Origin of the sequence: Crystallibacter degradans (genome assembly GCF_012952295.1) — a bacterium.
GTDB lineage: Bacteria > Actinomycetota > Actinomycetes > Actinomycetales > Micrococcaceae > Crystallibacter > Crystallibacter degradans.
In genome coordinates, this window is the sequence record NZ_JABBCH010000016.1 from 1 (window position 1) to 85,644 (window position 85,644).

General features: G+C 65.7%; 75 protein-coding genes and 1 pseudogene. 38 read left to right on the forward strand and 38 right to left on the reverse strand.

What is annotated here, in order from left to right; genetic code table 11:
* The 8 genes and pseudogenes from HGO92_RS18885 to HGO92_RS18920 all read right to left on the reverse strand — a co-directional run.
* Positions 1 to 217 (reverse strand): annotated as a pseudogene (locus HGO92_RS18885) (benzoate 1,2-dioxygenase large subunit); the annotation flags it as partial.
* Positions 218 to 495: 278 nt separating this feature from the next.
* A complete protein-coding gene (locus HGO92_RS18890; protein ID WP_169997602.1) occupies positions 496 to 1,719 on the reverse strand; it encodes a benzoate/H(+) symporter BenE family transporter in 1,224 nt (407 codons plus the stop codon).
* A 130-nt stretch (positions 1,720 to 1,849) separates the two neighbouring features.
* Entirely contained in the window at positions 1,850 to 2,230 is a 381-nt protein-coding gene (rbsD, locus tag HGO92_RS18895; protein ID WP_169997604.1) for a D-ribose pyranase, read from the reverse strand.
* Positions 2,227 to 3,192 (reverse strand): PfkB family carbohydrate kinase, encoded by a 966-nt coding sequence (locus tag HGO92_RS18900; protein WP_169997606.1) that lies wholly within the window; start codon positions 3,190 to 3,192, stop codon positions 2,227 to 2,229. Before HGO92_RS18900 ends, rbsD begins: the two co-directional genes overlap by 4 nt.
* The gene (locus tag HGO92_RS18905; RefSeq protein WP_169997608.1) at positions 3,189 to 4,130 is read right to left on the reverse strand and encodes a substrate-binding domain-containing protein; all 942 of its coding nucleotides are present in this window, start codon (positions 4,128 to 4,130) and stop codon (positions 3,189 to 3,191) included. Before HGO92_RS18905 ends, HGO92_RS18900 begins: the two co-directional genes overlap by 4 nt.
* A gap of 43 nt (positions 4,131 to 4,173) precedes the next feature.
* On the reverse strand, positions 4,174 to 5,145 hold the full coding sequence (locus HGO92_RS18910; protein ID WP_169997610.1) for an ABC transporter permease subunit: 972 nt from the start codon (positions 5,143 to 5,145) through the stop codon (positions 4,174 to 4,176).
* 12 nt (positions 5,146 to 5,157) lie between these two features.
* Positions 5,158 to 6,675, reverse strand: coding sequence for a sugar ABC transporter ATP-binding protein (locus HGO92_RS18915; protein WP_169997612.1), 1,518 nt, complete (start codon positions 6,673 to 6,675; stop codon positions 5,158 to 5,160).
* Positions 6,672 to 7,679, reverse strand: a complete 1,008-nt coding sequence (locus tag HGO92_RS18920; protein ID WP_346769024.1) for a LacI family DNA-binding transcriptional regulator — start codon at positions 7,677 to 7,679, stop codon at positions 6,672 to 6,674. Before HGO92_RS18920 ends, HGO92_RS18915 begins: the two co-directional genes overlap by 4 nt.
* A gap of 277 nt (positions 7,680 to 7,956) precedes the next feature.
* Between HGO92_RS18920 and HGO92_RS18925 the strand changes: the two genes are divergently transcribed.
* The 3 genes from HGO92_RS18925 (at position 7,957) to yidC (ending at position 12,773) form a co-directional block, all read left to right on the forward strand.
* Positions 7,957 to 9,609: an amidohydrolase gene (locus tag HGO92_RS18925; RefSeq protein WP_169997613.1), complete on the forward strand. Its 1,653-nt coding sequence runs from the start codon at positions 7,957 to 7,959 to the stop codon at positions 9,607 to 9,609.
* 129 nt (positions 9,610 to 9,738) lie between these two features.
* Positions 9,739 to 11,115 (forward strand): NAD-dependent succinate-semialdehyde dehydrogenase, encoded by a 1,377-nt coding sequence (locus HGO92_RS18930; RefSeq protein ID WP_169997615.1) that lies wholly within the window; start codon positions 9,739 to 9,741, stop codon positions 11,113 to 11,115.
* 686 nt (positions 11,116 to 11,801) lie between these two features.
* Entirely contained in the window at positions 11,802 to 12,773 is a 972-nt protein-coding gene (yidC, locus tag HGO92_RS18935) for a membrane protein insertase YidC (protein WP_169997617.1), read from the forward strand.
* Positions 12,774 to 12,874: 101 nt separating this feature from the next.
* Here the strand turns inward: yidC and HGO92_RS18940 are convergent, their stop codons facing one another.
* From HGO92_RS18940 to HGO92_RS18950, 3 genes are all read right to left on the reverse strand, one after another.
* The gene (locus HGO92_RS18940; protein WP_169997618.1) at positions 12,875 to 13,261 is read right to left on the reverse strand and encodes a hypothetical protein; all 387 of its coding nucleotides are present in this window, start codon (positions 13,259 to 13,261) and stop codon (positions 12,875 to 12,877) included.
* Positions 13,262 to 13,444: 183 nt separating this feature from the next.
* Positions 13,445 to 13,855 (reverse strand): hypothetical protein, encoded by a 411-nt coding sequence (locus HGO92_RS18945; RefSeq protein WP_205834750.1) that lies wholly within the window; start codon positions 13,853 to 13,855, stop codon positions 13,445 to 13,447.
* Between the two features lie 194 nt (positions 13,856 to 14,049).
* On the reverse strand, positions 14,050 to 14,370 hold the full coding sequence (locus HGO92_RS18950) for a hypothetical protein (protein ID WP_169997622.1): 321 nt from the start codon (positions 14,368 to 14,370) through the stop codon (positions 14,050 to 14,052).
* 295 nt (positions 14,371 to 14,665) lie between these two features.
* Between HGO92_RS18950 and HGO92_RS24550 the strand changes: the two genes are divergently transcribed.
* Together HGO92_RS24550 and HGO92_RS18960 are read left to right on the forward strand one after the other, a co-directional pair.
* Positions 14,666 to 15,169: a toxin-antitoxin system HicB family antitoxin gene (locus HGO92_RS24550; RefSeq protein ID WP_169997624.1), complete on the forward strand. Its 504-nt coding sequence runs from the start codon at positions 14,666 to 14,668 to the stop codon at positions 15,167 to 15,169.
* Positions 15,170 to 15,178: 9 nt separating this feature from the next.
* Positions 15,179 to 16,045: a DUF4097 family beta strand repeat-containing protein gene (locus tag HGO92_RS18960; RefSeq protein WP_169997626.1), complete on the forward strand. Its 867-nt coding sequence runs from the start codon at positions 15,179 to 15,181 to the stop codon at positions 16,043 to 16,045.
* 39 nt (positions 16,046 to 16,084) lie between these two features.
* Here HGO92_RS18960 and HGO92_RS18965 read toward each other — a convergent pair whose 3' ends face one another.
* From HGO92_RS18965 to HGO92_RS18975, 3 genes are all read right to left on the reverse strand, one after another.
* On the reverse strand, positions 16,085 to 17,590 hold the full coding sequence (locus tag HGO92_RS18965; protein WP_240974770.1) for an FAD-dependent monooxygenase: 1,506 nt from the start codon (positions 17,588 to 17,590) through the stop codon (positions 16,085 to 16,087).
* A gap of 136 nt (positions 17,591 to 17,726) precedes the next feature.
* Positions 17,727 to 19,793 carry a transglycosylase domain-containing protein gene (locus HGO92_RS18970; RefSeq protein WP_240974771.1) on the reverse strand — a complete coding sequence of 689 codons (2,067 nt, stop codon included), beginning with the start codon at positions 19,791 to 19,793 and terminating at the stop codon, positions 17,727 to 17,729.
* 182 nt (positions 19,794 to 19,975) lie between these two features.
* Positions 19,976 to 20,806, reverse strand: coding sequence for an SDR family oxidoreductase (locus HGO92_RS18975; RefSeq protein ID WP_169997628.1), 831 nt, complete (start codon positions 20,804 to 20,806; stop codon positions 19,976 to 19,978).
* 76 nt (positions 20,807 to 20,882) lie between these two features.
* On the opposite strand from HGO92_RS18975, the gene sigJ reads away from it, so the two are divergent.
* Positions 20,883 to 21,758 carry an RNA polymerase sigma factor SigJ gene (sigJ, locus tag HGO92_RS18980; RefSeq protein ID WP_169997630.1) on the forward strand — a complete coding sequence of 292 codons (876 nt, stop codon included), beginning with the start codon at positions 20,883 to 20,885 and terminating at the stop codon, positions 21,756 to 21,758.
* A 48-nt stretch (positions 21,759 to 21,806) separates the two neighbouring features.
* Here the strand turns inward: sigJ and HGO92_RS18985 are convergent, their stop codons facing one another.
* Positions 21,807 to 22,487 carry a TetR/AcrR family transcriptional regulator gene (locus HGO92_RS18985; RefSeq protein ID WP_169997632.1) on the reverse strand — a complete coding sequence of 227 codons (681 nt, stop codon included), beginning with the start codon at positions 22,485 to 22,487 and terminating at the stop codon, positions 21,807 to 21,809.
* A gap of 96 nt (positions 22,488 to 22,583) precedes the next feature.
* Here HGO92_RS18985 and HGO92_RS18990 point away from each other — a divergent pair, with 96 nt between their 5' ends.
* The 3 genes from HGO92_RS18990 (at position 22,584) to HGO92_RS19000 (ending at position 25,270) form a co-directional block, all read left to right on the forward strand.
* Positions 22,584 to 23,621 (forward strand): NAD(P)-dependent alcohol dehydrogenase, encoded by a 1,038-nt coding sequence (locus tag HGO92_RS18990; protein WP_346769025.1) that lies wholly within the window; start codon positions 22,584 to 22,586, stop codon positions 23,619 to 23,621.
* A gap of 77 nt (positions 23,622 to 23,698) precedes the next feature.
* Positions 23,699 to 24,718, forward strand: coding sequence for a PHP domain-containing protein (locus tag HGO92_RS18995; protein WP_169997634.1), 1,020 nt, complete (start codon positions 23,699 to 23,701; stop codon positions 24,716 to 24,718).
* 75 nt (positions 24,719 to 24,793) lie between these two features.
* A complete protein-coding gene (locus tag HGO92_RS19000; RefSeq protein WP_169997636.1) occupies positions 24,794 to 25,270 on the forward strand; it encodes a heavy metal-responsive transcriptional regulator in 477 nt (158 codons plus the stop codon).
* Positions 25,271 to 25,328: 58 nt separating this feature from the next.
* Here HGO92_RS19000 and HGO92_RS19005 read toward each other — a convergent pair whose 3' ends face one another.
* Both HGO92_RS19005 and HGO92_RS19010 read right to left on the reverse strand, forming a co-directional pair.
* Positions 25,329 to 26,027 carry a hypothetical protein gene (locus tag HGO92_RS19005; RefSeq protein ID WP_169997638.1) on the reverse strand — a complete coding sequence of 233 codons (699 nt, stop codon included), beginning with the start codon at positions 26,025 to 26,027 and terminating at the stop codon, positions 25,329 to 25,331.
* 184 nt (positions 26,028 to 26,211) lie between these two features.
* On the reverse strand, positions 26,212 to 27,486 hold the full coding sequence (locus tag HGO92_RS19010) for a glycerophosphodiester phosphodiesterase family protein (RefSeq protein WP_169997640.1): 1,275 nt from the start codon (positions 27,484 to 27,486) through the stop codon (positions 26,212 to 26,214).
* 328 nt (positions 27,487 to 27,814) lie between these two features.
* Here HGO92_RS19010 and HGO92_RS19015 point away from each other — a divergent pair, with 328 nt between their 5' ends.
* On the forward strand, positions 27,815 to 28,267 hold the full coding sequence (locus HGO92_RS19015; protein WP_169997642.1) for a hypothetical protein: 453 nt from the start codon (positions 27,815 to 27,817) through the stop codon (positions 28,265 to 28,267).
* On the opposite strand, the gene HGO92_RS19020 is transcribed toward HGO92_RS19015, so the two are convergent.
* The 5 genes from HGO92_RS19020 to HGO92_RS19040 form a co-directional block, all read right to left on the reverse strand.
* Complete coding sequence (locus HGO92_RS19020; protein WP_346769028.1) at positions 28,175 to 29,773, reverse strand: dynamin family protein; 1,599 nt, start codon at positions 29,771 to 29,773, stop codon at positions 28,175 to 28,177. The two genes, HGO92_RS19015 and HGO92_RS19020, sit on opposite strands and share 93 nt — an antisense overlap.
* Before the next feature lie 41 nt (positions 29,774 to 29,814).
* Entirely contained in the window at positions 29,815 to 31,644 is a 1,830-nt protein-coding gene (locus HGO92_RS19025; protein ID WP_169997644.1) for a dynamin family protein, read from the reverse strand.
* 107 nt (positions 31,645 to 31,751) lie between these two features.
* Positions 31,752 to 32,987, reverse strand: coding sequence for an IniB N-terminal domain-containing protein (locus HGO92_RS19030; protein ID WP_169997646.1), 1,236 nt, complete (start codon positions 32,985 to 32,987; stop codon positions 31,752 to 31,754).
* Positions 32,988 to 33,140: 153 nt separating this feature from the next.
* Entirely contained in the window at positions 33,141 to 35,750 is a 2,610-nt protein-coding gene (locus HGO92_RS19035) for a LuxR family transcriptional regulator (protein ID WP_240974772.1), read from the reverse strand.
* A gap of 1 nt (position 35,751) precedes the next feature.
* Complete coding sequence (locus tag HGO92_RS19040) at positions 35,752 to 37,758, reverse strand: Hsp70 family protein (RefSeq protein WP_169997648.1); 2,007 nt, start codon at positions 37,756 to 37,758, stop codon at positions 35,752 to 35,754.
* Between the two features lie 523 nt (positions 37,759 to 38,281).
* On the opposite strand from HGO92_RS19040, the gene HGO92_RS24760 reads away from it, so the two are divergent.
* From HGO92_RS24760 to HGO92_RS19090, 10 genes are all read left to right on the forward strand, one after another.
* Positions 38,282 to 38,482 carry a PLD nuclease N-terminal domain-containing protein gene (locus tag HGO92_RS24760; protein WP_440915789.1) on the forward strand — a complete coding sequence of 67 codons (201 nt, stop codon included), beginning with the start codon at positions 38,282 to 38,284 and terminating at the stop codon, positions 38,480 to 38,482.
* Between the two features lie 247 nt (positions 38,483 to 38,729).
* Positions 38,730 to 39,641, forward strand: a complete 912-nt coding sequence (locus HGO92_RS19050) for a GlxA family transcriptional regulator (RefSeq protein WP_346769026.1) — start codon at positions 38,730 to 38,732, stop codon at positions 39,639 to 39,641.
* Between the two features lie 10 nt (positions 39,642 to 39,651).
* The gene (locus HGO92_RS19055; RefSeq protein ID WP_169997652.1) at positions 39,652 to 40,290 is read left to right on the forward strand and encodes an HD domain-containing protein; all 639 of its coding nucleotides are present in this window, start codon (positions 39,652 to 39,654) and stop codon (positions 40,288 to 40,290) included.
* 105 nt (positions 40,291 to 40,395) lie between these two features.
* Entirely contained in the window at positions 40,396 to 41,469 is a 1,074-nt protein-coding gene (locus tag HGO92_RS24555; RefSeq protein WP_169997654.1) for an alcohol dehydrogenase catalytic domain-containing protein, read from the forward strand.
* A 100-nt stretch (positions 41,470 to 41,569) separates the two neighbouring features.
* Positions 41,570 to 42,268, forward strand: a complete 699-nt coding sequence (locus HGO92_RS19065; protein ID WP_169997656.1) for an FCD domain-containing protein — start codon at positions 41,570 to 41,572, stop codon at positions 42,266 to 42,268.
* A 59-nt stretch (positions 42,269 to 42,327) separates the two neighbouring features.
* The gene (locus HGO92_RS19070; RefSeq protein WP_169997658.1) at positions 42,328 to 43,338 is read left to right on the forward strand and encodes an asparaginase; all 1,011 of its coding nucleotides are present in this window, start codon (positions 42,328 to 42,330) and stop codon (positions 43,336 to 43,338) included.
* Positions 43,339 to 43,353: 15 nt separating this feature from the next.
* Entirely contained in the window at positions 43,354 to 44,757 is a 1,404-nt protein-coding gene (locus HGO92_RS19075; protein WP_169997660.1) for an aspartate ammonia-lyase, read from the forward strand.
* Positions 44,758 to 44,814: 57 nt separating this feature from the next.
* The gene (locus HGO92_RS19080; protein WP_169997662.1) at positions 44,815 to 46,329 is read left to right on the forward strand and encodes an amino acid permease; all 1,515 of its coding nucleotides are present in this window, start codon (positions 44,815 to 44,817) and stop codon (positions 46,327 to 46,329) included.
* A gap of 143 nt (positions 46,330 to 46,472) precedes the next feature.
* A complete protein-coding gene (locus HGO92_RS19085; protein WP_240974773.1) occupies positions 46,473 to 47,675 on the forward strand; it encodes an MFS transporter in 1,203 nt (400 codons plus the stop codon).
* Positions 47,676 to 47,744: 69 nt separating this feature from the next.
* The gene (locus tag HGO92_RS19090) at positions 47,745 to 48,398 is read left to right on the forward strand and encodes an SAM-dependent methyltransferase (protein WP_169997666.1); all 654 of its coding nucleotides are present in this window, start codon (positions 47,745 to 47,747) and stop codon (positions 48,396 to 48,398) included.
* Between the two features lie 75 nt (positions 48,399 to 48,473).
* On the opposite strand, the gene HGO92_RS19095 is transcribed toward HGO92_RS19090, so the two are convergent.
* Positions 48,474 to 50,000, reverse strand: coding sequence for an SLC13 family permease (locus tag HGO92_RS19095; RefSeq protein ID WP_169997668.1), 1,527 nt, complete (start codon positions 49,998 to 50,000; stop codon positions 48,474 to 48,476).
* Between the two features lie 195 nt (positions 50,001 to 50,195).
* On the opposite strand from HGO92_RS19095, the gene HGO92_RS19100 reads away from it, so the two are divergent.
* A complete protein-coding gene (locus tag HGO92_RS19100) occupies positions 50,196 to 52,028 on the forward strand; it encodes a sensor histidine kinase (RefSeq protein WP_169997740.1) in 1,833 nt (610 codons plus the stop codon).
* A complete protein-coding gene (locus HGO92_RS19105; RefSeq protein ID WP_169997670.1) occupies positions 52,018 to 52,680 on the forward strand; it encodes a response regulator in 663 nt (220 codons plus the stop codon). The genes HGO92_RS19100 and HGO92_RS19105 overlap by 11 nt, the downstream gene beginning before the upstream one ends.
* 117 nt (positions 52,681 to 52,797) lie before the next feature.
* Here the strand turns inward: HGO92_RS19105 and HGO92_RS19110 are convergent, their stop codons facing one another.
* From HGO92_RS19110 to HGO92_RS19125, 4 genes are all read right to left on the reverse strand, one after another.
* Positions 52,798 to 56,280 carry a chitobiase/beta-hexosaminidase C-terminal domain-containing protein gene (locus HGO92_RS19110; RefSeq protein WP_169997672.1) on the reverse strand — a complete coding sequence of 1,161 codons (3,483 nt, stop codon included), beginning with the start codon at positions 56,278 to 56,280 and terminating at the stop codon, positions 52,798 to 52,800.
* A 100-nt stretch (positions 56,281 to 56,380) separates the two neighbouring features.
* Positions 56,381 to 58,168: a glycoside hydrolase family 15 protein gene (locus HGO92_RS19115; RefSeq protein WP_169997674.1), complete on the reverse strand. Its 1,788-nt coding sequence runs from the start codon at positions 58,166 to 58,168 to the stop codon at positions 56,381 to 56,383.
* Complete coding sequence (locus HGO92_RS19120) at positions 58,168 to 58,662, reverse strand: hypothetical protein (RefSeq protein WP_240974774.1); 495 nt, start codon at positions 58,660 to 58,662, stop codon at positions 58,168 to 58,170. Before HGO92_RS19120 ends, HGO92_RS19115 begins: the two co-directional genes overlap by 1 nt.
* Before the next feature lie 211 nt (positions 58,663 to 58,873).
* A complete protein-coding gene (locus HGO92_RS19125) occupies positions 58,874 to 59,398 on the reverse strand; it encodes a DoxX family protein (RefSeq protein WP_169997676.1) in 525 nt (174 codons plus the stop codon).
* A gap of 99 nt (positions 59,399 to 59,497) precedes the next feature.
* Between HGO92_RS19125 and HGO92_RS19130 the strand changes: the two genes are divergently transcribed.
* Complete coding sequence (locus tag HGO92_RS19130) at positions 59,498 to 60,082, forward strand: TetR/AcrR family transcriptional regulator (protein ID WP_169997677.1); 585 nt, start codon at positions 59,498 to 59,500, stop codon at positions 60,080 to 60,082.
* A gap of 41 nt (positions 60,083 to 60,123) precedes the next feature.
* Positions 60,124 to 61,128: an aldo/keto reductase family protein gene (locus HGO92_RS19135; RefSeq protein WP_169997679.1), complete on the forward strand. Its 1,005-nt coding sequence runs from the start codon at positions 60,124 to 60,126 to the stop codon at positions 61,126 to 61,128.
* 6 nt (positions 61,129 to 61,134) lie between these two features.
* Here the strand turns inward: HGO92_RS19135 and HGO92_RS19140 are convergent, their stop codons facing one another.
* Positions 61,135 to 62,193, reverse strand: coding sequence for a Gfo/Idh/MocA family protein (locus HGO92_RS19140; RefSeq protein ID WP_169997743.1), 1,059 nt, complete (start codon positions 62,191 to 62,193; stop codon positions 61,135 to 61,137).
* 21 nt (positions 62,194 to 62,214) lie between these two features.
* Entirely contained in the window at positions 62,215 to 62,904 is a 690-nt protein-coding gene (locus HGO92_RS19145; RefSeq protein WP_240974776.1) for a hypothetical protein, read from the reverse strand.
* A gap of 258 nt (positions 62,905 to 63,162) precedes the next feature.
* Here HGO92_RS19145 and HGO92_RS19150 point away from each other — a divergent pair, with 258 nt between their 5' ends.
* The 7 genes from HGO92_RS19150 (at position 63,163) to HGO92_RS19180 (ending at position 69,823) form a co-directional block, all read left to right on the forward strand.
* Positions 63,163 to 63,648: a CBS domain-containing protein gene (locus tag HGO92_RS19150; RefSeq protein ID WP_205834756.1), complete on the forward strand. Its 486-nt coding sequence runs from the start codon at positions 63,163 to 63,165 to the stop codon at positions 63,646 to 63,648.
* Between the two features lie 43 nt (positions 63,649 to 63,691).
* Positions 63,692 to 64,786: a pyruvate dehydrogenase (acetyl-transferring) E1 component subunit alpha gene (pdhA, locus tag HGO92_RS19155; protein ID WP_169997681.1), complete on the forward strand. Its 1,095-nt coding sequence runs from the start codon at positions 63,692 to 63,694 to the stop codon at positions 64,784 to 64,786.
* A 29-nt stretch (positions 64,787 to 64,815) separates the two neighbouring features.
* The gene (locus HGO92_RS19160; protein WP_169997683.1) at positions 64,816 to 65,808 is read left to right on the forward strand and encodes an alpha-ketoacid dehydrogenase subunit beta; all 993 of its coding nucleotides are present in this window, start codon (positions 64,816 to 64,818) and stop codon (positions 65,806 to 65,808) included.
* Positions 65,809 to 65,817: 9 nt separating this feature from the next.
* Positions 65,818 to 67,131 (forward strand): dihydrolipoamide acetyltransferase family protein, encoded by a 1,314-nt coding sequence (locus HGO92_RS19165; protein ID WP_169997685.1) that lies wholly within the window; start codon positions 65,818 to 65,820, stop codon positions 67,129 to 67,131.
* Positions 67,132 to 67,228: 97 nt separating this feature from the next.
* A complete protein-coding gene (locus HGO92_RS19170) occupies positions 67,229 to 68,245 on the forward strand; it encodes a hypothetical protein (RefSeq protein WP_169997687.1) in 1,017 nt (338 codons plus the stop codon).
* A 109-nt stretch (positions 68,246 to 68,354) separates the two neighbouring features.
* Positions 68,355 to 69,602, forward strand: a complete 1,248-nt coding sequence (locus HGO92_RS19175; protein ID WP_169997689.1) for an IS256 family transposase — start codon at positions 68,355 to 68,357, stop codon at positions 69,600 to 69,602.
* The gene (locus HGO92_RS19180; RefSeq protein WP_169997600.1) at positions 69,599 to 69,823 is read left to right on the forward strand and encodes a hypothetical protein; all 225 of its coding nucleotides are present in this window, start codon (positions 69,599 to 69,601) and stop codon (positions 69,821 to 69,823) included. The genes HGO92_RS19175 and HGO92_RS19180 overlap by 4 nt, the downstream gene beginning before the upstream one ends.
* Positions 69,824 to 70,029: 206 nt before the next feature.
* On the opposite strand, the gene HGO92_RS19185 is transcribed toward HGO92_RS19180, so the two are convergent.
* A complete protein-coding gene (locus tag HGO92_RS19185; protein ID WP_169997691.1) occupies positions 70,030 to 70,818 on the reverse strand; it encodes an IclR family transcriptional regulator in 789 nt (262 codons plus the stop codon).
* Positions 70,819 to 70,995: 177 nt separating this feature from the next.
* Between HGO92_RS19185 and HGO92_RS19190 the strand changes: the two genes are divergently transcribed.
* Genes HGO92_RS19190 through HGO92_RS19200 form a run of 3 tightly spaced genes read left to right on the forward strand, consistent with a single transcriptional unit; the run spans position 70,996 to position 73,654 of the window.
* On the forward strand, positions 70,996 to 71,712 hold the full coding sequence (locus HGO92_RS19190; RefSeq protein WP_169997693.1) for a CoA transferase subunit A: 717 nt from the start codon (positions 70,996 to 70,998) through the stop codon (positions 71,710 to 71,712).
* Positions 71,713 to 71,750: 38 nt separating this feature from the next.
* A complete protein-coding gene (locus HGO92_RS19195; RefSeq protein ID WP_169997695.1) occupies positions 71,751 to 72,467 on the forward strand; it encodes a CoA transferase subunit B in 717 nt (238 codons plus the stop codon).
* Complete coding sequence (locus HGO92_RS19200) at positions 72,464 to 73,654, forward strand: acetyl-CoA acetyltransferase (protein WP_169997697.1); 1,191 nt, start codon at positions 72,464 to 72,466, stop codon at positions 73,652 to 73,654. The genes HGO92_RS19195 and HGO92_RS19200 overlap by 4 nt, the downstream gene beginning before the upstream one ends.
* A gap of 88 nt (positions 73,655 to 73,742) precedes the next feature.
* Here the strand turns inward: HGO92_RS19200 and HGO92_RS24560 are convergent, their stop codons facing one another.
* The 5 genes from HGO92_RS24560 to HGO92_RS19225 form a co-directional block, all read right to left on the reverse strand.
* Positions 73,743 to 75,554 carry a cytochrome b/b6 domain-containing protein gene (locus HGO92_RS24560; protein WP_346769027.1) on the reverse strand — a complete coding sequence of 604 codons (1,812 nt, stop codon included), beginning with the start codon at positions 75,552 to 75,554 and terminating at the stop codon, positions 73,743 to 73,745.
* 58 nt (positions 75,555 to 75,612) lie between these two features.
* Positions 75,613 to 76,593: an electron transfer flavoprotein subunit alpha/FixB family protein gene (locus HGO92_RS19210; RefSeq protein ID WP_169997709.1), complete on the reverse strand. Its 981-nt coding sequence runs from the start codon at positions 76,591 to 76,593 to the stop codon at positions 75,613 to 75,615.
* A 47-nt stretch (positions 76,594 to 76,640) separates the two neighbouring features.
* Positions 76,641 to 77,420: an electron transfer flavoprotein subunit beta/FixA family protein gene (locus tag HGO92_RS19215; protein WP_169997711.1), complete on the reverse strand. Its 780-nt coding sequence runs from the start codon at positions 77,418 to 77,420 to the stop codon at positions 76,641 to 76,643.
* Between the two features lie 176 nt (positions 77,421 to 77,596).
* A complete protein-coding gene (locus HGO92_RS19220; protein ID WP_169997713.1) occupies positions 77,597 to 78,394 on the reverse strand; it encodes a 3-hydroxybutyrate dehydrogenase in 798 nt (265 codons plus the stop codon).
* Positions 78,395 to 78,445: 51 nt separating this feature from the next.
* The gene (locus tag HGO92_RS19225; protein ID WP_205834758.1) at positions 78,446 to 79,819 is read right to left on the reverse strand and encodes an MFS transporter; all 1,374 of its coding nucleotides are present in this window, start codon (positions 79,817 to 79,819) and stop codon (positions 78,446 to 78,448) included.
* A 154-nt stretch (positions 79,820 to 79,973) separates the two neighbouring features.
* Between HGO92_RS19225 and HGO92_RS19230 the strand changes: the two genes are divergently transcribed.
* Positions 79,974 to 80,906 carry a LysR family transcriptional regulator gene (locus HGO92_RS19230; RefSeq protein ID WP_240974777.1) on the forward strand — a complete coding sequence of 311 codons (933 nt, stop codon included), beginning with the start codon at positions 79,974 to 79,976 and terminating at the stop codon, positions 80,904 to 80,906.
* Here the strand turns inward: HGO92_RS19230 and HGO92_RS24900 are convergent.
* On the reverse strand, positions 80,900 to 81,100 hold the full coding sequence (locus HGO92_RS24900; protein ID WP_169997719.1) for a DUF8730 family Cys-rich protein: 201 nt from the start codon (positions 81,098 to 81,100) through the stop codon (positions 80,900 to 80,902). The two genes, HGO92_RS19230 and HGO92_RS24900, sit on opposite strands and share 7 nt — an antisense overlap.
* Before the next feature lie 183 nt (positions 81,101 to 81,283).
* Between HGO92_RS24900 and HGO92_RS19240 the strand changes: the two genes are divergently transcribed.
* Positions 81,284 to 82,693: an MBL fold metallo-hydrolase gene (locus HGO92_RS19240; RefSeq protein ID WP_169997720.1), complete on the forward strand. Its 1,410-nt coding sequence runs from the start codon at positions 81,284 to 81,286 to the stop codon at positions 82,691 to 82,693.
* A gap of 76 nt (positions 82,694 to 82,769) precedes the next feature.
* Here the strand turns inward: HGO92_RS19240 and HGO92_RS19245 are convergent, their stop codons facing one another.
* A complete protein-coding gene (locus HGO92_RS19245; protein ID WP_169997722.1) occupies positions 82,770 to 83,027 on the reverse strand; it encodes a metal-sensitive transcriptional regulator in 258 nt (85 codons plus the stop codon).
* Between the two features lie 124 nt (positions 83,028 to 83,151).
* Here HGO92_RS19245 and HGO92_RS19250 point away from each other — a divergent pair, with 124 nt between their 5' ends.
* Complete coding sequence (locus HGO92_RS19250) at positions 83,152 to 83,745, forward strand: rhodanese-like domain-containing protein (RefSeq protein WP_277351928.1); 594 nt, start codon at positions 83,152 to 83,154, stop codon at positions 83,743 to 83,745.
* Between the two features lie 76 nt (positions 83,746 to 83,821).
* On the forward strand, positions 83,822 to 84,706 hold the full coding sequence (locus HGO92_RS19255) for a sulfite exporter TauE/SafE family protein (RefSeq protein ID WP_169997726.1): 885 nt from the start codon (positions 83,822 to 83,824) through the stop codon (positions 84,704 to 84,706).
* A 111-nt stretch (positions 84,707 to 84,817) separates the two neighbouring features.
* Here HGO92_RS19255 and hpaD read toward each other — a convergent pair.
* A partial coding sequence (gene hpaD, locus HGO92_RS19260; protein WP_169997728.1) for a 3,4-dihydroxyphenylacetate 2,3-dioxygenase occupies positions 84,818 to 85,644 on the reverse strand: 827 nt, incomplete at its 5' end.

The window sequence follows — 85,644 nt, forward strand, 5'->3', positions numbered from 1 at the left end:
TCCGGCCGATGTACGTGGTGAAGTAATCGCCCACGTTCGGGATCTGGCTCTCGTGCGCCAGGTAGACCCAGTTGCCCTCGAAGATGTGCTTCATCTCGAGTTCAAAGATCTCCTCGTCCGTGAAGATGCTCCGCTTCGCCCGGTGGATCCCGTTCTCGTGATCCTCGATCAGGGCGTCCTCGAGGTGGGTGCGGATGCTGTCCAGGGTTTCGGTCATGGTCACTCCATTCAACGTTGGGCGTCGTCGCCCGGCGGGCCTCTTGGCTGCCGGCCTAAATCCGATAACCCACCCTCGCAGTACTGTGACCTGCGTCGCACCAGACATTTGCCTAGTCACGGCTAGGGGGTCCAGCAAGACCCCTGACGTCCTAAAACCACCCTCGACTGTCTGAATCCTTTTGCCCCGGATTTCCGCGGAAAACCGGGCGTATTTCCGCACCGGAAAGACAACGGACCCCGAGCGTCGAAGCTTCCGGGGCCCGCATCGTGATGTGCTCAGACCTGAACTTTGGCGCGCCCGCGCAGGACCAGATAGGACACCGTTCCGGCCAGGCAACCCCAGAACGGCGACACGATGCCCCACGGCGCAACGCCCGACGCCGTCACCACCAGGGTGATCAGCGCAGCTTCCAGGACAGCCGGCGAGGCATGGTCAGCCGTCACGGTGTCCTTGAAGGATCCCTGCAGCGCACCGATCAGGGCCACCCCTGCCAGGGCCGTGAGCATCTCCCCCGGGATCACGGCAAACAGCGCCACGATGGCCGTGCTGAAGGTGCCGAACGCCAGATAGAACAAGCCGCAGAAAACCCCGGCGATGTAGCGGCGCCGCGGATCCGGGTGGGCCTCGGGACCGGCGCAAATACCGGCCGTGATGGCGGCGAGGTTGATGGCATGGGAGCCGAACGGCGCGAACAGCACTGACGCCACCCCGGACGCGCCCAGCAACAGCTTGTCGTTCGGCTCGTAGCCGCTGGCGTGCATCATGGCCAGCCCCGGCCCGTTCTGGCCTGCCATGGTGACAATCAGCAGCGGTATCGAAATGCCCATGATCGCCGTCGCATTGAACGTCGGCATGGTCCACAACGGTCCGGCCAGCGAGAGGGACAGCTGCGGCGCAGCAAGCTCCCCGGTGGAGATGGCAAGAACGACGCCGGCAAACAGCGCCACGAAAACCGCATACCGCGGCAGGAAGCGCTTGCCCGCCAGGTAGGCAAGGACCAGACCGCCGGCTACTAACGGGGAGGCGATCACGGCCGAGGCCGCATTGACCACGAAGGGCAGCAGCACACCGGCGAGGACGCCGGCGAGGATGGGTTTCGGCACCGCGGCCAGCAGCTTGCCGAAGAGCCCGGTGACGCCGAGAACGGTGCCCAGGATGCCGGCGACGATGTAGGCGCCGACGGCATCGGAGTAGGAGTAGTCGCCCAGCGCAGTCAGCAGCAGCGCGGCGCCGGGAACGGACCAGGCGACCATCACCGGCTGGCGCGTGAACAGGCTCAGCACCGTACACACCAGTCCGCTGGCAATGGAAACCGCCCAGACCCAGGAGATGGTCTGCTCGGGCGTCAGCTCCGCGCTTTTCGCCGCTTCGAGCACCACCAGCAGGGGCCCGGCATAGGATACGGCCACGGCGATCAGCCCGGCCAGCACGGCCGAGAACGACATCGCGGAGCGGTGGGTCAGGCGGGAAGAGTCAGTCTTAGTGTTAGCCAGCGCCATAATGTTGCAGACACTATCCGACGGCTGTGGCGCGGCCAACAACTGCCCGGCGGATCCTGCGGATCTGCGTAACAACCTAGGCAATTGTCCTAGCCAACCTGGACATTACGACGGCGGGCAGCGATCGCAGTTAGAACGGTACGCCGCAGCGCAGCACCACGTTGGCGTAGGGCGTGGCTTCCCCGGTGCGGATGATCAGGGCGGCCTGCGGGAGCAGGGCCTTCAGCTCCTCGTGGCCGATCAGGCCGGGCTTCAGTCCGCGCTCTTGCAGCCAGCCCAGCACCTCCGGACCCGTTTCGGCGGCCGCAGTGCTTGCCTCGACTTCGAGCTCGGCCAGCACCGCGTCCAGGACCTCGGCGAACCTGGGAACCCCTTGCACCAGCGCGAGGTCAACCACGGGGCCGGCTGCGGGCAGGGGCAGCCCGCAGTCCGCGATCACTACCAGATGCCCGTGGCCCAGCCGGGACAACCCGGCATTGAGCTCCGGATTCAGGATGCCTGTCTTCTTCACCGTTGGTCCGCTCCTTCGGGTCCTTCGGGTTCAGTGCCTTGACTGATGGCCGGCAGCTCATCGGCCAGCGTCGGATACGAAGGTTGTGCCCCGGACGCCTGCACCGCGAAGGCGCCGACGCGCGCGGCGAAACGGGCGGCTGCCACAAGATCCTCGCCGCGGGACAGGGCAGCGGCAAGGGCACCGGTGAACGCGTCGCCGGCACCCGTCGTATCCACAGCCCTAACCTTTGGCGCCGGAACAGCGGTGACGGAAGCACCGCCGTCGTCCGTGGTTTCTCCGACCAAGGCACCCGCGGCACCCACGGTCATGACCACGGACCGCACCCCGGCGGCAAGGAGCCCGCGGACCAGGTCCTCGTCGCCGTTGCCCGCGGGCTGCCCGCCCAGGCCCGTCAGCGCGAGTTCGCCTTCGTGTTCGTTGACCACCAGCGGATCGGCGGCACGGACCACCGCCGGATCCAGCTCAACCACGGGGGCCAGGTTCAGCATGACCCGCCCGGTGGCCAGTGCCGCCGCGGCCTCGATGCCGGCGCGCGGGATCTCCCCCTGCAGCAGCACGATCTCCGCCGAGGCGATCAGCTCGCGCTGGCTTTCGACGGCGGTCCTGTCCATGGTCCCGTTGGCACCGGGGATCACCACAATGGTGTTTTCGCCGTGCCTGTCCACCTCCACCAGGGCCACGCCAGTGGAGCCGTCCGGATACACCAGGCCCGTGAGGTTGACGCCGGCGGCGCGGAGTCCGGAGAGGGCAATGTCCGCATAGGCGTCATTGCCCACGGCGCCTACCAGCGCCGTTGCCGCTCCCAGCTGGGCCGCGGCAACGGCCTGGTTGGCGCCTTTGCCGCCGGGCAGAACTGCCATCGATTCGCCCAGCAGCGTTTCGCCGGGATTCGGATGGCGGTCAAGGCGGATCAGCAGATCCGCGTTGATGGATCCCACGACGACGGTCAGGCCGCTCACTTGATGAATTCCTCCACATTTTCCTCGTTCACCGTGGTCACCGGGACCGGCACGTTGGATTCGACGGTTTCGCCGGCCAGCAGCTGCGCCATCAGTTCCACCGAGCGCTTGCCCAGCTCGGACGGTTGCTGGGCGATGGTTGCGGTCATGGTGCCGGCCTGGATCGCGGCGAGGGCGTCTTCGGTACCGTCGAAGCCGACCACGCTGACCTCTGTGCCGGCCTTGTCGCCCAGGGCCTGGATGGCGCCGAGGGCCATCTCGTCATTCTCGGCGAAGATGCCGGTCACATCGGGGTTGGCCTGGAGCAGGTTGGTGGCCACGTCCAGTGCCTGTGCACGGTCGAAGTTGGCGGTCTGCTTGGCCACCACCTCGATGTCCGGGTAGGCCTTGATGCCCTCTTCGAAACCGGCGCCGCGGTCGCGGCTGGCGGAGGTTCCCGCCACGCCCTGCAGCACGATCACCTTGCCCTTTTCGCCCATGGCCTTGGCCAGCTCGTCAGCAGCCTGCTTGCCGCCGGCAACGTTGTCGCTGGAGACCAGGGAGGCGATTTCCGCGCCGTTAACCGCGCGGTCCACCGCGATGACGGGGATGTCGTTTTCCAGCAGCGGGCTGACTGCGGCGGCTGCCGAGTCCGAGTCCACAGGGTTGATGATGACGCCCTGCACGCCGCTGGTCGCGGCGGTGGCCAGCTGGTTGGTCTGGGTGGCCGAATCGTTCTGCGCGTCCACCACTTCCAGCGTCATGCCCGCGGCCTCGGCGGCCTCGGTGGCGCCGTCGCGCAGGTCGACGAAGAACGGGTTGTTAAGGGTGGAGACGGCCAGGGTGACCTTCTCGCCGGAGGCGCCCTCTTCGCCGCGGTTGCAGCCGGTGGCTCCCAGCGCCACCGTCAGGCCCAGGGCCAGCACGGCGGTGCTGCGCTTGAAAGACGTGAACTTCATTGTTTTGGATCCTTCTCTAGTGATTGTTCGGTTGGTTCGAGTGTCAGTGGATGGTGTTCTTGCGGCGCAGGACGTCGATGCCCACGGCCAGCGCAATGACCAGGCCGATTACCACCTGCTGCCAGAACGAGGAGACGTTGAGCAGGTTCAGGCCGTTGCGGATGACCACCAGGACCAGGGCGCCCACGAGCGTGCCGGAGATCCGGCCGACGCCGCCGGCCAGGGAGGCACCGCCAATAACGACGGCGGCGATTGCGTCGAGTTCGTAGCCCACCGCTGCCTGCGGCTGGGCCGAGTCGAGCCGGCCGGAGAGCAGCATGCCGGCCAGGCCGGCGAACAGTCCGGAAAGGGCGAAGACAATGACCAGCACCTTCTGGACCGGGATGCCGGAGAGCCGCGCGGCTTCGGTGTTGCCGCCGACGGCGTACATGTAGCGTCCGATCACGGTGCGGTTGAGCAGGAACGAGGCAACCAGCCCGGCGACCACCAGCACCACAATGGGCATCGGGATCGGCCCGAGGTTGCCGCCCAGGAACGAGACCTGATCAGCCGTCCGAACGGGCCGGCCGTCCGAAATCACCAGCGTCAGCCCGCGGGCCACGCTGAGCATGGCCAGCGTGGCGATGAAAGATGGCAGCCGGCCGTAAGCCGTGGCCATACCGCTGGCCGCACCGGCGGCCGCTCCGGTCAGGAGCCCGCCCAGCAGCGCAACCCAGCCGTTCAAGCCGGCGGTGGTAAACATCGAAGCGGAGACCATCGCGGACAGCGCCGCCACCGATCCCACCGAGAGGTCGATCCCGGCCGCCACGATCACGAATGTCATGCCGAATGCCAGCACGGCAATCGTGGAGGCCTGGATGCCGATGTTGAGCATGTTCCCGGCGGTGAGGAAGTCCGGCGTCGCAATAAACAGCGCCAGGCAGAGCACCAGCAGCCCGACAAGCGCCCCATTGTTCGCCAGGAACTTCTTGATGTCCATGTGTTGGCGCTTCTCGGCCTTCACAGCAGTAGTCATGTTCTTAGTCCCTTAACTCTTGTCTTCCAAGTCCCGCACCACGTCCCGGACGGCCAGTGTCATGACCTTGTCCTGGGTGGCGTCTTCTGCTGCCAGTTCGCCGGAGAGATGCCCGCCGCTCATCACCAGGATCCTGTCGCTCATGCCGAGCACCTCCGGCAGTTCGCTGGAGACCATCAGCACCGCGCCGCCGGCGGCTGTAACGGAGTTGATCAGCTCGTAGATTTCCACCTTGGCGCCGACGTCGACGCCGCGGGTGGGCTCGTCGAGCAGGAGGACCTTGGCTCCGGCAGCGATCCAGCGGCCGAACACTGCCTTCTGCTGGTTGCCGCCGGAGAGTGAGCGCACCGTCTGGTCCAGCCCGCTCATCCGGATGCGCAGCTTTCCTGCCACATCCTGCGCCTTTTCCCGCTGGCCCTTGAAGTCCACCAGACCGGCCTTGGCAGTGCTGGCCAGGGTGGCGTAGCCGATGTTCTCGTTCACGGACGCGTCCAGCACCAGGCCCTGAACCTTGCGGTCTTCGGGCACATGCCCCAGTCCCGCCTTGATCCCGGCGCCGATGTTGTGCCGCGGGATTCTCCGCCCCCTGATGGTGACGCTGCCCGAGTCATACGGGTCCACGCCCGCGACGGCGCGGACTACTTCCGTCCGTCCCGCGCCCACCAGTCCGGCAAGGCCAACCACTTCGCCGGCGTGGACCGTGAAGCTCATGTTGTTGACCAGGCCCTTGATGGACAGCCCCTCTACGTGCAGCAGCGGCTCGGACGGCCCGGTGTATTCGCGGCGGCGCGGAAACTGCTGGCTGATGTCGCGGCCCACCATGAGGCGGACCAGTTCCGGCTCGGGCGTGTCCGCAGGCACTTCCGCCACGAACTTGCCGTCGCGCAGCACCGAGACGGAGTCGCCCACTTCGGCAATCTCATCGAGGTGGTGGCTGATGAACACCATGCCCACACCGCGCTCGCGCAGATCGTGCACCACGCTGAACAGGGCGGCAATCTCGCGCCGGGTAAGGGCCGCCGTCGGCTCGTCCAGAATCAGCATGCGGGCATCGAGGCTGAGGGCCTTGGCGATCTCCACCAGCTGCTGCCGGGCGATGCCCAGCTCCCCCACCGGCTGGTCCGGGTCGATATCCAGGCCGATCAAGTCCAGGGCGGCGCGTGCCTGCTTGCGCAGCGCCGCGCGGTCCACCATGCCGAACCGCTTGGGGAAACGACCCATCATGATGTTCTCGGCCACCGACATAGTGGGCACGAGGTTCAGTTCCTGGTGGATCGTGGCGATACCGGCCGCTTCCGACGCGTTGGTGTCGCGGAACTTGACCGGCTTTCCGTCGAGCAGGATCCGTCCGCCGTCGGGCTGGTAGACACCGGCCATCATTTTGATCAGCGTGGATTTGCCGGCGCCGTTTTCGCCCAGCAGCACCTGGACCTTGCCCGGGTGGACGCTGACGGTCACCTCGTCGATGACCTGCACGGGCCCGAAGGATTTGCTGATTTTGTCCAGCGTCAGAATCGGCTGTCCGTTCATCGGTTGACTCCAGTCTTTACAGGTCCGGTTGATTTGCGCACCATCAGGCGGGTCGGCAGGACAACCGGCTCCGGCTTTTGTCCGGCGATTACCTGGTGCAGCAACCGGACGGCCGTGCGGCCCATTTCGTCCGCGTCCTGCGCGATCAGCGTTAGTGCCGGACGCATGATGGCAAAGGCATCGATGTCGTCGTAGCCGACCAGGGAGAGGTCCTCGCCGATGCGAATGCCCAGTTCCTGGCAGACTCTGACAGCCCCCATGGTCATCAGGCCGTCGGCGGCGATCAAGGCGGAAGGCGCGTTGGAGAGTTCCAGGAGCTGCCGGGCACCCGCCGCCCCGCTGCCGGCCTGGAAGTCGCCGAACACCACCAGTTCCGGATCCTGCTCCAGTCCGCACGCCAAGGTCGCGGCCTGGAACGCGGCAAAGCGCTCCCTGCCGGTGGAGGCGGACCGCGGCCCGGATATGTAGCCGATCCTGCGGTGCCCCAGCTCCGCCAAGTGCTGTACTGCCTCGCCCATGCCGCTGGAATTATCTGCGGTCACGCTGGGCAGGTCGATATTGTCAATCACCCGGTCCACGAATACGGCCGGCAGACCACTCGAAGCCAGCATCTCCACATTGGCATTGTCGCCGCCCTGCGGCACCAGGATCAGTCCGTCGACCCGCTGCGCCAGCAGTACGTCCAGGTAGCGGTTCTGCTGCTCAACGCTTTCATTGGCATTGGCCAGCAGGGTGATCAGGCCAAGTTCAAGCGCCTGCTGCTCCGCGGCGTGGGCGAGGTCAGCGAAGAACGGATTCCGGACGTCGGAGATCAGCAGTCCGATGGTGCTGGTGCGGGTGGAGCGCAGCGAGCGTGCCTGTGCGTTCGGGCGAAAGCCGAGCTCTGCGACAGCCTGCTCCACGCGTTCCCGCGAAAGTGCGGAAGTTGCCGGATTGCCGGACAGGACGCGGGAGGCCGTGGCCGGAGATACCCCTGCACGGGCCGCGACATCGCGGATCGTCACACCCCGCACCAGCAGCTCCCTTGCTTGTCAGTTCACGGAAAATACGGCAAGCGTGCGCCTCCACCACAAATCGGTGGAATCGATTCCATGAAATCGTTTCCACGAGTATGAAACAGGTCACCATCCGGTGTCAACCCTGAGGCTTGCAGCCTCCGTCCTCTTCGTACTTCCAACGACCGTTGGGCCCCGGCATCTCCTCAGCAGCAGAGAGACGTGGAACACTGGGAGCGGTACCGGGAGTCAGGCAAGGATGCATTTTCAGCTATCGGAGGGGTCCATGCTGTTCGACACACTCTTCATCAACGGGGTCATCCACACGCAGGACCCGTCCCGTCCCCGTGCCAGCGCGCTCGGCGTCCATGCCGGCCGGATCATCAGCCTCGACGACGAGCTCCCAGCCCCGTACTTCCGCAAGGTTTACGACCTCGGCGGTGCCGCCGTCGTTCCCGGTTTTAATGATGCCCACTGCCACCTGTCCATGGTGGGGCTGGCCGAATTGCAGGTGGACTTGCGGCCGTCCGTTTGCCCGACAATGGAGGACCTGCTCGCCGCCGTTGGTGCTGCTTGCGCCGACGCTCCCGAGGGCGCCTGGGTCCAGGGCGCCGGCTACAACCAGAACTATCTGGAGGGCCGGCACCCCATTGCGGAGCAGCTCGACGCCGTCAGCAACGGCCACCCGGTGTGGCTGATCCACAACTCCCGCCATATGGGCGTGGCCAACACTGCAGCTTTCGAAGCCGCCGGCTTCAGCGGTCGCCGGGGTGCAAAAGCGCCCGACGGCGGTGCCGTACCGATCGATGCAGACGGCCGTGCCGTCGGGCTGCTGCAGGAGACGGCACGTTCGCTGATCACGGACCACATTCCCATCCCGACCGTCGACGACGTCGCCGCGATGGTGGAAGCCGGCAGCCGCAAGGTGCTGTCGTTCGGCGTCACCAGCATCACCGAGCCGGGCCTCGGCGCTCCCGCACACATCGGCCAGAGCCCCACCGACATCGCTGGTTACCAGGCCGCGCGCGACGCCGGGAAGCTGGGCGTGCGCGCCACGGTGATGCCCTACCTGACCACGCTGCATCCCTTGGATGGCTCAGGTGAAACCGGGGCTCCGTGGGGCCTGGATCTGGGCATCCGCAGCGGCCTGGGCGACGAGTGGCTGCGGATCGGGCCCACCAAGATCCTCTCCGACGGCTCGCTGATCGGCCGCAGCGCCTTCATGAGCCGCGACTATGCCCTCGACTCCCCTATAGAAAACGGCAACCGCGGACTGCTGCAGTTCCCGCAGGAGATGCTGCGGCAACGCATCATCGGTGCCCACTGCGCAGGCTGGCAGGTGGCTACCCACGCCATCGGCGACGCCGCCCTGGACGTGGTGATGGACATCTTCGAGGAAGCCCAGCGGCTCTTCCCCCGCGAGGACGCCAGACACCGGATCGAGCACGTGTCAGTAGCCAGCGACGCGCAGATCCGCCGGATCAAGGAGTTGGGCCTGATCCCGGTGCCGCAGGGCCGGTTTGTCTTCGAACTGGGGGACGGCGCGGCCCAGGCCATGGGGCCGGAAAGGGTGAAGCTGACCTACCGGATCAAGGGCCTGCTTGATGCCGGCCTCGAGGTTCCGGCGAGCACGGACGCCCCGGTGGTGGAGGTGAACCCGATCCTGAACATCCACGACATGGTCAACCGCAAGACGGCTTCCGGCGCGGACTTCGTTCCCGCCGAGCGGATCACGGTGGCACAGGCGGTCCACGCCTACACTGTGGGCAGCGCCTATGCCGTCCACGAAGACCATGACAAGGGCACCCTGACGCACGGCAAGCTCGCCGATTTCGTCGCCCTCTCCGAAGACCTGTACGCGGTCGCCCCGGAAAACATCAAGGATGTAGTAGTCACCGCCACCGTGGTCGGCGGCGCACTGGTCCACGGCAAACTTTGAGAAATCTGTGTGCCGCCCGCCACGCCCGAGCTTTCGAAGCCCACGGTAAATCCGTAAACTCGGACATTCAGGCGGTTGACGCCGCCGCACGGCCATCTTCCACGTCATCACCAACCAGCAGGAGAACACATGACTCTTTATGCCGTCACGAACCCGGCCACCGGTGAAACCGTCAAGGAATACCCCACGGCCACCGACGTCGAAATCCAGACAGCCTTGGACCGCACGGACAGGGCCTTCCGGCAGTGGACCCGGAGTCCGCTGGGAGAGCGCGTGAAACTGCTCAACCGCGTCGCCGAACTCTATGAAGAGCGCCGCGACGAGCTGGCCGCCGTCATCACCCGTGAGATGGGCAAGCCCATCCGCCAGGCCGGCTTCGAGGTGGACATCGTCGCATCGATCTACCGCTACTACGCCGAGAACGGCCCCAAGTTCCTGGAAGACGAAGAGCTCGACGTCGCTGCCGGCGGCAAGGCTGTAGTCCGCAGGGAAGGCCTCGGCGTCATCCTGGGCATCATGCCCTGGAACTACCCGTACTACCAGGTGGCCCGCTTCGCCGCGCCGAACCTGATGAACGGCAACACCATCCTGCTCAAGCACGCACCGCAATGCCCGGAGTCTGCCCTGGCCATGGAACAGATCTTCAAGGATGCCGGCGCGCCCGAGGGTTCCTACGTCAATATCTTCGCCACCAACGAGCAGGTCGCAGACATCATCGCCGACCCGCGTGTACAGGGTGTGTCCCTGACCGGTTCCGAACGCGCCGGCGCTGCCGTGGCCGAAATCGCCGGCCGCAATCTGAAGAAGGTCGTGCTCGAGCTCGGCGGCTCGGACCCGTTCCTGCTGCTGGACACCAAGGACCTGGACAAGTCGGTCAAGACCGCTGTCTTCGGCCGCATGACGAACGGCGGCCAGGCCTGCAACGCCTCCAAGCGCTTCGTAGTAATGGATGACATCTACGACGAATTCGTCGAAAAGTTCACCACCGCCCTGTCCGCCATCGCCCCCGGTGACCCGACCGATCCCAAGACCTACCTGGGCCCGCTGTCCTCGCAGGCCGCGGCTGACAACCTCGCCAAGCAGGTGGACTCCGCGGTCGCTGAAGGCGCCGTTGTCAGGACCGGCGGCGGCAAGGTCAGCGACGATTCTGCGTTTTTCCAGCCAACCGTGCTGACTGATGTCACCCCGGACATGGCAGCATTCCGTGAAGAACTCTTCGGTCCCGTCGCCATGGTCTTCAAGGCGTCCTCCGAGGACGAAGCCATCCGGCTCGCCAACGATACGCCGTTCGGTCTCGGCGCCTCGATCCACACCAACGACGGCGAGAAGGCCCAGCGCATCGCCGAGCAGATCGAGGCCGGCATGGTTTACATCAACGAGCCGGGCGGCACCGCGGCTGAACTGCCGTTCGGTGGCGTCAAGCGTTCCGGCGTCGGCCGTGAACTGGGCAAGTACGGCATGGACGAGTTCGTCAACAAGAAGCTGGTCCGCACCTCGGCCCGCTAGGACCCTCCTGCGGCTCAGGCTGCACAACGGCGAAGTGGCGGGAACCTGCGTGGGGTTCCCGCCACTTCACTGCTTGCCCGAGGGCTGCGGCCGGTCTGAGTATCCGAACTTTGAGTTGCCAACGGTTGGCGGTCCCGTAGACGTGCTTTCCTTAATGCATGGCTACCACGCCCGGTGATCACCGCCCGCTTGTACTCGTACATATGGCCGTTTCGCTCGATGGCTCCCTTTCCGGGGTGAAGAAGACGATCGCTGCTTCTAGGTCGCGAACTGCGGTACCGACGTTTTCGAGTTTGATGGGCATGCGTCACACGTTGCCAAGTCGCGGCGACCTGTTCAGGGCGTGAGCTGCCGGTTCGGCGCAGTTGAGATGCGCTGATTGTGGCAAACACCCCCGGGGATTCGCTTGCTTCGAGGTCCGTCCGCACTGTCTCCCTATGAATTCGTCGTCACGAGGATGAACCATGTGTCATTCCTGAAAAGTTCATGCGCCCATTCGCCGCATTCGTTATGTGCCCGGTCAATCGCACCGTGGATCGTTCCTGAGCGCTGACTGCAGTTTGAGCTAGGCTCCCGGTATGAAACCTTCTGTCGGTCATCGCGGACACCTGGAAAACCAGATCCGCAACTGGCTGCCTGGTCGAATGAAGAAGGCCGCGCTGCGGCCCGACGAGTAGGGATACTGCATGGAATTCCTCGAAACAATCCTGTTTCCCTTCAAGTGGTTTGTATCGATCATCCTGGTGGGCTTCCATGAAGGGCTAAGCTTCATCGGCCTCCCTGCGGCTTCGGGCTGGACCTGGGCTCTGTCCATCATCGGCCTCGTGCTAGTGATCAGAGCGGCGCTCATTCCCATCTTCGTGAAACAAATTAAAGCGCAGCGCAGCATGCAACTGTTGCAACCTGACCTGAAGAAGCTGCAGGACAAGTACAAGGGCAAGACCGACCAACTGTCCCGCCAGGCCAGGGCACAGGAACAAATGGCCATGTACAAGAAGCACGGCACTAACCCATTCTCGGCGTGCTTGCCGATGCTGATTCAAATGCCGTTCTTCTTCGCCCTCTTTACTATGCTCGCCGGTGTCGCTAGCGCTTCCCAAGAGGGCAAGCGCATCGGGGCGATGAGCCACGAACAAGTCCAGCAGTTCGAAGAGTCTACAATTTTCGGCGCTCCACTATCGGCGACGCTGCTGCACGGCGGCTTTGAGCACGTTGCGGTCACGGTCCTGACCATCGTAATGATCCTGGCGATGACGGGCTCGCAATTCATCACGCAGAAACAGATCATGGCAAGAAACATGTCGGAAGAAGCCATGGCCAGCCCATTTATGCGCCAGCAAAAGATGATGCTTTACACCCTGCCCTTCGTCTTCGGCATCGGTGGCATCAACTTCCCCATTGGCGTGCTCATCTACTGGACCACCACCAATCTCTGGACCATGGCGCAGCAGTTCTTCGTAATCCGTCGCATGCCGGCGCCTGGATCCCCCGCAGCCAAGGCGCTCGAAGCACGCCGTGCTGCCAAAGGACTCCCGGCCCTTCCTAACCCGGGGAACAAAACGAGCGAAAGTAAGGCGGAGACGGCCGCTTCGACTGAAGATGCGCCAGCGAGGCTACAGCGCATCCAGCCCCAACGTAAGAAAAGGAAGAAGAAGTAATCAGCCCGCCTGTGAAGTGTCGAGGTTGGAGGGTTTGCCACTTGCCAGAACACCCAAACCCAGTTCAAGCAGAGTCTTCGTACTTGATGGTGCGCCTACTTCTAGAGCGCTTCCTCCACGGGCACATTAGCCTGATATTCTCGCCCTTCGGCCTCGCTAAACGCTGTCATTAGGTGCCCTTTTTCCAGTCCCAGTACCGTGCTTAAGGGGAAGTAGCCGGTAATAGTATTCCCTGAATGCTCCACACCGCTGAGGTCAAAGTTCTCCTCGGTGCCGTCATGGCTGAAGCAGTAGAACGAGACAGCTTCGCCGTTAATAAACTCGATTCCCATTCTGCGCTGGTGGGAATGATCCGGGGTGGCAGCCACGAGGCCGACCACATAGGGCCCGGAGCCGGGAATGTTGCCGTCTATATCGAATTTCGCTACCAACGTGGATTCCTTGGCTGCGATGGATACGTGCTTAAGAAGTGCGTTGTGGGAGCTCATGGCTCCATCCTGCTTTCTGCACTCTCTTTCGTCCACCCTTGAAAGAAGACCAACGTCCCCAGCAGCGCAACATCAGCCGTAGATGGAGGTTGAGCAACGGCGGGCAGGGCGGAAGGTGTCCGTTCAGATCGAGAAACAACCCCGACAATTCATTAATCCGACGAGCCCTCGCGGTCAGCTGGACTATTGGCCGATGACTGCGTTCTGTTTGGCGGCACGGCATAACTGCTCTTCGCGCTCTTCCGGCGAAAGTTCGTTCCACCTTGCTGCCTGTGCCTGTATTTCAGCATCGGGGCGCCCCATGGCCTTCATCACCTCAGGGGAAACAATCACGCTGTTCTCCGGGCCGATCATGTTCTGCCTGTCGAGATTAGAGCCTGGTCCATCGGCATAGTCCGTGGAGCATTCAATGAATGGCTCATAAACTCTCGCCTCGGGATCATGCTGAACGTCTCGGGACTCAGATTCGAACGCGGAAGCAGAGGGCGTTCCGAGCGCAGCTGGCGAAGGAGACGAGGGCTCGATTACGGAAGCGGGGAGGCCGTACTCGCCGGAGAGTGTACTGATACCAAGAACCACGCCGGCTGCCAGCAATAAGACAGCAGTCATTCTTACGGACGGTTTCCTAGGCAATTACTTCCCCCATACTTCGTCTTCGCACCATAACCGGAGCGAATGGAACGCCCACCTCCACACACTATCGGCAGGCACGACGAAGCTTCGTACTGCTACTCCCGCCCATGGTTTCGAAGGCGGAGGGCCGAGCCTCACGTCGAGCCCGTCCCTGGTCAGTCGCCGTCGGCGTCTGCACTCCCGAACGCGTCGAGGCATGGACTTGGCCCGGACACTGCGATGCATGTCTGCCCGGAGTCCCCGCCCCGCATTGAGGCGAAGATCTTGTCGAGGTCGCGAGGGTCGGTCTCATCAGCGGCGTAGGCACTGTCGTCGATGCCCGCCCCATCCGGCGCGTACGTGCAGAGCATGTCCGGCGGAATCCGTGCCGCTGAGTCAGCGTCAGCCTGATTCACAGCAACCACACGGACGGGCATTGCCGCGCCGGTCCCATCTTCGCTGGCGTCCACGTCGACCTCCGGATGAAGTAGTTGCACAAGTATGTCGACCTCCGGATGAAGTAGTTGCACAAGTATAAGGGGAGGCTAAGCCGGTTCCATCGAATCCGACGGTTTGCCCCGCTGCAAGGAACCGATATCTCTGTCTGCTGTCCCGATCCCTCCAGGACCTGGCAGATCAGGCACGAGCACTCCGACCGCGACAGTCGGCGGGGAATACCCAGCGGAAGGACCACGAGGCGCAACCTCGGCAAAGGAGCTTCTGGCGCCGGACGGGAGCGAGCCGGAGCCATTCCCATTGCAGATGACACCATCATGGCGTCATACTGATGCTGTGGATATTTCGCGACATGTACAAGACCTTCAGGACCAGCTGGTGGAGACGACCGAACTTGCTGGCGAACAGGCGAGTGAAATCGCCAGTCAGTTGATCCGTTCGCTCGATGCATCGCTACGTCTGGTCATTCTCGAGGTCTTGTCTGAGGCAGCCAGTGACATCACGTCCGAGCTCGCGCCCGGCTCCGTTGATGTGCGGTTGCGTGGGCGGGATCCGGAATTCGTGGTGACACCACCGATGTCACCTGACACCACGGAGACCGCGGTGGCTCAGGAGCCAGCGTCAGCCACCGACTACACCGTGGACGGGCGGACTACCCGTACCACGCTGCGCCTGCCGGAGAACCTCAAAACCAAAGCCGAGGCTGCCGCCGCTCGCGAAGGTCTCTCGGTCAACACCTGGCTGGTCAGAGCGGTCGCAACCGCTCTCACCGACCAGACCACTACCGCTCCGATGCCGCCCACCAACAGCGGCACCCGATTCACCGGCTGGGTCCGGTAAGGAGTTTTCATGCAGTACACCTACGCCGCCTCAAGCATTATCGAAGCCACAATCAACCTCGTGATGGGCGAGTTGATGGTCACCGCCGACGATGTCGACGAGATCACGGTCGACATCACGCCCACCCACGCGGATCGACCTGCCGACGTTCGCGCGGTGGAGAACACCGCCGTCGACTTCGCCGATGGCCGGCTGATGATCACGCAGAAGCGCGAGAACGTGCTGAGGACGTGGGTCAACAAGGGCTGGTCAATCGATGTGCATGTCCTCGTTCCCAAGCGATCCCGCTTCAAAGTGAAGTCGTCCTACGGCAATATCCGCGTCCGCGGGCCTATTGGGCCGTCTTCGCTCACCACCGCCTACGGCGACATCACAGCCGGTGATTGTGCCGAGCTGACCGCCAAGACCGCTCACGGTGAGGTCAGCCTTGAGCGGGTCAGCGGCACCACCGAGCTCACCGGGTCCAGCGTGCTCGTGGGCGAGGTGTATGGCAACACGACGGTGAAATCCTCGCATGGAAACGTCTCCGTTGGGCTCGTCATGGGACGGCTCGTAGCGATCAGTGGGTACGGGAACATCGACGTCCGCACCGTCATGGAAAATGTCGAAGCCCGCGCTGCGCACGGCAAAATCCGGATCAGCGACGCGGTCAGCGGTACCGCCCGGCTCGTCGCGAGCTACGGCGACGTCGAGGTCGGTATCCGCCATGGCACTCTCACCTGGCTCGACTTGAACGCCAAGGGCGGCGCCGTCCGCAACGAACTTGACGTGGCCGAGCCCGAAATCCAGAACGACGACGGCACTGCCGATCGTCTCAAGGTCACTGCCCGCACCAACTATGGCAGCGTTCGCGCGTTCCGCGCGGTGGTGCTCTAAAGGGAACCAGCATGAATGCCACCGCGTCTGGAGCCGGTGCTATGCCTCGGTAGGCGCACCGAACCAGATGGTGAGCGCGTCGGGGAGCCCTGGGTCAGCCAGCTCTCCCACCCAAGCTACGTATCCATCGGGCCGGATCAATACGGCGGTGGGCGCAGTAACCGCCCCGATTGCAGGAAGATCCCATGCACCGATATGTTCCGCGTCGACCAACTGCACCCGATCTGCCCATGGCGTGATGTCGAAGCGGCCGGGTTCGCCGAGGTTGAGGAGCACGGGCTTGGCACTATGCAGCAAAGTGAACACACGTAGCGGACCATCGGCGGTGGCCAGGTCGAGATCGGGCATTCGGCGTCCGATGACCGGATGCCCATCGCCAAAGTCGTAGTGGACATCCAGGCCCGACATCATGGCTCCGAATTGCCTACGCGGCCCGTCCATGCTCAACAGCTCGGAGACGGTGTCGCGCAAGGCCGTGGTCCGGTCGTCGGGTCGGCGAAGCGCGACTTGCGCCATCGCGTTGCGTAGCACGCGGGCAGCAACCGGATGCCGCTCGGCGTGATAGGTGTCCAAGAGGCTTTCTGGGGATGTTCCCTTGATGACCTGGGCCAGCTTCCAGCCCAGATTCACCGCGTCCTGCACACCGATGTTGAGGCCTTGTCCGCCGTCCGGCGGGTGCACGTGTGCGGCGTCCCCGGCCAGCAGGACCCGCCTGTCCCGGTAAGCGGCGGCCTGCCGTGCCATGTCCGTAAACCGGGAAATCCAGGTTGGATTGTGGATTCCATAGTCCGTCCCGTAGACGGCGATGAGCGCTTCGCTGAGATCACGCAAAGTGGGTTCGTCCGTTCGATGGAGGTGCCCTTCGGTCACCATGACCCTTATAGGCCCGCCATCCAGGTAGACCACTTCGCCGTCGTGAATCTCGTACTCCAACTTTCCTAAGCCATGGAGACCGAGGGCATCGCGGCGGACGCCCAGTTCGGGCTCCTCAGCCATCTCGACCTCCGCGATCAGATTGCTGGTCGTCGGATCCCACCCGGGGAAGTCGATGCCGGCCACCTTACGGACCATGCTGCGCCCGCCGTCGCAGCCGACGAGATAATCCGCCCGCAGCTGCCGGCCATCGTCCAACTCGACGTCGACGCCGGTGCCGTCCTGGGCGAAACCTGTCACTTCGCGTCCACGATAGATCTTCACGTCCAGCTCGTTGACCCAGCCGGCCAGGATGCGCTCGATGTGGTTCTGCCACAACCCGAGCCCATAGTTGTGCCGGGTGGGGAAGTCGCTGATGTCCAAACTGCTGCCGCCGAACGCGGCGACCTGCGCCACCTGCCCCTCCGAGAGGAACCGGTCGGCGATCCCGCGCTGGTCCAAGACTTCGATGGTGCGCGCGTGCAAGCCACCTGCGCGGGCGCCGACGAGGTCTTGGCTGGGACGCCGCTCGACGATGGCGACGTCGACCCTCGCCAACGCCAACTCGCCCGCCAGCATCAGCCCCGTGGGACCTCCTCCGACGATCACCACTGCATGCTCGGTCATCGACATTTTGCCACTCCCATTCCCTGAGTTCCAGCATGCCGATTATGCGGCCCTACCGGGGGCTTGCGGCAAGCCCCCGGTAGGGCGATAGATTGGAAATGGAAGGAATGGGTCGCAGACGAGCGCGCTGGCTCGGCAGGCATCAATCCGCGTCGGGTAGCCGGACTTCCTTCTCGCCCTTGAGCGCGCCCTCGATGGTGTCTTGCCAGACCGGGCCGGCCACTTCGGAACCGGTCAGATCCCGGTAAGTGTTGCCGTAGGCCTCCACCCGCGTCAGCGGATACTGCGCCCCACCCCTCGGATCCCCCAGCCAGACGGCAGCCACGAGTTGGGGAGTACCGCCGACAATCCAGTTGGCAGCGAAGTCGTTGGTGGTTCCCGTCTTGGCGCCCGCTTCCCGGCCTTCCGGGCGGAGCCGCGGGCCAAGGGTGCCGGTTCGTTTGAACGGTTCCTTGAGCACATCGGCCACGGTATCGGCTATATCCTTGTCAATCGCCTGATGGCAGTCAGGATCCGGGACCGGCAGCTCTTCCTTGGTGCCGGTACGCACCGCCTTGATGACCGTTACTGGCTGGCAGAGTACTCCTCCGCCCATGAAGGCGGAGTAGGCGTTGGCCATTTCCAGTGGGGACACTTCGTAGGCACCCAGAGCCAGCGAGGCTTCCCGCCCGACCAGCTGATCGACGGGGATGGACGTAATGCCCAATGTTTCGGCCATCTCGGCCGCGTTGATAACCCCGACGCGTTCAATAAGGCGGACGAAATACACATTCACAGAGCTGCGGATGGCCTCGTAGGCATTGATCACGCCATAATCGCGGTTACCGTAGTTGACATAACCGCCGCGCGGGTTATCGAGTTTCGACGAACGGTAGGGTCCGTCAGCGCGTAGCCGGGTGGAGGTCGGAATGCCTTGGTCCAGCGCCTCGGCCAGAATAATGGGTTTCATGGCAGACCCTACCTGGAAGGCGTTTCTGGCGTAGATCACTTCCGTCTTGCCTTTGCCCTCGCCCCAGTCCCGGTTCTGGACGATGGCCGCGATATGGCCCTTGCCCGGCACGATGATTGCGGTACCGAGGGCCGCGCGGTTGGTGTTGCCCAATGCTTTCTCGACCGCAGCCTGTGCAGCATCTGCCGCTTTCCGGTCCAACGTCGTCGTTAGCGTTAAACCGCCTAGGCGGAAGCGTTCCTGACGGATCTCGGGCGTCTTCCCGAACGCCTTGTTCGTCAGGATTTCCTCGCGGACGAGCTCGCAGTAGAAGGGGTACTTGGATTCCCCGCAGCTGGATGGGGCCGAGCCGCGCTTCACGGCCAGCTCCGATTCCAGGGCGGCCTTTGCCTCTTCGGCAGTCAGGACACCTCGTTGCTCAAGCACCGTCAACACGGTGTTGCGCCGTTCCGTGGCACCTTCGGGGTTGGCGAAGGGGTCGAGGTCAACGGGTGCCTTGAGCATGCCGACCAGCAGCGCCGACTGGACATGGTTCAGCTTCGCCGCGGTCGTGCTGAAGTAGATACGGGCGGCCGACTGCACCCCGTAAGCGCCGTTGCCGAAGTAGACGGCGTTCATGTACTGGGTGAGGATCTCATCCTTGGACAGCTGCTTCTCCAGCGCAAGCGCGTATTTGGCCTCGCGGATCTTGGCGTTGTAGGTGACGCCTACAGCCACCTGCTCCTCGACTTCGTCACGCGCGTGGTTGACCAGCATGTTCTGGACCAGCTGCTGCGTGATGGTGGACGCCCCTTGGACGTTCTCGCTGGTCACATTGTTGATCAGCGCGCGGGTGACACCGAGGGGGTCCACGCCCCGATGCTCGTAGAAACGTGCGTCCTCGGTCGCGATCAGTGTTTCCTTGAATGCCTCGGACACCTGGTCCAGCTTCACATCTGTCCGGTTTTCACTGTAAATGCGGGCGAATTCCTTGCCGTCCTTGTCCAGCAACACCGTGTGCTGCGGCAGCGGGCGATCCACCGGCAAGTCGGTCGGCAGCTCCTCCCACATGTCCAGAACGGTGTTGCCGGCGACAGACAAGCCCACCGCCGCCGGCGCCACGATCATGCCGACGCCCAAAGCTGCGACAGCCACGCTGGCCAGCCACAGGTCGATCCGCCCCTGACCGGCACGTCGCTTCGGGGTTCGGCCGGGGCGCGCCTCGGCCAGCAGCTCATCGAGATCGACCGGTTCCGGTTTATTGCGTCCCCATAGCCGCATGATGTTTCATGTGGAAATTCCGGTGCCAACTACACCTGGTGCGTAGCCGGCCGCTACCGCGCATTGTGAGGGGCCGTTGGGAAGGCACCCCTCGGGCGCCGCTGGTTTTCCCACACCCCTCCTTTACCAAGATGGAGCAGATAAGAAAACAGTAGAACCTCCGCCCGGCGTTGACTAGAGCGTCAGGCATAACTTCTGACGGCAATGTGCTCCGCCAGGAAGTCATCCCATGTCCTGCGGCCTACAGTGTGTTCGGGTACCAGATTGGCGCCGTCCCTGAACGCGCGTGCCGCCCCGCCTGGCATCCGAACCGGCACGATGAGTCGGCGGCGGCCGGTCGCGCGCAGGTAGCCTCGGATCAACTCCGCCAACGGGTGCACCTCCGGTCCTCCCATTTCGGGGACTAAGCCTGCCGGCTCGCCGAGGGCCAACTGAACCAAGCGCGCTGCTACTTCTGCAGCATCGACCGGCTGAATGTTAAAGCCGGCAGGCACAGGTATCACGGAAAGCTTGGCCATCCCCTGCGCCATCATCAGCACCAAGTCATGGAACTGGGTGGCTCGCAGAGTCGTGTAGGGCAGCCCGGAATTGGCGATGATCAGCTCTGCCGTCCGCTTGGCTCCGACGTAGCCGAACATCGCCCGGTCAACGCCGCTGGTGATCGGGGTGCGGTCCGCGCCGACCACCGAAATGTAAACAAGGTGCCGGACGTTGGCCACGGCCGCGGCCCGAACCAGATTATGGGCCTTTTCATCGTCACCTTTGCCGCTGCCCGCAGCGTGGACGATGGTTTCCACTCTTTCCACCGCCGCTTCGATGCCTTCCCCCGTGGCCAGATCACCGGTAACGAACTCGACACCCACCATCGGTTCGCGGCTGGTCCGGCTCAACACCCGCACGCGGCAGCCGGCTTCCAGCAGGCGCGGAACGAGATGCCGCCCCAGCGTTCCTGTCCCGCCTGTTATCAGCACGGGCGCCGTCGTGCTGTGCTCTTGATTGGTGTGCAACTGCATTGTTGTCCCCTCTCAGGATAGTTACTCGTTATCGTGGTTCACTGATATGACACTTCCCGGCGGGAGAATGTGACAGATGGACGATCTTGAACAGCTGGCCGAGCAGTTCGAGCCGCACCGGGGCCGGCTCCGCGCCGTGGCCTACCGCATGCTCGGTTCGCTGAGCGAGACCGACGACGCCGTCCAGGAGACCTGGTTACGGCTCAGCGGCACGGATGCAAAAAGTGTCGAGAATCTTGGCGCCTGGCTGACAACCGTACTCGCAAGGGTGTGCCTGAACATGCTGCGCTCCCGCAGCACACGCGGGGAACAGCCGTTCGGGCTGCACATGCCGGACCCTGTGGTGAGCAGTGTCGAAGGGACTGATCCCGAGCAGGAGACGCTGCTGGCCGACTCGATCGGGCTCGCCCTGCTGGTCGTGCTGGACACCTTGACTCCTGCCCAACGGCTGGCATTCGTGCTGCATGACATGTTCAGCGTTCCGTTCGACGAGATCGCCACCGTTATCGGCGCCTCGCCGGCAGCAGCGCGGCAACTCGCCAGCCGTGCCCGCCGTCTGGTGGAGCAGGAATCCTATGTCCCCGACGCCGACCCCGTACGCCAGCGTGAAGCGGTGAACGCCTTTTTCGCAGCCTCCCGCAACGGCGACTTCGCTGCGCTCGTCGCGGTGCTGGACCCCGACGTCGTGCTCCGTTCCGACGGCGGACTGGCCCGTCCCGCTGCCACCACGGTCCTGCGCGGCGCTTCGACAGTGGCCGGACAAGCCGTTACTTACCAGCAGCTCGCACCGTTCGTGCGGCCGGCCCTGGTCAACGGAACCGCCGGAGCCGTGGTGGTTCCGCGCAAGCAGGCTATTTCAGTCATGGCTTTCACCGTCAGGAACGGAAAGATCGTGGCGATAGACGTGCTCGCCGATCCAGCGCGGCTCAACCAACTCTCCCTAGCCGTCTGACCGGAGCCCGTGTCCGCCGTCGTGGTTAGCGGGCACCCGCCCGGGAAATCAGGCTTGATCCGCAGGTAGGGCTGCCGCGAGCGCGTCCAGGATCAGGTTGAGCCCGAACTCGAATTCATCGCCGAAGTCGTAACCGGGTTTCAGCACGTGCTCGGTGGCTATTTCCATGAGGTGGGGGTACTCGCCCTCGGCAAAGAGTTGCACTATCGGTTCGGCGACGATGGCAACGGTATCCGGACCGCTGAAAGGCAGCGCGGCTTCCTGCAGCGCGGAACCGTACACATACGCGTCGAGCAGGGCGTAGGCGTGGGCGGCCATCTTCACGGAGAAGCCCGCGGACCGCAGCGTGCCCAGGATTGCGTCGTGATGCCGCAAAGTCGCCGGCCCCGGCGTAGTGCGCGACTCCATCAGGGCGGTCGCCCACGGGTGTCGCTGCAATGCCTGCCGCGCCGAATCCGCCCGGCGACGTATCTCCACCCGCCAGTCCCCCGCCGAAGACGGCAGCTCGATCTCGCTGAAGACGAGGTCCACCACTCCATCGAGCATCTCGTCCTTGTTCGCCACGTAATGGTAGAGCGACATCGGCTTGGCTCCGAGCTCCTGCGCCAGCGAACGCATGGTGAGTGCCGCGAGGCCCTTTTCGTCGGCGAGGGCGATAGCTCCGCGCAGTACACGCTCCTTGCTTAAAGGAGAGCGCTCCTCGCTTGTTCCAATTGTTTCTTGAGGCATTTCACTTCAGCGTATCGTATTTTCGTACACTGTACGATACTCTTTTCGTACTTAGTACGGCAGCTTTGCCGCACTTCATGAGTAAAGGAAACGGCCATGGCACCTCGTGCAGAGCATGTGGATAAGGGAACCCTGAAGAACGGCCCGGCCAAGGGGGAAGCCACCATGCGCGCCATTGCTCAAAACGTCTACGGCTCCGCGGAAGTCCTGCACCTTACGCAGATTCCACGCCCCGTTCCCGCGGAGCACGAAGTGCTTGTCCGGGTGCGGGCGGCCGGGCTGGACCGCGGCGTCTGGCATCTGACACGGGGACTCCCTTACCTGGCCCGGCTGGCCTTCGGGCTCCGCAAACCGAAAAACCCAATACCCGGGATGGACCTCGCTGGCACTGTCGTGGCAGTCGGTCCGGCAGTAACCAGATTCGCCGTCGGCGACGAAGTCTTCGGAAGCGGTCGCGGCTCCTTTGCAGAATATGCGGTGGCACGCGCGGACCAGCTGGCCATCAAGCCGGCAAATCTGACTTTCGAGCAGGCCGCAGCCGTTCCGGTATCTGCGGTCACCGCTCTGCAGGGCCTGCGCGACGCCGGTCGGCTCGAGCCGGGGCAGAAAGTGCTCGTCATCGGCGCGTCCGGCGGCGTCGGATCCTTCGCGGTACAGCTGGCCAAGGCCTTCGGCGCGCAGGTCACAGGTGTGGCCAGTACCGCAAAGCTCGACGCCGTTCGTTCCCTTGGTGCCGACCATGTCATCGATTACGCCCGGGAAGATTTTGCCGACGGCGCCAGCCAGTACGATCTGATCCTCGACATCGGCGGGAACCCCTCGCTCGCCCGGCTGCGCCGCGCGTTGAACCCGGCCGGAACTGCCGTCATCACCGGCGGGGAAGAAGGCGGAAATCTGACCGGCGGCATGAACCGGCAGCTGCGGGCAATGCTCCTGTCGCCCTTCGTAGGCCAGCGGCTGACCATGTTTATCGGCAAAGTGGGTTCCGCTGACCTTGAAGAGCTGAGCGGGCTCATCGAGGCAGGGAAGGTCGTGCCGAGGATCGACAGGACCTTCCCTCTGGCCGAGGTCCCCGACGCATTGCGCTATCTCGAAGCAGGCAAGGTCTGCGGGAAGGTTGCCATCACCATGTGAGCGGTCCACGGCCAAATGCCGGCCGGAGATTTCGCGATGCAGCGGCGCAGTGATGCGCGTTGGTGGAAGATGGAGCCATGGATGCTGTCGACGCACTCAATGAGATTGCTTTCTGGCTCGAACGCGAGCTTGCTCCCAGCTTCAAGGTGCAGGCTTTCCGCAAGGCGGCCACCGCCATCCGGAGCCTGGACCCCGAGGAGCTCGCCGCGCGGGCCAGGGACGGCCGGCTCAAGAACATGAAGGGGATCGGCAGCAGAACGTTCGAGGTCATCAGCCAAGCGGTCTACGGCGAAGTGCCCGACTACCTCGCGAAGCTGCGGGATCGTTCGGCCAAGCCGCTGGCCGAAGGCGGGTCGGAGTTGAACGCGGCCCTCCGCGGCGATCTGCACAGCCACAGCAACTGGTCCGACGGCGGATCCCCCATCGAGACCATGGCTGACACAGCCCGGATGCTGGGACGGGCCTACCTGGCGCTGACCGACCACTCCCCCAATTTGACGATCGCCAATGGTCTCAGCGCCAAGCGGCTTACCGAGCAGCTGGACGTAGTCGCCGAGATCAACCAGGGGTCCGACGGCTTCCGCCTGCTGGCCGGGATCGAGGTCGACATCCTCGAAAACGGCACGCTGGACCAAACGCCCACAATGCTGCAGCAGCTGGACGTTGTGGTGGCCAGCGTGCATTCAAAACTCCGCTCCGATAAACGCACCATGACCAAGAGAATGCTCGGCGGCATCACCGATCCCCACACCAATGTGCTGGGCCACTGCACCGGACGCCTGGTCAAGGGGTCGAGGGGCACCCGCCCCGAATCGGAGTTCGACGCCGGCCGGGTGTTCGCCGCCTGCGCCGAAAACGATGTCGCAGTCGAGATCAATTCGCGTCCTGAAAGGCAGGACCCGCCGGACAACCTGATCCAGCTTGCCCTGGACGCAGGCTGCCTGTTCAGCATTGACAGCGATGCCCACGCGCCCGGCCAGCTCGACTTCCTCCAATACGGTGCCGAGCGCGCCGCTCGGAACGGTGTCCCGGCGGAACGGATCATTAATACGTGGCCGTTGGACCGGCTGCTGGAATGGACGGGTGCGGGCAAATAAGCGCACAAATGCGGCCCGCAGGAACCGGATTTTTTTGTTGACCTTGAAGTGGGCTCCAAGGTTTAAGCTGAAGTCATGACTGGCTTACAGGCGCCTCACGCGCTGAAAGTTGGCGAATTGGCCAAGGCTGTCGGCGTCTCCACCGACGCGCTCCGCTACTACGAGCGCGCGGGGCTGCTTCCGCCCCCGGACCGGTCCCCCGCCGGCTACCGGCTGTATCCGCCGAGTGCCGCGGACCGCGTGCACTTCATCCAAGGCTGCCAGCGGCTGGGCCTGCGGCTGGCAGAGATAGCCGACCTGCTCGACGTCCGGGACACAGGCCAGTGCCCGTGCGAACCGGCCGAGTCATTGCTCCGCCGGCGGATCGTCGAACTCGACCGGGAGCTGGACCGCCTCACCCGGTTGCGCTCCGACCTGCAGGCCATGGCCGACCAGCTACACGGCGCCGATTGCCCGGATCCGGATCCCGGCACCTGGTGTCCGCCCGGTTCGAAAAATATGAAGGAGGTGACCGATGATGGACATCAAAAGGGCCTGCCCCTGCTGCGATGACCCTGCCTGTGACGGAAGCTGCTGCGGCGGCGGTTGCTGCTGACCACGTACGGCCTCCTTACGGCAGGCCGGGCTGCGCTTGGACGCGCTGTGTTCCGCTTGCTGCAGGGCGCAGCGCCGTCCATGCCACCCAGCCTCCGGCGACCGCCGTCAGCAGCGCCCCAATGGGCTGCGTGGGCAAACTGCTGCCGGTGGTGGCCCGCGCCAGCACCACCCCAAGGATGTAGAAGATCAGGGCCGCAGCGATCCACAGGGCTCCCGTCCACCGCGGCAGGAAACCCGACCGCCACATCGCCACGCCAAGCAGCATGTTGCCCACGAAAGCAAGCAGCAGGCCCAGCATAAAGCTGGCCGTCATGGCAGGCGGGAACTCTACTTGCATGACGCCGTCGATGCCCTCCAGGTAGGCCGTTCCAATAGCTGGCGTGGTGAAGGTGGAGATTGCTGCCGGCACCATAAGCAGGAGGTGTCCGGCGACTGTTATCACCATGGCTGCCAAGGCCAGGCGTCCTGGCCGCCTGCCGTGCAGATAGACTCCGAGCGCGAAGATCCCGAAAACCGCCAAGATGGTACCGCCCGTGCTCCCGATCAGATGGCTTACAAGATAGGAATCCGAGCTGACGAAGCGCGCCCACGCTTCCGGGTCGGTGGTCTGATCTGGCTGAGGATCGAGCGTTGCCCAGACGGTCAGCAAACCGTACACCGGCAGGGCAAGCAGGCCGGCACGAATCCAGTTGGTTGCGCTTTGGCTGTTCATGCCGATCCTTCCGCGGTGGACCGGGGCCGGCAGCAGAGACAACTTCACCGGGACTGTCCTGTTCTTTAGTAGACGCCCGCCGCCGCCGATCGGCAACCTATTTTTCCTTTCAACAACGACGACGACACCCCCGGTGGGATTTTCCTCCCACCGGAAGTGCCGGCGTCGTACGTAGTTAGACTCTTCAGTTGGCGAAGACGTCCTGCAGCTGGCCCTGCGGGGTCCACAGCGCCACGGAGTCGCCGCCGTTGTTCAGCACCGAAGCGGTGCCATCGTTATAGAAGCTCTCCGCGGTGTTGGTGCCGGGGCCGGTGTAGACACGCAGTTCGGCGCCCGGGGCCAGGACGTATCCGTCACCGATGGCGAGGATGTTGTTCGCCGCGTCGCGGATGATGCTGCCGCTGACATCAATGCTGCGATCGGTGGTGTTGCGCAGGAGCACGTGCTCGCCGGTTTCCGCCTGGACGTCGCTGCCGGCCGGGTTGTTGACCGAGTCCACGATTTCGACGCCGTTCGCCGAGGGGAAGGGCTTTCCGCCGTCGAGGTAGCGGGCAGTCTGGATCGGGAAGTCGCCGGTGACGGCGTCGACGCCGAGGTCGATGGAGTGCTGGACGGCCTCGGGGGAATTGGCGGTGTAGACGCCGATGACCAGACCGGCGGCCTTGACGTCGGCGACGTTCTGCGCGGTCAGCGTGCGGTAGTTGGTGCCCACGGAATCGGCGAACTCGGCCCACTGGGCCAGGGTTTCCGGTCCGGGAACGGTGCTGGAGAGCTGCTGCAGCTCGATCTCCGGGGCGATCGAGGCGAAGGTCCGGTTGGAGGCCTCGTCGAAGCTGAGCACCTGGATCTTGTCCGCGGCTACCAGTTTCTGCCACTTCTTATCCGTGCGCAGCTCATCGGCGACCAGCTGCTCGATGCCCGGCGAGTTCTTCGGGGACTTGATCTCGATGTACACGCCGGTCTCGGTGGTGGCGACCTTGGCTGCGTCGTCCAGGTGCGGGATGCGTTCGCCGGCGAATTCCTCGCCGAAGTAGGCGCCGGCATCCAGCTGCTGAAGCTCCGCCCAGGTGAAGGACGTGATCGGATCGTTGGCGCGGTCAGGGAAGACCCCCTCGACGTTGGTGGTGCGGGCCGGAGTGTCGTCGTGGAAGAGGAACGGCACGCCGTCGGCGCTGAGCTGGACGTCGATCTCGAAGAAGTCCGCACCGGAGGCCCGGCCATCCTTGAACGCAGCGACGGTATTCTCCGGTGCCGTGCCGGCGGCACCGCGGTGCCCGATGAGCAGCGGCGCTTCGGCCTGGCTGCCGGCCGCGGTGTCCTTCGCGGCTGCGTCGGCGGTGTTGGCTGTGCCAGGCTGCGGCGCAGTCTGCTGGGCATCGGCGGCGGGCGCCGCGAGCAGGGACAGCGCGACGGTGGCCGCGGCTGACCCGGTCAGAAGCGTGGTGATGCGTGATGCCATAAGAATTGAACTTCCTTCATCCTGGTGGTCGATATCCCCTTGATCGATGCTGGCGCGTGGTTGCATCCGGCACGCCAACGCTGAACCCGGAATGAAGGGCGGGAAAAGGTGGACGCGGAGTGCCGGCCGCCACTAGATTACGAGCATGTCTCAAGATGGGGGAACCAACGATCCTGCCGCTGCCGGTGGCCGGACAGATCCTACCGGTCCGGCACGGCACGATCCTTCGCCGCCGGGACGGCCGCAAAGACCGCAGTTGTCCGACCGGACGCCGCCGCCAATAGGGCAGACACTGCCACCCACCGGCATGGTAAAGGCGGCGAGATCGTTGTGGCTGTTGAGCTTCCTGCTCGGCGCGGTGGCCATCGCCTTTGCCTACCTATCCAGCGACGACCGGCTGGAACGGCTCCGCGAGATCGTGACCGAGGTTGACCCCGCCCAGGACGAAGCGTCGGTCGACGCGGTGGCTGCCCTGGTGCACTGGGGCAGCCTGGGCGCACTGGCACTCATCATTGTGGTCGAGGCGCTCCTGCTGCGCGGGCTGATGCACCGGCGGGGCTCGGTCCGGTGGGTGCAGCTGGTGGTCCTCCTGCTCCACGCCGGAGCGGCGGTCCTGGCGGACGCGTTCCTCGTGGCTCCCGGCGAGGGCGAAGTGTACCTCCGCTGGATGCTGGTAGCGCAGGTGGTGCTAGCCTGTGCGGCGCTGCTGGTCAGTCTGCTGCCCGGCGCCGACGCCTGGTTCCGCGCCAAGCACGAGACGTACGGTAGGCCGCGGGGCTGAGCCGTCCGGCAGCCTGGCGAGGACCGCCTCGCAGCTGCGGACCACAATCTGGCAGGCTTCCGCGGCACTGCGGTCGGTCATCGGGTTCTCGGCCAGTGTGCGCCAGCGGCGCAGGCAGGCCAGGGCTTCGCCCCGCAGTGCCTCCGACGACGTGCCGTCGGGCAGGCCGAGCCGGAGTGCGGGCAATATCCCCCGGCCGCCGATCAGGCGTTCGGCCTCTGACGCCAACTCCTTGGGCAGGTCCAGGCCCGTGGTCCGAGCGGTAGCCAGCAGGCGCAGCTCCCGGAATTCATGGGCACCGGCCTGGATCCGTTCGAGCAATGCTGCCACCCGCTCCGTTCCGGCCCGGGGCCGCTCGCGGAGAAGGGCCTCCACAGCGGCCAAGGCGGTCCGCGCCTTGAGCTGTGTGGCGCGGGCCTGGAACTGGCCGGACATCAGATGAAGCAGGTCATCCAGTCCGCTGCGGCGGGCGAGCTCGTGCGCCAGCGCCGTCGGTTCGCCGATGCCGCCCCGGATAAGAGCCGTTGACATCCGGATTCCGAACAGGCCAAACCGTTCCAACAGGGCTGCCCGGACCTCGGGACCGGCTTCCAGCCCTTCGGCGGGACGGGCAAACCTGTCGGCAGAGAGCAGCATACGTTCGCGTTCCGACCGGTCCAGCCGGGCCAGTTCCAGCAACGCAGTGAACTCCGCTTGACGCAGGGTACGCGCACTTTGGGCCAGCAGGCCAGCGATGGGCACGACGCCCAGGGCCAGTGAGCGCAGGGTGCCGTCGCGCCGGTAGCGTTCGGCGATCTCGCCTGCCGAAAGCAGTGAGTCGATCCGTCCGGCGCCGATCTCATCTGCGCGCGAGAGTACTGCGAGCGCGTTGACTGTCCCCGACTGGCCTGCCGCAGTGTCCTTGAAGGCCTCCAAGAACCTCAGGTCGGCGGCATGCAGGTGGCGCATCAGGTAGACCATGGCGTCGGCTTCGGAGGGCGTATCCCGGGGCGTGAGGAAATCTGTGGAACGCGCGGACACCTCGCCCGAGAGCGAAGCTATGCCCGGGGTGTCGATCAGGGTCAGCTCCCGCAGTCCCTTGGCTGGCCAGTCCACCACCAGCCGGTCGACCTCCTCGGCGCGGGTGGCGCCCATGTCGAAGACCAGCCTGCCCTCAACTCTTCTGATGGGCAGTGTTCGAGGTTCAGTTGCAGGTCCGCCTGGTCCGCCGAGCGCCGGGTACAACGTGATCCGCGGGGTGTCCCGGAAGCGGTACCAGGTCACCACGCGGGTGCACTCGGCGGTGTCGGTGGGCGCGATCTCCTCCCCGATGATGGCGTTGAGCAGTGTGGACTTCCCGGCCTTCACCATGCCGGCGATCGCCACCCGCAATGGTTCGGCAAGCCGGCGCTGGTACCCCTCGAGCGCGCGCCGCGTATCCGGATCATCCGCGTACGCCTCGATGGCCTGCCGCAGGAGATCCGGAACGGCGTCGATGGCGGAACCGTTCGCGCTGGAGCCGTTCACCCCGGAGCCGTTCACCCCGGTGCCGTTCACCCCGGTGCCGTTCACACCTTGCCTGCCAGGGCCGGCTCGCTGTCCAACTGCTGGGCATGTCTGCGCAGGGTGTCGACGCGCTTAAGCACGGCCTTGATCTCCCGGATACGCTGTTCACGTTCGAGCGTGTAGCTGGCCGCGGCTTTTTGCGCGGCGAGCACGGAGTCCGACAGGGAGCGGTGGTGTTCCTCGGCGATTTCGGTGAAGTGGTCGCGCGTTCCGCGCTGGACCAGCCGGAGCCGGTCTTTGAGCTGTTTGCCGACTTGGAAGACGACTTCGTCAATTTGCCGGCGCACCAGTGTCTTCGCTTCGTTTTGGCGCCGTTTGAGTCGGGCTTCCTTGTCTTCGCGGTAGGCTTTCCCGCCGAGCAGCAGACCTGCGCCGACGGAGAGCGGGTTGATCAGCGACATGCCGACGATGCCGGTGAGCAGGCCGAACATCAGCACGCCGCCGTAGGAGCCGCGCATGCCAATGAGGATTTTCTGCAAGGGGCTGAGCCGGCCGGGGTCCAGCGCCGGGACGGGGACAACCGGGTCGAGCACGTCGTCTGTGTCATCGACCTGGAGGACCGGCAGGGGCACTTCGTCCTGGGCGAAGTGTTCGGCGACCTGTCCGGAGAGCCATTGTGCGCGTTCGTTGGTCCAGACGAAGGTGTCCGAGACGGCGGACGCAACGCGTTGTTCCAGCCACTCGGTGAACTGTTCCCAGACCGGTCCCGGGTCTGCTGCGTCGATGGCCTGTTCGGCATCACGCTGGATGCTGCGCAGCCGGTCGCGCAGGTCGTGTTCCATGTCGGCGATGAGGTCGCTGACGCCGTCGTTGAGCGTCGTCTGCCAGCGTGCGGAACGCTGGCGCTGCACGTCGGCGCGTTCCTTGGCCGCTTCCAGCCCGGCGATCATCTGCGGGGTGCCTTCCGGGTTTTGAAGCGCACTGAGTTCGGATTGCAGCGACAGGCGCAGGTGTTCGGTGCTGGAGAGCAGGTCGTGGGCGACGGAGCGGCGCTGGAGCCGTTCGGCCTGGCCGAGGACTTCCTGGCGCAGGTAGGTCACGAGCGCGGGAAAGCCGGATTCGGCGTTGAGTTCGTTGTCGTTATGACGGGCTGCGTGCAGGCGCAGTTCGGAAGAGACCGGCAGCAGCGGGATGTCCGGGCCGACATTATCCAGGTGGCCCCGGTCCAGTTCCGCGACCTGCCGCCACTGCGGGTACAGGTCTGTTTTGGAGAGTACGCAGGCCACGTTGGGGCAGATTCGCATGGCTTGGCGCAGGAACCGGATCTCTGGCTCCGTGTACTCCTGTGAGGCGTCGGAGACCAGCAGCATGGCATCCGCCGTCGGCAGAGCGGTCAGGGTGGTGAACGAATGGGTCGAATTCAGGCCGCCGACCCCGGGAGAGTCCACCAGGGTCAGCCCGCCGGAGAGGAGCTTCCGCGGCAGGGAGACTTCAGCGGCGGCAAGGCGGCGGCGGTTGCCGGGATTGCCGTTCTCGGACACGTAGGCGGCGAGGTCCTCGATGGGCACCTGGCGGCGCTCGAGTTCCGGTTCGCCGTCGCCGTCCTGGCTGCCCTCCCGGGGAACCATGATGGTGGCGGAGGCCGGGTCCCCGTGCCGGACCACGGTTGGCACGGAGGTGGCGATATCGTCGTCGACCGGGCAGACAGGGGCGTTGACGAGCGCGTTGATCAACTTGCTCTTGCCCTGCTTGAACTCACCGACCACGATCACGCGGACATTCGGATCGAGCACCCGCCGGCGGGTTTGCTCCAGCCTGCGGCGCAGATCCGCCCGATCGGCATCCGCCGCCAGTTCGATGCTCTGCTCCACGAGCTTGACCAGTTCTGCCATACCTGCCTCCTCCTGGGTGCCAACGGCCTAACGCACAGACCTGCCCGGCAGGATCCCCCTTCCCTTCCTGCCGGGCCGGCTGTGCACCGTTGAGTCTGAGTCGATGATCAGTCTTGGACTACGACTGCACTTTCCTCGACCTCGTTGCCTGCAACGACGAAGTTGTCTTCGACGTTGGTCGACTCTTCGTTGAAGGACTCTTCGAACTCGACCTCGAGGTCGGTGTTCTGGGAGTTGTCCTGGAACGAATCGTTGATCAACGTGTTCTCGGAGTTGTCTGTGAATTCGTCGTTGTCCTCGAACTCGAACTCCGTGGTGGTTTCATTGCCGACATTATCGAGGTTGTTTTCTTCATTGCCGACGTCGTTGCGGTTGCCATCGATGCCGTCGTTGTCTTCGCTGTTGTCCTCGTTGCCAACGATGTTGTTGTTGCCGTCAATGCCGTCGTTGTCCTGGAAGGAGTCCTCGATCTCGACATCAACTTCGGTCTTGTCGACGTCAACGTCGTTGTTGTTGCCGTCGATGCCGTCGTTGTCCTCGTTGCCGACTTCGTTGCGGTTGCCGTCAATCCCGTCGTTGTCTTCGCTGTTGTCCTCGTTGAAGGATTCGTCGATGTCGACTTCCTTATTGAAGGAGTCCGTGACGGTGGTGTCCTCACTGCCGATTTCGACGTCGGCGTTGCCCTCTGCCTCAATGTCGATGTTGGTGGAGTTGTCTTCGGAGTTGTCCTGGTCAACATCGTCGCCGGCAGCGATGGAATCATCACCGTTGGCTACATTCGCGTCCTTGCCGGCGGCAACCGAGTCGTCACCGGACGCGATGACCGCGTCGTTGTCGAAGATCTGGGTGACGTCGCCATCGGCCCAGATGTTCTGGTTCACGGACTGGTCGTTGATGGTATCCCGGTCATCCACGGTGGAGGTGTAGGAGTACTCGTTGACGATGTGGGTCAGCTGCTGGACCGCGTGGCCGTGGTCGTCGTCGTCGCGGTGTCCGTGGTCATCGTCGTCCCGGCCACGGTCCTCGTCGCGGTCCCAGTCGCGGCCGCCGCCCCCGCCGCCGCCGTCGTCGTTGTTATTTCCCCCGTCGCTGTCCGGATTGTTGTGGTCGATCCGCGAGGAGTTGTCCCCCGTGTTGTACTCGCGGTCGAAGGAAGCACCGACGCCAACCGGGGCGAAGTCGAGCACTACCGGCATGACCGCGTCGACATCGTCCGAGCAGACGTCGCTGAGGCCGGCGTGCTCCAGCTCCCGCTCGGGGTCCTCGCGGAAGGCGTGGGCCGCCTCGGGATCCCGGAGCAGGTTCATGATGAATTCAAGAAGGGTGTTCGCAAGTGTAGGCATGGTATTCCCTCAATCTGAAAGGTGTGTGAACTTGGTTTCGCCGAGCTGGTTGCCTGGCTTGCTTCAAACGTAGGTCCGGGGTGGCGGGGCCTGCATCGGGGTTATCTCCCCCTGTGCGGCTACCCCCAATAGGGGTTTGGACGTCCCCCAGCATTAGGGAGGACCGGATGCTTCCTCGCCCAGCGATAGGCGCAGTTGCGCCAGCAGCTCCGAGCGTGTGGCGGCCCCCAGCCGGCGGCGGATCCTGGCGATGTGGTGCTCGGCAGTGCGAGGCGAGATGAAGATCGCGGCGCCGATTTCGCGGTACGTCTTGCCTTCCAGCACCAGCCGGGCGACCTCACGCTCTCGGGGACTCAGGACCGCACCCTCCGAGCCGGCGTCGGCCGGCTGTCCTGCCGAAGGCCTAACGGTGGTACGGACCGCCGGCAGCGTTGGAACGGGCTCGGTTTCCGCGCTGACGGAGACCACGGATCCGGGATGAAGGTCCCGGGCGCAGGCGAGCAGCCTGGCCATGTCCTTGCGCTCGTCGGCGCGCGGGGCGGCATGGCCGGCCAACCGGGAGCCGTCCCAGGTCATCCCGACCGCGGCCAGCCCGCGTGCCGCAGCTTCAACCGCGTCGACGTCGATATGGCCGGCAAGGACTGCTACCCAGGACCGGCCGGCGGCCGCCAGGACGGAGGCCAGATGGTTATTCCCGGAGGCACGGACCAGCGCCGATGCATGGGGCGCAAGGTCCGACGGCCGCTCCGCCAGGATGGCGGCCTGGACCGCGTGCCAGCGCAGCGGAATCGACCACAGCGGAGGATCACCGAGACGCTCCAGCAACGCCCAGGCCTCGGCGAGCTGCGGCTCCAGCCGGGCCGAATCACGCAGCCGCGCGGCCGCGACGGCCAGTTCACCGAACGGCAGCAGGCTGTAGAGGTCCACCGAGACGTGCAGGATGCGCTCGCGGGCGCGCTGCCAGGCGTGGACGAGGGCAGCGGTGTCATCGGTCCGGCGAGCCAGGCCTACTTCCAGCGCGTCGAACAGCAGCTCGTCCCGGGGCGCGAGCCCGCCCTCGCAGGCGCCGGCTTCGGTGATGGCCGCACGGGCCCGGTCCGGGCGGTCCAGCTGCATGGCCGTCCAGGCGCGCAGCAGCAACAACCTGGGACGCGCCGCCGGGCCGGCCTGCTCTCCGGCCAAGGCATCGTCCAGAACGGAGTCGGCCACGGCCGGTTCGCCGCTGTGCAGGGCCACCAGCGCAGCCAGCGCCGCCGGGACTTCCGGGAGCGGAATGCTGCTGCCGGACGCCGTCATCATGTCCGATGCCCGGATCAGGGCGGGCAGGGCATGGGTTGGTTGCGCCGCAATGGACGCGCTGATCCCCTCCCCCATAAGTCCGACGGCGACAGCGGCGAGCGTGGGCGAGCCGCTTGGCCCCGGGGCCTTGAGCATGGTTTCGGCGCCTTCGCGGTCGCCAATGCCGATCATTGCGACGGCGGCTAGCGAAGCCGAGGGGCCGGTCCTGTCCGCTCCCAGCCACCGGTAGACTTCCGCACTGCGTACCAGCATGCCGCGCTGTGCCCAGGTGGCCGCGGCTACGTCCACCCCGCGGAGGAGGTCGGGGGCACCTTCGCTAGAGAGCAGGTTGTCCAAAATCCGGCCGGCGCCGTCAAGGTCGCCCACGGCGGAGGCGGCCTGGGCCCGGCGGGCCGCGGTAGTGAGTTCGTCGGAGCCGGCGGCGCCCGCTTCATCATAGAGGGCTGAGGCGAGCGCGGGCCGTTCGGCCAGCACGTTGTCGCCTTCGCGCTCCAAGGCCCGGGCGATCCGCGGGTCCCTTAATCCGCCGCGCGCGAGTCCGCGGGCGACGTCGCCGAGTGAACGTCCCTCCGCGGTGAAGGCATCCACCAGCGCCCGCTGCGCCTCGCGGACCCGGTACGGCGGTGTCGCGGCCAGCACGGCCTGGCGCACCAGCGGGACCAGCCTTCCGTCCGCGCGCAGCAGCCCCGCGGCCCGCGCCCTGGTGACCAGGTGGTCGAGGCTTTCCGCGGCCTGGTCCAAGGCTGGCGGCATTTGCCCGGCGAGGTCGAAACCGACGCTCAGGGCGAGCAGCAGGTCGGACAGTCCGCCGTCGATCTTTTCGAGTTCGTAGCCAAGCTGGTCCATCAGACCACGCGAACGGTGCGGTTCAGCCAGGACACTGCTGCCATGCCGGCCGATCGCTTCCACCACCAGGTGCACCAGCCAGGGCATGCCGGCGGTAGCCTCCGCCAACTTGTCCACGAGCGACGCCGTGGGGGCAGCTTCCAGCACTTCCGCAGCCCGCGCGTGGATCTCCTCGCGGGACAGCGGCCCGAGGATCACCGGGGCGTGATGCTGCTCCAAGACGTCGGAGAGACGTCTCAATGCGCCCGGCTGCGGCCAGGGCCGGTACGCAACCACGAGGTTTACGTCCCGCTCCTCGACCACCGAAGCGAGCTGGGCCAAGGCCCTATCGCTGAGTCCATGAGCGTCATCGATCAGCACCGCACCGCGTGCATTGACCGTGCAGAGATCGAGATCCGTGGCGCTGAGGTCCACGCAATTGCGCAGAACATGGAGGCCCATGGCGCTGTACTGTGCTTCAAGATCGTCCAGCAAAACGGTCTTCCCTGTTCCGCCGGCACCAACGATACCGGCCAGCAACCGCGATTCCGGAGCGGCCGCTACCTCGGCCAGGAAAGAGGCAGCAACGGTGGGGCGGAGCGGGCGCGATCCGATCCCCGCGAAACTTGTCTCCACCATGTCACCCTTCCGGTGCAGGAGCCGGTGCGGTCGCGGGCACTTCCGGAGCGGGCGCGGACGGCACCGGGTCAGCAGCCGGTTCCGTGGCCGCGGGCGCTGGCGGCGCGGGTTCAGGCGGCGCAGGTTCAGGCGGTGCGGGGGCGGGCGGGTCGGAGGCGGGAGCCGTCTGTTCCGGGGCAGGTGGCTCGGGCGCCGGCGTCTGCGGGATGTCGGGAGCAGGCGTCACCGGCGGCTCCGCTGTGGTCGGCGGCTGTGTGGCCGGGGGTTGGGCGGGCGTCGTCGGTGCGGGACCGGTTGCCGGCGGCTCCGGCTGTGGCGCCGGGGCGGTCGACTCTTGTGCGGGCTGGCTCGTTCCCTTTGTTGTCGGCTTCGGCGTGCTCGACGAAGAGTCCGGGCGGCGTGCGTTTGTGCCTGCGGTAGAGCCCTTCGGCGGTGTGGCCTTGCCGCCGTCGTTATTTCCTGCCCCCGCAGTCCCGTCCGCGGGCGCTGTCCCGGCGGCCGGACTGCCGTCTGCATCCACCGCCTGCCAATTATCAGTAATCGGGGTCTCGCCGCTGCCGTCCAAGGCCTGTATTCCTGCCGGTCCACCCGCGCCTGATCCCTGCGGTCCGGCAGCGCCGCCGGGCGGCGGAGCCGTCCCCGCTGCGCCTTCCTCTTCCGAAGCCTGTGCCCCCGCTGCCCCCGCCGCCAACGGATTCATCTCCGCCGGGCTCTGTGCCGCTGTGGCGGTCAGGATGGTGAGCGTGGCGACGACGGCTGCTACCGCCGTCATCCGGGCACCCGTCCGGGGGTGCGCCGGTTTAGCGGAAGCCACGGGCGCGCTCGTCCCGATGTCAGTCCCGAAACGGTGACCGTGACTGTGAAGGTCCGCCTCCTCAGACGCGGCCGGACTGGCCGGAGCAGCCTGCGCTCCGGCAGTTACCGGAGCCAGCATGGCCGCGGCGGAGAACGCCGCGCCCAGCGAGATGGAGGCCTTGGGATCGGCGTCGATAGCGATCGGCCGGTTGAACTCCGCCGAGAGCAACTGGGCCACGAGCGGGATGCGCGAAGAGCCGCCGATCAGGAGGATGGCGCTTAGGTCCCCGGCATCGGTGTCTGCCGCCTGCAGCGCACGCTTGAGCGCCTCGATGGTCTGCTGGACGCCGTCGCCGATCATGCCTTCGAACTCCGAGCGCACCAAACGAATCTGGCTTTGGCCGCCCGGAAGAAGTACGGGAATGGAGGCCTCCGAATCCGTGGACAGGGCTTCCTTCGCCTCCGTGCATTCCCGGCGGAGCCGCACAAGCGCCATCAGCACTCCCGGGTCACTGGTATCGAGGCCGGTCAGAGCGTCTGCCGCGCAGGCAGCAACGTGGCGGAAGACGGCGTCGTCGAAATCGGCGCCGCCGAGGCGTTCAATTCCCTCGGGACGCCCGAGCGTGCGGAAAGTCTCCGCACTGCTTTTCTGCAGTACGGCCGCGTCGAAGGTCCCGCCGCCGAGGTCGTAGACCGCGATGGTGCTGCCCTCATCAACCCGTTCCTGCGAGGCATAGTGCACCGCTGCAGCCTCCGGCTCGCTGACCAGCGTTACCTCGGCAAGCCCGACGCCGGCCAGGGCTTGCCGGACCAGGTCTTTTTTATAGCCTCCCCAGCTGGCCGGATGCGCGATGGCGATGGCGGCAGGCGGCTCCCCCTCGCGCTCCTGGGCACGGTCGACCACCCAACGTGCCATGGTGGCGACAATATCCTCGGGCGCCACAGACAGGTCGCCGACGACGATGGGGACGGCATCGCCCACACGACGTTTGAATTCACGTACCAACCGGTCCGGGTGCGTTGTTCCGCGGCGTTCGGCCGCCTCGCCCACCAAGACCTGCCCGTCTTCGCCGAGGAAGATCACCGATGGCACCGCGCCGCCGCGTACACCCAGGTTCAGGACCTGCGGCGCCGGATGTCCTGCACTGTCCAAACGCGCAACGGCCGCAGCGGAAAAGCTCGTGCCAATATCAATACCAAGTACAAAGGCCATGGACTCCCCCAACAATGCGCGATCGACCTCGGTCGTCCCCACCCGTGAACGGGCTTTCAGTCAGAGCAGTGCGATGCTCCCCAATAAGCCAGGCAAAGATCCATGCCATGGATGCGGCATGTCAGCGGACCTCATTACCTCCGCTGCGGTGACGCTCAAAGGTGCTTCAGTGATGATCGCCGGTTCCCAGCCGGCCCACTCGTTGTCTTTGCCTGACCCCAACTCCTTCAGGTTAGGAGCCCTTCTGTTGGAATAGCAAGGGGTTTGGACCCCGTAATCCCGCGGGAAAACACCTTTGTCCGTGGTTAATGGATTAGGTAGGCCTATACGTCTTGAATGGTGCAATCCCTGGGGCTGACGGGCGGGCTATCGATCTCATCCTTCGGACTGATGCCGCCCGCCGTGCGGGAAATCTAGACTCTCAAACGGGGGTTGGAAAAATCGTGGCCGACCGGAAACTGGCTGGCACTGCACCCCGGATGGACCGAGGGAACGGGGGATGCGCGTGGAGTATGTCCAGTTGATGTGGCTTGATTGTGCCGGCCCTTTTGCCCTCTGCCTCAACGCAGGAGCGCTGGTCAGCGTCCTCCGCAGCACCTTCTCTGCGGCAGCCAAAACCGCCTGGGCCTGTGTGGTCCTCCTCGTCCCGGTCCTTGGCGCCTCCTTCTGGTTGGCAGCACATCGCACTCTCCGTAAGAACCAGCGGGGAGATGTCCATTCGTGATGGAATAACCAAAGGCAGCCCGACAAACCGGTTATAGGGGCTGACCAGAATCGAGGCGTCCATTGGCAACCGCACGCCGCAGCACTTCTGTGCGGGTGGGAATCCTGGTTTTCGACGGCGTGAAACTGCTCGACGTCGCCGGCCCGGCGGAGGCATTCGCCGAGGCAAACCTGCTCGGTGCTTCCTATGAACTTGTCCTCCTGTCACCGGATGGGAACGACGTTGTTTCTTCTGTGGGCATGCGGCTGTGTCGGTTGATGGCACGGCGGTCGAGGCGGCGGGCTTTCACACCGTCCTGGTGGCCGGCGGAGATGCCCTGCCCAGGAAACAGGTTTCCGCCGGGCTGGTCGCCGCCGCCGAACACCTGGCCCGGAACACCCAACGTATGTCCTCCATCTGCACGGGTGCCTTCGTTCTTGCCGCGGCGGGGTTGCTCGAGGGCCGCCGTGCCACTACACACTGGAAACACACCCAGGAGCTGGCGCTGCGTCACCCGACAACGCACGTGGAGCCTGACGCCATCTTTATCAGTGATGGCCACATCCACACCTCGGCCGGCGTCACCGCGGGAATCGACCTTGCCCTGGCGCTAATCGAAGACGACCACGGCCCGGATCTGGCCCGGGCGGTAGCCCGTTCCCTGGTGGTGTACATGCAGCGTTCGGGCGGCCAGTCGCAATTCTCTGCCCCGCTACAGGGGGATCCGCCCAAGTCCTCGCCGCTGCGCCCGGTGCTCGACGCCGTTCAGGCTGATCCAGCGGCGGAGCACTCCGTTCCGGCACTTGCCCGCAACGCCAACCTGAGCGTGCGGCACCTGACACGGCTCTTCCGCGAGGAGCTGCAGACCACCCCCTCGAAATATGTGGAGCTCGTCCGCTTCGACACCGCCAAGGCCCTGCTGGACGCGGGCTACAGCGTCACGGAAGCGGCCGAACGCTCCGGATTCGGCAATTCCGAAGCGCTGCGGCGGACCTTCATCGCGAGGATCGGCGTGCCGCCGTCGAAATACCACAGCTTTTTCGGTCGACGGCGAAAAACGGCTGAAAGTCACCGAACGCCATGGCCGAATCTGAGGGAATGTCGTCCTTCGCGACGGGGCCTGTCCCAGCCCCGCCGGACAGTATGGAAAGTGGGTACATTCCCGTGCCCCAGTATTTAAGGAGACATTCATGGCGGAAGTCATTGCCGGCATTACGGTTCCGGACACCGAACTCGTGCGGAACGCAACCGAACTGGTCCGCGGTACCACCGACGACTTATTGTTCGACCATTCCCGGCGGGTGTTCCTCTTCGGCGCGCTCCAGGGCCGGCGCCTCGGCCTCGATGTCGACCACGAACTGCTCTATGTAGGCGCCCTCTTCCACGACCTGGGCCTGACGGATAAGTACGGCACGGACAAGCTGCGCTTCGAGGTCGACGGCGCCAACGCCGCCAAGACATTCCTGCTGGACCACGGACGCTCGGAGGCTGACGCGACCAAGGTGTGGACCGCCGTCGCACTCCACACCACCCCTGGCGTGCCCGAATTCATGGATCCGGAAATCGCGCTGGTGACCGCCGGCGTGGAGACCGATGTCCTGGGTATCGGATACCAGGACCTTGAGCGGACCGACATCGACGCCGTCACCGCCGCGCACCCGCGGCCGGACTTCAAGCGTCAGATCCTGGCAGCCTTCACGGAGGGCAACAGGCACCGCCCGGAGACCACTTTCGGCAACGTCAACGCCGATGTGCTCGAGCACTTCAGCCCTGGTTTCCGCCGCACGGACTTCGTGGAGATCATCCAGAACTCTGCCTGGCCCGAGTAAGTCCCGCCTTCCGCGGTCCGGTTCGCCTCAGTGTTAGCGAGGACCTGTTGCCGTTAGGATCGGAACAGGAGCCCGTAAAGGGGCAGCAACGGGGAGGGGCATACAGTGGCATCGTCACCAGCTGCTGCCGGCCTCCCCGGCCCAAAATCCCCGGGGCTCGCCCTCGCCCGGGTCAGCCTTGAAGCAGGCGGCGTTGCCCTTGTCCCCCACAGGCCCCGCGCTCCGCGGCCCGACGAGGTGGAGCTCAAGGTGACGCTGTGCGGACTCTCCGGCGCCGACGTCGTTGTTTATCATGCCGATCCGGCCTTCGACTGGGTCCGTCCGGGCACGGTGCTCGGGCACGAAGCCGTGGGAGTGGTATCTGCCGTCGGCCTGCTGGTGCCGGAATGGCCGGCCCCGGGGACGCGCGTTGTTCCCGTATCCACGCTCAGCTGCGGCGGCTGCGAAGAATGCCTGGCCGACCGGCCGCAGCAGTGCATTCGGCCCAGCACCCTAGGACTCAACCGTGACGGAACGGCAGCGCGGACCGCCCTGGTTCCGTGGCAGAACCTGCTGGCGGTGCCGGAGGGTCTCCCGGATACGACGGCGGTGCTCGCCGAGCCCACGTCCGTCGCCTGGCGCGCCGCCGCCACCGTGGGACAGATCCGTCCCGGCGACCGCGTGGCGGTTTCGACCACGCGGGCCGTTGGGCTGCTTGCTGCCCTGATTGCCCGGAACCTGGGCGCCGACGTCGTAATGGTGGGACGGCCCGGCCCCCACCATCAGCAACGCCAGGAACTTGCCGCGAGCCTCGGCCTGCGCAACACCACCGCGCCCGAGCCGGAGAGCGTTGATGTCTGGATCGAGGCGTCCGGTTCGGGCAAGCAGCTGGCTTCCGCCGTGGAGGTGCTCCGACCGGGCGGCAAGCTTGTACTGGTAGCCATGTACGCCACGGGTGCGCGGCAAACGGTGAACACGGTGGTCGGCAAGGAGCTGACCGTGCTGACCAGTTATGCTTCCACCCGCTCGGACTTTGACGACGCGCTGGCGTTCCTGACCACCATGCCGGACCTCGGCGAGCGCCTGATTACCGTCTACCCAATAGGGCAGGCCGTGGAGGCGCTGCGGCTGACGGCCGAAGGCGCCCCGGCCGACGATGGCCGCCCGCTGGTCAAAGCGGTGCTCCGGCCGAACGGCTGACTCCGCTGGCTCACCGGCTGACCGGACGAATCCGCTGGTCAGGCAGCTGACCCTTGGGTCAAATTGACACATGCGTGTGACCCGTGACATATTTCTCTGCGTGAACCTGTCAGACAGCTGGACAGCAGGACAGCCCATTGTCCGCGTCGGTGCCGCCGAGGCCGTACTGCGCTCCCTCCGCGCCGCCATCGAAGAAGGCAAGCTCCCGGTCGGCACTAAGCTCAGCTCGGAGGCCGCGCTCGCCCAGCAGTACGCCGTGAGCCGCTCCGTGATCCGCGAGGCGCTGCGGTCCTGCGCGTCCCTGGGGCTGACGGTGACGCGGACCGGCAAGGGCACCTTCGTCATTTCGGACCGCGTGGCCTCGGACCTCACCCTCGGCCAGTACTCCGCCCGGGAACTGACCGAGGCCCGCCCGCACATCGAAGTTCCGGCCGCCGGGCTGGCCGCCGAACGCCGGAGCGACGAGGAGCTCGCGTTCCTGCGGGACGTCGTCCAGGCAATGTGCACCGAGGACGATCCGGAAGCCTGGGTCAGCCTCGACGCCAGCTTCCATTCCGCTATCGCCCGGGCCAGCGGCAACCGCGTGTTCGAGTCGGTGGTGGCGGACATCCGCGACGCGCTGGCGCATCAGTCCGAGACGCTGAACATGGTGGCAGGCCGCCAGCAGAAATCCGATGTGGAACACCGCCGCATCGTCGACGCCATTGAGGCCGGTTCCGCCGCTGAAGCCAGCGCCGCCATGCGCGACCATCTGGCCGCGGTGGGCGTGGCCCTGGACCGCCTGCTGAACGCCAGCTGATTCATCCAGGCGCCTTCCGCCTCGCTCCTTTTTGACCGCATTCCCAACAGAAAGCCGCCATGCTGCCCTTGATATCCCAGGCTGAACCCGGCCAGCCCTGCGCCGTGCCCCGGCCGAACCATGTCCCGCTCGCCGAGCAGACCCGCGACGGCCTGGTGGAAAGCGTCCACTACGGTTCCGTCATCGCCTTGGATTACGACGGCGGCACCCGGCTTTCCGCCGGCCACCCCCTGGCGCTGTTCTACCCCCGTTCCTCGCTCAAGCCGCTGCAGGCCGTGGCCATGGTCCGCGCCGGCCTGGACCTGCCGCCGGACCTGCTGGCCCTGGCCGCGGCGAGCCACTCCGGCTCCAGCGGACACCAGGACGGAGCGATGCGCATTCTCCAATTACACGGTCTCACCGAAGCGGTGCTCGAGAACACGGTTGACCTGCCGTATGGCGATGCGGAACGGCAGAGCTGGCTCCGCGCCGGCGGCGAAGCGTCGCAGCTGGCCCAGAACTGCTCGGGCAAGCACGCCGCCATGACGGCTACCTGCGTGATCAACGGCTGGCCGGTAGCCGGGTATCTCAATCCGGAACATCCGCTGCAGGCGGCGATTGCCGCCGTCGTTCTTGAGCTGACCGGCGAGGAATCCCCGCTGGCCAGCACGGACGGTTGCGGCACGCCGCTCTTTGCCCTGAGCCTGCTTGCAATGGCCCGCGCGTTTGGCCGGATTGCCTCCGCCGCGCCGGGCACGGCAGAGGCCGCCGTGGCCAACGCAATGATGGCGCATCCCGAACAGGTCGCCGGTGCCGGCCGGGATGTCACCGCGCTGATGCGGCTGGTTCCCGGCCTGCTGGCTAAGGACGGTTTTGAGGGCCTGCAGCTGGTGGGGCTCCGCGATGGCCGCGCCGTTGCAGTCAAGATCTCGGACGGTTCAGACCGCGCCCGGCTGCCGGTCACCCTCCACGCACTGGCAGCCCTCGGCCTCGACCCCGGCCTGCTGCAAACTCTTGCCCCTGCACCCATCCTGGGCGGCGGGCGTCCGGTGGGAGAGCTCCGCGCCATCGATTTCAGCACCTCGAACTAAGGAATAAGAACACCAATGACAGCTTCGTCATTCCGTACCGACCACGATCTGCTGGGCTACCGGGACATTCCCGCGGACGCCTACTGGGGCGTCCACAGCCTGCGGGCGCTGGAGAACTTCCCCATCACCGGCCAGCCGCTCTCAAGCAATGCCCACCTGGTCAAGGGCCTGGCGGCCGTGAAACTCGCGGCAGCGCGCACCAACGAAGAACTGGGTCTGCTCGACTCCGTCCGCGCCAACGCCATTGCCCAGGCCTGCCAGGAAATCATCGACGGCAAGCTGCACGAGCAGTTCGTCGTCGACGTTGTACAGGGCGGTGCCGGCACGTCCTCGAACATGAATGCCAACGAGGTCATCGCCAACCGGGCGCTGGAGATCCTCGGCCAGGCCAAGGGAGACTACTCCAAACTGCACCCCAACGACCATGTAAACCTGAGCCAGTCCACCAACGATGTCTATCCCACTGCGGTCCGCGTGGCTACCATCAACAGCGTGCGCAGCCTGCTGGATGCCCTGGCCACCATGGAAGAAGCCTTCGCCGACAAGGCCGCGGAATTCCGCACCGTGGTCAAGATGGGCCGCACCCAACTGCAGGATGCCGTGCCCATGACCCTGGGCCAGGAATTCGGCACCTACGCCGTGACCGTGGGCGAAGACCGGGAACGGCTCGCCGAAGCTACGCTGCTGATCCACGAGATCAACCTCGGCGCCACCGCGATCGGCACCGGCCTGAACGCCCCGGCCGGCTACAGCGAAGCAGCCTGCCGCCATCTGGCAGAGGTGACCGGTCTGCCCCTGGTCACCTCGGTGGACCTGATCGAGGCGACCCAGGACGTGGGCGCCTTTGTCCATCTCTCCGGCGTGCTCAAGCGGGTGGCCGTGAAGCTGTCGAAGATCTGCAACGATCTGCGGCTGCTCTCCTCAGGCCCGCGCGCCGGGTTCGGTGAAATCAACCTGCCGGCGGTGCAGTCCGGCTCGTCCATCATGCCCGGCAAGATCAACCCGGTGATTCCCGAGGTGGTCAGCCAGGTGGCGTACGAGGTGGTCGGCAACGACGTCACCATCACGATGGCCGCCGAATCCGGCCAGTTGCAGCTCAACGCGTTCGAGCCCATCATCGTGCATAGCCTGGACAAGAGCATTTCCCACCTCGAGGCCGCCTGCCGGACCCTGACCGAGCGCTGCATCCGCGGCATCACGGCCAATACCGAACGCCTCCGGCTCACCGTGCAGCAGTCCATCGGCCTGGTCACGGCGCTGAACCCGCGGCTCGGCTACGCCGCCGCTACCGCCATCGCCCAGGAAGCGCAGGCCACCGGCCGCGGCGTGGCCGAACTGGTCCTTGAGCACCAGTTGCTTACCGGTGCCGAACTGGATGAGCTGCTCTCGCCCGAGCGGCTCGCCAACCTCAGCAACTAAGTCCCCTCCCCCGCAATCCGCAACAGCAATCCAGGTCCCCCACCCAGAAGGACAACCATGACTCCCCCACCCCAGGGACTCCAGAACGCCAAACCCGTTCACACCGACCACCCCTCCGACACCGCACTGCATGCCGAAGACCAGGGCTACCACAAGGGCCTCAAACCCCGGCAGATCCAGATGATCGCCATTGGCGGCGCCATCGGCACCGGTCTGTTCATGGGTGCCGGCGGCCGGCTGGCAGACGCCGGCCCCGCCCTGGTACTGATCTACGCCATCTGCGGCTTCTTCGCCTTCCTGATCCTGCGGGCCCTGGGCGAACTGATCATGCACCGGCCGTCGTCGGGCTCCTTTGTCTCCTACGCCCGCGAATTTTTCGGCGAAAAGGCGGCCTTCGCAACCGGCTGGCTGTACTGGCTCAACTGGGTCATGACGGCCATTGTCGATGTGACGGCCGTGGCCCTGTACATGAACTTCTTCGCCAAATACTGGGCACCCATCGGCGACGTGCCGCAGTGGGTCTTCGCCCTCGGCGCCCTGGTGCTGGTGCTGGGCCTGAACCTGGTTTCCGTCAAGGTCTTCGGCGAGCTGGAATTCTGGTTCGCGCTGATCAAGGTCGTCTCCCTGGTCGCCTTCCTCTTGGTGGGCATCTACTTCGTCATCTTCGGCACTCCGCTGGAAGGCCATGAGGTCGGCTTCAGCCTGATCTCCGGCAACGGCGGCATCTTCCCCAACGGCGTGATGCCGGCCATCGTGGTCATCCAGGGCGTGGTCTTTGCCTACGCCTCGATCGAGCTCATCGGCACCGCCGCCGGCGAGACCAAGAACCCCGAAAAGGTCATCCCGCGGGCCATCAACACCGTGATCCTGCGCATCGCTGTCTTCTACGTCGGCTCGCTGGTGCTGCTGTCCCTGCTGCTGCCGTACACCGCCTACAAGGCCGGTGAAAGCCCGTTCGTGACGTTCTTCGGCACCATCGGCGTGGCCGGTGTCGACGCCATCATGAACCTCGTGGTGCTCACCGCCGCGCTCTCCTCGCTGAACGCCGGCCTCTACTCCACCGGCCGCATCATGCGCTCCATGTCCGTCTCCGGTTCCGCCCCCAAGTTCGCCGGGCGGATGAACAAGTCCGGCGTGCCGTACGGCGGCATCGCCCTCACCGCTGTCGTCGCTCTCCTGGGTGTCGCGCTGAACGCGATCGTGCCGGCGAAGGCCTTCGAGATCGTCCTCAACGCCGCTGCCATCGGCATCATCAGCGCCTGGGGCATGATCATTCTGTGCCAGCTGAAACTGGGCCACTGGGCGAAGAAGGGTCTGCTGACCCGGCCGGCCTTCCGGCTGCCCGGCGCCCCGTTCACCGGCTACCTGACGCTGGCCTTCCTCGCCGCGGTACTGGTACTGATGGCCTTCGATACCCCGGTGGGCACCTGGACCGTGGCCTCGCTGGCCATCATCATCCCGGCGCTCATGTTCGGCTGGTACCGCTGCCGCGACAACATCTACGCCATCGCCGCACGGCGCGAGGCAGAAGAGGCGCGGACACAGGCCGAGTACGTTTCTTCCGACGTCTGACGCCTGCCCCTCTGCGGAGCGAAGGTCCGGCAGCGGTGCCCATCCGGGTACGGCTACCGGACCTTCGCCTTGGAACGCGCGATAATCGAGAGATGCGGCCGGAAACCGGCCGGGTGTGCCGGCTGGAATCTGCGGGAGGGCCTTTGCGCGAGAAACTGTGGACCAGGAATTTCGTGCTGGCTATCGGCACTAACCTGTTCATCTACATGGTTTTCTACCTGCTGATGACCTCGATGGCGCTGTACGCGCTGGAACGGTTCCAGGCGGCGGACAGCGCCGCCGGCTTTGCCTCGAGCGCGTTCATTGTCGGCGCCCTGGTGTCACGGTTCTTCGCCGGCATCCTGCTGGACAAGGTGGGGCGGCGCCGGATCCTGCTGCTGGCCCTGTTGGTGTTCGTCGCCGTGTCCGTGCTCTACATCCCTGCCGGATCGCTCGAGTTGCTGCTTGTGCTGCGTCTGGTCCACGGTGCCGCCTTCGGGCTGGCGCACACCGCCGTGACCACCGGGGCGCAGGCACTGATCCCGCAGGCACGGCGCAGCGAGGGCACCGGCTACTTCGCGTCCTCGACAACCATCGCTACCGCCCTGGGCCCGTTCCTCGCCGTGCTGCTGGCCAACGGCGCGGATTTCCAGGCCGTGTTCTGGTTCAGCGCCGGCTGCTCGGCCGCCGCCTTCGCCGTCGCCCTTGCCTTGCGCCTGCCCGAGAACGACGACGACGAGGGTCCCATTGATGGCGAAGCGGAACCGGAGGGGCGCGCAGCCCGCGTGCTGGCCGCCGTCATCGAACCTCGGGCCCTGCCGGTGGCCAGCATCGTGCTGGTGGCGGGCTTGGCTTACTCAGGCGTGCTGTCCTTCCTGACCTCGTACGCGGCAGCGAGCGGCGACCCCTCAGCCGCTGGCCTTTATTTCCTGGTCTTCGCCGCGGCGGTGCTGGTCTCGCGGCTGTCCGTGGGGCGGCTCCATGACCGCAGGGGCGACAACGTTGTCATGTATCCGTCGCTGCTGATCTTCGCCGTCGGGCTGGCAGTGCTGGCGGCCGGGTCCTCGCCGGCGACGGTTACCGTGGCCGGCATCCTGACCGGTTTCGGCTTCGGTACCCTGGTTCCGTGCAGCCAGGCGATCGTGGTCAACGCCGTGCAGGCACGGCGGCTGGGCACCGCCATCGCCACCTATTACCTGATGTTCGACGTCGGCACCGGCTTCGGCCCGGTCCTGCTGGGCCTGCTGATTCCGCTCGCCGGATACCAGGGCATGTACGTTGCCACGGGTGTCCTCATGATCGCCTGCATCGGGCTCTACTTCGCAGTGCACGGCCGCAGGACTCCGAGCGAAACGACCCGTGTGTAGCCAGCGTCTCCGTTCGCTGATCGCAGGATGCATTCTCCCTGACAGTGGCCCGGCGTAAAGTCTGAAGACATGAGCGAACATGTTGGCCATAACCATGGCGAAACGGAAGTGCCGGACGATTTTTGGGAATCCTTCTACGCCGAACGGGACCAGATCTGGAGCGGCAACCCGAACGCGATGCTGGTCCGCGAGGCCTCAGACCTGCAGCCCGGCAATGCCTTGGAATTGGGCTGCGGAGAAGGTGCGGATGCCATTTGGTTAGCCACGCAGGGCTGGCAGGTTACCGGCATCGACGTCTCGGAGCTCGCCTTGGAGCGGGCGGCGAAGCATGCCGAGGACGCCGGCGTGGCGGAGAAGATCCAGTGGCTGAAGCGGGATCTGTCCAGTTGGGAGCCGACAACCCAGTACGATCTGGTTTCGGCCCAGTTCCTGCATTCACCGATCGAGCTGCCCCGCAACAGCATCCTCGCGGCGGCAGCGCGGGCGGTTGCCCCCGGCGGCGCTTTGCTGGTGGTCGGGCACGAGTCCTTCCCGTCCTGGTCCAAACATCCCGAACCGCACGAACCGTTGCCCACCGCCGCGGAGCTTGCGGTGGAACTCGGGCTCAACGCCCCCGACTGGTCGCTGGAAACGGTCGACTCGGTGGTCCGCGATATCACCGGGCCGGAGGGACAGACCGGCACGCTGACAGACAGCGTGCTGCTGGCCCGCCGCGCCGGATAAGACACCTCCTTAACGACAGCGGCACCCGGCCAGGTTCTTACCCTTGGCCGGGTGCCGCTCATCAGTTGCTGAGGCTTAGCCCCACGGGATGGCGCCGAGCAGGATGCCCACGGCGAGCATCACCAGCGAGACCACTGCGGCACGCCAGAGGACCTTCTTGTGGTGGTCGCCCAGCTCGACACTGGCCAGTGAAACCAGCAGCAGGATCGCCGGAACCAGCGGGCTCTGCATGTGCACCGGCTGCCCGGTGATCGATGCGCGGGCCATTTCCGCCGGGGTGATGCCGAAGTGGCCGGCGGTCTCGCTCAGCACCGGCAGCACACCGAAGTAGAACGCGTCATTGCTCATGAAGAACGTCATCGGGATGCTCAGCAGTCCGGTGATCACGGCCATGAACGGGCCCATCGAGTCCGGGATGATGTCGACCAGCCAGGCGGACATGGCGTCCACCATGCCGGTGCCGTTCAGCACGCCGGTCAGTACGCCTGCGGCCATAACCATGGACACCACGGCCAGCACGCTCTGGGCATGGGCCACCAGCTGCGTCGCCTGGTCCTTGACCTTGGGGAAGTTCACCAGCAGGGCAATAGCGGCGCCGACCATGAAGACGAAGGCCAGCGGCACGATGTCCAGCACGAGCACCACCATGACGGTGGCGGTCAGCGCCAGGTTGAACCAGAACAGCTTGGGGCGCAGCGTGGCGCGGTTGGGATCCAGTGCGGAATCCACCAGTGCCGAGTCCGCGTCGATGACCGGCTCCCGCGCGTCCAGCACCGCTACGGAACCGCCGCCGCCCTGGCCGTTCGAAGAACCAACGACGGCGGTGCCTCCGTTGCCGCCGAAGCCGCCGCGGCCGTTGCCGGCACCCGTGCCCGCCGAAGCGGAACCGCCGTCAACAGAACCGGCCGCAGCGCCGCCGTCGTTGTTGGCACTGCCGTTTGCACTGCCCTTGGCGTTGCCGCCGTCGTTCCAGAACTCCGGCTTGGCGTTGGCGAGGCGCTTGCGCTCGTGCAGGCCCAGGGTCCAGGCGAAGACCATCACGATGATCATGCCGGCGATCAGGGACGGGATCATGGGGACAAAAACGTCGGTGGGCGAGACGTCCAGGGCAGCGGCGGCGCGTGCCGTGGGACCGCCCCAAGGGACGATGTTCATGGTCCCGTTGGCCAGACCCGCCACACAGGTCAGCACTACCGGGCTCAGGCCCAGGCGCAGGTAGATCGGCAGCATCGCCGCGGTGGTGAGGATGAAGGTGGTGGAACCGTCGCCGTCCAGCGACACGACGGCGGCCAGCACGGCCGTCCCCATGACCACCTTGGCCGGGTCGTTGCCCAGCGTGCGCAGGATAAAGCGCACCAGCGGGTCGAACAGCCCGACGTCGATCATCAGGCCGAAAAAGATGATGGCGAACATCAGCAGGGCGGCCGTGGAAGTCAGGGACTTCATCGATTCCAGGACCATCTCGCCGATGCCGAGGCCGGCGCCAGCGAAGAGGCCAAAGATAGTGGGGACCAGAATGAGCGCCAACACCGGTGTCAGCTTCTTGGTCATGATCAGTGCCATAAAGACCGCGATCATCGCGAATCCGAGAAATACCAGCACAACAACTCCTTAAAACAGCAGGCCGGGTGCGTGTGACCGGCCTTACAAACTGTAAGGTGGGCCGGATCACGGATGGCGGTTTAGCCCACTTGAGGTGCATACTGCTTATTGCGCACGTTTTGCTCATTTAGCTCACAGGCCTGCCGATCTGCCGGATCCGCGGGCGTAACATCCGCCGGATCCCCAGGAGGAATGATGGAATCCTCCCAATCACGTACCCCGCGGCCGGGCTTTTCGGCCCGCATGCTGCTGATGCAACTGGGCGTGGTGGCGCTGGTGGTGCTGCTCTCGGCCGTGGTCTACGGCTGGCTGACGTATGAGCGGCTCGGCGACGAAGCCGAAGACCAGGCGCTGGCGGTTGCCCGGACGGTGGCGGCGTCCGGTGATGTGCGCTCGGAGGTTTCCGCCTTGGCCGATGCCGGCTCCGAGGAACTAGCCGCCGAGGCGCTGGCCGACGGGGAGCTGCAGCCGCTGGCCGAGGACGTGCGGCTGCGGACCGGCGCGCTGTTCGTGGTGATTACCGACGACGCCGGGCTGCGGCTCTCGCACCCGGATCCTGACCTGCTGGGCCAGCGGGTCAGCACCGATCCGAGCGAGGCCTTGAGCGGACGCGAAGTCACGGTGCAGGAGCAGGGCACGCTGGGCCATTCCGCCCGGGCCAAGGTGCCGGTCTACGCGCCGGGCAGCTCCTCCCGGGTGGTCGGAGAGGTCAGCGTGGGCTTCTCCAGCAAGGACATTCTCGAAGGCCTCGGCGGCAGCATCCTGCCGATCGCCCTCACCGCCGCCGGTGCGCTGGGTCTGGGCACCCTGGCTTCGCTCTGGCTGGGGCGGCGGCTGAAGCGGCTGACCCTGGGCCTGGAGCCGGAGGAGATCGCTGCCCTGACGCAGGATCAGGAGGCGGTGCTGCGCGGCGTGGACGAAGGGGTCATCGGCGTCTCCGCGGAACGCCGCATCACGGTGTTCAACCGCGAGGCCAAGCGGCTGCTCGGGATGGACATCGCTACCGAAATCGTCGGCTTGCCGCTGGACAAAGCCAGCCTCCCGCCGTCGTTCTCCGCGCTGTTGGACGCGGCAACACCGCAGTCCCCCACGGTGGAACAGGTGGTCGGGTCCCGGGTGCTGATCCTGACCGCGCGCGCCGTACAGCCCAGCCGAAAACCGGGCCGCCGCGGCTACCGCCCGTGGGCCGCCGCAGAAGAGCCCGCCGCCGAGAGGGCCGCCGCACCGGAGCTCGGCTGGGTGATCATGCTGCGCGACCGGACCGAGCTGCAGTCGCTCACCCGCCAGCTCGACGCCGTCGGCGCGCTCACCACGGCCCTGCGCGCGCAGCGGCACGAATTCGCCAACCGACTGCACACCGTCTCGGGCCTGCTGGGCATCGGCGACTACGCCGCGGCGCAGAACTACATGGGCACGATCATGAAAACCGGTCCGCTGAATTACCCGGCCGAGCAGTCCGAGCTGCTGCGGGACCCGTACCTGCAGGCGTTCATCGGGGCCAAGAGCGTGGAGGCGGCCGAACGCGGCGTCACGCTGCGGATTGGCCCGGAGACCCTGATCCGCGGCCGCATCACCGACCCGCAGGACGTGACCACGGTGATCGGCAACCTGATCGACAACGCCGTGCGGGCGGCGGTGCACGGCAGCAATCCCGAGCGCTGGGCCGAGGTCGAACTGCTGGACGAACTCACCGAGGACGGCGGCGTGCTGCATCTGGTGGTGGCCGACTCGGGCGACGGACTGGCGCGGCTGGCCCAGGAAACCGGGTCAAACAACGACGGCGGCGACCCGGCCTTCGAGCGCATCTTCAGCGAGGGATTCTCCACCGCCGAAACCGGGGGAGACAGCCTGCAGGATGTGCACGGCCAGGGCTTCGGCCTGCCGCTGAGCAGGCAACTGGCCCGCCGCCGCGGCGGCGATGTCTGGGTGGCCGAACCCGGCCAGCCCGGCGGCCCCGGCGCGGTCTTCTGCGCCAGGCTGCCCGGAACAGTTGCCCCAAAGGAACCAGGAGAGATGCATGACGAATGACCTGCAGGTGCTCATTGTCGACGACGACTTCCACGTTGGCCGCCTGCACGCCAGCTACGTCGAGGCCGTCCCCGGCTTCACCGCACTGCCGCCGGCCGGCACCGCGGAGCAGGCGCTGCGCGTGGTGCACGCCCGGGAACCGGACCTCATCCTGCTGGACGTGTATCTGCCCGACGCCCTCGGCCTGGACCTGCTGCGGACCCTGGATGTTGACGTCATCATGCTGACGGCCGCCGCCGATGCAGCCTCGGTCCGCAAGGCCCTGCGCCGCGGCGCGCTCGGCTACCTGATCAAACCCTTCGCCGCCGACCAGCTGACCCGGAAGCTGCGCGCCTATGCCCGCTACCGCCGGCTGCTCGCCAACCAAAGTGCTGTGGACCAGGACACGGTGGAACGCGCCCTGCACGCTCTCCACCCAGGGGAGGCCCCGGGGTCGGGCCGTGCCCGTTCGGCCACAGAGACGTCGGTACTGGAAGCGCTGGAGCCCGGAACACAGAAATCCGCCGCGGACGTGGCCCGGCAGGTCGGCATCTCGCGGGCTACCGCCCAACGCTACCTGTCGGCACTGGCCGACGATGGCGTCGTCGAAATCCATCTTCGCTACGGCAGCACCGGTCGTCCCGAACACCGCTACGGGCCGGTGGGACCGTAGCCCGAACCGCCGGCCGGCGCTTTCTGGGCGCCGAGCCTTCCGGTTCACGGCACACAGCGAGGCCCCCTGCCGGTAGTGGCAGGAGGCCTCGCTGTTTTTTGTTTGGTCAGATCCGGATCAGAGGATGTTGTTCATCATGTTCCAGCCCCAGCCGATCTTCTTCTTCGGTGCCATGCGGCCCTCACCATCGCCTACGTAGAGGAACAGGTCCCCTGCACGGTCCCGGGTCACCAGGTCAGTCTTGCCGTCGCCGCTGAAGTCGCCGGGTCCGACAATCATGGTCATGCTGTTCCAGCCTCCCCAGCCGATCTTCCGCTTCGGTGCGTAGCTGCTGTTGCCGTCGCCTTCGTAGAGGAACAGGTCCCCTGCACGGTCCCGGGTCACCAGGTCAGCGTCGCCGTCGCGGTTGAAGTCGCCCGGCCCGACAATCATGGTCATGCTGTTCCAACCCCAGCCGATCTTCTGCTTGGGGGCGTACCAGCCGTTACCGTGGCCGGCGTACAGCCACAGATCGCCTGCCTTGTCACGGGCAACCAGATCGTTCTTGTCGTCGCCGTTGAAGTCGCCGGGTCCGACGATGCTGGTCATGATGTTCCAGCCCCAGCCGATCTGTTTCTTCGGTGCGAACCAGCCGGTTCCCTTGCCCGCGTAGTGCCAGAGCTTGCCGGCCGTGTCGCGGGCCACCAGGTCAGCCTTGCCATCACCGTCGGTATCGCCGGTGCTGACCAGGCTGGTCATGCTGTTCCAGCCCCAGCCGATCTGCTTCCGCGGTTCGTAGCCGCCGTTGTTCTTGCCCACGTAGAGCCAGAGCTTGCCGGAGCGGTCCGTGGTGATGAGGTCAGCCTTGGAGTCACCGGTGAAATCATTGCTCGACTTCTCTGGAGCGGGTTCCTCCTCAACCGGTGTCTCCGAGTCAACCGGCGGTTCCTCCGTGTCTACCGGCGGTTCCTCGGTCGCCGCAGTGGTGGTCCAGGCGCCGATCGCACTGGTGTTGCCGGCAGCATCGATCGCTACGGCCCGCAGCGTCTGGCCTGCGGCGAGCTGCACCGGTGCCGTATAGGGCGTGCTAGCGGCAGTAGGGTCTGCACCGTTGAGAGTGAAGAAGATGGACGCACCCTCTTCGGCCGACAGGGTCACAGCGGTGTCCGCGGGGACCTCGCCTGCTTCAACATTGGCGGTCAGAGCCGGCGCCGTCAGATCCAGGTTGTAGGTCTGAGTCACGATTTCCGATGGAACACCGCCGTTGTAAGCGACGAACTTCAGGGTAGTCGTTCCCTCAGCCGCAATCTCGATGGCCCCGGTATACGGTGTGCTCTCAGTGTCCGGATCCGCCCCGTCAAGGGTGTAGAAGATCAGGGCATCGGCAGGCGTGGCTGCCAGTTCCACGGCCTGCACTGCATTGAACGTGCCGCCTGCCACGTTGGCCGTCACCGCCGGCGCCTCCGGCGGGGTTGCTCCCGTAATCTTGCCCTGGACCACGAACTCTTCGGTCTCGCCCAGCACCTCCGGTGTCGACAGCTCGTCGCCGTCGGCCTCGGTCACCTGCTCGACCTTGAAGAAGTTCGTATCGTAGGGACTGCCGACGACGGCGTGCGGCGTGTTGCCGTCGCCGAGGTAGCCTGCCGGAGCGCCCTCGTCCCACCGCAGGAACGGCCCGATCTTGGCCTCCAGCAGATGGGAGAAGTCGCCGGTGCCGTTCAGCGCGCCGAGGTCCTCGGTGTAGTTGAGGTTGCCGTCGACGTCAGCCACGAGCTCCACTGCACCGTAGGGATGCGTGATCTTATAGGTGGCACCCGGCTCGAAGACGCCGTCGCCGCGGACCCTGATCCGGCCGAAGGCCACCTGGTCCCCGTCCCGCACCATGTCGGCCCCGAAGGCTGCTTCCGATGCCAACGTCAGCTGGACCTCTTCGCCCCCGACATCGATGACCGACTCAGAGGCGAACCAGAAGGCCTCACCCGGGAAGTTGTCCGGGAAAGAGGTTGGCTCCAGCGGATTCGGCCGTTCCTCGACGACCGGGCACAGCGGGTCTTCCAGGCACAGGTCCAGCTGGACCGGTTCCTGGCCTTCCCAGCCGTTGTCCCGCAACCATTCCGGGAAGCCATGGTCGCCATTCGGGCCGACCGCCTGCAGATTGTGGACCTTGAACGGGAAGGACCGGATTTCGCCGGCGGTCCCCGTAGCAGGGTCCACGGCGACGGCGCGGAGGTTGGTCGAAGTCCCGATCTGCATCGGTTCCGTGTATTCCCAGGTATTGCCGAGCGGCTCCCCGTCCACAGAGAACTCCGGTGTGGAGCCGTCCGTGGTGTAGTAGATGTCCGGCGCAACAGCGGGATCGTTGGTATTTCCGCTCAACGTCACCATCTGCGGCCCGGCCAGCGGGCCGACGGCGGCATCGGGTGTTGCATCCAGCCAGGGCCGGGTGGCGTCCAGCTCGTACACTTCGGTGTAGATCTCGGTGGACTCATTGGTTGCCGGATCGATCGAAATGTACTTCAGCGTGTTGGTCCCGGGGGTCGCCAATTCCACGGCTACTTCCGAGATGTCCGCCCCGGCTGCCGGCACGAACTCGGTACCGTTGACTGTCCCGTCCGCGTTGACGGCGGGATCCGTCCCATCCACGGTGTAGATGATCTTGCCTTCAGGGAAGGACGAATGGATCTTCACCGTCTGTGCCGAGTTGTAAAGGCCGCCAGGCTTGTCCACGCCTGCTTCGACCGTCGCGATCTTGCCTTGGACGGCGAAGAGGTTTGTCTCTGCTGTGCTGCCGGACGGCCCCGAAACCCGGAAGAAGTTCGTATCGTGAGGGCTGCCCACAACCTCGTGTTCCACGTTCGGGTCGCCGATGAAGCCGTCTGGCGCGGCGGGAAGAACGTCCGGGGCCCAACGCAGGAACGGGCCAATGCGGCCCTCCGACGACTCCTCCCAGGTGCAGGGCTGCTGCATGCAGCCGATGTCCTCGGTGAAGCGGATCCGGCCACGGTCATCGGCCGTCAGGACGTCCACACCGTACGGGTGCGTGAAGGTGTACTGCTGGCCCGGTTCGCCGTCTTCGAGCCGGATGCGCAGCCGGGCGAAGCCGTTTTGCTGGCCGTCTGCCACCTCTCCGGCTCCGCTGAAGGCTGCTTCCTGGGCCATGATCAGCCGGGCCTCGGCCCCGTCGGGCATGGTCAGGGACGCTTCGCCGGACCACCAGAAGGACTCTTCCGGGAAGTTGCCCGGAACCGTCAGCGGCTGTGTCGGGTCGTAGTCGGTACCGATGACCGGACAGGCCACGGCGTCCACGCACAGTTCCAGCCGGACGGGAGCGAGTCCGCGCTCCGGATCGCCGCCGTCGCCGTACCAGTACGGATAGCCATTGTCCGGATTGACCGGGCCCACCCCGGTCGGACCGGTCGGCAAGGCAGCCGGAAGCATCCCCGCCAGCGCGGACTGCGACAGCCCTGCACCGCCTGCGGGAAGCGAGGCCGCCGACGCCGGCGGCAGAACGGACAGGCCCGAAAGCAGGACTGCACCTGCCGCCGCCATCCCCACCGCCCGCCGTCGTTGTTTCCTTCGGCCGTTGGGCGGCCTTAGCTGGATTTCAGGATCGGATGTCATGAGTTCCCCCTCGTGCACAGTTTCCTCGTCAAAGGCGCGATGTCAGTGCGTGCCCCGCAACCAGCTTCCGGTTTGGGCGTTGGGAAAAACCTATGAACGGTTAACCTTCTGACTCACGCAGGGCCAGGGCGGCCTGGACCAGCGCCGCGTGGGTCAGGGCCTGCGGGAAGTTCCCCAGCTGGGCGTGCGTCTGCGGATCCATTTCTTCGGCGAAGAGCCCCAAATCATTCGCCAGCCCGAGCATCTCCTCGAACAGCTCCGCAGCTTCGGCACGGCGGCCCGTTTCGGCGAGCGCCTGCACCAGCCAGAAGGAACAGGGCAGGAAGGCGCCCTCCGTCCCGGGCAGGCCGTCGCGTCCGGGCGGGTAGCGGTAGAGCAGTGGTCCACCGGCGGACAGCTTTCGGCGGATGGCGTCCACGGTACCCCGGGTCCGTTCCGAATCACGCTCCTCGATGCCCAGCAGCGGCAGGATAAGCACGGCCGCGTCGAGGTCGGCGGATCCGTAGCTGCGGGTATATGTGTTCCCCTCCGGATCGAAGCCCCTGAGCCTGATTTCGGCGGCAAGCGCTTCCCGGGCCTTGAGCCACCGCTGCCGCTGCCGCGGCGAGACGCGGTGGGTCCGCCCGATGTTCAGCGCGCGGTCGAGGGCGAGCCAGCCCATCATTTTGGAGTGCACGTGGTGCGCGGCGTCGTCGCGGATCTCCCAGATGCCCGCGTCGGGCTCCTGCCACCGGCGGGCCACCAGATCGGCGAATCCGCGCATGGCCCGCCAGGTCTCCGAGTAGAGCTTGTGCCCTGCTTCCACCAGCACCCAGGCCCCATCGAGGACCCAGCCGTAACCGTCCAGTTGGTGCTGCGTGGCGGCGCCGTTGCCCACGCGGACCGGCGTGCTTTCGGCGTATCCCGGCCATCCCGCCAAGGTGCGTTCCGGCGGAACATGCCTGCCGGTCAGCGTGAGCATCGCGGGCAGGCGCGGCCGCTCCAACCGGCTGGCGTGCAGCAGCCAGCGCAGGAAACTGCGGGCTTCGGCGGCCTTGCCGACACCGAGGAACGCCCCGACCCCGATGCTGGCGTCCCGGGGCCAGGCGTAGCGGTAGTCCCAGTTGCGGATTCCGCCCGGGAACTCAGGCAGGGAGGTTGTCGGAGCGGCCACCGGAGCCCCGGAGGGTGAATAGGTCAGCAGCCGCAGCGTCAGCAGGCTGCGCACCACCGCGTCCCGGTACGGTGTTCCGCCGTCGATCTCCGCTGCCCACGCCCGCCACAACTCCTCGTCCGCCGCCAGCAACTCCCCTGCCGCCTTCGGCTCCACGTGCACCAGCGGTTCCCCGTATGCCACCCCCAGCACCAGGGTGACGGGATGGCCCGGGGTTACCAAGAACGACGCCGGTTTGCCGGGTTCGATCGACAGTTCCGCATCGCTGTCCAGACTTAGCGCCAGCTGGCCCCACACGCAGACCAGGCTCGACCCGGAACGGACCCGTGGCCGGACATGCCGTTCACCCAGACGCGGATCGAACTCCACCACGGCCTCCACCGGCTGGCCCACGGCCGTCAGCCGCCGCACCAGCAGCGTGGCGGGCAGCAGCTGGCCGCGGACTTCGGCCACCATCGCGTCAGTGAGGATTAGCGTGCCCTCGCCGACGGGCCAGGTGGTTTCCAGCGTCGCCGTCTCCGGCCGGTAGCGGCGCTCCCTGGGCGCAGCCGGCGCGGCAGGGCCCAGGCGGAAAGTTCCCGCTTCAGGCCCGCCGACCAGTCGCCCGAACACTGGTTCGCCGTCGAAACTTGGCACGCACATCCAGTCGATCGCGCCGGCGCCGGAGACGAGCGCGGCGGTACGGGTGTCGCCGATCAGCCCGTAGTCCCCGATGTCCGGCAGTCCCGCATCCATCAGCGGACCTGGAAAAGCAGCCCGAGCATGACGCCGTAAACCAGGTGCGCGGCCACCGCCACGGCCGGAGTCTGGATACCGTAGTTCAAAGCCAGCAAGCCCGGCGGTTCCAGTGCGGCGCGGTTCGAGGGTCCTGCCCGGTGCGAGGCCATCCGCGGGTGGACGCCGGGCAGCAGCGGCAGCACCACGGTCAGGGCAACCGCCACATGCAGCAGGCCCAGCAGTCCCCCGAGCCACCAGGTCGCCTGGCCCAGCAGCGCGAACGTGGCCGCGTAGCCCAACGCGAAGATCTGACCGGCAGCAAGATGGATGAAGAAGCCTGCCACCCGCGCGTGGTCGGGATCGGGCGTGACCAGTGTGCCCAGGACCAGTGGCAGGTCGAGCCGGGTCAGTCCGGCCATCTGCGCGGCGATCATGACCATGGTCAGTGCACCCGTTGCGAGCAGTCCGAACACTGCCCAGCCTGCCCAGTCCATTCCGTCTCCGCTCCCCATTCCGCCGGTTTGCCCGGCGGCGTCCTGCCGACACGCCTGTTTCCCCGCCGGCAGATACCGAAGAGGATTCTGGTGGAAGTGTGCGCGGCGGGGCTTGTGGAAAGACTATGGCCACCCGTCGGCTACGGCAACAGGCCGGCGGCCACGCTACGGCCAGCGGCGGAACCTCCATTCAGGAAGTCCCGCCGGAGAGGCCGCAAAGAGGACGCCGCTATTGCCCGCCGTCAAAAACACGGACCGGAAGACCGCCCCTGCGGAGAGGCGACGAGGCCTTCCGCCGTCTGCGGAGTGCCTTGAAAGAGGGCAAGGCCACGGCGGCAGCGGCGATGAACACCAATTGCATCAGCGTTCGCGGCAGCAGCGCTGTGGCGGGTTCCCCGCCGAAGTCGATCCCGGCAACCGCCGCGTAGACGTTGGCCGGGAACATGAGCACCAGCAGCAGCGTCAATCCGGCAGCCGCCCAAGGAGCTGTCCGGCGGTGTAGCAGGCCTAGGGCAGCAGCCAGTTCCAGCACGCCGGTCAGCGTGACCAGAAGCCCGGGGTAAGGAAGCACCGGCGGCACCATCTCGATGAGGTCCGCACGCATTCCGTTGAAGTGGGCCGTTCCGGTCAGGACCAGCATGGCGGCCAACCCGCCGCGCAGGCTCACCTGCCAGGATCGGAGCGGCTTGAGGCCGAGAGTCCCGGCCAGCCGCAGCAGCAGCGTTACTGCCAACAGGGTGATGAGGGGTGCCATGAGAAGTCCTTCCATTGGACATCGTATTTATCTTGACACTGACTAGATTACTCGGATAGACGAACTTGTCAATGACTAGATAGCGGCTACTCTAAGAGGATGGAAACCTCGAACTACCACCATGGAGATCTGCGCCGCGCCATCATCGATGCGGCGCTGGAGGCGATCAGCGAGTCCGGCCCCGCAGCGGTCAGCCTCCGCGATCTGGCCCGGCGCGCCGGCGTCTCCCATGCCGCCCCGGCACATCATTTCGGCGACAAAGCCGGCCTGTTGACCGCCGTCGCCGTGCAGGGGTTTGGCCTGCTCGGCGATGTCCTGCAAAAGGCAGCGGGCCAGCCCGACGGGTACCTGGCTGTCGGCGTCGCCTACGTAGGATTCGCCGTTGAACACCGCGCCCACTTCGAGGTGATGTTCCGGCCTGAGCTCTACCATGCGGACGATCCGGAACTGCTCGCGGCCCAGGCCAGGACATCGCGGATGCTTTACGAGGGTGCCGCGCCGTACGCGCAGGACGGTGGCACCCAGACCCAGGACGCTGCACTGGCTGCCTGGTCACTGGTGCATGGATTCGCTTCCCTCTGGCTCAGCGGGAACCTGCCCGCGGATCTGCCGGACGATCCCCAGGATGCAGCCCGGCAAGTGGCGCGGGTCTTGTTCCCTCACAAGGCGGGCGATATCGCCTGAGTCGCGGCCCGGCGTCGTACTTAGGCATTAGTCTGGGCAGCATGGAATTCAGATACCTGGGCAACAGCGGCCTGAAAATATCCGAAATCACCTACGGCAACTGGCTCACGCACGGCTCGCAGGTGGAAAACGACACGGCAACCCAGTGCGTGCGGGCGGCGTTGGACGCCGGCATCACCACCTTCGACACCGCGGACGTCTACGCCAACACCGCCGCGGAGGAAGTCCTTGGCGCAGCGTTGAAGGGCGAGCGGCGGCAATCGCTGGAGATCTTCACCAAGGTCTACTTCCCCACCGGACCCAAGGGGCACAATGACACCGGGCTGTCGCGCAAGCACATCATGGAGTCGATCGATGGTTCGCTGCGCCGGCTGCAGACGGACTATGTGGACCTCTACCAGGCCCACCGTTACGACGTCGAGACCCCGCTCGAGGAGACCATGCAGGCCTTCGCCGACGTGGTCCGCGCGGGCAAGGCACTCTACATCGGTGTCAGCGAGTGGGACGCCCGGCAGTTGCGCGCCGGACACGCGCTGGCCAGGGAACTGGGCATCCAGCTGATCTCCAACCAACCGCAGTACTCCATGCTCTGGCGGGTCATTGAAGGTGAGGTCATCCCCGCCTCCGAAGAGCTGGGCATCTCGCAGATCGTCTGGTCTCCGATGGCCCAGGGCGTGCTCAGCGGCAAGTACCTGCCGGGCGCCGAACCGCCCGCCGGCAGCCGTGCCACGGACGAGAAGGGCGGTGCCCAGATGATCGAGCGCTGGATGTCCGACGACGTGCTCGAAGGCGTCCAGCAACTGGCGCCGCTGGCCGAGGAAGCCGGGCTGACCATGGCCCAGCTCGCCATCGCCTGGGTCCTGCAGAATCCGAACGTCGCCTCCGCAATCATCGGGGCGTCCCGGCCGGAGCAGGTGGTCTCCAATGTCGCCGCTGCGGGCGTGCGGCTGGACGAAGCGGTGATGGGCAAGATCGATGACGTCATCGGCGGCCTCGCGGAACGGGACCCGGCCAAGACGCGGGCCCCGAAGGAGCGGCTGGCCTGACCGCCCCTAGCGCTGCTGGTTCTGCCGGTGGACCTCCTCGATAATCCTGACGACGGCGAGTGACTCCGCCGGGTCCACCGGCACCGGTGCGCCGGCGGTGATGCTTGCCGCCAACTGCCGGTAGAACTCCGGGTACGCCCCGCGCTCGGCCTTGACTGGCCGCACATCGCCGGGCACCCCAGTGGTCCCCCATGTCTCTTCCGGCTCCTCGCCGTACCCTGCCGCGGATGGCAGCACGCCGCCGTCGAGCGCTGCCTCCTGCCCGTCCATGCCCCACTTCGTAAAGGCACCCTTGGAACCAAGCACGTGGAAGCGCGGGGCCGGCAGCGCGGAGATCAGGTTCATGGAGAGCCGCGAGCGCACCCCTGATTCATGCAGCAGGGACACAAACGCGTCCTCATCCGCTTCCGAAGCACTCGCGTCAGTGTGCCGGGCCGTCTCGCCGTAGACCGTGGCCACGGGACCGAACAGCTGCAGCGCCTGGTCGATCAGATGCGAACCGAGGTCGGAGAGGATTCCGCCGCCCTCGGCTAGCCCGGCCGTCGCCTTCCAGGCGCGCAGGCCGGCCGGCTTCCACCGTTCGAAACGCGACTCAAAGATATGAACCTGGCCGAGTCCGCCGTCGTCAATCAGTTTTTTCAGCGTGAGGAAATCCGAGTCCCAGCGCCGGTTCTGGAAGACCGAAAGTACGACGCCGTTCTGCCCCGCCTTCTCGATCAGCGCCTCGCCTTCTGCGGACGTGGGGACAAACGGCTTGTCCACCACCACGTTGAGCCCGAGTTCCAGCGCGGTGTCTGCGAGCGCGAAGTGGCTTGCCGGCGGGGTCCCGATGACCACCAGGTCCAGTTCGGCGGCGCGGCCGAAGAGCTCCTGCGTACTGGCGAGGACTTCCGCCTCCGGATAGGTTGCCCTGGCCAGGGAGGCGCGCTCGGGATTGCCGGTAACAATGAAGTCCAGCGAGAAGTCGCTGCTGGCTTCGAGGAATGGCGCATGGAAGACCCGGCCGGAAAGGCCGAATCCGATGACGGCGGTGCGGAGTGGTTTAGCGTCGGTCACGAGCGCCATCATACGGGGAGCCCGTGTCTGTTAGCTCGGTTTCCGGGCCGTTGTGTAGGAGGGCTCGCGCAGGGTCCTGGTCCACCGGTAGATGCCCGCGCCGGGCAGCGGGTGCAGCAGCGGATCGAAACGCCGGTCCGTGTCCTGTTGGTTGGGATCAAGTGTCAGGGACAGGGTGGCGAACCGGATCCAATCTCCGCGGAGTGCCGAATGGTAGAGCCCCAGCGTCCAGACGCGGTCCCCGAGTGCCTGCCGGAAATCCTCCGTTTTGGCGGGGAGCCTGGGCGCGGAGTCCAGCGGCCGGGCAGCCAGCAGGACCGGACCTCGGCTGCCTTGGTACGGCATCAAGGTGGTGAAAGCTGCCTCTGAAGCGGATCTGTGCGGAATCAGAATGAAACGGCTGGCTCCGGACATCCCAGTGGACGCGAGCAGCACATCGAAGGAAGCTGAGCCGGCCGGGATCCGCAGCGCCAGCCCCACGATGTCGGGCAGCGGTCCGGGCAAGCCGATCGATCGCGACAGCCGGGCTTGGACCTGAACCTGACCTGGAGTATCAACCCAGGAGATACCGCTTCGCTGTGTGGGCGGAAGCTTGTCGACCGACCCGGTGAGGCTGACGCCCTCCGGGTGGATCGGGCGCTCGGGCCGGAGGGCTTTAATTCCGCGGAACAGAAGCGCAAAGCCGCGTCCCGCCGTCGTACTAATCTGTTCCAACTCCAACTCCAGCTCCTTCCACTACCCCGGCGAATTGCACCGGTCCCGCCGGCACGGTGGTCGGGCGGCCCTATCGAAACTTCCATTGGGAGGAATATACGCCGGCAGGTGCCCTGGGCGGCATCCACAACCTACATCAGCCCCTTGCCAAATACGGACGGCTGGCTAGGCTGAAGGTCAGAGGGAAGCGCAGCGAGACGCTCCCCGCTCCGGCTGATCGGATCTCTGCGGCCCGGCCGCACGATCCAGGAAGGTGGCTTGCTGGTGGAGACCCATGCCCCGGTAACCGCACGCGACATCATGACAACGCCGGTCATCAGCGTTGCCGCGGAAGCACTGGTCGAAGACGTCGTCCAGATGCTGGGCAAACACCGCATCAGCGCCGTGCCGGTAGTGGACAATGAGCAGCATGTGGTCGGCCTGGTCAGCGAGTACGATCTGCTGGCGACACCGGGCGTCACGGCGGCGCAGGTCATGACCAGCTCCGTGATCAGCGTGACCACGGAGACCGCCATTTCCGACATCCGGCAGTTGCTGGTCAACCAGTGGATCGCGCGCGTTCCGGTCCTGGAGAACGGGCGCCTGGTCGGGATCGTCAGCCGCGCGGACATCGTGGCGCTGCTGGCTACCGAGTGGGTCTGCGGTGCCTGCGGCGAACCGGTGCGGGGCGAACACCCGCCCAAGGCCTGCCCCAAATGCGGGGCGGACAGCGAGAGGTTCGTTCTGCACGAGCAGCCGCCGGGTCCTTGACCGGTCCATAAGCTGAACCAGATCCAGGAGATGGAGGTAAGCGATGACTGACCAGGCAGCCCCGGTGACAGCAGGGTCCCAGGCGGCAGGATCATTCCCTGGGAATGAACCGCCAGAGGTGCTCATCGGGTACTACCGCGAGATGGTTCTGATCCGGAAGTTCGAGCTCACCGCGGACCAAATGTACAAGCGGGCTAAAATCGGCGGTTACTGCCACCTCAACCTCGGTGAAGAAGCCACCGTGGTTGGGCTGATGGCGGCACTGCAGGAGAAGGACTACCTGTTCACCAACTACCGGGACCACGGCTATGCGCTCTCCCGCGGGATGGATCCGGGGCGCGTCATGGCCGAGCTCTTCGGCAAGTCCACCGGGGTGGCCAAGGGCCGCGGCGGCTCGATGCACTTGTTCGACACACAGACGCGGATGCTCGGCGGTTACGGCATTGTCGGCGGCCAGCTCCCGCCGGCCACGGGCGCGGCACTGGCCCTGACTTTCCGGGGAAAACCCGGGCCGGACGCCGAAGCGGTGATGTGCCAGATGGGCGACGGCACCACCAATATTGGCGCGTTCCATGAGTCGCTGAACATCGCCGCCATCTGGAACCTGCCCATCGTCTACGTAATCGTCAATAACCGGCTTGGCATGGGCACCACGGTGGAGGCGGCCTCGGGCGAGCCCCTGCTCTACAAGCGCGGCGCTTCCTATCGGATGCCCGGCGAACGTGTGGACGGCAACGACGTCGTCGCGGTGCGGGACGCAGCGACTGCAGCCCTGGACCGCGCACGGGTTGACCGCCAACCGGGGCTGCTGGAGGTCATGAGCTTCCGGCTGCGCGGCCACTCCGTAGTGGATCCCGCACGCTACCGCTCTGCAGCGGACGTGGAAGAGGCCCAGGCCGCGGACCCTGTGCCAGCGTTCCGGGCGCAACTGCTCGCCGCGGGCGTGTTCACCGAGGAGCAGGCAGTCCAGATCGAGGACGACGCCACGGAGAAGGTGGCGTCCGCCGTCGCCTTCGCGGATTCCAGCCCAGCGCCAACGCCTGACGAACTTTTCGACTTTGCCTATGCCACCCCGGTGGCCAACGCGCCGCAGGCCTTGCCCGGCCAGCCGGCCGCGGCCCGGGAACCACGGCTATGACCATCACCGGAGCCAGCACAGGAGACGGAATGCCCACCACCAGCTACCGGCAGGCCCTTAACGACACCCTCCGAGCGGAACTGACGCGGGACGAGAACGTGTTCCTGCTGGGCGAAGAAATAGGCATCTTCGAAGGGTCCTACAAGATCACCGCCGGCCTGCTGAAGGAATTCGGACCGGAACGGGTCAGGGACACGCCGATCGCTGAAGAGGGCTTCGTGGGAGCCGCCATCGGTGCCGCGATGCTGGGTATGCGGCCGGTCGTCGAGATCATGACGCTGAACTTTAGCCTTGTCGCCATCGACCAGATCGTGAACCACGCGGCCAAGATCTACGGGATGTTCGGCGGCCAGACGCCCGTGCCCATGGTCATCCGTTTTCCCGGCGGCGGCGGACAACAGTTGGCGGCCACGCATTCGCAAAACCTCGAAGTCTGGTACGCGCATGTGCCTGGTTTGAAAGTAGTGGCTCCATCTACCCCTGCCGACGCGAAGGCACTCCTCACCGCAGCCATCCGCGACGACGACCCAGTCATCTTCCTCGAAAACCTCTCCCTCTACAACACCAAGGGCGAAGTACCCGACGGCGAGCAGATCGCCGAGATCGGCAAGGCGGCGGTGGTCAAGGAGGGCAGCGACCTGACCGTCATCACATACTCCCGCGGCACGGTCATTGCGTTGGAAACCGCCAGACAGCTTGAGGACGAGGGCATCTCTGTCGAAGTGGTGGATCTGCGGAGTCTGCGGCCGCTGGACCGGGAAACATTCTGTGCCTCGGTGCGCAAGACCAGCCGGGCCGTGGTGCTGGAGGACGACTGGCTGAGCTACGGTATCGGCGCAGAGATCTCTGCTTCCCTCATGGAGGGCGCGTTCGATTATCTGGACGCCCCGGTCGGACGCGTGGCAGCCGCCGAAGTGCCGTTGCCGTACGCCAAAGCCCTGGAAGTGGCGGCGCTGCCGGACGCCAGCGACTTGGTCCGGGTCATCCGCGAAGTCCTCGACGACACCAGTTTCTCCCGATAGGAGCCAGTCATGCCGGAAGTATTCATGCCGCGCCTGTCCGACACCATGGAAGAAGGTGTCATCAGCCGCTGGCTCAAACAGGAGGGCGACACGGTCCATCAGGGCGACGTGATCGGCGAGATCGACACGGACAAGGCCACCATGGACCTGGAGGTGTTCGATGACGGCGTCCTGGAGAAACTCCTCGTTCCCGAGGGCACCACCGTAGCCATCGGCGAACCGGTAGCCATCATCGGCGACGGGAGCGGAACCGGAGGCAAGGAGGCACCCGGCACTCCAACGGCACAAAGTACGACGGCGGCCGAAGCACCGGCAGCACCCAGCGAACCTGCAGCGCCCGCACCATCCGCGGCACCAGCAGCACCGAAGGAACCGGCCAAACCGGCATCGGGCGGCCGGATCTTGACCTCGCCCCTGGCGCGCAGGATCGCCGCCGAGCACGGCCTTGACCCAGCCAACATCACGGGGTCCGGCCCAGGCGGCAGGATAGTCCGCGCCGACGTCGAAGCCGCGGCGGCATCGGGCGAAGGGCGAACCGAGAATACGGACCAAGGCGCCCAGTCAGGGCAACCGGCCCAGCCCGGCCAAGCCGGAGAACCGCGGTCAGCAGCAGCTGCCGGCCGAACGGATACCGGCGCGGACTCCGCCGAGGTGCCCCTGACGCAGATGCGCAAGGCAACGGCGCGCCGACTGACCGAAAGCGCCAGCGCGCCCCACTTCTTCCTGACCAACGTGGTGGGCGTAGACCGGCTGTTCGCGTTCCGGCAGGAAGTAAACCAGCGCTATGCGGACTCCGGAATCAAGGTCAGCGTAACCGACCTGCTGGTGCGGGCCTGCGCGGTCACCCTGCATGCGCACCCGCAGGTCAACTCCTCCTGGGCAGGAGATAAGATCCTGCAGCACGGCCGCACCCATATCGGCGTCGCCGTCGCCATTGAAAACGGCCTCATTGTCCCCGTGGTCAGGGACGCGGATACCAAGGCCCTGGACGAACTCGCCGCGGAGACGCGGGAGCTGGCGGAGAAGGCCCGCGCAGGCAAGCTCAAGCCCGATGAATTCAGCGGCGGCACGTTCACCATCAGCAACTTGGGCATGTTCGGAATCGATAATTTCACCGCAGTGATCAATCCGCCCGAGGCAGCCATCCTGGCGGTGGGCGCCGCTACTGAGGAACCGTTCGTGCAGGACGGGACGCTGCAGAGCCGGCGGATCATGAAGCTGACCATGACCGCAGACCACCGGGTGTTGGACGGCGCCACCGCGGCGGCTTTCCTGCGGGACCTCAAACAGACGCTGGAAGAGCCTCTGCGTATCCTCCTTTAGCAGTTATCCACAGTCTGGATGCGTGGGATAGCGGTGCATTGTCGTAGAGGGGGAAGGTGGACGAACCAGACCACCCTTCACGACGAAAGGCACCAACGTGGGACGAAGCAAGAAGCGCCGCTCCAAAAACACCCGTCCGAATCAGCCTCGCCGCCAGATCCCAAGCCGCGAAGCCGAGATCGATGCGTTGGCCCCGGCATATACCGATTGGATAGGTAAGGACGCAACGGATCAAGAGAGCCATTACGTTTTGGAGTTCGTCAAGATGGTTATGGGTTTCCACCGGAAGCTCCAGCCAGGCTCCAGCTGCACTTCGTTCCGCGCGCTCCCGCTTGAAGCCGCGATTTGCTTGTGTGTTGATGAGATCGCCGAGGGAGATGATTTCCTCTTCATTCCGTTTGTGAGCTCGATGTCGCTGTACACCAATTTCTTGGAGCAGACTGGTCGTTGGACAGGAACCACCAGACAGTTGGAGGACCTGCGAAACTACTATCACCGGGCGCATATCGCATTCGAGGCCGTCGGACCGAACCGCGGTTTCGAATGGTCCGAGCTGGACCCAACAGAACAGTTGAAGTTCCTCGAAGAAACGCCTCTCGCGAAGAAGGCACGAAACTTGCTCGCAGCCGTGGATGCACAATTGCACAGTGATACCGGACCCACCTGGCGCCAAGAATTTTGGGCATCAGTCACAGTGTTCGATCAGGACGCGACCGACAAAAACTCAGCACAAGTCAGGTTCGATATCCTTGCAAATCTGGGCCTCACCCCAACCCAAGGCTCAGCAGAACGATTGGCAGACATTCGGAATACCTTCAGCAACGGGGACAATCCCGACCGTCTGGCCCTTCTCGAAACTCTCGTATACGCATGCTTTGAAAATGAGTTCAGTCGCGACAGCTCTCCTTACAGCGACGAGCTTCCCGTAGGTCAGACTATCGGCCGTATCCTTGCACATGCGGCCGAAACGACAGGATCGGTGTCCGGGCTGATTCTGACCAATCCGGGTGCGCTGATGCCGGGCGGTGCAACTCCGGAAACAGCGGAGTTCTACGCCGAGGTGGGACGGCGTCTGAAGTACCTCCAAGAGTTGGGTCTGAGTAGTGCCCCTTAAAGTGGTGTAGCGCCCACCGGTTGACAGGTAACGCCCCTGAACGGGGCGCGGTCACCGTGGGACTCCTTCGAGGAATCTCCTACAACCCACTCGAAAGGACATCGCTACGATGACCGCTCCTCACATTGTCGACCCTGCCAGCGTACTTTCAGAAGCTTTGGGCGACGCGTCGCCGGATCTGATGCGACACCTTTTGCAAACGATGATCAACGCACTGTTGTCCGCGGACGCGGATGCCGTGATCGGCGCCGAATGGGGCAAGGCCTCACCCGAGCGCGTAACGCAGCGCAACGGCTACCGCCACCGCGAGCTGGACACGCGCGCCGGTACGATCGATGTTGCCATCCCGAAGCTGCGGCAGGGCACGTACTTCCCGGAATGGCTGCTGGAACGGCGCAAGCGCGCCGAAGCGGCAATGATCACTGTCGTCGCGGACTGCTATCTCGCCGGGGTCTCCACCCGGCGCATGGACAAGCTCGTCAAGACCCTCGGGATCCACTCGCTCTCAAAATCGCAGGTCTCCCGGATGGCCGCGGATCTCGATGAGCAGGTCGCCCAGTTCCGGACCCGGCCGCTGGATGATGCGGGCCCGTTCACGTTCGTTGCCGCCGACGCGCTGACCATGAAGGTCCGCGAAGGCGGGCGCGTTATCAACGCGGTCGTCATGGTCGCCACCGGCGTCAACGCGGACGGGCACCGCGAAGTCCTCGGTCTGCGCGTGGCGACCTCGGAGACCGGAGCTGCGTGGAACACCTTCTTCGCCGACCTCGTCGCCCGCGGCCTTACCGGGGTACGCCTGGTCACCAGCGACGCCCACGCCGGCCTGGTCGAGGCCATCGCAGCGAACCTTCCCGGCGCCTCCTGGCAGCGCTGCCGCACCCACTACGCGGCAAACCTGATGTCGGCCACCCCGAAGAGCATGTGGCCGGCGGTCAAAGCGATGCTCCACTCGGTCTACGACCAACCCGATACGGCCAGCGTGAACGCGCAGTTCGACCGGCTCCTGGACTACGTCGAGGACAGACTGCCGAAAGTGTTCGCGCACCTGGACGCGGCCCGCGCCGACATCCTCGCCTTCACAGCCTTCCCGAAGGACGTCTGGCAACAGATCTGGTCCAATAACCCCAACGAGCGTTTGAACAAGGAAATCCGCCGGCGCACCGACGTAGTCGGAATCTTCCCGAACCGCGACGCGGTCACCCGCCTCGTCGGAGCCGTGCTGGCCGAGCAAAGCGATGAATGGGCCGAAGGCCGCCGCTACCTCGGACTCGAAGTGCTTGCCCGCTGCCGCCTGACACCAGCGCACACCGGGATCGAACCGAGCACCGAGCTGCCCGAGCTGGGAGCGGCAGCATGAGCCTTCGCCAACCACACGCCTCACCACACGCACCCGATCTGGCGCTCCTGACCGCCGGCTGCGACACCGGCTGGTGGGACGAGCACGGAAGGCCAGCACCCTGGCCCGAGGACTTCTGGCTCCCCGACGGCACGATCAACCCCATATGGCGCCAGGACACCGGCACCTGCCGAGAGGAGGACCCCGCTACCGCCACCCGATTCGACGGCCACCCCTTCTAACCTTCAACACCTCGAAAGAAATGAACCGTTACACCACCACAGGGGACTTGACCTGGGTCTGATCGTCATCGGACAGGACATCACCGTTCCAACCGCACTGCGGCGCTGCGTCCTCGACGTTTGGGAAGACACAGAACCTGACCGGCTGGCAGCCTGATGCCAACGCAAGAGCTTTAAGGTCTGTACCGAACTCGAGTATCAAACTCTCAGCGCGCACTGGCGTGCTCGCCCAGTTGCTGGGTGATCTTGTGCGCCTCCTCAAGCAGAAGTTTCCCGAGGAATTCCTGCCGTTCCGGGCGGAACCGCTGCTCGATGCCGGTGAGGGACAGAGCCCATGCCGGGTTGCCCTGGCGATCGAAAACCGCGGCGCCCATGCCCCAGCTGCCCTCAAGGATGAGTCCGGGATTCACCGTGTAGCCGTTGCGACGGGTCACTTCCAAATTCGCCCGGATCCGTTCTGCGGTATGGGCCGGGCCGAAGCGTTCGCCGCGCGTACCGCCGTCGTCAAGCAACCGGTCCACCTCCGCTTCCGGGAGGAAGGCCATGATGGCCAGTCCGGCGGAGGCAACTCCCAGCGGAAAGCGGACGCCTTCATGCAGAACGAACGAGCGCACCGGAAAGCTGCCTTCGACGCGCAGCAGACAGACCGTTTCGTCGCCACGCCTAATGGAAAGGAATGCGCTCTCGCCGGTTTCGTCTGCTAAGCGTTGCAGGCTCGGCCGGGCCAAGTCCTCGATGGCGTACCGGTTGGCGGCGACGGCTCCGAGGACATAGATCTCGGGGCCCAGATGCCAGGTGCCCGTCTCGGCATGATGATCCAGCAGCCCCTCGGCCGCCAGGGAGTTCAGCAGCCGGTAGACCGTGGGCCGTGTAAGACCCGATGCCTCGACGATAGCCGGAAGCGCCGCACCTCCTTCAGGGGAGCGTCCAACAATGCGCAGCAGCTGGGCCACCCGCCCGACAACCTGCGCCCCTTGCACCGTTTTCTCTGCCATTCCACTCCTTGAATCCACAATATGGACACTCTACTGCAGCATGTCCATAGTGTGAATACAGCAAAGGTGCCCCTCTTGACGCCCCCTCCGGACCACCGCTAGCCTGCAAGTAATCCACTTGTCCATAAGATGGACAGCACGGCGTGCATGAACGCCAATACTCAACGAGGAGGAAGCATGTCCAAACTGGCAGCAGGTCCCGCGGCCGCACTGGAAAGTGTGTTGCATGACGGAATGACGATCGCAGTGGGCGGTTTCGGACTCAGCGGCATCCCGGCCGACCTGATCGATGCCGTCCGCGACTCCGGCGTCAAGGACCTTACCGTCGTTTCCAACAACATGGGCATCGACGGCAAGGGGCTCGGTGTGCTGATCGAGTCCGGCCAGGTCCGTAAAGTCCTCGCCTCCTACGTAGGTGAAAACAAGCTCTTTGCCGAGCAGTTCCTCGCCGGGACCCTGGAAGTGGAGTTCAACCCCCAGGGCACACTGGCCGAGCGGCTGCGCGCCGGCGGTGCCGGCATCCCCGCGTTTTATACCAAGACCGGCGTCGGCACCCAGATCGCCGAGGGCAAGCGGCACGAGGAGTTCGACGGCGAACTGTACGTCCAGGAGCGTGGCATCGTCGCCGATCTGGCCCTGGTCCACGCGCACACCGCGGACACTGACGGCAACCTGGTCTACCGCTACACCGCCCGCAACTTCAACCCGGTGGTCGCCACCGCCGGCCGCGTGACCATCGCCGAGGCCGAGGTCATCGTCGAGCCCGGCCAGCTGGACCCCAACCACGTCGTCACCCCGGGGGTCTACGTCCAGCACCTCGTCCAGACCAGCGGACGCCACAAGGACATCGAAAAGCTCACCGTCCGCCCGCGGCCCGCCGCCGTCGGCGCCTGAGCAGACAGCACCCGGACACGAAACTGAAGGAGAGAACCATGGCTTGGACACGAGACGAGATGGCGGCCATCGCCGCCACCGAACTGAACGACGGCGACTACGTCAACCTGGGGATCGGCATCCCCACCCTGGTGGCGAACAACCTGCCCGAGGGCGTGCGGGTGGTGCTGCAAAGCGAGAACGGACTGCTGGGCATGGGGCCGTTCCCCTACGAGGGCGAGGAAGACGCGGACCTGATCAACGCCGGCAAGCAAACCGTCACCGTGCAGCCCGGCGGGTCAATCTTCGACTCGGCCACGTCCTTCGGCATGATCCGCGGCGGCCATGTGAAGGTCGCCATCCTCGGGGCAATGGAGGTCTCGGAAGCGGGCGATCTGGCAAACTGGACCATTCCCGGCAAGATGGTCAAGGGCATGGGCGGCGCCATGGATTTGGTCGCCGGCACTCCGCGCGTGGTGGTGCTGACCGACCACGTGGCCAAGGACGGCACCCCCAAGATCGTCAAGGAATGCTCGCTGCCGCTTACCGGCGTCCGCGTAGTCAACCGCATCATCACGGATCTGGCCGTCTTCGACATCAACAACGACGGCGACAACACCTCAAACAACGACGGCGGCAGCCCGGCACTGGTACTGACGCAGCTGGCCCCCGGAGTCACACTCGATGAGGTCCGGGACAAAACCGAGGCACCCTTCACGGTAGCACCTGCCCTCGACACGGAACTGGCTGCGGCCCTGGAAGGAGCACAGCGATGAGCTTGCAGGAACAGTTCGGCAAGGACATTCTGCTCACCGGCTGGGGCCACTCCCGGTTCGGCAAGTTGACCGATGAGACATTGGAATCCCTGATCGTCCAGGTCTCCCGCGAAGCCATCACCAACGCCGGGCTGGAACCGGGACAGATCGACGAGATCTACCTGGGCCAGTTCAACTCCGGTATGCTGCCTTTGGGCTTCGCCTCGTCGCTGGCCCTGCAGGTCTCCGACGACCTGGCCAACGTCCCCGCAACACGGGTGGAGAACGCTTGCGCTTCCGGCTCCGCGGCCGTGCAGCAGGGCGCCAAGTCGCTGCTCGCCGGCACCGCACGCAACGTGCTGGTCATCGGGGCCGAAAAGATGACCCAGGCCGGACCAGACGTGGTCGGCGCAGCGCTGCTCGGTGCCGACTACGACATGGCCGGCAAGTCCTCCACCACCGGCTTCGCCGGACTCTTCGCCGAGACCGCCAAGCACTACGAGAAACGCTACGGCCCGGCGGGCGACGTGCTGGGCTCGATCGCCGCGAAGAACCACCGCAACGGCGTGCTGAACCCCTATGCCCAGCTGCGCAAGGACCTCGGCGAAGAGTTCTGCCGGACCGTTTCGGACAAGAACCCGATGGTCGCAGACCCGCTGCGCCGCACGGACTGCTCCCCGGTCTCCGACGGGGCCGCCGCAGTCGTGCTCACCAGCGGCTCCGCGCCTTCGTCGTCGGCCACTGCACCCGTCCGGCTCGCAGGATTCGGCCAGGCCAATGACTTCATGCCCGTGGAAAAGCGCGATCCCACCGCTTTCGCGGGCAGCGTCGCCGCCTGGCAACGCGCACTGGCCATGGCGGGCGCCGGCTTGGACGATCTGGACTTCGCCGAAGTACACGACTGTTTCACCATCGCCGAACTGATCATGTACGAAGTCATGGGCCTCACCCCTGCCGGCGAAGGCCGCCGCGCCATCGAAGAAGGTTGGGTTTACCGGGACGGCAAGCTGCCGGTAAACCTCTCCGGCGGACTCAAGGCCAAGGGCCATCCCGTCGGCGCGACTGGTGTTTCCCAGCATGTGGTCACGGCCATGCAGCTCAGCGGCACCGCCGGCGAGATGCAGCTGGCCGGTGCGCGCCGCGCCGCCGTGCACAACATGGGCGGCCTGGCCATTGCCAACTACGTCAGCGTGCTCGAAGCGGTGTAGGAAGCGCCGCCGACCGGCGCGATGCCGGGTCGAAGAGCCGCCATCCCGCATAGTGCTATGCGGGATGGCTGCTCTTCGCTTCTCATCTCTACTTGGAGACCTTGCCCGTCCGGGCGGCGATCGGTGTGGTGAAGAGCGGCTTCGTCAGAAACCAGGCGGCCGAGATAACCAACAGGGAGAGTACGAAGATGATCAGCCCCCACCAGTCCACCGCGTCGCGTGACGTGTACATGTGGTTCAGGTTGCGCAGCGCCCCGGTGAAGAAGACCAGGAACACGTGCACGATGGTAAAGGCGACGAAGTAGATCATCACCGGGAAGTGGAGTGCCCGGGCCCACTCCACCGGGTAGGCCTTGTTGAGCCCTGTGGCGCTCTCCGGCCACCAGGTGGAGATCCGGATGCCGGAAATGATCGCCATCGGCGCGGCGATGAACACAGTGATGAAGTACGTCATGACCTGCAGGGCGTTGTAGTGGACCCACCCGTTTTCCGTCGGCCAGTCCAGCGAAACGTACTGGATGCCGGTGGAGAGCATGTTCGGGAAAATATCCCAACTGGTCGGCACGATCCGCACCCACTGCCCGGTGGCGAACAGCAGGATGATGAAGACCAGCCCGTTAAGCACCCAGAACACGTCCAGGCTCTGGTGCAGCCACTGGGACAGGGAGACCTTCTTCGGGGTGTTGCCCTTCGGGGAGAAGAAAGAGTCCTTCTTCGCGGTCCAGTAACCTGGAGGCTTGCGCTCGGTGCGGACCTGCAGGCCCGTCCGGACGATAAGCACGATGAAGAACATGTTGAAAAAGTGCTGCCAGCCCAACCATGCCGGCAACCCCACCGGGGCACTATCCGGCTGAGACGCATGACCGTCATAGGCCGCGATGAACTCCTGCACTGGCTCCATAGTCCGCAGCCAGCGGGCACAGAGCACCGCAGCCAGAGCCAACACCAGAACGACGACGGTCACCACTACCGGCCTAACCCACGTCGGGCGTCCTCCTGTCTCAGCAGCTCCACCAGATGTGGCGGGCCGGTTCGAGGTTGCCGACGGAGTCGATCCGGAGCCGCTCTGGGCCGCCCTTTCTTCGGCGGTCGGCGTGGAGGTCGCCGTCGCGGGCGAAGTCGGTGATCCCATACGTGAGCGGACGGGCGCGGCAGAGTCACTTTGGGCAGGAGCGGGGCTTGCTGCCGCTGTGGCTCCCTGCCCTTGGGTGGCGCCCATGCGCTGGCGGGTGCCGCCAGCGGTGACGGGTTTGACGTCAGGGGACCCGGCCGGTGACGGGGCTGCTCCCATCCGGGTCTTGCCTGATGCCGTTGGTGCGGATTCCTGCCCGGAAGTCGACGGCGCCACCCCCATACGCTGCTTCCGCACGGGCGCAGCAGGTGGTTCATCGGCGGGTGCCGCATCCGGAGGTGCTGCATTGGTGGAGGCGGCGGACTCAACACCCATCCGCTGCTTGCGCACCGGGGCCGGTGGCTGCGGTGCAGCCTGCGACTCCGGCTCCTCGGCGAGAGGTCCGGCGTCGCTCGTGCCCCGCTCCTCCTGCGGCAGGGGCCGATAACCGCCCATCCGCTGCCTCTTCACCGGAGCGACTGCTGCGGGCTGGGTTCCCTGCGACGGCGAGGCTGCCGCATCCTGCGCGGGCGAAGCGGACTGGGCATCCGGCGACCGAGACTGGACCGGTGTCTGGGCAGGCGCTTGGGGAGCAATCTGTTCCTTCTCCGGTGCCTGCGAGACGGGCGCCGCCCGTGCGGCCGAATTCTCGGCAGCGGCCGCCATGGTGCCGGTGGTGTCGACGTCGTCCGCCGCACCATCCGGCTGAGCCTGCGGTGTCAGCGGCCGATATCCGGCCATGCGCTGACGGCGCGCGGCGGGGTCAGCCGCGCTGTTCTCGTTGGTCATCGTGCCTCTCGCCTCCGGGACGGTCAATCGATCACGTGCAGCAGGTCCGGGCCAGGCGTCAGCCGCGGCGGGCGTTGATCTCGTCGATCAGTTGCGGCACCACGGTGAACACGTCGCCGACCACACCAAAGTCAGCGATCTCGAAAATCGGCGCGTCCCCGTCCTTATTAATGGCCACAATCGTCTTCGCGGTCTGCATGCCAGACCGGTGCTGGATGGCGCCGGAGATTCCCAAGGCCACATACAGGTCCGGGGTCACCGAAACGCCGGTCTGCCCCACCTGGAACGACTGGGGCACGTAGCCCGAGTCCACGGCCGCACGGGATGCGCCGACTGCGGCTCCGAGGCTGTCTGCGAGCTGCTCGACCAGAGCGAAGTTTTCCTTTGAGCCAAGTCCGCGCCCGCCGGAGACCACAGCCTGGGCGCCCCGCAGGGCCGGGCGGTCGGTCTGGGCCGGGGCGTCGGTGACCTGGTCGATCCGCGCGCCCGGGGCAGCGGCGGTCGACACCGGAACGGTTTTGACCTGCGGCTCGGCTACTGCCTCGGCCCGCGCATCAATCGATCCCGGTCGCACTGTGACGATCATGAGACCGCCCTCTATCGTCGACTGCGTGGTGAAGTCACCGCCGAACACCGAGTGCTCTACGATGACCTCCTGCCCCTCTTCGTCGTAGCGCACGCCGACCGCATCCGCAGCCACAGAGCCGCCGGCGACGATCGCCAGCCGTCCGGCGACAGTCTTGGAGTCATTGGTATTCGACACCAGCACGGTCTGGGCCGCGTACTCCTGCACGGCGTCGGCCAGGGCTCCGACCTCCGCTGTGCCCAGCTCGGTGGTTGCCGTGTCGGATTCGGCCAGGTAGACATGCGCTGCGCCCAGCGAGCCCAGTTGCGCTGCCAGGTCCGCGCCCTGTCCGGGAGTGGTCACCGCCACGGCCACCGGTGTGCCGATGGTTGCGGCTGCGCCGAGCAGGCCGGCGGCAGTCGGCTTCGACGCACCGGCGGCGGTGGTTTCGATCAGTACCAGGATGTTTCCCATAATGTTTTGCCCTTCCGGTCAATCAGGTCATCAAGTCAGGTGTGCGATCAGATCAACCGCTGGGCGGCGAGGAACTCAGCCAACTGGCTGGCCGCCGTGCCGTCGTCGACGACCTTCGGACCGGCCTCCTTCGGGGGGCGCGCCTCGGCGGAGACCATCACCGAGCGCACAGCGGCCGCATCCGGGCCGGCCTGGATGCCCAGCTCCGCTAGGGACCAGGTTTCCATCGGCTTCTTCTTGGCCTGCATAATGCCCTTGAAATTCGGGAAGCGCGCCTCCGCGGACTTCTCCGTGACAGAGATAGCCGCCGGCAGCCCGGAGCTGAGGCTCAGCGACCCGCCGTCGACCTGCGTTGTCCCGGAGACACCCTCAGCGGTGATGGTCACCTCATCCAGGCTGGGCAGCACCGGCCAGCCCAAAATCTCCGCGACCATCGCCGGGACCATTCCACCGCGGCCGTCGGTGGCCTCATTGCCGGCCACCAGCAGGTCCGGGGCGATCCGCTGCACCGCAGCCGCCAGCACCCGTGAAGTCTGGACCATGTCCGATCCCGCCAGCACGGGATCCGTGACCAACACGGCTGAGTCGGCGCCCATCGACAGCAGTTTGCGCAGCGTCTTAGTCGTATCTTCCAACCCCATGGACAGCGCGACGATTTCGACGTCGGGGTTCGCGTCCTTGTACTGCAGCGCGACTTCCAGGGCACGCTCGTTGATCTCATCCGGCACCGGCTCGGAGGCTTCCCGGTCCAGCATGCCGGTTTCCAAGTTGATCTTGCGGTCCGACCAAGTGTCCGGCACCTGCTTGGCCAACACGACAATCTTCATGACGGGCTCTCCTTACTCACGAGTTGGTCCGGTTTATCAGCAGTCTATCTGCCCCCGCCCGGCGCACTCGACGAGTTCCAGAGCGTGACCGCAACAAAACGACGCCGGCACTCAGGTGGGGGCAAAACCCACCTGCGTGCCGACGTCGAACGTAACTTTGTTGCGGGAGGCGCCGTTTACCGCGCGGACCAGCCGCCATCCATGGTGTAGCTGGCGCCCGTGACCATGGCCGCCGCGTCGCTGGCGAGCCAGGCCACCAGCGAGGCCACTTCCTCCGGCTCGACCAGGCGCTTGATGGCGCTTTCGGTCAGCATGATCTTGGCCAGCACCTCGGATTCGGGGATGCCGTGGAGCCGCGCCTGGTCCGCCAACTGTTTCTCCACCAGCGGGGTCCGGACGTAGCCGGGGTTGACGCAGTTGCTGGTGACGCCGTACTCGCCGCCTTCCAACGCCGTGACCTTGGAGAGGCCTTCGAGCCCGTGCTTGGCGGTGACATAGGCGGATTTGAACGGCGAAGCACGCAGCCCGTGCACCGAGGAGACGTTGATGATCCGTCCGAATCCCTGCGCATACATCTTCGGCAGCGCCGCACGGATCAACAGGAACGGGACCTCCAGCATCAGCGTCAGGATCCGCCGGAAGTCCTCCGGGTTGAAGTCCTGGATGGGGCTGACGTGCTGGATGCCGGCGTTGTTGACTAGGATGTCCACGCCGTCGAGCGCCTCCGTCAGCCGGTCATCGGTGACGGCCGACGGGTCCAGCAGGTCGACTGCCCAGCTTGAGCCGCCGACTTCCCTGGCCACCGCCTCGGCACCGGCCTGGTCCATATCCGCGACGACCACGTGGGCGCCGCGGGCGGCCAGCGCATGCACCACGGCTAAACCGATCCCGCCGGCGCCGCCGGTGACCAGGGCCCGCTTGCCTGCCAGTGGTTGCGCCGCGGACGGGTTGGTCCGTTCGGTTTCGTTGGTCATGAAAGTTCCCTTACGTAGAGCAGGCTGTGCTTGTTGCGGGCGTGGACTGAGTCAGTTGCTGACCCGGGCGGTGTTCAGCCCATGCTTGCGGGCGTCGGCGTCGTCAATGTCATGCAGCGAGGCGCCCTTGGTTTCCTTCAGCGTGATTACCGCGACGGCGGTGATGGCACAGGCCACCGCCACGTAGATGGCCACCGGGAGCCAGGAGCCGAAGTCCTGCAGCAACGCGGTCGCGATGATCGGCGCCATCGAACCGGCCACAATCGAGGTGACCTGGTAGCCCAGGGAGACGCCGGAGTAGCGCATGCGGGTGGGGAACATTTCCGCCATGATGGCCGGCTGGCCGGCGTACATCAGCGCGTGGAAGCACAGGCCGACGGTGACGGCGGCGATGATGATGAACGGGTTTTGCGTGTCGAACATCGGGAAGGCGAAGAACGCCCAGCTGGCTCCGAGCACCGCACCGGCCAGGTAGACCGGCTTGCGGCCGAAAGCATCCGAGAGCCGGCCGACCTGCGGAATCACAATGAAGTGGATGACGTGGGCCACCAGCAGCGCCAGCAGCAACTGGCTCGTGTCGTACTCGTGCTCGGTCTTCAGGTACACGATGGTGAAGCTGACGATGATGTAGTAGAGGATGTTCTCGGCGAAGCGCAGGCCCATGGCGCCGAAGATGCCCTTGGGGTACTTCTTTACAACCTCCATCACGCCGTAGCTGACGGCCTTGTCGGCTTCCACCTGGGCGCGGGCTTCGAGGAAGATCGGCGCCTCGCTGACGTGGGTGCGGATGTAGTAACCGATGATGACGATGAACGCGGACACCCAGAAGGCCACGCGCCAGCCCCAGCTGAGGAACTGGTCAGAGGGGAGGATCCAGGACATGCCCAGCAGCACCAGGGTGGCCAGCAGGTTGCCCACCGGAACGGCGGCCTGCGGCCAGCTGGACCAGAACCCGCGCGATTTGTTCGGGCTGTGCTCGGCCACCAGCAGGACGGCTCCGCCCCACTCGCCGCCCACGGCGAAGCCTTGGACAAACCGCAGGATCACCAGCAGTGCCGGCGCCCAGTAGCCGATGGAGTCGAAGCCGGGCAGACAGCCCATCAGGAACGTGGCCACGCCGACCATGATGATGGTGACCTGCAGCGTGTGCTTGCGTCCGAGCTTGTCGCCGATCTGGCCGAACACAATGCCGCCGAGCGGACGGGCGATGAAGCCCACCGCGTAGGTCAGGAAGGCCGCGATGATGCCGTCCAGCTCCGTGTCCGCGTTGGGGAAGAAGAACTGGCCGAAGACCAGCGAGGCGGCGGTGGCGTAGAGGAAGAACTCGTACCACTCCACCACCGTGCCCACCATCGAGGCTGCCACAATCTTTTTCAGTCCCGACTTCTCCGTCTCCGGGACGTCCGTCGGCTTGTTGACGCTCATCGGCGCACTCCTTTGTTCTGCAGGTGTCAGCGTTGACATCGGCGTTGCGGGGGCCCTGTGTTCCAGCACACAGGACGGCTCTACCGAGTATGGACACAGCCAGCTGTGTGCATCAATGACCAGTTACGCAGAGATGAAGTGCACAATTGCAGATATGAACCTCCAGTCCCCTGGCGCCGCCGCCCCGAACCCCCACGATCTGCTGATCCTGCTCGCCGTTGCGCGGACAGGAAGATTTACGACGGCGGCCGAGAGCCTGGGTTTGAACCACACCACCGTGTCGCGCCGGATCGCCGCGTTGGAGAAGAGCCTCGGCGGCCGGACGTTGGCCCGGACCGTGGGCGGGTGGGAGCTGACGGACCTGGGCCGCCGGGCCGTGCGGGCAGCCGAGGACGTGGAGACCGCGGTGGCAACCATCAACGAAGGCGAGGAAGAAGCGGACCAGATTGCCGGCGTCGTACGCATTTCGGCCACGGACGGCTTCAGCGCTTTCATCATCGCGCCGGCGGTGGCACAGCTGCGGCGGAAACACCCGAACCTCAGCGTGGAGATCGTCAACGTCACCCGCCGGGCGCTGCAGCACCGCTCGGGCCTGGACCTGGAGGTGGTGGTCGGCGAGCCGCAGGTGCACCGCGCCGAAGCGATCCGGCTGGGCTACTACATGCTGGGGATGTATGCCTCGCGCCGCTACCTGGAGGACTTCGGCACGCCCGCCAGCGTCGCCGAACTGAGCGACCACCGGCTGGTGTACTTCGTCGATTCGATGCTGCAGGTGGACGATCTGGATGCCCCGCGGCGGCTGGTTCCGGACATGCTGGATTCGCTCAGTTCCACCAACGTTTTCGTCCACGTCGAGGCCACGCGGGCCGGTGCCGGGATCGGCTTCCTGCCCTGCTTCATGGCCGGCCGCCACCCTGACCTGGTGCGCCTGCTGCCCGAGGATTTCCGGGAACGCCTCCCCTATTGGATGGTGCTGCGCCCGGACTCGCTGCGCCAGCCCGCCGTCGCCGCCGTAGCCGAGGCGCTGCGCCGCCGGACGGCCGCCGTCGAAGATGCCCTGTTGGGTCGCGAACCCCTGGATTACTGAGAACGACGGCGGGCGCGTCGCCGGCCGAAGAGTTCCTTGATCCAGATGAAGCCGACGCCGGGCTGCCAGCCGGCCCCCGGAGCGCAAGTGCAGCGGCGGGACTGCGGAACGTTACGCATCACTTGGTCCACATGGTTGCCGCAGCCCGCCCATGTCGCCTTTCCGCATTTTTGGCATGTCGCCGTCCGGCACATACAAGTCCCTCCATCAAGTTTCGGTAAGTAGCCGCTTTACGTGCGCCAACCCTCATCATACATACCCCGGAGGGTATTCCGAAGAGGCGGACGGGGACTTGCCCTATACCCCCATGGGTATTACCATTGCTATCGAAATAATACCCCCGGGGGTACTTCGGGAATCGACGACAAGGAGACGAGATGCTGCTCGAGCGAATCTATGACCAGGACCTGTCCCAGGCCGGCTACTTCATCGGCTGCCAGCGCAAGCGTGAGGCCGTGGTAGTCGACGCCCGCCGCGACATCGATGTTTACCTCGACCTAGCCAAGGCCAACGGGATGAAGATCGTGGCTGTGGCCGAGACGCACATCCACGCCGACTACCTCTCCGGGACCCGCGAACTGGGCACGGCTACCGGCGCCGGTATCTACGTTTCCGGTGAAGGCGGGACAGACTGGCAGTACGGGTTCGACGCCGAACGACTGCACGATGGCGATGCCATCTCGATCGGAAACATCACGGTCCAGGCCCTGCATACGCCCGGGCACACCCCGGAGCACCTCTCGTTCCTAGTCACCGACGGGGCGTTCAGCGACCAGCCCGGTTACCTGCTCTCCGGCGACTTCGTTTTCGCCGGCGACCTGGGCCGCCCGGACCTGCTGGACGAGGCCGCCGGCGGCGTCGACACCCGCTTCGAGGGCGCGAAGCAGCTCTTCGCCAGCCTGCGGACCAAGTTCCTGGCGTTGCCGGACCACGTCCAGGTGCACCCGGGCCATGGTTCCGGCAGCGCCTGCGGCAAGGCCCTCGGCGCCATCCCCTCCACGACCGTCGGCTATGAGCGGCTGTACGCCTGGTGGGGCAAGTACCTGGAGGCCAACGACGAGCAGGGCTTCATCCATGAACTGCTCGACGGCCAGCCCGACGCACACGCCTACTTCGGCCGGATGAAGCGCCAGAACCGCCTCGGCCCGGAGATTCTGGGCGAACGCGGCCCACTGCCCGAGTTGGACAACCAGGCCGTCGCCGCAGACCTGGCAGCCGACAAGGTGACCTTTGTCGATACCCGCCCCAACGAGCAGGTCCATGAAGGAACCGTGGCCGGCGCCCTGAATATCCCGGCCGGCAACAAGGCCGCCAGCTTCGGCGCTTGGGCCTATGACCCGGAGACCGACGACCGCCCGCTGGTCCTGCTCTCCCCCGACCAGGACGCCGCACAGCAGATGCGGGACCACCTCGTGCGCGTCGGCATCGACAACGTCGCCGGCTACACAACGAGCTTGGACGGGCTGCCCATCGCGGTTCCGCCCCTGATCCGCCCCGAGGAGCTCGACGGCTTCGACGCCGCCCTTGTCCTGGACGTGCGGAACAAGAGCGAGCACACGGCCGGCCACATCCCCGGCTCCAAACAGCTCAGCGCCGGCCGGGTGCTCTGGAACCTGGACCAGCTTCCGGCCGACAGTCCCATCGTGACGTACTGCCAAAGCGGGGCCCGCAACTCCGTCGCCGCAAGCACGCTGCGCCGCGCGGGCTACAACGTCGTCGAACTCGACGGCAGCTACGCCGCTTGGGAGAACTGGCAGAACACGGGAGAGAACGGGCCGGTCCGCTAGCCATTACACGCCAGTAAACAAGAAGGCGACCTCGCGCAGTCCATCGCGCGAGGTCGCCTTGTCCGGCCTGCCGGGGTCAGGCCAAGGAGAGGAAGAGCTTTTCCAGTTCCTTCTTGTCGAGGGAGTTGTCTTGCTTGGCCAGGCACTGCTCCAGGCCGGTGGAAATAATCGCGAACCCTGCCCGGTCCAGCGCCTTCGACACGGCGGCGAGCTGGGTGACCACGTCCTTGCAGTCGCGGCCTTCCTCCAGCATCCGCGTAACGGCGGCGAGTTGGCCCTGGGCGCGTTTGAGCCGGTTGATGACCGGGGTGAGTTCGGTGCTGTCGAGCTGCATGGTGTTCTCCTCGGGATGGAAGTCTTTCCCTATTCTATACCCCACGGGGTTTGTTGCATACCCTAGGGGGTATGTGGCAGAGTTGTGGCGAAACATCCCACACCCCTGGAAAGGAAACTCCCCTTTGGCTTCCGAAACTACGACCGTAACCGCCCTCGACGCGCAGACGCTGCGTGAATGGATGGACCAGCACGAGGACCTGACCGTCATCGACGTCCGTTCCGCCGCCGAGTTCGAGACCATGCACATCCGTGGCTCCTACAACGTGCCGCTGCCGCTGCTTTCCGAGCACACGGACGAACTCGCCGAACGACTTGGGGCGCGGGTTGTCCTGGTTTGCCAGTCCGGCGTCCGCGCCGAGCAGGCCCGCCAGCGCCTGAGCAGCGCCGGAATCGGCTCGGCCTGCGTGCTCACCGGCGGAGTACCTGGCTTCGCTGCCGCCGGCGGCGACGTCTTCCGCGGCGTCCAGCGCTGGGACCTCGAACGCCAGGTCCGCATGGCAGCCGGCACCCTCGTCGTCGGCGGCCTCCTTGCCGGCAAGTTCGTCTCCCCCAGGCTGCGCCTGCTTGCCGGTGCCATCGGCACCGGCCTGACCTTCTCCGCGGCGACGAACACCTGCGCCATGGGCAAGGCCCTGTCCAAGATGCCGTGGAACAGGACCGCAGCTGAACCCACTGCCGACAGCGCCATCCGGCAACTGCCCCGCACCTCCGCCTGACCCCTCCCCTAAGCCGGTTCCCGCCCGGGCCCCACCCAGAGCGGGAACCGGCCGCCACACCAGAAAGACAAATCGCATGACCGTCGCCCTCACGGCCACCCTGCTGCTCTCCGTAGTCATCGGACTCTCCCTCGGCCTGCTCGGCGGCGGAGGCTCCATCCTCACGGTCCCCATCCTCACCTACGTCGCAGGCCTCGACCCCAAGGAAGCCATCGCGGCGTCGCTGTTTGTCGTCGGTGTCACCTCGGCATTCAGCGCCGTCGACCACGCCCGTAAAGGCCGGGTGAAGTGGCGCACCGGCCTGATCTTCGGCGCCGCAGGCATGGCCGGAGCGTTCGGTGGAGGCCTACTCGGCGGACACATCCCTGGCACCATCCTCATGATCGCCTTCGCCCTCATGATGGTCGCGACCTCCATCGCCATGATCCGCGGCCGAAGGAAAAAGACCGCCGCGGCCAACGAGTGCGAACTGCCCGCCCTCAAGGTCATCCTCGAAGGCCTCGTCGTCGGCCTGGTCACCGGACTCGTCGGCGCCGGGGGCGGCTTCCTCGTCGTCCCGGCCCTCGCCCTCCTCGGCGGCCTCGCCATGCCCGTCGCCGTAGGCACCTCGCTGGTCGTCATCGCCCTGAAATCCTTCGCCGGACTCGGCGGCTACCTCACTACAGTCAACCTCGATTGGGGCCTCGTCGCCGCCGTCACCGCGGCCGCGATCGCCGGCTCCGTTGCCGGATCCCGCCTCGCCGGCCGCATCCCCGAAGCGGCCATGCGCAAGGGCTTCGGACTCTTCGTCCTGGCCATGGGCGTCTTCGTCCTTGTCCAGGAACTCCCGGCGCCGGCCAACATCATGCTCACTGTCACCGCCGCCGCGCTGGCACTGGCCGCGCTCATCTGCCGGTTCGCCATCCCTGCGTGCCCGCTCAGCAGAGCCGTCGTCTATCCCGCGCCTGCAGCAACCCGTTAACGTCTGTTCGTCCCCACCTACCAGCCGAACGCACAGCAACCGCAATTTAACGCGCGACGGCGGGGTGCGGCTGTGTGCCGCGCCCCGCCGTCGAGCTTTGCTACAGCTTTGTTACAGCTGGGCGCCGACCTTGAAGCCGCGCTCTTCGCCCGGTTCGCGGGTGTAGGAGAAGCCGTCGGCCCCGATGGTCACGGCCATTTCGGAAGCGTCGGTGCGCTGGATGACCGGCTGGGGGTTGCCGTCCAGGTCCAGGACCAGGGAGGCCTCGGTATACCAGGACGGGACTACCGCGTTGCCCCACCAGTCGCGGCGCTGGTTGTCGTGGACATCCCAGGTGACGGTGGGGTTGTCCGGGTCTCCGGTGTAGTAGTCCTGGGTGTAGATCTCGATGCGGTGGCCGTCCGGATCCAGAATGTAGAGGTAGAACGCGTTGGAGACGCCGTGGCGGCCGGGGCCGCGTTCGATCCGGTCGGAGATGCGCAGGGCGCCCATCTTGTCGCAGATCTGGATGATGTTGTGCTTCTCGTGCGTGGCGAAGGCAACATGGTGCATGCGCGGACCGTCGCCGCCGGTGAGGGCAGTGTCGTGGACGGTCTGCTTGCGGTGCATCCAGGCCGCGTAGGTGACGCCGTTGGAATCCTTGATGTCTTCGGAGACGCGGAAGCCCAGGTCCTCAAGGTACTTGCGCCCGCGCGGGACGTCCGGGGTGACCTGGTTGAAGTGGTCCAGACGGACCAGTTCGCCGGCGCTGTAGAGGTCGTAGCGCTGCGTGAGGCGCTCGACGTGCTCCACGTCGTAGAAGAACTCGTACGGGAAGCCCAGCGGGTCCTCCACGCGGACGGAGTCGCCGATGCCCTTGGAGAAGCCGTCCTTGCGGCGCTCGGTGCGGCACCCGAGTTCCTTGTAGTACGCCTCGGCGGCGTCCACTTCGGCCGGGG

Excerpts from the sequence above, each read along its gene's own strand:
- HGO92_RS18890 (WP_169997602.1), bottom strand. The coding sequence starts at position 1,719 with ATGGCGCTGGCTAACACTAAGACTGACTCTTCCCGCCTGACCCACCGC.
- HGO92_RS18905 (WP_169997608.1), bottom strand. The coding sequence starts at position 4,130 with ATGAAGTTCACGTCTTTCAAGCGCAGCACCGCCGTGCTGGCCCTGGGC.
- HGO92_RS18910 (WP_169997610.1), bottom strand. The coding sequence starts at position 5,145 with ATGACTACTGCTGTGAAGGCCGAGAAGCGCCAACACATGGACATCAAG.
- HGO92_RS18915 (WP_169997612.1), bottom strand. The coding sequence starts at position 6,675 with ATGAACGGACAGCCGATTCTGACGCTGGACAAAATCAGCAAATCCTTC.
- HGO92_RS18925 (WP_169997613.1), top strand. The coding sequence starts at position 7,957 with ATGCTGTTCGACACACTCTTCATCAACGGGGTCATCCACACGCAGGAC.
- HGO92_RS18930 (WP_169997615.1), top strand. The coding sequence starts at position 9,739 with ATGACTCTTTATGCCGTCACGAACCCGGCCACCGGTGAAACCGTCAAG.
- yidC (WP_169997617.1), top strand. The coding sequence starts at position 11,802 with ATGGAATTCCTCGAAACAATCCTGTTTCCCTTCAAGTGGTTTGTATCG.
- HGO92_RS18940 (WP_169997618.1), bottom strand. The coding sequence starts at position 13,261 with ATGAGCTCCCACAACGCACTTCTTAAGCACGTATCCATCGCAGCCAAG.
- HGO92_RS18960 (WP_169997626.1), top strand. The coding sequence starts at position 15,179 with ATGCAGTACACCTACGCCGCCTCAAGCATTATCGAAGCCACAATCAAC.
- HGO92_RS18965 (WP_240974770.1), bottom strand. The coding sequence starts at position 17,590 with ATGTCGATGACCGAGCATGCAGTGGTGATCGTCGGAGGAGGTCCCACG.
- HGO92_RS18970 (WP_240974771.1), bottom strand. The coding sequence starts at position 19,793 with ATGCGGCTATGGGGACGCAATAAACCGGAACCGGTCGATCTCGATGAG.
- HGO92_RS18975 (WP_169997628.1), bottom strand. The coding sequence starts at position 20,806 with ATGCAGTTGCACACCAATCAAGAGCACAGCACGACGGCGCCCGTGCTG.
- sigJ (WP_169997630.1), top strand. The coding sequence starts at position 20,883 with ATGGACGATCTTGAACAGCTGGCCGAGCAGTTCGAGCCGCACCGGGGC.
- HGO92_RS18985 (WP_169997632.1), bottom strand. The coding sequence starts at position 22,487 with ATGCCTCAAGAAACAATTGGAACAAGCGAGGAGCGCTCTCCTTTAAGC.
- HGO92_RS18990 (WP_346769025.1), top strand. The coding sequence starts at position 22,584 with ATGGCACCTCGTGCAGAGCATGTGGATAAGGGAACCCTGAAGAACGGC.
- HGO92_RS18995 (WP_169997634.1), top strand. The coding sequence starts at position 23,699 with ATGGATGCTGTCGACGCACTCAATGAGATTGCTTTCTGGCTCGAACGC.
- HGO92_RS19000 (WP_169997636.1), top strand. The coding sequence starts at position 24,794 with ATGACTGGCTTACAGGCGCCTCACGCGCTGAAAGTTGGCGAATTGGCC.
- HGO92_RS19005 (WP_169997638.1), bottom strand. The coding sequence starts at position 26,027 with ATGAACAGCCAAAGCGCAACCAACTGGATTCGTGCCGGCCTGCTTGCC.
- HGO92_RS19010 (WP_169997640.1), bottom strand. The coding sequence starts at position 27,486 with ATGGCATCACGCATCACCACGCTTCTGACCGGGTCAGCCGCGGCCACC.
- HGO92_RS19025 (WP_169997644.1), bottom strand. The coding sequence starts at position 31,644 with ATGGCAGAACTGGTCAAGCTCGTGGAGCAGAGCATCGAACTGGCGGCG.
- HGO92_RS19030 (WP_169997646.1), bottom strand. The coding sequence starts at position 32,987 with ATGCCTACACTTGCGAACACCCTTCTTGAATTCATCATGAACCTGCTC.
- HGO92_RS19035 (WP_240974772.1), bottom strand. The coding sequence starts at position 35,750 with ATGGTGGAGACAAGTTTCGCGGGGATCGGATCGCGCCCGCTCCGCCCC.
- HGO92_RS19040 (WP_169997648.1), bottom strand. The coding sequence starts at position 37,758 with ATGGCCTTTGTACTTGGTATTGATATTGGCACGAGCTTTTCCGCTGCG.
- HGO92_RS24760 (WP_440915789.1), top strand. The coding sequence starts at position 38,282 with ATGTGGCTTGATTGTGCCGGCCCTTTTGCCCTCTGCCTCAACGCAGGA.
- HGO92_RS19055 (WP_169997652.1), top strand. The coding sequence starts at position 39,652 with ATGGCGGAAGTCATTGCCGGCATTACGGTTCCGGACACCGAACTCGTG.
- HGO92_RS19070 (WP_169997658.1), top strand. The coding sequence starts at position 42,328 with ATGCTGCCCTTGATATCCCAGGCTGAACCCGGCCAGCCCTGCGCCGTG.
- HGO92_RS19075 (WP_169997660.1), top strand. The coding sequence starts at position 43,354 with ATGACAGCTTCGTCATTCCGTACCGACCACGATCTGCTGGGCTACCGG.
- HGO92_RS19080 (WP_169997662.1), top strand. The coding sequence starts at position 44,815 with ATGACTCCCCCACCCCAGGGACTCCAGAACGCCAAACCCGTTCACACC.
- HGO92_RS19090 (WP_169997666.1), top strand. The coding sequence starts at position 47,745 with ATGAGCGAACATGTTGGCCATAACCATGGCGAAACGGAAGTGCCGGAC.
- HGO92_RS19100 (WP_169997740.1), top strand. The coding sequence starts at position 50,196 with ATGGAATCCTCCCAATCACGTACCCCGCGGCCGGGCTTTTCGGCCCGC.
- HGO92_RS19105 (WP_169997670.1), top strand. The coding sequence starts at position 52,018 with ATGACGAATGACCTGCAGGTGCTCATTGTCGACGACGACTTCCACGTT.
- HGO92_RS19110 (WP_169997672.1), bottom strand. The coding sequence starts at position 56,280 with ATGACATCCGATCCTGAAATCCAGCTAAGGCCGCCCAACGGCCGAAGG.
- HGO92_RS19115 (WP_169997674.1), bottom strand. The coding sequence starts at position 58,168 with ATGGATGCGGGACTGCCGGACATCGGGGACTACGGGCTGATCGGCGAC.
- HGO92_RS19120 (WP_240974774.1), bottom strand. The coding sequence starts at position 58,662 with ATGGGGAGCGGAGACGGAATGGACTGGGCAGGCTGGGCAGTGTTCGGA.
- HGO92_RS19125 (WP_169997676.1), bottom strand. The coding sequence starts at position 59,398 with ATGGCACCCCTCATCACCCTGTTGGCAGTAACGCTGCTGCTGCGGCTG.
- HGO92_RS19130 (WP_169997677.1), top strand. The coding sequence starts at position 59,498 with ATGGAAACCTCGAACTACCACCATGGAGATCTGCGCCGCGCCATCATC.
- HGO92_RS19135 (WP_169997679.1), top strand. The coding sequence starts at position 60,124 with ATGGAATTCAGATACCTGGGCAACAGCGGCCTGAAAATATCCGAAATC.
- HGO92_RS19140 (WP_169997743.1), bottom strand. The coding sequence starts at position 62,193 with ATGGCGCTCGTGACCGACGCTAAACCACTCCGCACCGCCGTCATCGGA.
- pdhA (WP_169997681.1), top strand. The coding sequence starts at position 63,692 with ATGACTGACCAGGCAGCCCCGGTGACAGCAGGGTCCCAGGCGGCAGGA.
- HGO92_RS19160 (WP_169997683.1), top strand. The coding sequence starts at position 64,816 with ATGCCCACCACCAGCTACCGGCAGGCCCTTAACGACACCCTCCGAGCG.
- HGO92_RS19165 (WP_169997685.1), top strand. The coding sequence starts at position 65,818 with ATGCCGGAAGTATTCATGCCGCGCCTGTCCGACACCATGGAAGAAGGT.
- HGO92_RS19175 (WP_169997689.1), top strand. The coding sequence starts at position 68,355 with ATGACCGCTCCTCACATTGTCGACCCTGCCAGCGTACTTTCAGAAGCT.
- HGO92_RS19180 (WP_169997600.1), top strand. The coding sequence starts at position 69,599 with ATGAGCCTTCGCCAACCACACGCCTCACCACACGCACCCGATCTGGCG.
- HGO92_RS19185 (WP_169997691.1), bottom strand. The coding sequence starts at position 70,818 with ATGGCAGAGAAAACGGTGCAAGGGGCGCAGGTTGTCGGGCGGGTGGCC.
- HGO92_RS19190 (WP_169997693.1), top strand. The coding sequence starts at position 70,996 with ATGTCCAAACTGGCAGCAGGTCCCGCGGCCGCACTGGAAAGTGTGTTG.
- HGO92_RS19195 (WP_169997695.1), top strand. The coding sequence starts at position 71,751 with ATGGCTTGGACACGAGACGAGATGGCGGCCATCGCCGCCACCGAACTG.
- HGO92_RS19200 (WP_169997697.1), top strand. The coding sequence starts at position 72,464 with ATGAGCTTGCAGGAACAGTTCGGCAAGGACATTCTGCTCACCGGCTGG.
- HGO92_RS24560 (WP_346769027.1), bottom strand. The coding sequence starts at position 75,554 with ATGACCAACGAGAACAGCGCGGCTGACCCCGCCGCGCGCCGTCAGCGC.
- HGO92_RS19210 (WP_169997709.1), bottom strand. The coding sequence starts at position 76,593 with ATGGGAAACATCCTGGTACTGATCGAAACCACCGCCGCCGGTGCGTCG.
- HGO92_RS19215 (WP_169997711.1), bottom strand. The coding sequence starts at position 77,420 with ATGAAGATTGTCGTGTTGGCCAAGCAGGTGCCGGACACTTGGTCGGAC.
- HGO92_RS19220 (WP_169997713.1), bottom strand. The coding sequence starts at position 78,394 with ATGACCAACGAAACCGAACGGACCAACCCGTCCGCGGCGCAACCACTG.
- HGO92_RS19225 (WP_205834758.1), bottom strand. The coding sequence starts at position 79,819 with ATGAGCGTCAACAAGCCGACGGACGTCCCGGAGACGGAGAAGTCGGGA.
- HGO92_RS19230 (WP_240974777.1), top strand. The coding sequence starts at position 79,974 with ATGAACCTCCAGTCCCCTGGCGCCGCCGCCCCGAACCCCCACGATCTG.
- HGO92_RS24900 (WP_169997719.1), bottom strand. The coding sequence starts at position 81,100 with ATGTGCCGGACGGCGACATGCCAAAAATGCGGAAAGGCGACATGGGCG.
- HGO92_RS19240 (WP_169997720.1), top strand. The coding sequence starts at position 81,284 with ATGCTGCTCGAGCGAATCTATGACCAGGACCTGTCCCAGGCCGGCTAC.
- HGO92_RS19245 (WP_169997722.1), bottom strand. The coding sequence starts at position 83,027 with ATGCAGCTCGACAGCACCGAACTCACCCCGGTCATCAACCGGCTCAAA.
- HGO92_RS19255 (WP_169997726.1), top strand. The coding sequence starts at position 83,822 with ATGACCGTCGCCCTCACGGCCACCCTGCTGCTCTCCGTAGTCATCGGA.